99 protein-coding genes, 2 tRNA genes, 3 pseudogenes and 1 riboswitch (1 of these 105 cut by a window edge) are annotated in these 113,622 nt (G+C 70.2%); of the genes and pseudogenes, 52 read left to right on the top strand and 52 right to left on the bottom strand.

The window, feature by feature from the left end; genetic code table 11:
• Nucleotides 1-125: 125 nt before the first annotated feature.
• Entirely contained in the window at nt 126-1,016 is an 891-nt protein-coding gene (locus ACWDR4_RS03520; protein WP_450403300.1) for a hypothetical protein, read from the top strand.
• Nucleotides 1,017-1,097: 81 nt separating this feature from the next.
• On the top strand, nt 1,098-1,880 hold the full coding sequence (locus tag ACWDR4_RS03515; RefSeq protein WP_450403297.1) for an EI24 domain-containing protein: 783 nt from the start codon (nt 1,098-1,100) through the stop codon (nt 1,878-1,880).
• On the opposite strand, the gene ACWDR4_RS03510 is transcribed toward ACWDR4_RS03515, so the two are convergent.
• Nucleotides 1,850-3,154: a pyroglutamyl peptidase gene (locus ACWDR4_RS03510; protein WP_450403295.1), complete on the bottom strand. Its 1,305-nt coding sequence runs from the start codon at nt 3,152-3,154 to the stop codon at nt 1,850-1,852. The two genes, ACWDR4_RS03515 and ACWDR4_RS03510, sit on opposite strands and share 31 nt — an antisense overlap.
• Before the next feature lie 154 nt (nt 3,155-3,308).
• Between ACWDR4_RS03510 and ACWDR4_RS03505 the strand changes: the two genes are divergently transcribed.
• The gene (locus ACWDR4_RS03505; RefSeq protein ID WP_450403293.1) at nt 3,309-5,762 is read left to right on the top strand and encodes a beta-glucosidase; all 2,454 of its coding nucleotides are present in this window, start codon (nt 3,309-3,311) and stop codon (nt 5,760-5,762) included.
• A gap of 81 nt (nt 5,763-5,843) precedes the next feature.
• Here ACWDR4_RS03505 and ACWDR4_RS03500 read toward each other — a convergent pair whose 3' ends face one another.
• Nucleotides 5,844-6,821 carry an aldose epimerase family protein gene (locus tag ACWDR4_RS03500; protein WP_450403374.1) on the bottom strand — a complete coding sequence of 326 codons (978 nt, stop codon included), beginning with the start codon at nt 6,819-6,821 and terminating at the stop codon, nt 5,844-5,846.
• A gap of 24 nt (nt 6,822-6,845) precedes the next feature.
• A complete protein-coding gene (locus tag ACWDR4_RS03495; RefSeq protein WP_450403290.1) occupies nt 6,846-7,742 on the bottom strand; it encodes an SGNH/GDSL hydrolase family protein in 897 nt (298 codons plus the stop codon).
• A gap of 284 nt (nt 7,743-8,026) precedes the next feature.
• Here ACWDR4_RS03495 and ACWDR4_RS03490 point away from each other — a divergent pair, with 284 nt between their 5' ends.
• Nucleotides 8,027-8,521 carry a DUF3145 domain-containing protein gene (locus ACWDR4_RS03490; protein WP_450403288.1) on the top strand — a complete coding sequence of 165 codons (495 nt, stop codon included), beginning with the start codon at nt 8,027-8,029 and terminating at the stop codon, nt 8,519-8,521.
• Between the two features lie 134 nt (nt 8,522-8,655).
• On the opposite strand, the gene ACWDR4_RS03485 is transcribed toward ACWDR4_RS03490, so the two are convergent.
• The 5 genes from ACWDR4_RS03485 to ACWDR4_RS03465 form a co-directional block, all read right to left on the bottom strand.
• On the bottom strand, nt 8,656-9,939 hold the full coding sequence (locus ACWDR4_RS03485) for a beta-ketoacyl-[acyl-carrier-protein] synthase family protein (protein WP_450403285.1): 1,284 nt from the start codon (nt 9,937-9,939) through the stop codon (nt 8,656-8,658).
• Nucleotides 9,940-10,067: 128 nt separating this feature from the next.
• A complete protein-coding gene (locus tag ACWDR4_RS03480) occupies nt 10,068-10,316 on the bottom strand; it encodes an acyl carrier protein (protein ID WP_105971431.1) in 249 nt (82 codons plus the stop codon).
• A gap of 90 nt (nt 10,317-10,406) precedes the next feature.
• Complete coding sequence (locus ACWDR4_RS03475; RefSeq protein ID WP_450403284.1) at nt 10,407-11,402, bottom strand: beta-ketoacyl-ACP synthase 3; 996 nt, start codon at nt 11,400-11,402, stop codon at nt 10,407-10,409.
• A gap of 15 nt (nt 11,403-11,417) precedes the next feature.
• The gene (locus tag ACWDR4_RS03470) at nt 11,418-12,374 is read right to left on the bottom strand and encodes an ACP S-malonyltransferase (protein WP_450403372.1); all 957 of its coding nucleotides are present in this window, start codon (nt 12,372-12,374) and stop codon (nt 11,418-11,420) included.
• Between the two features lie 89 nt (nt 12,375-12,463).
• Nucleotides 12,464-13,669, bottom strand: coding sequence for a PucR family transcriptional regulator (locus tag ACWDR4_RS03465; protein WP_450403281.1), 1,206 nt, complete (start codon nt 13,667-13,669; stop codon nt 12,464-12,466).
• Nucleotides 13,670-13,729: 60 nt separating this feature from the next.
• Here ACWDR4_RS03465 and ACWDR4_RS03460 point away from each other — a divergent pair, with 60 nt between their 5' ends.
• Nucleotides 13,730-14,383, top strand: coding sequence for a pirin family protein (locus tag ACWDR4_RS03460; RefSeq protein ID WP_450403369.1), 654 nt, complete (start codon nt 13,730-13,732; stop codon nt 14,381-14,383).
• 20 nt (nt 14,384-14,403) lie between these two features.
• Here the strand turns inward: ACWDR4_RS03460 and ACWDR4_RS03455 are convergent, their stop codons facing one another.
• The gene (locus ACWDR4_RS03455) at nt 14,404-15,246 is read right to left on the bottom strand and encodes a serine hydrolase domain-containing protein (RefSeq protein WP_450403279.1); all 843 of its coding nucleotides are present in this window, start codon (nt 15,244-15,246) and stop codon (nt 14,404-14,406) included.
• Between the two features lie 19 nt (nt 15,247-15,265).
• Nucleotides 15,266-15,745: a GNAT family N-acetyltransferase gene (locus ACWDR4_RS03450; protein ID WP_450403276.1), complete on the bottom strand. Its 480-nt coding sequence runs from the start codon at nt 15,743-15,745 to the stop codon at nt 15,266-15,268.
• A 95-nt stretch (nt 15,746-15,840) separates the two neighbouring features.
• On the opposite strand from ACWDR4_RS03450, the gene ACWDR4_RS03445 reads away from it, so the two are divergent.
• Nucleotides 15,841-16,350, top strand: coding sequence for a MerR family transcriptional regulator (locus ACWDR4_RS03445; protein WP_450403275.1), 510 nt, complete (start codon nt 15,841-15,843; stop codon nt 16,348-16,350).
• Complete coding sequence (locus tag ACWDR4_RS03440) at nt 16,347-17,372, top strand: aldo/keto reductase (protein WP_450403272.1); 1,026 nt, start codon at nt 16,347-16,349, stop codon at nt 17,370-17,372. The genes ACWDR4_RS03445 and ACWDR4_RS03440 overlap by 4 nt, the downstream gene beginning before the upstream one ends.
• Before the next feature lie 144 nt (nt 17,373-17,516).
• Here the strand turns inward: ACWDR4_RS03440 and ACWDR4_RS03435 are convergent, their stop codons facing one another.
• The 3 genes from ACWDR4_RS03435 to ACWDR4_RS03425 all read right to left on the bottom strand — a co-directional run bounded on the left by ACWDR4_RS03435 (nt 17,517) and on the right by ACWDR4_RS03425 (nt 20,473).
• Nucleotides 17,517-18,389 carry a DUF4429 domain-containing protein gene (locus ACWDR4_RS03435; RefSeq protein WP_450403367.1) on the bottom strand — a complete coding sequence of 291 codons (873 nt, stop codon included), beginning with the start codon at nt 18,387-18,389 and terminating at the stop codon, nt 17,517-17,519.
• 58 nt (nt 18,390-18,447) lie between these two features.
• Nucleotides 18,448-19,692 (bottom strand): alpha/beta hydrolase, encoded by a 1,245-nt coding sequence (locus tag ACWDR4_RS03430; RefSeq protein ID WP_450403270.1) that lies wholly within the window; start codon nt 19,690-19,692, stop codon nt 18,448-18,450.
• Between the two features lie 112 nt (nt 19,693-19,804).
• A complete protein-coding gene (locus tag ACWDR4_RS03425) occupies nt 19,805-20,473 on the bottom strand; it encodes a TetR family transcriptional regulator (RefSeq protein ID WP_450403268.1) in 669 nt (222 codons plus the stop codon).
• 100 nt (nt 20,474-20,573) lie between these two features.
• Here ACWDR4_RS03425 and ACWDR4_RS03420 point away from each other — a divergent pair, with 100 nt between their 5' ends.
• Nucleotides 20,574-22,193: an MFS transporter gene (locus ACWDR4_RS03420; RefSeq protein ID WP_450403266.1), complete on the top strand. Its 1,620-nt coding sequence runs from the start codon at nt 20,574-20,576 to the stop codon at nt 22,191-22,193.
• A gap of 116 nt (nt 22,194-22,309) precedes the next feature.
• Here ACWDR4_RS03420 and ACWDR4_RS03415 read toward each other — a convergent pair whose 3' ends face one another.
• Nucleotides 22,310-23,128 (bottom strand): potassium channel family protein, encoded by an 819-nt coding sequence (locus tag ACWDR4_RS03415; protein WP_450403263.1) that lies wholly within the window; start codon nt 23,126-23,128, stop codon nt 22,310-22,312.
• Between the two features lie 125 nt (nt 23,129-23,253).
• A complete protein-coding gene (gene aceE / locus ACWDR4_RS03410; protein WP_450403260.1) occupies nt 23,254-25,986 on the bottom strand; it encodes a pyruvate dehydrogenase (acetyl-transferring), homodimeric type in 2,733 nt (910 codons plus the stop codon).
• 477 nt (nt 25,987-26,463) lie between these two features.
• Between aceE and ACWDR4_RS03405 the strand changes: the two genes are divergently transcribed.
• From ACWDR4_RS03405 to ACWDR4_RS03380, 6 genes are all read left to right on the top strand, one after another.
• The gene (locus tag ACWDR4_RS03405; RefSeq protein ID WP_235479451.1) at nt 26,464-26,901 is read left to right on the top strand and encodes a DUF3052 domain-containing protein; all 438 of its coding nucleotides are present in this window, start codon (nt 26,464-26,466) and stop codon (nt 26,899-26,901) included.
• Nucleotides 26,902-27,086: 185 nt separating this feature from the next.
• Nucleotides 27,087-27,545 carry a peroxiredoxin gene (locus tag ACWDR4_RS03400; protein ID WP_450403257.1) on the top strand — a complete coding sequence of 153 codons (459 nt, stop codon included), beginning with the start codon at nt 27,087-27,089 and terminating at the stop codon, nt 27,543-27,545.
• 124 nt (nt 27,546-27,669) lie between these two features.
• Nucleotides 27,670-28,245, top strand: a complete 576-nt coding sequence (locus ACWDR4_RS03395; RefSeq protein ID WP_450403255.1) for a TerD family protein — start codon at nt 27,670-27,672, stop codon at nt 28,243-28,245.
• A 160-nt stretch (nt 28,246-28,405) separates the two neighbouring features.
• A complete protein-coding gene (locus ACWDR4_RS03390) occupies nt 28,406-28,981 on the top strand; it encodes a TerD family protein (protein WP_450403253.1) in 576 nt (191 codons plus the stop codon).
• Nucleotides 28,982-29,031: 50 nt separating this feature from the next.
• A complete protein-coding gene (locus ACWDR4_RS03385; protein WP_450403251.1) occupies nt 29,032-30,180 on the top strand; it encodes a DUF475 domain-containing protein in 1,149 nt (382 codons plus the stop codon).
• Between the two features lie 119 nt (nt 30,181-30,299).
• Nucleotides 30,300-31,037 (top strand): TerD family protein, encoded by a 738-nt coding sequence (locus ACWDR4_RS03380; protein ID WP_450403249.1) that lies wholly within the window; start codon nt 30,300-30,302, stop codon nt 31,035-31,037.
• 61 nt (nt 31,038-31,098) lie between these two features.
• On the opposite strand, the gene ACWDR4_RS03375 is transcribed toward ACWDR4_RS03380, so the two are convergent.
• Nucleotides 31,099-31,869 carry a TerD family protein gene (locus ACWDR4_RS03375; protein ID WP_450403246.1) on the bottom strand — a complete coding sequence of 257 codons (771 nt, stop codon included), beginning with the start codon at nt 31,867-31,869 and terminating at the stop codon, nt 31,099-31,101.
• A gap of 184 nt (nt 31,870-32,053) precedes the next feature.
• Between ACWDR4_RS03375 and ACWDR4_RS03370 the strand changes: the two genes are divergently transcribed.
• The 3 genes from ACWDR4_RS03370 to ACWDR4_RS03360 all read left to right on the top strand — a co-directional run bounded on the left by ACWDR4_RS03370 (nt 32,054) and on the right by ACWDR4_RS03360 (nt 36,579).
• Complete coding sequence (locus ACWDR4_RS03370) at nt 32,054-33,226, top strand: HpcH/HpaI aldolase/citrate lyase family protein (protein WP_450403244.1); 1,173 nt, start codon at nt 32,054-32,056, stop codon at nt 33,224-33,226.
• A 66-nt stretch (nt 33,227-33,292) separates the two neighbouring features.
• Complete coding sequence (locus ACWDR4_RS03365; RefSeq protein ID WP_450403242.1) at nt 33,293-35,776, top strand: phosphoribosyltransferase; 2,484 nt, start codon at nt 33,293-33,295, stop codon at nt 35,774-35,776.
• On the top strand, nt 35,773-36,579 hold the full coding sequence (locus tag ACWDR4_RS03360; protein WP_450403238.1) for an HAD family hydrolase: 807 nt from the start codon (nt 35,773-35,775) through the stop codon (nt 36,577-36,579). Before ACWDR4_RS03365 ends, ACWDR4_RS03360 begins: the two co-directional genes overlap by 4 nt.
• 7 nt (nt 36,580-36,586) lie before the next feature.
• Here ACWDR4_RS03360 and ACWDR4_RS03355 read toward each other — a convergent pair whose 3' ends face one another.
• Together ACWDR4_RS03355 and ACWDR4_RS03350 are read right to left on the bottom strand one after the other, a co-directional pair.
• On the bottom strand, nt 36,587-37,276 hold the full coding sequence (locus ACWDR4_RS03355; protein ID WP_450403235.1) for a DedA family protein: 690 nt from the start codon (nt 37,274-37,276) through the stop codon (nt 36,587-36,589).
• A 61-nt stretch (nt 37,277-37,337) separates the two neighbouring features.
• A complete protein-coding gene (locus ACWDR4_RS03350; protein ID WP_450403232.1) occupies nt 37,338-37,562 on the bottom strand; it encodes an FmdB family zinc ribbon protein in 225 nt (74 codons plus the stop codon).
• 332 nt (nt 37,563-37,894) lie between these two features.
• Here ACWDR4_RS03350 and ACWDR4_RS03345 point away from each other — a divergent pair, with 332 nt between their 5' ends.
• The 3 genes from ACWDR4_RS03345 (at nt 37,895) to ACWDR4_RS03335 (ending at nt 42,464) form a co-directional block, all read left to right on the top strand.
• A complete protein-coding gene (locus ACWDR4_RS03345; RefSeq protein WP_450403364.1) occupies nt 37,895-39,775 on the top strand; it encodes a transglycosylase domain-containing protein in 1,881 nt (626 codons plus the stop codon).
• A gap of 40 nt (nt 39,776-39,815) precedes the next feature.
• A complete protein-coding gene (locus ACWDR4_RS03340) occupies nt 39,816-41,123 on the top strand; it encodes a hypothetical protein (RefSeq protein WP_450403229.1) in 1,308 nt (435 codons plus the stop codon).
• Between the two features lie 144 nt (nt 41,124-41,267).
• Nucleotides 41,268-42,464: an amidase domain-containing protein gene (locus ACWDR4_RS03335; protein WP_450403228.1), complete on the top strand. Its 1,197-nt coding sequence runs from the start codon at nt 41,268-41,270 to the stop codon at nt 42,462-42,464.
• Between the two features lie 84 nt (nt 42,465-42,548).
• On the opposite strand, the gene ACWDR4_RS03330 is transcribed toward ACWDR4_RS03335, so the two are convergent.
• Both ACWDR4_RS03330 and ACWDR4_RS03325 read right to left on the bottom strand, forming a co-directional pair.
• On the bottom strand, nt 42,549-44,000 hold the full coding sequence (locus ACWDR4_RS03330; RefSeq protein WP_450403225.1) for a hypothetical protein: 1,452 nt from the start codon (nt 43,998-44,000) through the stop codon (nt 42,549-42,551).
• Between the two features lie 133 nt (nt 44,001-44,133).
• Nucleotides 44,134-44,925, bottom strand: coding sequence for a DUF4097 family beta strand repeat-containing protein (locus ACWDR4_RS03325; RefSeq protein WP_450403222.1), 792 nt, complete (start codon nt 44,923-44,925; stop codon nt 44,134-44,136).
• A 222-nt stretch (nt 44,926-45,147) separates the two neighbouring features.
• Here ACWDR4_RS03325 and ACWDR4_RS03320 point away from each other — a divergent pair.
• Together ACWDR4_RS03320 and ACWDR4_RS03315 are read left to right on the top strand one after the other, a co-directional pair.
• A tRNA-Val gene (locus ACWDR4_RS03320) sits at nt 45,148-45,222 on the top strand.
• 150 nt (nt 45,223-45,372) lie between these two features.
• Nucleotides 45,373-46,923: a serine/threonine-protein kinase gene (locus tag ACWDR4_RS03315; protein WP_450403363.1), complete on the top strand. Its 1,551-nt coding sequence runs from the start codon at nt 45,373-45,375 to the stop codon at nt 46,921-46,923.
• 6 nt (nt 46,924-46,929) lie between these two features.
• Here ACWDR4_RS03315 and ACWDR4_RS03310 read toward each other — a convergent pair whose 3' ends face one another.
• On the bottom strand, nt 46,930-47,301 hold the full coding sequence (locus tag ACWDR4_RS03310; protein ID WP_450403219.1) for a hypothetical protein: 372 nt from the start codon (nt 47,299-47,301) through the stop codon (nt 46,930-46,932).
• 186 nt (nt 47,302-47,487) lie between these two features.
• On the opposite strand from ACWDR4_RS03310, the gene ACWDR4_RS03305 reads away from it, so the two are divergent.
• The gene (locus ACWDR4_RS03305; protein WP_450403216.1) at nt 47,488-48,315 is read left to right on the top strand and encodes a chitosanase; all 828 of its coding nucleotides are present in this window, start codon (nt 47,488-47,490) and stop codon (nt 48,313-48,315) included.
• A 110-nt stretch (nt 48,316-48,425) separates the two neighbouring features.
• Here ACWDR4_RS03305 and ACWDR4_RS03300 read toward each other — a convergent pair whose 3' ends face one another.
• Nucleotides 48,426-49,355 carry a ketopantoate reductase family protein gene (locus ACWDR4_RS03300; RefSeq protein ID WP_450403213.1) on the bottom strand — a complete coding sequence of 310 codons (930 nt, stop codon included), beginning with the start codon at nt 49,353-49,355 and terminating at the stop codon, nt 48,426-48,428.
• Nucleotides 49,356-49,435: 80 nt separating this feature from the next.
• Here ACWDR4_RS03300 and ACWDR4_RS03295 point away from each other — a divergent pair, with 80 nt between their 5' ends.
• Nucleotides 49,436-49,678, top strand: a complete 243-nt coding sequence (locus tag ACWDR4_RS03295; protein ID WP_450403210.1) for a DUF2277 domain-containing protein — start codon at nt 49,436-49,438, stop codon at nt 49,676-49,678.
• 131 nt (nt 49,679-49,809) lie between these two features.
• Here ACWDR4_RS03295 and ACWDR4_RS03290 read toward each other — a convergent pair whose 3' ends face one another.
• From ACWDR4_RS03290 to ACWDR4_RS03265, 6 genes are all read right to left on the bottom strand, one after another.
• Nucleotides 49,810-51,798 carry a ricin-type beta-trefoil lectin domain protein gene (locus ACWDR4_RS03290; RefSeq protein ID WP_450403207.1) on the bottom strand — a complete coding sequence of 663 codons (1,989 nt, stop codon included), beginning with the start codon at nt 51,796-51,798 and terminating at the stop codon, nt 49,810-49,812.
• Between the two features lie 274 nt (nt 51,799-52,072).
• A complete protein-coding gene (locus tag ACWDR4_RS03285) occupies nt 52,073-52,708 on the bottom strand; it encodes a DedA family protein (RefSeq protein ID WP_450403204.1) in 636 nt (211 codons plus the stop codon).
• Nucleotides 52,709-52,929: 221 nt separating this feature from the next.
• Complete coding sequence (locus ACWDR4_RS03280) at nt 52,930-53,370, bottom strand: DoxX family protein (protein ID WP_450403201.1); 441 nt, start codon at nt 53,368-53,370, stop codon at nt 52,930-52,932.
• Nucleotides 53,371-53,462: 92 nt separating this feature from the next.
• Nucleotides 53,463-55,421 (bottom strand): FAD/NAD(P)-binding protein, encoded by a 1,959-nt coding sequence (locus tag ACWDR4_RS03275; protein ID WP_450403361.1) that lies wholly within the window; start codon nt 55,419-55,421, stop codon nt 53,463-53,465.
• A gap of 225 nt (nt 55,422-55,646) precedes the next feature.
• Nucleotides 55,647-57,314 carry an alkaline phosphatase D family protein gene (locus ACWDR4_RS03270; RefSeq protein WP_450403198.1) on the bottom strand — a complete coding sequence of 556 codons (1,668 nt, stop codon included), beginning with the start codon at nt 57,312-57,314 and terminating at the stop codon, nt 55,647-55,649.
• Between the two features lie 126 nt (nt 57,315-57,440).
• Nucleotides 57,441-58,085: an HNH endonuclease family protein gene (locus tag ACWDR4_RS03265; protein ID WP_450403196.1), complete on the bottom strand. Its 645-nt coding sequence runs from the start codon at nt 58,083-58,085 to the stop codon at nt 57,441-57,443.
• A 316-nt stretch (nt 58,086-58,401) separates the two neighbouring features.
• Between ACWDR4_RS03265 and ACWDR4_RS03260 the strand changes: the two genes are divergently transcribed.
• The 3 genes from ACWDR4_RS03260 (at nt 58,402) to ACWDR4_RS03250 (ending at nt 60,625) form a co-directional block, all read left to right on the top strand.
• Nucleotides 58,402-58,884: an nSTAND1 domain-containing NTPase gene (locus ACWDR4_RS03260; protein ID WP_450403193.1), complete on the top strand. Its 483-nt coding sequence runs from the start codon at nt 58,402-58,404 to the stop codon at nt 58,882-58,884.
• Nucleotides 58,885-59,198: 314 nt separating this feature from the next.
• Nucleotides 59,199-59,780: a TMEM165/GDT1 family protein gene (locus tag ACWDR4_RS03255; RefSeq protein WP_450403191.1), complete on the top strand. Its 582-nt coding sequence runs from the start codon at nt 59,199-59,201 to the stop codon at nt 59,778-59,780.
• 185 nt (nt 59,781-59,965) lie between these two features.
• Nucleotides 59,966-60,625, top strand: coding sequence for an HAD family hydrolase (locus tag ACWDR4_RS03250; protein ID WP_450403188.1), 660 nt, complete (start codon nt 59,966-59,968; stop codon nt 60,623-60,625).
• A 209-nt stretch (nt 60,626-60,834) separates the two neighbouring features.
• Here ACWDR4_RS03250 and ACWDR4_RS03245 read toward each other — a convergent pair whose 3' ends face one another.
• Nucleotides 60,835-61,809: a peptidoglycan-binding domain-containing protein gene (locus ACWDR4_RS03245; RefSeq protein ID WP_450403185.1), complete on the bottom strand. Its 975-nt coding sequence runs from the start codon at nt 61,807-61,809 to the stop codon at nt 60,835-60,837.
• A 185-nt stretch (nt 61,810-61,994) separates the two neighbouring features.
• On the opposite strand from ACWDR4_RS03245, the gene ACWDR4_RS03240 reads away from it, so the two are divergent.
• The 3 genes from ACWDR4_RS03240 to ACWDR4_RS03230 all read left to right on the top strand — a co-directional run bounded on the left by ACWDR4_RS03240 (nt 61,995) and on the right by ACWDR4_RS03230 (nt 65,425).
• Complete coding sequence (locus ACWDR4_RS03240) at nt 61,995-64,052, top strand: DHA2 family efflux MFS transporter permease subunit (protein WP_450403183.1); 2,058 nt, start codon at nt 61,995-61,997, stop codon at nt 64,050-64,052.
• A gap of 120 nt (nt 64,053-64,172) precedes the next feature.
• Complete coding sequence (locus ACWDR4_RS03235; RefSeq protein WP_450403181.1) at nt 64,173-64,775, top strand: hypothetical protein; 603 nt, start codon at nt 64,173-64,175, stop codon at nt 64,773-64,775.
• Between the two features lie 5 nt (nt 64,776-64,780).
• Nucleotides 64,781-65,425 (top strand): hypothetical protein, encoded by a 645-nt coding sequence (locus tag ACWDR4_RS03230; protein WP_450403179.1) that lies wholly within the window; start codon nt 64,781-64,783, stop codon nt 65,423-65,425.
• 12 nt (nt 65,426-65,437) lie between these two features.
• Here ACWDR4_RS03230 and ACWDR4_RS03225 read toward each other — a convergent pair whose 3' ends face one another.
• Nucleotides 65,438-65,842 (bottom strand): DnaJ family domain-containing protein, encoded by a 405-nt coding sequence (locus ACWDR4_RS03225; protein WP_450403178.1) that lies wholly within the window; start codon nt 65,840-65,842, stop codon nt 65,438-65,440.
• Between the two features lie 110 nt (nt 65,843-65,952).
• On the opposite strand from ACWDR4_RS03225, the gene ACWDR4_RS03220 reads away from it, so the two are divergent.
• Nucleotides 65,953-66,345, top strand: coding sequence for an FHA domain-containing protein (locus ACWDR4_RS03220; protein ID WP_006378544.1), 393 nt, complete (start codon nt 65,953-65,955; stop codon nt 66,343-66,345).
• 21 nt (nt 66,346-66,366) lie between these two features.
• Here the strand turns inward: ACWDR4_RS03220 and ACWDR4_RS03215 are convergent, their stop codons facing one another.
• Together ACWDR4_RS03215 and ACWDR4_RS03210 are read right to left on the bottom strand one after the other, a co-directional pair.
• Nucleotides 66,367-67,038: an O-methyltransferase gene (locus ACWDR4_RS03215; RefSeq protein ID WP_450403175.1), complete on the bottom strand. Its 672-nt coding sequence runs from the start codon at nt 67,036-67,038 to the stop codon at nt 66,367-66,369.
• A gap of 57 nt (nt 67,039-67,095) precedes the next feature.
• Nucleotides 67,096-67,977 carry a metallophosphoesterase family protein gene (locus tag ACWDR4_RS03210; protein ID WP_450403172.1) on the bottom strand — a complete coding sequence of 294 codons (882 nt, stop codon included), beginning with the start codon at nt 67,975-67,977 and terminating at the stop codon, nt 67,096-67,098.
• Between the two features lie 355 nt (nt 67,978-68,332).
• On the opposite strand from ACWDR4_RS03210, the gene ACWDR4_RS03205 reads away from it, so the two are divergent.
• A complete protein-coding gene (locus tag ACWDR4_RS03205; RefSeq protein ID WP_450403171.1) occupies nt 68,333-70,384 on the top strand; it encodes a bifunctional glycosyltransferase 87/phosphatase PAP2 family protein in 2,052 nt (683 codons plus the stop codon).
• A gap of 29 nt (nt 70,385-70,413) precedes the next feature.
• Here ACWDR4_RS03205 and ACWDR4_RS03200 read toward each other — a convergent pair whose 3' ends face one another.
• The 4 genes and pseudogenes from ACWDR4_RS03200 to ACWDR4_RS03185 all read right to left on the bottom strand — a co-directional run bounded on the left by ACWDR4_RS03200 (nt 70,414) and on the right by ACWDR4_RS03185 (nt 76,578).
• Complete coding sequence (locus tag ACWDR4_RS03200; RefSeq protein ID WP_450403168.1) at nt 70,414-72,579, bottom strand: hypothetical protein; 2,166 nt, start codon at nt 72,577-72,579, stop codon at nt 70,414-70,416.
• Between the two features lie 563 nt (nt 72,580-73,142).
• A pseudogene (locus tag ACWDR4_RS03195) lies at nt 73,143-74,114 on the bottom strand (AraC family transcriptional regulator); the annotation flags it as partial.
• A 178-nt stretch (nt 74,115-74,292) separates the two neighbouring features.
• Complete coding sequence (locus ACWDR4_RS03190) at nt 74,293-75,147, bottom strand: phytoene/squalene synthase family protein (protein WP_450403165.1); 855 nt, start codon at nt 75,145-75,147, stop codon at nt 74,293-74,295.
• A gap of 192 nt (nt 75,148-75,339) precedes the next feature.
• Nucleotides 75,340-76,578 carry a cytochrome P450 gene (locus ACWDR4_RS03185; protein ID WP_450403162.1) on the bottom strand — a complete coding sequence of 413 codons (1,239 nt, stop codon included), beginning with the start codon at nt 76,576-76,578 and terminating at the stop codon, nt 75,340-75,342.
• A 266-nt stretch (nt 76,579-76,844) separates the two neighbouring features.
• On the opposite strand from ACWDR4_RS03185, the gene ACWDR4_RS03180 reads away from it, so the two are divergent.
• The 4 genes from ACWDR4_RS03180 (at nt 76,845) to ACWDR4_RS03165 (ending at nt 81,159) form a co-directional block, all read left to right on the top strand.
• A complete protein-coding gene (locus ACWDR4_RS03180) occupies nt 76,845-78,014 on the top strand; it encodes a steroid 3-ketoacyl-CoA thiolase (RefSeq protein WP_450403160.1) in 1,170 nt (389 codons plus the stop codon).
• A 146-nt stretch (nt 78,015-78,160) separates the two neighbouring features.
• Nucleotides 78,161-79,015: a helix-turn-helix domain-containing protein gene (locus ACWDR4_RS03175; RefSeq protein WP_450403158.1), complete on the top strand. Its 855-nt coding sequence runs from the start codon at nt 78,161-78,163 to the stop codon at nt 79,013-79,015.
• Nucleotides 78,997-79,188, top strand: coding sequence for a DUF397 domain-containing protein (locus ACWDR4_RS03170; protein WP_450403157.1), 192 nt, complete (start codon nt 78,997-78,999; stop codon nt 79,186-79,188). The genes ACWDR4_RS03175 and ACWDR4_RS03170 overlap by 19 nt, the downstream gene beginning before the upstream one ends.
• A 90-nt stretch (nt 79,189-79,278) precedes the next feature.
• Entirely contained in the window at nt 79,279-81,159 is a 1,881-nt protein-coding gene (locus tag ACWDR4_RS03165) for a protein kinase domain-containing protein (protein ID WP_450403156.1), read from the top strand.
• 62 nt (nt 81,160-81,221) lie between these two features.
• Here ACWDR4_RS03165 and ACWDR4_RS03160 read toward each other — a convergent pair whose 3' ends face one another.
• The 4 genes from ACWDR4_RS03160 to ACWDR4_RS03145 all read right to left on the bottom strand — a co-directional run bounded on the left by ACWDR4_RS03160 (nt 81,222) and on the right by ACWDR4_RS03145 (nt 85,181).
• Nucleotides 81,222-82,202: an ABC transporter substrate-binding protein gene (locus ACWDR4_RS03160; protein ID WP_450403154.1), complete on the bottom strand. Its 981-nt coding sequence runs from the start codon at nt 82,200-82,202 to the stop codon at nt 81,222-81,224.
• A gap of 65 nt (nt 82,203-82,267) precedes the next feature.
• Nucleotides 82,268-83,320, bottom strand: a complete 1,053-nt coding sequence (locus ACWDR4_RS03155; RefSeq protein ID WP_450403151.1) for an ABC transporter permease — start codon at nt 83,318-83,320, stop codon at nt 82,268-82,270.
• Nucleotides 83,317-84,183: an ATP-binding cassette domain-containing protein gene (locus tag ACWDR4_RS03150; protein WP_450403149.1), complete on the bottom strand. Its 867-nt coding sequence runs from the start codon at nt 84,181-84,183 to the stop codon at nt 83,317-83,319. The genes ACWDR4_RS03155 and ACWDR4_RS03150 overlap by 4 nt, the downstream gene beginning before the upstream one ends.
• Nucleotides 84,180-85,181, bottom strand: coding sequence for a LacI family DNA-binding transcriptional regulator (locus ACWDR4_RS03145; RefSeq protein WP_450403146.1), 1,002 nt, complete (start codon nt 85,179-85,181; stop codon nt 84,180-84,182). The genes ACWDR4_RS03150 and ACWDR4_RS03145 overlap by 4 nt, the downstream gene beginning before the upstream one ends.
• Before the next feature lie 214 nt (nt 85,182-85,395).
• Between ACWDR4_RS03145 and ACWDR4_RS03140 the strand changes: the two genes are divergently transcribed.
• The 6 genes from ACWDR4_RS03140 (at nt 85,396) to ACWDR4_RS03115 (ending at nt 93,598) form a co-directional block, all read left to right on the top strand.
• On the top strand, nt 85,396-86,742 hold the full coding sequence (locus ACWDR4_RS03140; RefSeq protein ID WP_450403144.1) for a glycoside hydrolase family 125 protein: 1,347 nt from the start codon (nt 85,396-85,398) through the stop codon (nt 86,740-86,742).
• A gap of 47 nt (nt 86,743-86,789) precedes the next feature.
• Nucleotides 86,790-87,548, top strand: a complete 759-nt coding sequence (locus ACWDR4_RS03135; protein WP_450403142.1) for a response regulator transcription factor — start codon at nt 86,790-86,792, stop codon at nt 87,546-87,548.
• Nucleotides 87,535-89,691: a sensor histidine kinase gene (locus tag ACWDR4_RS03130; protein WP_450403139.1), complete on the top strand. Its 2,157-nt coding sequence runs from the start codon at nt 87,535-87,537 to the stop codon at nt 89,689-89,691. Before ACWDR4_RS03135 ends, ACWDR4_RS03130 begins: the two co-directional genes overlap by 14 nt.
• A gap of 102 nt (nt 89,692-89,793) precedes the next feature.
• On the top strand, nt 89,794-90,183 hold the full coding sequence (locus tag ACWDR4_RS03125) for a sortase-dependent protein (RefSeq protein WP_450403136.1): 390 nt from the start codon (nt 89,794-89,796) through the stop codon (nt 90,181-90,183).
• A gap of 202 nt (nt 90,184-90,385) precedes the next feature.
• The gene (locus tag ACWDR4_RS03120) at nt 90,386-90,985 is read left to right on the top strand and encodes a class F sortase (RefSeq protein WP_450403133.1); all 600 of its coding nucleotides are present in this window, start codon (nt 90,386-90,388) and stop codon (nt 90,983-90,985) included.
• Nucleotides 90,986-91,249: 264 nt separating this feature from the next.
• Nucleotides 91,250-93,598 carry a protein kinase domain-containing protein gene (locus ACWDR4_RS03115; protein WP_450403130.1) on the top strand — a complete coding sequence of 783 codons (2,349 nt, stop codon included), beginning with the start codon at nt 91,250-91,252 and terminating at the stop codon, nt 93,596-93,598.
• Nucleotides 93,599-94,006: 408 nt separating this feature from the next.
• Here the strand turns inward: ACWDR4_RS03115 and ACWDR4_RS03110 are convergent, their stop codons facing one another.
• The 7 genes and pseudogenes from ACWDR4_RS03110 to ACWDR4_RS03080 form a co-directional block, all read right to left on the bottom strand.
• Nucleotides 94,007-94,228, bottom strand: a complete 222-nt coding sequence (locus ACWDR4_RS03110; RefSeq protein ID WP_235479498.1) for a hypothetical protein — start codon at nt 94,226-94,228, stop codon at nt 94,007-94,009.
• Between the two features lie 561 nt (nt 94,229-94,789).
• Entirely contained in the window at nt 94,790-95,461 is a 672-nt protein-coding gene (locus ACWDR4_RS03105) for a YoaK family protein (protein WP_450403127.1), read from the bottom strand.
• A 171-nt stretch (nt 95,462-95,632) separates the two neighbouring features.
• Nucleotides 95,633-96,052 (bottom strand): aggregation-promoting factor C-terminal-like domain-containing protein, encoded by a 420-nt coding sequence (locus ACWDR4_RS03100; protein WP_450403358.1) that lies wholly within the window; start codon nt 96,050-96,052, stop codon nt 95,633-95,635.
• Nucleotides 96,053-96,284: 232 nt separating this feature from the next.
• Nucleotides 96,285-96,751 (bottom strand): annotated as a pseudogene (locus ACWDR4_RS03095) (ECF transporter S component); the annotation flags it as partial.
• Between the two features lie 840 nt (nt 96,752-97,591).
• Entirely contained in the window at nt 97,592-98,551 is a 960-nt protein-coding gene (locus ACWDR4_RS03090; RefSeq protein ID WP_450403125.1) for a hypothetical protein, read from the bottom strand.
• 139 nt (nt 98,552-98,690) lie between these two features.
• Nucleotides 98,691-99,274, bottom strand: a pseudogene (locus tag ACWDR4_RS03085) (prenyltransferase/squalene oxidase repeat-containing protein); the annotation flags it as partial.
• Nucleotides 99,275-99,409: 135 nt separating this feature from the next.
• Nucleotides 99,410-99,525, bottom strand: a riboswitch (cobalamin riboswitch).
• 18 nt (nt 99,526-99,543) lie between these two features.
• Complete coding sequence (locus tag ACWDR4_RS03080) at nt 99,544-100,584, bottom strand: MBL fold metallo-hydrolase (protein ID WP_450403123.1); 1,041 nt, start codon at nt 100,582-100,584, stop codon at nt 99,544-99,546.
• A 224-nt stretch (nt 100,585-100,808) separates the two neighbouring features.
• On the opposite strand from ACWDR4_RS03080, the gene ACWDR4_RS03075 reads away from it, so the two are divergent.
• The gene (locus ACWDR4_RS03075; protein ID WP_450403121.1) at nt 100,809-102,266 is read left to right on the top strand and encodes an aldehyde dehydrogenase; all 1,458 of its coding nucleotides are present in this window, start codon (nt 100,809-100,811) and stop codon (nt 102,264-102,266) included.
• 5 nt (nt 102,267-102,271) lie between these two features.
• Nucleotides 102,272-102,505, top strand: coding sequence for a ferredoxin (locus tag ACWDR4_RS03070; RefSeq protein WP_329277623.1), 234 nt, complete (start codon nt 102,272-102,274; stop codon nt 102,503-102,505).
• 240 nt (nt 102,506-102,745) lie between these two features.
• Here ACWDR4_RS03070 and ACWDR4_RS03065 read toward each other — a convergent pair whose 3' ends face one another.
• A complete protein-coding gene (locus ACWDR4_RS03065) occupies nt 102,746-103,477 on the bottom strand; it encodes a maleate cis-trans isomerase family protein (RefSeq protein ID WP_450403119.1) in 732 nt (243 codons plus the stop codon).
• Nucleotides 103,474-104,280, bottom strand: coding sequence for a maleate cis-trans isomerase family protein (locus ACWDR4_RS03060; RefSeq protein ID WP_450403116.1), 807 nt, complete (start codon nt 104,278-104,280; stop codon nt 103,474-103,476). Before ACWDR4_RS03060 ends, ACWDR4_RS03065 begins: the two co-directional genes overlap by 4 nt.
• A gap of 182 nt (nt 104,281-104,462) precedes the next feature.
• Here ACWDR4_RS03060 and ACWDR4_RS03055 point away from each other — a divergent pair, with 182 nt between their 5' ends.
• Complete coding sequence (locus ACWDR4_RS03055) at nt 104,463-105,413, top strand: D-2-hydroxyacid dehydrogenase (protein ID WP_450403113.1); 951 nt, start codon at nt 104,463-104,465, stop codon at nt 105,411-105,413.
• Between the two features lie 29 nt (nt 105,414-105,442).
• Nucleotides 105,443-106,855, top strand: coding sequence for an amidase (locus ACWDR4_RS03050; RefSeq protein WP_450403110.1), 1,413 nt, complete (start codon nt 105,443-105,445; stop codon nt 106,853-106,855).
• Here the strand turns inward: ACWDR4_RS03050 and ACWDR4_RS03045 are convergent.
• On the bottom strand, nt 106,836-107,348 hold the full coding sequence (locus ACWDR4_RS03045) for a DUF3830 family protein (RefSeq protein ID WP_450403108.1): 513 nt from the start codon (nt 107,346-107,348) through the stop codon (nt 106,836-106,838). The genes ACWDR4_RS03050 and ACWDR4_RS03045 overlap by 20 nt on opposite strands.
• 104 nt (nt 107,349-107,452) lie before the next feature.
• Here ACWDR4_RS03045 and ehuB point away from each other — a divergent pair, with 104 nt between their 5' ends.
• The 6 genes from ehuB to ACWDR4_RS03015 all read left to right on the top strand — a co-directional run bounded on the left by ehuB (nt 107,453) and on the right by ACWDR4_RS03015 (nt 111,566).
• Nucleotides 107,453-108,364, top strand: coding sequence for an ectoine/hydroxyectoine ABC transporter substrate-binding protein EhuB (gene ehuB / locus ACWDR4_RS03040; protein ID WP_450403105.1), 912 nt, complete (start codon nt 107,453-107,455; stop codon nt 108,362-108,364).
• Entirely contained in the window at nt 108,361-109,029 is a 669-nt protein-coding gene (ehuC, locus tag ACWDR4_RS03035) for an ectoine/hydroxyectoine ABC transporter permease subunit EhuC (protein ID WP_450403102.1), read from the top strand. The genes ehuB and ehuC overlap by 4 nt, the downstream gene beginning before the upstream one ends.
• Nucleotides 109,026-109,676 (top strand): ectoine/hydroxyectoine ABC transporter permease subunit EhuD, encoded by a 651-nt coding sequence (ehuD, locus tag ACWDR4_RS03030; protein WP_450403100.1) that lies wholly within the window; start codon nt 109,026-109,028, stop codon nt 109,674-109,676. Before ehuC ends, ehuD begins: the two co-directional genes overlap by 4 nt.
• On the top strand, nt 109,666-110,454 hold the full coding sequence (gene ehuA / locus ACWDR4_RS03025; protein ID WP_450403097.1) for an ectoine/hydroxyectoine ABC transporter ATP-binding protein EhuA: 789 nt from the start codon (nt 109,666-109,668) through the stop codon (nt 110,452-110,454). The genes ehuD and ehuA overlap by 11 nt, the downstream gene beginning before the upstream one ends.
• Nucleotides 110,455-110,635: 181 nt before the next feature.
• Nucleotides 110,636-111,394 carry an IclR family transcriptional regulator gene (locus tag ACWDR4_RS03020; protein WP_450403095.1) on the top strand — a complete coding sequence of 253 codons (759 nt, stop codon included), beginning with the start codon at nt 110,636-110,638 and terminating at the stop codon, nt 111,392-111,394.
• Between the two features lie 98 nt (nt 111,395-111,492).
• Nucleotides 111,493-111,566 (top strand) — tRNA-Lys (locus tag ACWDR4_RS03015).
• 138 nt (nt 111,567-111,704) lie between these two features.
• Here the strand turns inward: ACWDR4_RS03015 and ACWDR4_RS03010 are convergent.
• On the bottom strand, nt 111,705-113,354 hold the full coding sequence (locus ACWDR4_RS03010; protein ID WP_450403093.1) for an AMP-binding protein: 1,650 nt from the start codon (nt 113,352-113,354) through the stop codon (nt 111,705-111,707).
• A 40-nt stretch (nt 113,355-113,394) separates the two neighbouring features.
• Nucleotides 113,395-113,622: the 3' end of a hypothetical protein gene (locus ACWDR4_RS03005; protein ID WP_450403091.1), read on the bottom strand. Its footprint extends 315 nt past the window's final position; the window shows 228 of its 543 coding nt (coding positions 316-543); its start codon lies beyond the right edge, outside the window — the gene reads right to left on this strand; the stop codon is at nt 113,395-113,397.

The following is a 113,622-nucleotide window of genomic DNA, read 5'->3' as shown; positions in this document are numbered from 1 at the left end:
GATGTACCCCCTCGACTCAACGCCAACAAGAGCGTCTCCGCGCCACGGATGCCCCGGATGGCGCATGCCGGAGGGGCCGGAAGGGGCATCCTGACTGCGAGAGACGAGACGAGGAGAGCCGGCCGATGGCAACGATTCCTTCGCTTACTTCGCTTCCTTCGCTCCCCAGCCGGGAGGACGTCCTGCGCATGGCCCGCAGTACGACCGACATCACCGGCCAACTCCTGGACACGGCGGGGAACATCACCAGGATCGCCGTCAACACCCTTGACCCGAGAGACGGTTCGGGCGCGGAGGCCCTGCGCGTCCTGCGCAGGACCACCGCCGACCTGGCCGAGGCGAGCGCGTCACCGCAGGCCCAGGAGGCCTTCTACCGCATCGTCGACACCCTCACCCGGCTCGGCACCACCGGCGCCCCGCTCGCGGTACACCCCGTGAGCGAGCCCGCACAGGCCCTGCTGACCGCCCTCGGCGACAGCCTGCTGCCGGTCCTGGACGCGGTGGAACCGGCCGTGGAGGAGGTCGCGGAGGCGCTCGGCGAGTTCGTGGACGCGCTGTCCCCGCTGCTGCCCGCGGCGGCGGGCCTGACCGCCGGAGTCCTCCTCGCCCTCACCCCGCTGATCCGCGCGGCGGCGGAGGTCCTGCGCGACGGCACCCCCGAACTCCGCCGTATCGCCGACGCGTTGACGTCCACCGTGGCACCTCTGATGCCCCTCCAGGTCGCCCTGGCCGAACGCGCGGCGGCAGCCGGAGCGGGCGTCGTCCGCGCGACCCTGTCCCCCCTGGCCGACCTCACGGAAGCGGCGGCGGCCTCGACGAAGGCGGCCCGCCCGGTACTGATCGCGGGGGAGGAGCTGCTGGTCGCGAGCCTGGAACAACTCCAGCCCCTCCTCATGGCCACGGCCTCCCGCACAGGACGGGTGGCGAGGGCGGCGGCGGTACGGGTGTCGGCGGCGGTGTCACCGAGGGCGGACGGCCCACTCGTGGTGGCCGCTGTCAGCCCGTCCGGTGTTTGAGGACGAGGCCGTTCAGGCCGATGAACCACCCACTCACCCGCCCCTTACAACCCGACCAATCGCCCCGGATAGAGTTCCCCCATGAGCGATCTTGCAACAGGCTTCCGGTACCTCCTGAAGGGCCAGCGCTGGGTCGCCCGACACGGCAAGCAGTACGGATTCGGGCTGCTGCCCGGCCTCCTCACGCTTGTCCTCTACCTCGCCGCCCTCACCGCCCTCGTCCTCTACGGCACCGACCTCACCGCCTGGGCCACCCCCTTCGCCGACGACTGGTCGAGCCCCTGGCTCGGACTCTTCCGCGGCTTCCTCACCGTCCTCCTCTTCGCCCTGGCCCTGCTCCTCTCGGTCCTCACCTTCACCGCGATGACCCTGCTCATCGGCCAGCCCTTCTACGAGAACCTCTCCGAGAAGGTCGACCGTGACGTGTCCCCCGACGCCACGGCCCCCGAGTCGGGCCTGCCGCTGTACCAGGAGCTGTGGATCTCGGCCCGAGACAGCCTCCGGGTCCTCGTACGGGCCCTGTGCTGGGCCGTGCTCCTCTTCGCCCTCGGCTTCGTCCCGTTCGTCGGGCAGACCGTCGTACCCGTGCTCGGCTTCATGGTCACCGGTTTCTTCCTCACCGAGGAACTGACCGGAGTCGCGCTCATGCGGCGCCGCGTCGAACTCCGGGACCGGCTCGCCCTGTTGCGCTCCCGCAGGCTCCTGGTGTGGGGCTTCGGTACGCCGCTCGCGCTGGCCTTCGTGGTGCCGTTCGTGGCCGTCTTCCTGATGCCGGGCGCGGTCGCGGGCGCCACGCTGATGGCCCGCGACCTGCTCGGCGAGGAGACCGTCGGTCAGGAGCCGGCGGAGGAAGCGGCGGCCTGACCGGACGCGTCCACGGCCACGGTCAGGATCGACCGCACCTGCGCGATGATGTCCAGCCGGTTCTGTACGAACTCGGCATCGGTGACCGCCCCGGTCGCCGGGTCGGTGTTGCCCGTCCCGAACTGCAGTACCGGCGTGTGCACATGCCCGCCGGGAAGCGTGCCGCCCAGACCGAGCCGGTCGCGCAACAGGGTCGCCCGGTAGGCGATCTCGTTGGAGAGGTAGTTCCCGCCGCCCCCGGCCCGTGCCGTGGACCCGGCGGTGGGTCCGTCCGCCCGTACGACGGAATCGGTGCCGCCCGCCGGTATCTCGGTCACGCTCGTGTTGTCGTACACGGGAAAGCGCCCGGTGCTCGCGGCCACGATCGCCTTGTACGGCAGGGTCGTCGACGTCCACTGGGGCTGCGAGGCCGGGTCGTCGACCGGGACGGTCTCCGTACGGCCGATGTTCTCGTTGTCCGGGAAGCCGCCCCGCCAGGCCCCGTTGGTCCGCTCCACGTCGAACCGCCCGACCCGCCCCTGACTCACGGTCGTGAACAGATCGACCTTCGGCAGGACCGGCCGCAGCGTCCGCTCCACCGTCCCTCCCCCAGAGCCGAATGCCTGGGAGGTGCCCCCAGCGAAGTCCTGCCAGCGCACCGGAAACACGGCGGTCTCGACCCGCGCCGGCCCCTCCGCCGTCTCGATCACCGTGCCGTCGAGGGCGAGCGCGGTGGCCCCGGACGGGTTGGAGATCCGCACGTCACGGTCGAGCGTGAACGGATCGAACCCGGTGACCAGAACCCGCTTCAGCGCCCCGCCGCACGGATACGTGATCGACGTCTGCCCGCGCGAGTTCCGCTCCAACTCACCCAGCAGCGCCGCCCGTTTGCCGTCACTCACCCCGAACGACGGCTCCCAGAGCCGCAGTTCACGGATCATCGCGAGCCGCGCCCAGTACAGCGGCCGGTCGTCGTCCCGGCTCAGATCACCCCCGGCAGGACCGCGCCCCTGCGCCCGGTCGACCGCCCGCTGCCACAGCGCCGACGACTGGCGTACGACGAGCCCGCGGGCCTGCGCGTACGAGCGCGCGTCGCCGAGCGCCCGCGCGAACCTCGGCGCCACCGAGTCGAACCCGGAACGCCGGAGGATCTCCTGCGGCGCCGCCTTGTCGAGCCGCTGCTCCTCGACGGTGGGCGCGGCCGGGGCGTCGGCGGCCGAGGCGGTGGCGGGCGCCGAGAGCCCCGCCAGCAGTGCGAGTCCGAGTACGCCGATCCGAACACGTAGGGAATTCAAGGAAGTTCAGGCCTTTCCGTCGCCGTGGGGAGGACACAGCAGTGGGGTGCTGCCGGACGGCCGCAGTATCGCGTGACGGAAGTGGTCTACGCCATAGTGTGAGGTGGAGTGCGGGGCGGGGAGACGTTCATGGACTCGACGAGGAGGCGCCCACGTGACGGAGACATCGCAGGCATCGGCGGACAGGGCCCGGGAGGCGGTCGTCGAGGTGGCTCTCGGCAGGCTGGACACGGACGCCAAGGCCCGGCTGCTGTCAGGCCAGGACAGTTGGTCGCTGCCCGCACTCCCCGAGATCGGGCTGAGGTCCCTCGTCATGTCCGACGGCCCGATCGGTGTCCGCGGCACCCGCTGGACCGCCGACGACCCCTCCGTCGCCCTGCCCTCCCCGACCGCCCTCGCCGCCACCTGGGACCCCGAACTCGCCCGCAGGGCAGGCGTGTTGCTGGCCCAGGAGGCCCGCCGCAAGGGCGTCCACGTCCTCCTCGCGCCCACCGTCAACCTGCACCGCTCCCCGCTGGGCGGCCGGCACTTCGAGGCGTACAGCGAGGACCCGTACCTCACCGGGCGGATCGGCGCCGGTTATGTCAACGGCGTCCAGTCCGGCGGCGTCGGCACCACCGTCAAGCACTTCGTCGCCAACGACGCCGAGACCGACCGCTTCACCGTCGACAACCTGGTCTCCGAACGCGCCCTGCGCGAGCTGTACCTGGCCCCCTTCGAGGCCATCGTCGAGAACGCCCACCCCTGGGGCATCATGACCGCCTACAACACGGTCAACGGCACGACGATGAGCGAGCACCGCTATCTCGTCAACGAGGTCCTGCGCGGCGAGTGGGGCTTCGACGGCTACAACGTCTCCGACTGGACGGCCGCCCGCTCCACCACCGGCGCCATCAACGGCGGCCTCGACGTCGCCATGCCCGGCCCGAGGACGGTGTACGGCGCCCCTCTTGCCAAGGCCGTACGGGACGGAGCCGTCGCCGAGGCCACCCTCGACGGAGCCGTGCGCAACGTCCTGCGCCTCGCCGCCCGCGTCGGCATCCTGGAGGGCGCCGAACCCGCCGTCACCGAACTCCCGGCGACCGTCGACGGCGTCGCGCTGGCCCGCGAGATCGCCCACCGCTCCTTCGTCCTCGTCCGCAACCAGGGCGCCCTGCCGCTGCCCGCCGGACACACCGTCGCCCTCAGCGGAGCCGCCGCCCGCGACGCCCGCGTCCTCGGCGGCGGCTCCGCCACCGTCTTCCCGGCCCGCATCGTCTCCCCGCTCGACGGCCTCACCGCAGCGCTCCCCGAAGGCGCCCTCACGTACGTGGTCGGCGCCGACCCGAACACCGAACTCGCCGTCGCCGACAAGGGGTTCGCCCTGCGCGCCGTCTGCCGCGACGCGGCCGGCACGGTCATCGGCACCGGCTCCGCCCCCAACGGCCAGATCAACTGGATGGGTTCGGACCTCCCCGAGGGCGTCACCCACGACCGGCTGCACACCGTCGAACTCACCGGCACCCTCACCCCGCGCCACACCGGCCCGCACACCTTCGGCATCAAGGGCCTCGGCGCCTTCACCCTCACCGTCGACGGCACGACCCACTACGACGGCATCCAGACCACCGACAGCGACGACCCGTTCATCGCGTTCTTCGGCGACCCCGTACCCTGCGCCGAGGTCCAACTCACCGAGGACACAAGGGTGGAGGTGTCCCTCACCTACGTCGTCGCCTTCCCCAAGGGCACCCCGATGCCGACCATCGCCTTCAGCCTCTGCCACCAGGAACCGCGCCGCGACCCCGACGAACTGATCGCCGAGGCCGCCGAAGCAGCCCGCGCCGCCGACACCGCCGTCGTCGTGGTCGCCACCACCGAGCGCGTCGAGTCCGAGGGCTTCGACCGCACCGACCTCCAACTCCCCGGCCACCAGGACGACTTGGTACGCGCTGTCGCCGCCGCCAACCCCAACACCGTCGTGGTCGTCAACTCCGGCTCCCCGGTGGAACTGCCCTGGCGCGACGAGGTCGCCGCCGTGCTGCTGAGCTGGTTCCCCGGCCAGGAGGGCGGCGCGGCCCTGGCGGACGTCCTCACGGGCGCCCGCGAACCCGGCGGCCGGCTCCCCACCACCTGGGGTGCGCTGGCCGACGCCCCGGTCACCCAGGTCACCCCGACCGACGGCGAACTCCCGTACACCGAGGGCGTGTTCATCGGCTACCGGGCCTGGGAGAAGGAGGGCAAGGTCCCCTCGTACCCCTTCGGCCACGGCCTCGGCTACACCGACTGGACGTACGAGAGCGCCGAGGCCGAGGGGAACGGGGCGACCGGGGTGACGGTCACCGTCCGGGTCACCAACTCGGGTACGCGCCCGGGCCGCGAGGTCGTCCAGGCGTACCTCGCACCGACCGCCCAGGACCCCGACCGCCCGGCCCGCTGGCTCGCCGCCTTCGCCGGGATCGAGGCCGCCCCCGGCACGACGGCCGAAGTAACCCTCGAACTCCCGCGCCGCGCCTTCGAGATCTGGGACGAGTCGGCGAACGCGTGGGCCTTTGTGAAAGGTTCGTACGAAATCCAGGTCGGTCGCTCGATCACCGGCCAACGGCTCGCCGCGCCGATTACGGTCTAGCCAAGGGCAGTCCGCCCCACCAGCCGGCCCCGGCCCGGGACCTGACCCCCGGACCGGGGCCAGCCGGCTGCCGTACGTGCCCTACTCCCGTACGCCGAACCCGTACACGGTCTCCGAGCGGTAGGCGCCACCCGGCCGCAGCTCCGTGCTCGGGAACTCGGGCCGGTTCGGCGAGTCGGGAAAGTGCTGGGTCTCCAGCGCGATGCCGTGCCCCGGCCCGAACGGCTCACCGAGGTGGTCGGCGGTGTAGAGCTGAAGACCGGGCTCGGTCGTCGCCACGGTCACGACACGCCCCGAAGCCGGGTCGTACAACTCGGCGACCTCGACCGCATCCGCCGTCCGCCCCTTGTCGAGGACGAAGTTGTGGTCGTACCCGGCGCCCACCTTCCGCTCCATACGGAAGTCGAAGCGGGAGTCCGCCACCGGCTCGACACCCGTCGGGATCAGGTCCGCGTCCACCGGTGTGTACCGCGAGGCGTCGATCCGCAGGGCATGCCCGCCCGCGCTGCCGGAGCCCGCCCCGGACAGGTTCCAGTACGTGTGGTTCGTCAGATTCACCACAGTCGGCGCGTCCGTGACCGCCTCGTACGCGATCCGCAGCGCCCCGTCCGCGTCCAGCGTGTACGTCCCCGAGACCTCCAGACGCCCCGGGAAGCCCTCCTCGCCGTCCGGGCTCACCCGGGACAGCCGTACCCCGTGCTCGACCGGCTCCGCGTCCCACACCCGCTTGTCGAAGCCGTGGGTGCCGCCGTGCAGGGAGTTGGGCGCGTTGTTCCGCGCCAGCTCGTACGTCCGCCCGTCCAGCGGGAAGGTGCCACCCGCGATGCGGTTCGCGTACCGCCCGACCAACGCGCCGAAGTACGGCTCCGGGTGCGCCAGATAACCGCCCACGTCCGGGAACCCCAGCACCACATCTGTCAGCTGCCCGTCCCGGTCCGGGACCTCGGCCGACTGCACGATCCCGCCGTACGTCAGCACACGCACCCGCACCCCGGCCCGCTCCAGGGTCCAGCGGTGCACCGGCGTGCCGTCGGAAAGTGTGCCGAAAAGTTCGTTCATGTGGACCATGCGGAAAACCCTAGGTCACGCCTTCTCGGCGGTGACCTCGCGGTACGCGATCTCGGCGAGCCGCGCCTGGCCGTTCCGGCTCGGATGGAACCAGTCCCAGGGGCTCAGCTGCCGTATCCCGAAGTCGTAGGCGAAGACCGCGCCCCCGTCGAACCGGCACAGCCGGTCCGTGGCGCACACCTCCTTCAGCACCGAGTTGTACGCCTCCACCCGCCCCCGCACCTCGTCCCGCCGAGCGGTCGCCGCCGAGTCGACCGCGTCCGGGTCGGCCAGCATCGACTGGCAGAGCCCCAGCTTCCACACCGCCTTGCTCATCCCGTTGGTCCGCCCCTGCGACCAGAGCCGCTTCAGATCCGGCACGCTCGCCACGTACACCTGGCTCTTGGGCGCCGCCGTACGCAGCGTCCGCAGCGCCTGAGTGAACGACGCCCGGAAGTCCGCCACCGACGTCATCTCCGCCACCGACGACCGGCACGCGTCGTTGGCCCCCGCCATCACCGTCACCAGCGCGGGCTTGCGGGCGGCGGCCTTCGTCATCTGGGCGGGCAGATCGTCCATCAGGGACCCGGTGACGGCATAGTTCCAGCTCCGCTGTGCCGCCCCGGAAGCCCCCAACAGCCGTACGGCCAGACTGTTCACCTCTTTGTCGCTGCCGGTCGCCCAGGACACCTCGGGGCAGTCGGACAGCACCGAGCAGGCGTCGAAGCCACGCGTGATGGAGTCGCCCACGGCCGCCACGGAGGCCGGGCTGCTGTCCCAACCGGACGCCGGAGTCACGGACGGCTTCGCCTTGGCCCGCGTGCCGTCCGGCGCCGGGGACGTGTCACCGCCGCCGCCACACCCGGCGACGCCCAGCAGGGCCGCCGACGCGACGGCGACGACGGCCCGCGAACGGTGACTTCGTTTCCGCATCCCAGGGTCCCCTCGGTCGGCGTGCAGAGCGCTGCGCAATGGTTCTCGCCCATAACAACGCACGGGAGTTCCCGACACCGAGAACAACTAATGCCCCAAACAGTGCAACGCCGCACACCAGTACAAGCGTCCCCCTGGGTGAATGGCGGGCGTTTCATGGCATCGGGACCGACGGTACGTCGCACTCCTCGCGCCGCCGCACGGTAGCCTCGCCATCAACGTGGCTGCCTTGACACCGCCGCTCGCCCAGTTCGCAAGATGTCCCGCTCTGTCCGGAGGTCCCAGTGACGACACGTGGAGTTCTGTACGTGCACTCCGCGCCGCGCGCGCTGTGCCCGCACGTCGAGTGGGCCGTCGCCGGAGTGCTCGGCACACGCGTCAGCCTCGACTGGATCCGCCAGCCCGCCGCCCCCGGCACCTGGCGCTCCGAGTTCTCCTGGAAGGGCCAGGTCGGCACCGCCTCCAAGCTCGCCTCCGCCCTGCGCGGCTGGCAGTTGCTGCGCTTCGAGGTCACCGCGGAACCCTGCGCCACCGCCGAGGGCGAGCGCTACAGCTGCACCCCCGACCTGGGCATCTACCACGCCGTCACCGGCATCCACGGCGACATCCTCATCCCCGAGGACCGCCTCCGCGCCGCCCTGACCCGCTCCCAGCGAGGCGAGACCAACCTGGAGGCCGAGTTGGCCAAACTCCTGGGCAAACCCTGGGACGACGAGCTGGAGCCTTTCAGATACGCAGGCGAAGGCGCCCCGGTGAGATGGCTCCACCAGGTCGTGTAAGAGACGTTCAGAGGGGCTGACCCAGGGGCGCGGGGAACGGCGCGACAAGCCCCCACGGACGGACAGCCGACACACAACCGAAAGTGGCCCGAACTCCAACAAGGAGTCCGGGCCACACACGTTCAAGGCAAAGATCAAACCGACCTGAACGCCAGCACCACGTTGTGCCCACCAAACCCGAACGAGTCGTTCAACGCGGCAATACGCCCGTCGACAGGCAACTTACGAGCCTCCCCACGCACGATGTCCGCATCGGCCTCCGGATCAAGGTCCTCGACATTGATCGTAGGCGGAGCAATCCGGTGGTACAGCGCGAGCACGGTCGCCACCGTCTCGACACCCCCCGCACCACCCAGCAGATGCCCGGTCATGGACTTCGTCGCGGACACAGCCATGTGGTCGACATCGTCACCGAACACATTCCGCAGCGCCTTCAGTTCAGCCACATCACCCGCAGGCGTAGACGTGGCGTGCGCGTTCACATGCACGATCTCCGCCGGATCAAGATCGGTCGCAGCCAGCAGATTCCGCAGCGCCGCGGAGATACCGCGCCCCTCCGGCTCCGGCTGCACGATGTCGTGGCCGTCGGCCGAGATGCCCTGGCCGACCGCCTCCGCGTAGACCCGCGCACCGCGCGCGGCGGCGTGCTCGGCGGACTCCAGCACGATCACACCGGAGCCCTCGCCCATCACGAAGCCGTCGCGGCCCGTGTCGTACGGACGCGAGGCACCCTCAGGGTCCTCGTTGTTCTTGGACATCGCCATCATGTTGCCGAACGCGGCGATGGGCAGCGGATGGATGGCCGCCTCCGTGCCACCGGCGACGACGACGTCGGCGCGGCCGGTGCGGATCATCTCGATGGCGTACCCGATGGCCTCGGCGCCCGACGCGCAGGCGGAGACCGGGGTGTGCACACCGGCGCGCGCGCCGACGAGCAGACCCACGTTGGCGGAGGGGCTGTTGGGCATCAGCATCGGCACGGTGTGCGGGGAGACGCGGCGTACGCCCTTCTCCTTCATCACGTCGTACTGGTCGAGCAGAGTCGTCACTCCACCGATGCCCGAGGCGATGACCGTGCCGAGCCGGTCGGGGTCGACGGCCGGACTCTCGCCCTCACCGGCGCCCTCGCCCGCCCGGTCGGTGAAGCCGGCGTCGGCCCACGCCTCCTTGGCGGCGATCAGCGCGAACTGCGCCGACCGGTCCAGTCGGCGGGCCTGGGGCCGGGGGATGATCTCGGACGGTTCCACGGCGATCTGCGCGGCGATACGGACGGCCGACTCGGCCGCCCACTCCTGCTCCAGGGCACGGACACCGGACTTGCCGGCGACCAGACCCTCCCAGGTAGAGGCCGCGTCGCCACCCAGCGGTGTGGTTGCGCCGATACCGGTGACGACCACGGTGCGATTGGTCGGGCTCACGGGAATTCCTTCTCCAACGAATACGGGAGGACAACCCCCGCGTAGGCGGGGAGAACGGCGCCACCGCCGGGTGGCGGGGCTGAGAGGCTGACAAGCCGGTCAGGAGACCGGCGGACCAGCCTCCGCGATCAGTCCTGGTTCTTGAGGATGTACGCGGTCGCGTCGCCGACCGTCTTGAGGTTCTTGACGTCCTCGTCGGGGATCTTGACGTCGAAGCGCTCTTCGGCGGCGACGACGACCTCGACCATGGACAGCGAGTCGACGTCCAGGTCGTCGGTGAAGGACTTGTCCAGCTGGACGTCCTCAACCGGGATGCCGGCGATCTCGTTCACGATGTCGGCGAGACCGGCGACGATCTCTTCCTGAGTGGCGGCCATGGCAGGCGCTCCTTCTTGTGTATCTATCCAGAGAGGGTTGGCAGTTGTCCCCGTTCCCGGTTCCGATGATCCGGATCCGGTGCGGGGTGCCTAGGGGAGGGTAACGACCGTCGCGGCGTACACGAGACCCGCCCCGAAGCCGATGACGAGCGCGGTGTCGCCGCTCTTCGCCTCGCCGGTCGCCAGAAGCCGCTCCATCGCGAGCGGGATCGAGGCGGCCGACGTGTTGCCGGTGGTGCGCACGTCGCGTGCGACCGTGACGTGCTCCGGCAGTTTCAGTGTCTTCACCATCGAGTCGATGATCCGCTCGTTGGCCTGGTGGGGAATGAAGACGTCCAGGTCGTCCGGGGTGATCCCGGCCGCGTCCAGCGCCTGCTGTGCGACCTTCGCCATCTCGAACACGGCCCAGCGGAACACCGCTTGGCCCTCCTGCGTGATCGCAGGAAACTTGCCGGAACTGTCGTACTCGTTCCACGGTACGGTCTGCTTGATGGTGTCCGACTTGTCGCCCTCGGATCCCCACACGGTCGGACCGATGTGCGGTTCCTGGGAGGGGCCCACCACGACCGCGCCCGCGCCGTCACCGAACAGGAAGGCGGTCGCCCGGTCCTCCAGGTCGGTCAGGTCGGACAGCCGCTCGACGCCGATGACAAGGACGTACTCCGCCGAACCCTCGACGATCATGCCCTTGGCCAGGGTGAGTCCGTAGCCGAAGCCCGCGCAGCCCGCCGAGATGTCGAACGCGGCGGCCTTGGCCGTGCCCAGCTTGTCGGCGATCTCGGTGGCCACGGCCGGGGTCTGCTTGAAGTGCGAGACCGTCGAGACGATCACACCGCTGATCTGCTCGGCGGTGATGCCCGCGTCGGCGATCGCCTTGCCGGACGCCTCGATCGACATCGCGGCGACGGTCTCCTCGTCGGATGCCCAGTGCCGGGTCTCGATGCCGGAGCGGGAACGGATCCATTCGTCGGACGAGTCGATCGTCTCCAGGATCACCTCGTTGGGCACGACCCGGACCGGCCGGTACCCGCCCACGCCCAGGATGCGCGCGTAGGGGGCGCCTCTGCTGGGCTTGATCTTCGACATTGCTCGGGGCTCCTTTCAGGCGCCCGCCGCGTCGGCGGCAGAGGTCGAGGTCAGCGATTCGGCGATCAGCTCACGAGCGGCGTCGAGATCGGCGGGGGTCTTCAGGGCCAGGGTCTTCACGCCGGGCAGCGCCCGCTTGGCGAGACCGGTGAGGGTGCCGCCCGGGCACACCTCGATGAACGCGGTCGCGCCCAGCGTCTTGAACGTCTCCATGCACAGGTCCCAGCGCACCGGGTTGGCGACCTGTCCGACCAGCCGCGCGAGCACTTCCGACCCGTCCGCGACCGTCTGTCCGTCCTTGTTCGAGACGTACGTGATCTGCGGGTCGCCGGGCGTCAGCGAGCCGGCGGCAGCGGCGAGGGCATCAACCGCGGGAGCCATGTGGTGCGTGTGAAAAGCACCGGCCACCTGCAGCTTGACGACCTTGCGCACGCCTTCGGGCTTGTCCTGGAGGAGAGCCTCGATCTGCTCCTCCGTCCCGGCGGCGACGATCTGCCCGGCGCCGTTGACATTGGCCGGGGTCAGCCCCAGCTTCTCCAGATGAGCCACGCTCACCTCGGGGTCACCACCGAGGAGCGCCGCCATCCCGGTCTTCGTCACGGCGGCGGCCTCGGCCATGGCCAGACCGCGCTTGCGTACGAGGGTCAGGGCGGCCGTGTCGTCGAGCACGCCCGCGAAGGCGGCGGCGGTGATCTCACCGACGCTGTGCCCGGCGACGGCACCCGGCGTGACGTCACCGCCCATGGCACCCAGTGCCGAGGCGGACAGTATCCCGGCCGCGACCAGCAGCGGCTGAGCCACCGCGGTGTCACGGATCGCGTCGGCGTCGGCCTCGGTCCCGTAGTGGACGAGGTCGAGCCCGATGGCGTCGGACCACGCGGCGACGCGCTCGGCGGCACCGGGCAGTTCGAGCCAAGGAGTCAGGAAGCCGGGCGTCTGGGCGCCTTGGCCGGGAGCGACGAGTACGAGCACTCTCACACTCTCTCTTGGGTACGGGCACGGCCGCCCGTGGGGACAGGGACGAAGAACGGCAGGGGGTTTTGTAGGGTTCCGATAAATGCCTAGGGTTGAAGATCCCCATCGGCCAGGCGCCCGAGAATCAGCGCGATCCGCAATGTGAATGCGGATCGTACATCTGAAGGCGACCAGCCGGTGACGTCAGTCACACGTCGAAGCCGGTAGCGCACGGTGTTGGGATGAACGAAGAGCATTCGTGCCGCACCCTCCAGACTGCTCGCCTGTTCGAGATAGACGGCGAGCGTTTCGAGCAGTGCGGACCCGGCCTCCTCCAGCGGTCTGTAGATCTCCTCCACCAACTGGTCACGCGCACCGGGGTCACCGGCGATGGCACGCTCCGGAAGCAGATCGTCGGCCAGCACCGGCCGCGGGGCGTCCTGCCAGGCGGAACAGGCCTTGAGCCCCGCGGCGGCGGCCTGCGCGGACCGGGTGGCGGCCAGCAGATCGGGCACGACGGGCCCGGCGACCACGGCCCCGGCGGCATAGGGCCCGATCAGCGACTTGGCAACGGCAAGGGGATTGTCGCTACCCCCCGCGATGACGACGAGCCGATCCCCGAGCACCCCCGTGAGCACCTGCAACTTGGCGTGCCGGGCGGCCCGCCGAATGGCCTCCACGGTCAGCTCACTGTCACCGTCGGGTGCGGTACCCAGCACCACACACACATGCTCGGGCGAATTCCAGCCAAGAGCGGCGGCCCGTGAAACAGCCCCTTCGTCGGCCTCCCCACTGAGCACGGCGTTGACGACGAGCGACTCCAGCCGGGCGTCCCAGGCACCCCGTGCCTCGGCGGCCTGGGCGTACACCTGTGCGGTGGCGAAGGCGATTTCACGGGCGTACACGAGCAGAGCCTCCCGCAGCACGCCCTCATCACCCGGAGCGGCGACTTCATCGATCGCACTCTCCATGACCTCGATGGTCGTACGAACCATCTCGACGGTCTGGCGCAGGGTGATGGCCCTGGTCAGCTCGCGAGGAGCGGTACCGAAAACATCGGTGGAGATGGCCTGCGGAGCATCCGGATGCCGAAACCACTCGGTAAAGGCGGCAATACCGGCCTGGGCGACCAGCCCGATCCAGGAACGGTTCTCCGGGGGCATGGCCCGGTACCACGAGAGCGTCTCGTCCATGCGCGTGATCGCCTGCGCGGCGAGACTCCCGGACGACTTCTCCAGCCGCTTCAGGGTCCCCGGGTGCGGGTGCTCGGGACGTGCGGTGGGCTCGGGGCGGTGGGATTCGGGTTCGGGCACGGGACAAGACTGCCTTATCAGGACGGGAGCGTGCGGCGTCGGGTCTACGGTGGGTGGGTGATGGACGTACGGCGCGCGGACGAGCGCTATCCAGGGGGCGACCCGGCAGCCGGTATCGAATCCTGGCACGCCTTCTCCTTCGGCCCCCACTACGACCCGGACAACCTGCGCTTCGGCGCGGTGATCGCCTGCAACGAGGAGCGGCTCGCTCCCGGCGCCGGCTTCGACGAACACCCGCACAGCCACATGGAGATCGTGACGTGGGTGACGGAGGGGTCGCTGACCCATCGCGACTCGACGGGTCACGAGACGGTGGTGGTGGCGGGGGACGTCCAACGCCTGAGCGCGGCGGCGGGGGTACGCCACGTGGAGCGCAACGAGGGGGCAACCCCCCTGACCTTCGTCCAAACCTGGCTGGCGCCGCTGCACCCCGGCGGCACCCCGTCCTACGAGATAGTCCACGGCATCGCGGACTCCACGCCGTACGCGGTCCCGGAGGCGGGCGCGATGCTGCACGTACGCCGCTTGTCGGCGGGCGAGCGTACGGCGGTGCCGGACGCGGCGTATGTGTACGTCCACGTCGTCCGGGGAGAGGTCCGCCTGGGCGCCGAGAAACTAGGCGAGGGGGACGCGGCGCGCCTCACGGCGGCGGAGGGGGTGGAGGCGGTCGGGGTGACGGCGACGGAGCTGTTGCTGTGGGAAATGGCAGGCTGACGACGTTTTTCTTCGCCCCCTCAGCCCCGTACTACCTCCGCCAGCACCGCATCCGTGAACCCCGGCCACACCTCCACCGCCCACGCCCCGAACGCCCGATCGCTCAGCGCCACACACCCCACCCCCACCACCGGGTCGATCCACAGAAACGTACCCGACTGCCCGAAATGACCGAACGTCCGCGCCGACGACGAACTCCCCGTCCAGTGCGGCGACTTCACCCCCCGGATCTCGAACCCCAGCCCCCAGTCGTTCGGGTTCTGATGCCCGTACCCGGGAAGAACCCCCTTCGTCCCCGGGTACTGGACGGACATCGTGTCCGCCACCGTGCGCGGATCCAGCAACCGAGGCGCCTGCACCTCCGCCACGAACCGCACCAGATCCCCGACAGTCGAGACACCGTCCTTGGCCGGCGACCCCTCCACCCCCGTGGACCCCATCCCCAACGGCTCCAGCACCGCCTGCCGCGCATACTCCGCGAACGGCATCTCCGTAGCCTTCGCCACATGATCCCCCAGCACCTCGAACCCGGCGTTGGAGTACAACCGCCGCTCCCCGGGCGGAGCCGTCACCCGGTGCTCGTCGAAGGCGAGGCCCGAGGTGTGCGCGAGGAGATGGCGGACCGTGGATCCGGGCGGCCCGGCCGGCTCGTCGAGTTCGATGGCGCCCTCCTCGTACGCGACGAGGACCGCGTACGCGGCCAGCGGCTTGGTGACCGAGGCGAGCGCGAACCGGTGGTCGAGGGGACCGTGGCCGCCGAGAACGGCACCGTCCGCCCGTACGACGGCCGCGGCGGCGGTGGGCACGGGCCAGCTCTCGATCAACGCGAGGCTCTGCAGGGAACTCAACGAATCCGACGACATACCGTCGAGCTTAGGAGGATCAGAACCGCAGCCGCATGAAGGGGTCCGGCTGACGGACGAACCCGAGCGACACATACAGCGGCTCCGCATCGGGGGACGCGGTGAGATCGATCTGCCCGACACCCTGCTCCCGGAACCACTCCACCAACGCCTCCATGCACGCCCGCGCATACCCCCGGCGCCGCGCGTCCGGATCGGTGGCGACGCTGAAGACGAACCCGACCCGCCCGTGCGGATTGCCCGTACGCCCGATCCGGTACTCGACGGTCCCCACGACCAGCGCGGCCAGCGCACCGGGCCGATCGGGCCGCTCCGGATGGTCGACGACGAACGCGGCGAAGCCCCCGTCCGGATCGGCGAGTCTCCCGGTCACCGTGGACAGCGACGCGGACTGCCAGTCGGCGTCGGTGTTCGCCCCGGGCATCGAGTCGATCATCACCTGGCGCAGCCGCAGCAGTTCTTCGGCATCATCGGGTGTGGCACGGCGTACGAGAGTCATGATCCGTACGGTAATCAGCCGGGACCGGCCAAGTCTCCGCAATATCGCGGGATCCGCTTGCCTGGAGTGCACTCCAAGGTTTTAGCGTGGGGGTCATGACGGTGCTGGAGACCACAGAGCCCACCACGAACGCCGACAGCTGTGCGGGCCCGAGGCAGCCGGACCGGCGCCCGGACGGACAGGACCGCTACACGATCAGTGAGGTCGTCGTCTTCACCGGGCTGACCGCGCACACCCTGCGCTGGTACGAACGCATCGGACTGATGCCGCACGTCGACCGCTCCCACACCGGCCAGCGCCGCTACAGCAACCGTGACCTCGACTGGCTCGACCTGGTCGGCAAGCTCCGGCTCACCGGTATGCCGGTCGCGGACATGGTGCGGTACGCCGAACTGGTGCGCGAGGGCGACCACACGTACGGCGAGCGGTTCGAGCTGCTCGAATCGACCCGCCGGGCCGTCCTGGACCGCATCGCCGAACTCCAGGACACGCTCGCGGTACTCGACCGGAAGATCAGTTTCTACGCGGAGGCGGACCTGGACGCGGGCCTGGTCCGCGATGTCCGCGACGCCGCCGCTGCCCGCCAGATGGAGAGTGCTCGATGACGAACGACAACAACAGCAAGCTCACTACCGCCCCGCTCGGCACCGGCGGCCCCGAGGTCGGCGTACAGGGCCTCGGCTGCATGGGCATGAGCATCGCGTACGGCCCCACGGACGCCGACGAGGCCCGCGCCACGCTCGAACGCGCCCTCGAACTCGGTGTGACCCTCTACGACACGGCGGACGCCTACGGGGAAGGCGAGAACGAACGCTTCCTGTCCCCGTTCTTCAACGCCCATCGCGACGAGGTCGTCGTCGCGACGAAGTTCGCCCTGGCGATGCCTGCCGGAGTGACGGGCCCCCGGATCATCCGCAACGACCCGGACTACATCCGCCAGGCGGTCGAGGCCAGCCTCAAGAACCTCGGCATCGACGTCATCGACCTCTACTACATGCACCGGCGCGATGTGAACGTCCCCATCGAGGAGACCGTCGGTGTGATGGCCGACCTGGTCCGCCAGGGCAAGGTCAAGCAGCTGGGCCTGAGCGAGGTCACGGGCGCCGAGCTGCACGCCGCCCAGGCCGTGCACCCGATCGCCGCCGTCCAGTCGGAGTGGTCCCTGTTCAGCCGGGACATCGAGGCGGGCGTGGTCCCGGCGGCCCGCGAACTGGGCGTCACCCTGGTCCCGTACTCCCCGCTCGGCCGGGGCTTCCTGACCGGCTCCTTCACCGACGCCGACCAGGAACTCACCGAGGGCGACTACCGCCGCACCCAGCCCCGCTTCACGGGCACCAACGCCGCGGCGAACGCGGCCCTCCTGGCCCCCATCCGAGCCGTGGCCGAGTCCCACGGCGCCTCGGTAGGCCAGATCGCCCTGGCCTGGGTCCAACAACAGGCCACGGTGCACAACCTCCCGGTGATCCCGATCCCGGGCACCCGCAGGAGGACCCGGGTCGAGGAGAACGCGGCGGCGACACAGATCGTCCTGAGCGAGCAGGACATGGCCCTACTGGACCCCATCGCAGCAGGCGTGGCAGGCACCCGCTACCCGGACATGCGCTTCGCGTCAGCAGGCAGGGAGTAGACACCAGTTCGTTCCAAGGGGCGAGGACCTGCCCCACCCAGGGGCGCGGGGCGGTATCTGATCTGCGGCTCCGCCGCGTGGGCGCGACAAGCCACAACGAACCGGCACCCGCCAACGCGCAGAACCCCCACCCCCACAGGCGGCCTACAACTCCGCCAACAACTCAGCCTTCTTCGAAGAAAACTCCTCATCCGTAACCAACCCGGCCGAGTGCAACTCCCCAAGGTGCCGAATCCGTTCAGCAACATCCCCAGGATCACGCCGACCGGAACTCACCTGAACCGCCCCCGCCCCACCCGCGGAGCGAACCCCCGCCAACACCGCCGCCGCAAACGGCAACGACTCATGCACAGGCCCGTACCCCAGCCCGAACACCACCGACGCGGGATCCTGATCGACGGCCTCCGCGACAGCTGACCCGTTCCGCCGGATCAGCCGCAGATATCCCTCGAACACCTCGGGCGACCGCCACTCCACCCCACTCAGGTCGGCGACCGGAAACGTCTGGTCGCCGGCCTTCCACTTCGCCGACGACGCACCCGTCCAGAACCACCGGAAGGACACCGCCCGCCCGTCGAAGGACGCCTTCGCGTCGTACGCCTTGAACGCCCGCGGCACCTCGGGAGCGGCCACCAGGAACCTTTCAGCAGGTTCCTTGTCCGTACCGCCGACCTCGCCCACCCGGGCCCGCAGTTCGTCCGCGTAGTACTCGGCGAGCGTCTCCCGCTCGGCCGGCAGCACCAGCCGGTACGGATCGCAGCCCTCCTTCAGCTGGCCGTCGGCCGCCTCCATCAACGGGTCGGCGCCCGGCCGGGGTTCGGCGCGCAGCACCACCGTTCCGCGCTTGCCCGGGGTCAGCGTCACACCCGCGATCGCTTCCAGGGGGATACGGCGTTCGCCGAGCGCCTGGAACAGCTTCGGCGTGCGGATGCCCCGTTCGAAGCGGATGAGCACGGAGTCGGACTCAAACTCCCAGGCGGCATGAAATCCGGCCAGTACGTCACCCATGCGGCTCATCGTATGCGGCAAGAGCTTCATAGTCCCCTCCCCGGGCACACCGTGATTTCTGCGTCCTCTACGCGCGTCCGGCCATCGCCCCGTCGGACAAACCCTTCAGACACACGTCATCCTTGCGGTCCTGCTGATCGTTCTGATCCCGCTGAGCGCACCGCACGGCGCCGAACGCGCCGACGCCGATCTCGGCGAAGTTGTGCAGACTCTCCGTACCCGGCTCGAAATAGCCGCCGTGTCCCTTCGCACCCCGCGCGGACAGCACCCGTGAGCCGAACCCCGACGACACCGGATCGGCGCCGTGCCCGAGGCCGCCGACCTCCAGGTACGGCACGTCCTGGATCCAGTCGTCGGCGTCCCGCATCGCCCACACCCGGGCCGAGGTGCGCAGCTGAGCCGCGTTCTCGACCCGCATGCCGGGGCTGCCTGCCACCGCGATGTCCGTCACCCGGCGCGGCAGCGCGTGCGCGGCGACCCCGCAGACCACCGAGCCGTAGCTGTGGCAGTACAGGGCGACCCGCGCCCGGCCGGGCAGTCCGCGCACCAGCGCGTTCAGCCGCAGCGCCCCGGACTTGGCGCGCATCGCCGTCGCCGCGTCCATGCCGAGCCCGTTGGGCGCGGTGTAGTCGGCCCAGGCGATCACGGCCGTACGCGTCGTCGGGCTGGCCTCCCCTTCCGCGCGGTACAGCGCCGAGGCCATGCCGACGGGCGCCGAGTACTTGCGGTTGGTGCGCTGGAAGGTGAGGAGGTCGGTGTCGACGCCGGGGACCACGACCGAGACGCGCTGTGCCGAGTCGAGGTCGCCGAAGACCTCGGCGACCCGGCCGTTGCCCTCGGGGTCGAAGGCCAGGATCTGGCGGCCCTTCTCCAGCAGGTCCTCGTAGCGGTGCATCCTCCGCCCCGCCTCGTGCTGCCCGACGGGCGAGAGCCGGTTGTCGTGCATCCGCACCCGTTCCGTCTCGCGGGCCGTGTGCAGCGCGATGCGGTTGGCGCGGTAACGCAGCTCGACCGGCGCGCCGTTCATGTTGCCGACCGCCAGTGGATAGCGACGGACGAGCCGGTCGCGCTGGTGGACGGTGAGCGAGGCGAAGAACCGGGCCAGCCGGCCGGGCGTCCCGTCCGGGTCGGGCAGCGCGTGGCCGCCGATCCGTCCGTGCTCCCACGCGGAGAGCGACGCCTGGAGCGGCGAGGGCGTCCGATGACTGCGGACCGCGGTCCAGCCGGTCGTCGCGAGCATCACGAAGACCACGGCCAGCGCGAGCAACGCGCGCCAGACGTTCAGTTGCGGGGAGGTGTCGAAGGAAGTCACTGAAAGGACACACTAGGAGAACGAGAGGGTCTCGCGTTAACCGAGTGACGGGGATCACGTTTCGATAACCGACGATGGGTATGGCGCTACGTGCGCATGCCCGTACGGGGCGTCACGACCGTTCCGTACGCCAGTTCCCCGCCAGCGCAGGACCCATCGCGTCGAGGTAGGTGCTGGTCAGCTCGCGCATCGCCGTGACGCTCATGTCGGAGCCCGCGCCCCACCGCCGTTCCGTCAGCCGCATCAGCCCGCCGAACAGGGCCACCACGACGCGCGGCCGGAGATCGCCGTCCACGTCGACGCCCTCGCGCTCGGCGACCACCCGCGCCACCGCCTCCTCCATCTCGATGGAGCGCCGCATGTGTGCGGCGAGCAGCACCGGCGTCGACTCGATCACGTAGTACATGCGCATCTGCAACTCCGCCGGTACGACGGACTCCACGGCCTCGTTGATGACGTGCCAGCCCTCCAGCACGGCCTGCCGCAGCGCCTCCAACGGGACCTCGTGGGCCGGGCGTTCGCGCACCGCCTCGATGAAGTGCTCCTCCGCGATGCGGTGGACGGCGAAGGCGGCGTCCTCCTTGCCGGCGAAGTAGCGGAAGAAGGTGCGCTGCGAGACCTCGACGGCCTCGGCGATCTCGTCAACGGTCGTGTGCTCGTACCCCTTGGTGGTGAACAGGACGAGGGCGGCGCGCACCAGCGCGTCCCGGGTGCGCTGCTTCTTGCGTTCGCGCAGGCCGGGGCCGGACCCCGGACCCACCTGGGTTTCGGCAGCGCTCATGACGATCAGGCCTCTTCGTTCTACTCGGGGAGTGACGTGTCAGTTACCGACTTGTGAACTCGTTTGTCAATTGTCAGTGGCTGTCACTAGCCTCGAACGCATGACTAGTCAGACCACCATCGAGACGACCGGTCCGGGGGACAAGGCACCTGTCTCTCCCTCGGATCCCACGCCTGCCAAGGGGCTGCGCGGCCATCCGTGGCTGACCCTGATATCCGTGGCCGTCGGGGTCATGATGGTGGCCCTGGACGGCACCATCGTGGCCATCGCCAACCCGGCCATCCAGAAGGACCTGGGCGCGAGTTTCGCGGACGTCCAGTGGATCACCAACGGCTACTTCCTCGCCCTCGCGGTCACGCTGATCACCGCGGGCAAGCTCGGTGACCGGTTCGGGCACCGGCAGACCTTCCTCATCGGCATCGTCGGCTTCGCCGCCGCGTCGGCGGCCATCGGCCTGTCCAGCAGTATCGCCCTGGTGGTCGTCTTCCGGGTGTTCCAGGGGCTGTTCGGCGCGCTGCTGATGCCGGCCGCGCTCGGTCTGCTGCGGGCCACGTTCCCTGCCGAGAAGCTGAACATGGCCATCGGCATCTGGGGCATGGTCATCGGTGCCTCCACCGCGGGCGGCCCGATCCTCGGCGGACTGCTCGTCGAGCACGTCAGCTGGCAGTCGGTGTTCTTCATCAACGTGCCGGTGGGCATTCTGGCCCTCGTCATCGGTCTGGTGATCCTGGTCGACCACCGCGCGGAGAACGCCCCGCGCTCCTTCGACGTCCTCGGTATCGGCCTGCTCTCCGGTGCGATGTTCTGCCTGGTGTGGGCGCTCATCAAGGCTCCGGCGTGGGGCTGGGGCGACGGCAAGACGTGGCTGTTCCTGGTCGTGTCGGTGGCGGGCTTCGGCTTCTTCGCGTTCTGGGAGACGAAGGTCAAGGAGCCGCTGATCCCGCTCAACCTGTTCCGTTCGGTCCCGCTGTCGGCGGGCGTGGTGCTGATGGTCCTCATGGCCATCGCCTTCATGGGCGGCCTGTTCTTCGTCACCTTCTACCTGCAGAACGTGCACGGTATGAGCCCGATCGACGCGGGTCTGCATCTGCTCCCGCTCACCGGGATGATGATCGTCGGCTCGCCGCTGGCGGGCGCGATGATCAGCAAGACGGGTCCGCGCGTCCCGCTCGCGGGCGGTATGGCGTGCGTCGCGATCGCCATGTTCGGCATGTCCACGCTGGAGACGGACACCGGCAGCGGCATCATGTCGCTCTGGTTCGCCATGCTCGGCCTCGGTCTCGCCCCGGTCATGGTCGGCGCGACGGAGGTCATCGTCGGCAACGCCCCGATGGAGCTGTCCGGCGTGGCCGGCGGCCTCCAGCAGGCGGCGATGCAGATCGGCGGCAGCCTCGGTACGGCGGTCCTGGGCGCGGTCATGGCCTCCAAGGTCGACAGCGACCTCGCGGGCAACTGGACGGCCGCGGGCCTCCCGGCGCTCACCCCGGAACAGCAGGCGCAGGCCTCGGAGGCGGTCCAGGTCGGCGTGCCGCCGGTGGCACCGGGCACTCCGGAGACGGTCGTCGCCCAGATCACGAAGGTCGCCCACGACACGTTCATCTCCGGCATGAGCCTCGCCTGTCTGGTCGCGGCCGGCGTGGGAGTGGTGGCGGTGCTGGTCGCTCTCCTGACGAAGCGCGGCGAGAACGCGGAGGCGGGCGCAGGCGCGACGCACATCTGAGGCGCAGATGGCTATGCGAGGCGCATATATCTATGCGATGTGCGGAGAAGTTCCCCTATCCGAGTGACTCCGCTAAAGATTCCTCCCCTTCGGTACTCGGGGCAGGTCACAGTTAGTCAAGTCCTCCGCACGACATGGTCGTTACGACATGTACGACACGGAGGATCGCCGGGCCGCGGCGCGCTGCCGGAGGGGGACAGCGCGCCGACGGGCCCGTCGACCAGGGCGGCCACCTCGGCCCGCAGCGCCCGTACTTCGTCCGTCAGCGCCGCGATCGCCGCCGTCTGGCGCCGCTCCTCCACGTCGTCCATCTCGAACCGGGAGATGAACCACGCGGCGATGTTCGCGGTGACCAGACCGAGCAGCGCGATCCCGGACAGCATCAGCCCGACCGCGAGCACCCGGCCCACTCCGGTGGTCGGCGCGTGGTCCCCGTACCCCACGGTCGTCATCGTCGTGAACGACCACCACAGTGCGTCGCCCAGCGTTCGGATGTTCCCGTCCGGCGACTCGCGCTCCACCGACAGCACGGCCAGCGAACCGAACATCAGCAGCCCCACCACGGCCCCGCCGACATACGTCGTCAGCCGCACCTGGGACGCCATCTGGGCCCGCCGGCCCACCAGCAGCAGCGTGGATACGACCCGCAGCAGCCTCAGCGGCTGGAGCAGCGGCAGCAGCACGGCGAACAGGTCCAGCCAGTGCCGCCGTACGAACTCCCGCCGCTGCTCGGCGAGACCGACCCGCACGAGATAGTCGACAGCGAACGCACCCCACACCCCCCACTCCACGACCGTGCAGGCGACCGACACGGTCCGCCCGGCGGGACTGTGCACGATCGGCACCGCATAGGCAACAGCGAACAAGACCGCAAGCCCCATCAGGGGCCGCTGAGTCCGCCCCTCCCAACGCCCCTGCGCCGTCTGCTCCTTCATGCCCCGCATATTAAGGGCCCGAAAGCAGCACAGAAGCGCCCCTGGAGGACGCCCCGAAGGGGCGCACCTCCAGGGGTGCGGGGAACTGCGCGACCAGCCACAACGAACCGGCAGCCGAAGTACCGCTACGCGTCGCCGCCAGCCGCACCCGGATCGGCGGCGGTCACATCCAGCAACTGATACCGATCGATCGCCTGCTTCAGCACAGACCGATCGACCTTCCCCTCCCGAGCCAACTCCGTCAGCACCCCCACCACGATCGACTGCGCGTCAATGTGGAAGAACCGCCGAGCAGCCCCACGGGTGTCGGCGAAGCCGAACCCATCCGCACCCAGCGACTGGTAAGTCCCCGGCACCCACCGCGAGATCTGGTCCGGAACCGACCGCATCCAGTCGGAAACGGCCACGAACGGACCCTCGGCGCCACTCAACTTCCGCGTCACATAGGGGACACGCTGCTCCTCCTCGGGATGCAGCAGATTGTGCAGCTCCACCGCGACCGCATCGCGCCGCAGCTCGTTCCAGGAGGTCGCCGACCAGACGTCCGCCCGTACGTTCCAGTCCTCGGCGAGGATCCGCTGCGCCTCCAGCGCCCACGGGACGGCCACACCGGACGCGATGACCTGCGCCGGGATGGTGCCCGAAGTCCCCTGGCCCACCCGGTGGATGCCCTTGAGGATGCCTTCGACATCGACGTTCTCGGGCTCGGCCGGGTGCTGGATCGGCTCGTTGTAGACGGTGAGGTAGTAGAAGATGTCCTCACTCTCGGGGCCGTACATCCGGCGCAGCCCGTCCTGCACGATGTACGCGATCTCGTACGAGTACGCCGGGTCGTACGCCACACAGCCCGGGTTCGTCGACGCGAGCAGCTGCGAGTGGCCGTCGGCGTGCTGGAGACCCTCACCGGTCAGAGTCGTACGGCCGGCGGTCGCGCCCAGCACGAAACCGCGCGCCAACTGGTCGGCCATCTGCCAGAACTGGTCACCGGTGCGCTGGAAACCGAACATCGAGTAGAAGACGTACACCGGGATCAGCGGCTCGCCGTGCGTGGCGTACGCCGAACCCGCCGCGATCAGCGAGGCGGTGCAGCCGGCCTCCGAGATGCCGTCGTGCAGCATCTGGCCGGTCGGCGACTCCTTGTACGCGAGGAGCAGTTCGCGGTCCACCGACTCGTACTGCTGGCCGAGCGGGTTGTAGATCTTCGCGCTCGGGAAGAACGAGTCCATGCCGAACGTGCGGTACTCGTCCGGCGCGATCAGCACGAAACGCTTGCCGATCTCCTTGTCCCGCATGAGGTCCTTGAGCAGCCGGACGAACGCCATGGTCGTGGCGATCGACTGCTGGCCCGAACCCTTCTTCACACTCGCGTACGTTTTCTCCTCCGGCAGCGTCAGCGGCTTGGCGCGGACGACGCGGGTCGGGACGTAACCGCCGAGCGAGTTGCGGCGGTCGTGCATGTACTGGATCTCCTCCGAGTTCCGGCCCGGGTGGTAGTACGGCGGCGCGCCGCCCTCCAGCTCCTTGTCGGAGATCGGCAGGTGCAGCCGGTCGCGGAAGCCCTTGAGGTCGGCGACCGTCAGCTTCTTCATCTGGTGCGTGGCGTTGCGGCCCTCGAAGTTGGGTCCGAGCGTCCAGCCCTTGACGGTCTTGGCGAGGATGACGGTCGGCTGGCCCTTGTGCGCCTTGGCCGCCGCGAACGCCGCGAAGATCTTCTTGTGGTCGTGGCCACCGCGCCCCAGGTGCAGCACCTGGTCGTCGGTCATGCCCTCGACCATCGCGCGCAGCCGCGTGTCGTCACCGAAGAAGTGGTCGCGGATGTACGCGCCCGTCTCGGTGGCGTACGTCTGGAACTGGCCGTCGGGGGTGGTGTTCATCTTGTTGACGAGCACGCCGTCCCGGTCCTGCGCGAGCAGCGGGTCCCAGCTGCGGTCCCAGACCAGCTTCACGACGTTCCAGCCGGCGCCCCGGAACTGCGACTCCAGCTCCTGGATGATCTTGCCGTTGCCGCGCACCGGGCCGTCGAGGCGCTGCAGGTTGCAGTTGACGACGAAGGTCAGGTTGTCGAGGCCCTCGCGGGCGGCGATCGACAGCTGGCCGAGCGACTCCGGCTCGTCCATCTCACCGTCACCGAGGAACGCCCACACATGCGACTTGGAGGTGTCCGCGATCCCACGCGCCTCCATGTAGCGGTTCATCCGTGCCTGGAAGATCGCGCCGAGCGGGCCGAGGCCCATCGAGACGGTCGGGAACTCCCAGAAGTCCGGCATCAGCCGCGGGTGCGGGTACGAGGACAGGCCGTACGGCGCCTTCGACTTCTCCTGGCGGAACGCGTCGAGCTGCTGCTCGCTGAGCCGGTCGAGCAGGAACGCGCGGGCGTAGATACCGGGGGAGGCGTGGCCCTGGAAGAAGATCTGGTCGCCGCCGTCGCCCTCGTCCTTGCCCCGGAAGAAGTGGTTGAAGCCCACGTCGTAGAGGGAGGCGGAGGAGGCGAAGGTCGCGATGTGGCCGCCGACGCCGATACCGGGCCGCTGGGCGCGCGAGACCATCACGGCCGCGTTCCAGCGGGTCGCGTTGAGGATGCGGCGCTCGATCTCCTCGTTGCCGGGGAAGAAGGGCTCGTCCTTCGTCGCGATCGTGTTGACGTAGTCCGTGCTCCGCATCTCGGGCACGGCCACGCGCTTCTCGCGGGCCCGCTCGATCAGCCGCAGCATCAGATAGCGGGCCCGCTCCCGGCCGCGCTCGTCAACCGCGGCGTCGAGGGAGTCGAGCCACTCCTGGGTTTCTTCGGGATCGAAGTCAGGAACCTGACTCGGAAGGCCGCCAATGATGATCGGGTTGCGATCTGATCCGGAAGCCACGCTGTTCCTTCGCTCTCGGGAGACTTGTTCCGGGGCACGCTGTGGGCCTGCCCTGGGGCTGCGAATGCACTGGTCCCCATCGTGTACCCCGAGGCCGGGTACGTCACCTCTACTCAGAGGTAGCCCCGGAGGAGGTGTCTGGGCGGTGTGGGCCGGGGTGGTCGCAGCCAAATCGCAACGATACGCCCAGTCCGTGACGTGTTCCGTAAAGCGATTCGGATCTCGCACGTATGTATGAGAGGTTCGGGAGCCACCAGTGAGCAGCAAAACCGCAAAGCGGGCAGAATGGTGTGTCGTGCGTCACTTGTTCCCGGGAACCGCTGTCTGAAGTTGCGGCGACACCGCCAGGATCGTCACCGTTTCGGCGGTCTGAACGGCCGGGTACTTGCGCGATCCGCCCCGCCCGTGTGGACTACGGCCAATGCTTCGCGCACGCGCGTGGCTGGACATTTCTCGAACATGATCAGGAGGCAACCCGTGAGCGCGACCGCGGACCACGCGGAGGAGCGGACTAACCCTGCCGCAAGGCTGGGGTTCCAGCCCGAGCAGGTGGTCCAGGAGATCGGCTACGACGACGACGTCGACCAGGAGCTCCGCGAGGCCATTGAGGAAGTCATCGGCAGCGATCTCGTGGACGAGGAGTACGACGACGTCGCAGATGCCGTGGTGCTGTGGTTCCGCGACGAGGACGGCGACCTGACCGATGCGCTGGTGGACGCCACCACGTACATCGAGGAAGGTGGCGCGATCCTGCTCCTCACGCCCAAGACGGGCCGTGACGGCTACGTGGAGCCGAGCGACATCTCTGAAGCCGCGACGACGGCGGGTCTGTCGGCGACGAAGAGCGTCAGTGTGGGCAAGGACTGGAGTGGGAGTCGTCTGGCGACACCCAAGGCAGCGAAGTCGAAGAAGTGAGTAAGCAGTGACCGTGGGCTGGTGCGGGCGTCTGCTGGGGGCTCCGCCCCCAGACCCCCGATCGGCCTGAACGGCCTCGTCCTCAATCGCCGGACGGGCTGGGTAGCTCCGGCCCGTCCAATGGCTTCAGTGGGTGGTCACTAGGGTGTTCTCACCCGAACAGCCCATTGAAGGGATGCAGGATCATGGCGATCGAGGTCGGCGACAAGGCCCCGGACTTCGAGCTCAAGGACAACCACGGCGCCACCGTGCGGCTCTCCGACTTCCGTGGCGCGAAGAACGTGGTGCTGCTCTTCTATCCCTTCGCCTTCACCGGCGTGTGCACCGGCGAGCTGTGCGACCTGCGGGACAACCTGCCGAGGTTCTCCGACCGCGACACCCAGGTGCTCGCCGTCTCCAACGACTCCATCCACACCCTGCGCGTCTTCGCCGAGCAGGAGGGCTTCGAATACCCCCTGCTGTCCGACTTCTGGCCGCACGGCAACATTTCGCGTGCGTACGGCGTCTTCGACGAGGACAAGGGTTGTGCGGTGCGCGGGACCTTCGTCATCGACAAGGAAGGCGTCGTGCGGTGGACCGTCGTCAACGGGCTGCCGGACGCGCGTGACCTGAACGAGTACGTGAAGGCCCTCGACACCCTGTGATTCTTCGGTTCCAAGCCCTGCATGGGACGGGAACCCGTCACTAGGATCGACACGTTGATCCGATACCGGCGCACCACGGGGCACACCGCCCCTGGACAGCAGACAAGACATCATTGGAGGACTCGTGGGAGTCAGCCTCAGCAAGGGCGGCAACGTATCGCTGAGCAAGGAGGCCCCGGGCCTCACCGCGGTCATCGTCGGTCTGGGGTGGGACATCCGCACCACCACCGGCACCGACTTCGACCTCGACGCCAGCGCGATCCTGACGGGCGCGGACGGCAAGGTCAGCAGCGACGCCAACTTCGTGTTCTTCAACAACCTCAAGAGCCCGGACGGCTCGGTCGAGCACACCGGTGACAACACCACCGGTGAGGGCGAGGGCGACGACGAGCAGATCAAGGTCAACCTCGCGGCGGTCCCGGCCGACATCGACAAGATCGTGTTCCCGGTCTCCATCTACGACGCCGAGAACCGCCAGCAGTCCTTCGGCCAGGTCCGCAACGCGTTCATCCGCGTCGTGAACCAGGCCGGCGGGGCCGAGCTGGCGCGCTACGACCTCTCCGAGGACGCCTCGACGGAGACCGCCATGGTCTTCGGCGAGCTGTACCGGCACGGCGCGGAGTGGAAGTTCCGCGCCATCGGCCAGGGGTACGCGTCCGGCCTGCGCGGCATCGCGCAGGACTTCGGCGTGAACGTCTGAGCCGGACTTTCTCCGGCTCCGTGGTCCGGCGTCGCACTCTCGGTGCGGCGCCGGACGTGCTCGGAGACCTGTTCAACGGACCCGGCCCGTTCCGCGGGCCTGTTCGGCGGGCAGGTCTGTTCTGCGATCGCAAGGCTTCACCTCGGGGAGGACCAGCATCATGGGCGTCACGCTTGCCAAGGGGGGCAATGTCTCCCTCTCCAAAGCCGCACCGAACCTCACCCAGGTGTTGGTCGGGCTCGGCTGGGACGCGCGTTCCACCACCGGCGCGCCGTTCGACCTCGACGCCAGCGCGCTGCTGTGCGGGGGTGGACGGGTCCTGGGCGACGAGTGGTTCGTCTTCTACAACCAGCTCACCAGCCCCGACGGCTCGGTCGAGCACACCGGCGACAACCTCACCGGTGAGGGCGAGGGCGACGACGAGTCGCTGATCGTCGATCTCCCCAAGGTGCCGGCCGCCTGCGACAAGATCATCTTCCCGGTCTCGATCCATGAGGCGGACAACCGGGGCCAGACCTTCGGCCAGGTCAGCAACGCCTTCATCCGAGTCGTCAACCAGGCCGACGGCCAGGAACTGGCGCGCTACGACCTGAGCGAGGACGCGTCGACGGAGACCGCCATGATCTTCGGGGAGCTGTACCGCTACCAGGGCGAGTGGAAGTTCCGGGCCGTAGGACAGGGGTACGCGTCGGGTCTGAAGGGCATCGCTCTAGACTTCGGAGTCAACGTTTCGTAAAGCCGAGTACGGCAGCGGGGGAGACCCGTAAACACACGATTGGGTAGCCAGTGATTCTGAAAACCTTCGGCTGGTCGTTCGCGGTCACCGCGCTCGGCCTGGTCGCGGCGGTCTTCTACGGGGGGTGGACCGGCTTCGGTGTCGTGGCGATCCTCTCCATCCTCGAAATCTCGCTGTCCTTCGACAACGCGGTGGTCAACGCCGGCATCCTGAAGAAGATGAGTGCCTTCTGGCAGAAGATCTTCCTCACCATCGGTGTCCTCATCGCCGTCTTCGGTATGCGACTCGTTTTCCCGGTCGTGATCGTCGCCATCAGCGCCAAGATCGGTCCCATCGACGCGGTCGACCTCGCGCTCAACAACAAGGACCACTACCAGGAACTGGTCACCGACGCCCACCCGGCCATTGCCGCCTTCGGTGGCATGTTCCTGCTGATGATCTTCCTCGACTTCATCTTCGAGGACCGCGACATCAAGTGGCTCGGCTGGCTGGAACGCCCGCTCGCCAAGCTCGGCAAGGTCGACATGCTGTCGGTCTGCATCGCCCTGATCGTGCTCCTGATCTCCGCCATGACCTTCGCGACCAACGCCCACCAGCACGGTGGTGCCCATGTCGACAAGGCGCAGACGGTCCTCATCTCCGGCGTCGCCGGTCTGATCACGTACATGATCGTCGGTGGGCTCTCCGGCTACTTCGAGGACAAACTCGAGGAAGAGGAGGAGCGCGAGCACGAGGCCGAGGAGGAGGCCGAGCGCACCGGCAAGAAGAAGCCCGCGATCGTCCTCGCCGGCCAGGCCGCGTTCTTCATGTTCCTGTACCTCGAAGTCCTCGACGCGTCCTTCTCCTTCGACGGTGTCATCGGCGCGTTCGCCGTCACCAACGACATCGTGCTGATGGCCCTGGGCCTCGGTATCGGCGCGATGTACGTCCGGTCGCTCACGGTCTACCTGGTCCGCCAGGGCACCCTCGACGACTACGTCTACCTGGAGCACGGCGCGCACTACGCGATCGGCGCCCTCGCCGCCATCCTCCTCGTCACCATCCAGTACGAGATCCACGAGGTCATCACCGGCCTGGTGGGCGTCGTCCTGATCGCCTGGTCCTTCTGGTCCTCCGTGCGCCGCAACACCAAGCTGGCAGCGGCCGAGGGAAAAGCGGCGGGCTCGGACGAGAAGACTGAGGTCTCGTCCGGGGTGTGACAACCTCCGGTGTGAGGGAACGCTCTGAGCGGGGCGGCTACGAGGAATCGTCCTCGTCGGCCGCCCCGCGGCATTGACGGCACGGACGAATGTGCGGGGGCTGGACGGGTGGGGGCGGGATGAGTTTCTGGGACGACCTGTGGCGCGGCCGGTCGGCGGAGTTCGACGCGGGCAGTGCGGCGAGCAACTCCATCGAGCTGACCAAGCGACACCAGCGGGTCTCGCTCACCAGGCAGGGCGCCGCGACCGGGCATCTGCGCATCAACCTGTCCTGGCGGATGCGTACGTCGGACATCGGCGGCCCCAAGCGGCAGAGCCTGTGGCGGCACCCCTTCCAGGCCCTGAAGCCGGAGGAGGTGCAGGGGCACACCCAGAGCATGGTGAACGTCGACCTCGACCTGGGGATCCTGTACGAGCTGGCTGACGGCACCAAGGGGGTCGTACAGCCCCTGGGCGGATTCCTCGGTGACACGAACGCGCCGCCGTACGTGAAGCTGAGCGGGGACGACCGGTTCGGGTCGGCGTCCGGGGAGACGGCGTACGTCAATCTTGATCACCGGGACGAGATCAGGCGGTTGCTGGTCTTCGTCTACATCTACGACCAGACGCCGGCGTTCGATCGGACCCACGCGGTCGTGACGCTGTACCCGAGCAATGGGCCGCGGATCGAGATAGGTCTCGACGAGCGGCACTCGCAGGCTCGGTCGTGTGCGGTGGTGATGATCGAGAACGTGAAGAACGAGTTGATCGTTCGGCGGGAGGTCAAGTTCGTCTACGGGTTTCAGGCTGAGCTTGATCGGTTGTACGGGTGGGGGTTGCAGTGGGGGCGGGGATACAAGACCAAGGCTGAGCGGTGACCTTCGGGTGCGGGTCCGCTGTGGCTGGTCGCGCAGTTCCCCGCGCCCCTAAAAGCCTGCCCTACCGTCCGATGAATTGTGGGCCCTGTGGTGGTAGGTGGAAGTCCGGGGACGGGGAGGCTCCTACCGGTTGGGGGTAGCCGTAGGCCGGTTGGTTGGTGTTCGCGCTGGTGGGCTGGGGGTAGCCGTAGGCAGGCTGGGGCGGGAGTGTGGGGGGTTGCTGGACCGTCGTGGCCGCCGAGGGGTCCGTTGTCGGCGTGGCCTCGGGGAACGGTTCCCCGGTCGACGGCGGGTCCTCCACCGAGATGCCGAAGTCCGTCGCCAGGCCCTCCAGGCCGTTCGAGTAGCCCTCGCCCAGGGCGCGGAACTTCCAGCCCTCGCCGCGGCGGTACAGTTCGCCGCAGATCAGGGCCGTCTCCTCGCCCGTTTCCGGCTTGACGTCGAAGTACGCCAGCGGTTCGCCGTCCGCGACCGTGCCGTCGTACAGCAGGATGCGCAGGGAGCGTACGCGGTCGAAGGCGACGCCGTCCGCCGAGGCGACCAGCAGAATCTGTCCGACTCCGGACTCGACACCGGTCAGGTCCGTCTGGATGGTGTCGGTGAGGCCCTCGGCGACCCGTTTCTTGCCGAGCCGCCAGACCTTGCCCGAGGGGTGGCGGGGCTGGTTGTAGAAGACGAAGTCCTCGTCGGAGCGCACACGACCGTCGGGGCCGAGGAGCAGCGCCGAGGCGTCGACATCCGGAACCCCCTGCCCGGGCGTCCAGCGCAGCACGGCGCGCACCGTCGTGGCTTCGAGCGGGACGTTCGACCCCTTCAGCATCGCGTGCGTCATGCGGTCATCCTGCCCTCTCGGTCCTGGTCACGACAACGCGGGGGCATCGATTCTGCGTGTTCGCGTTACCTGAACTTCATTCTCAGTGGGAACCCCTGACATGGATCCCTACGTACTATTACCGGCCACCCATCAACACCCGATCCACACTCGACCGGCAGTCCAGCCGCCACGGGGGAGTTTCATGCGTCATTTCGGGCACATCGCCCCTGAGGTACGACAGCGTCTGTTCCACCAGGAGCCGTGCGAGTTCACCGCCGACTCCCCGGCCCGGCTGCTCGCCACGGCCCTCGGGGCCACCCTGTACAGCCCGGCCACCCGCCCGCGCCTCGCCGAGGCCGTCGTCAAACAGGTCTCCCGCGGTGTCGTCTCGATGGTGCTGTGCCTGGAGGACTCGATCGACGACTCGGAGGTCGCGGACGCCGAGGAGAACCTGGTGCGCGAGCTGGGCCTGCTCGCCCAGCGCCCCGACGCCGCCACCGGGCTGCCGCTGCTGTTCGTCAGGGTCCGTACGCCCGAACAGATCCCCGACCTCGTCCAGCGCCTCGGGCCCGCCGCCCGGCTGCTGTCCGGGTTCGTGATGCCGAAGTTCACCGAGGAACGCGGCATGCCGTTCCTGGAGGCCCTCGCCGACGCCGAGGCCGCCAGCGGCCACCGCCTGTTCGGCATGCCCGTGCTCGAATCCCCCGAGCTGCTGTACCGGGAGACGCGCGTAGAGACCCTGGAGGGCATCTCCCGCGCCGTCGACAAGTACCGCGACCGCGTCCTCGCCCTGCGCCTCGGCGTCACCGACTTCTGCTCCTCGTACGGGCTCAGAAGAGCGCCCGACATGACGGCGTACGACGTCCAGGTCGTCGCCTCCGTCATCGCCGACGTCGTGAACATGCTGGGGCGGGCCGACGGGACCGGGTTCACGGTCACCGGGCCGGTCTGGGAGTACTTCCGGGTCCAGGAGCGCATGTTCAAGCCGCAGCTGCGTCGCAGCCCCTTCCTGGACGGCCAGGCCGAGGAACTGCGCGAGAAGCTCATCGAGCACGCCATGGACGGGCTGCTCCGCGAGATCACCCTCGACCAGGCCAACGGACTGCTCGGCAAGACCTGCATCCACCCCTCGCACGTACTGCCCGTGCACGCCCTGTCCGTGGTCAGCCACGAGGAGTTCAGCGACGCCCAGGACATCCTGCGGCCCGAGCGCTGCGGCGGAGGCGTGCTGCGGTCGGCGTACACGAACAAGATGAACGAGGTGAAGCCGCACCGCGCCTGGGCCGAGCGGACGCTGCTGCGCGCCGAGGTCTTCGGCGTCGCCAACGAGGAGATCGGCTTCGTGGAGCTGCTCGCCGCCGGTATCCCCGACTGATCCGTTGATCTGTCGATCCGCTCGCCATCCCCTCCATCTCCTCCATCCACCAGCCACTAGGGACTCATGAACAACGCTGTGCACAACGGGGTCTGGTCCGGCACCTGGGTCGCCGAGCGGCTCGGTGTCGAGCTGGTCGGCGACGACGAGCTGCGCGAGATGCTCGGCCTCGCCCTGCGGCGCAACCCCAAGCGGGCGCACCTGCTGGTGTCGAACGTGCTCGGCAAGCACGTCCCGCAGTCGCCCGCCGTCGTCTACGGCCACGGCTTCGCCCTCGGCAAGCGGGTCCGTGAGCTGCTCGGCGCCGACGAGTCCCGGCGCGCCGTCGTCCTCGGGTACGCCGAGACGGCCACCGGGCTCGGCCACTGCGTCGCCGACGGCGTGGGCCTCGCGCCCTACCTCCACTCCACCCGGCGCCCCGTCGACGGCGTCGCCTCGGCGGGCGGCTTCGAGGAGTCCCACTCGCACGCCACCTCCCACCTGCTCCTCCCGGAGAACCCCGCACTGCTGGCAGGCCCCGGCCCACTGGTCCTCGTCGACGACGAGTTCTCCACCGGCAACACCGTCCTCAACACCATCCGCGCCCTGCACGAGCGCTACCCGCGCGAGCGGTACGTCATAGTCGCCCTCGTCGACATGCGCGCGCCGGCGGACGTGGCCCGCCTGGCCGAGTTCGCCGACGAGATCGGCGCCCAGGTCGACCTCGTGGCAGCGGTGAAGGGCACCGTGGACCTGCCCGAAGGGGTGCTGGAGAAGGGGCAAGCACTGGTCGCAGGGCACGAGAATCCCCACCCAGGGGCGCGGGGAACTGCGCGACCAGCCACAACGGACCCGCACCCGCCACACAACCGCCCCACCCGAGTCGATCTGCGCTGGCCCGTACGCCTGCCCGACGGCGGACGGCACGGGTTCACGCCGGGGCACCGAATACGCCTGGAGAGCGCGCTGCCGGCGATGGCCGCAAGGCTCGCCGAAACCCTCCCCACAGACGCCCACCGCATCCTCGTCCTCGGTTTCGAAGAGCTGATGTACGCCCCCCTCCGCCTCGCCCGAGAGCTGGAGCAGGTGATAGAGGGCGTCGAGGTCCGCTACTCGACGACAACCCGCTCACCCGTCCTCGCCGTGGACGACCCGGGCTACGCCATCCGCAGCCGCCTCGTCTTCCCGGCCCACGACGACCCGGCCGACGGGCCCGGCGAGCGCTACGCCTACAACGTGGCGGGCGCCGGCTTCGACGCCGTCGTCGCGGTGGTCGACTCCGCCGCCGACACGCCCGAACTCCACGCCCCCGACGGCCTGTTGGCCACGCTCGCCGCGCACACGCCGAACGTCGTGCTCGCCGTCGTCCCCTCGTACGTACCCGCACGCCCGCACGTTTCCGAAAGGCCCGCCATGCTGCCCGAGCCCCTCCGCGGACCCGCGTTCTCCTCGTACCCACCGGACGAGGTCGGCTGGCTGCTGCGGGATCTCTCGGACGTCAGCCTGGAGGCGCCCACCGAGGAGCGCGAGGAGGCGATCCAGGCGGGCGGCGCCCACTACGCCGAGTCGCTGCCGGTCGAGTACCAGCCCAGCGACCACTACCAGGAGCTGTTCCGCGCCGCCCTCGACACCTCCGCCGCCCGCATCGCCCAAGCGGTGGGCGCCGTAACGGAGTTGGTGCTCGCCGAGCGCTCGCCGCGTCCGGTGCTCGTGTCGCTGGCGCGGGCGGGGACTCCGGTCGGCGCGCTGATGCGCCGCTGGGCCAAGCACCGGCACGGGCTCGAACTGCCCCACTACGCCGTCTCGATCGTCCGGGGCCGGGGCATCGACGCCAACGCGCTGCGCTGGCTCGCCGCCCACCACGACCCCGCCGACGTCGTGTTCGTCGACGGCTGGACCGGCAAGGGCGCCATCACCCGCGAACTCGCCGACGCCATCGAGGAGTTCGAGGCCTCCGACGGCATCACCGGCTTCGACCCGGAGATCGCGGTACTGGCCGACCCGGGCTCGTGCGTCCGGACGTACGGCACCCGCGAGGACTTCCTCATCCCGTCCGCCTGCCTCAACTCGACGGTGTCCGGCCTGATTTCACGGACCGTGCTCCGCGCGGACCTGGTCGGGCCGAACGACTTCCACGGCGCCAAGTTCTACCGCGAACTCGCCGGCGCCGATGTCTCGGTGGACTTCCTCGACGCCGTCTCCGCCCGCTTCCCCGAGGTCGCGGACGCCGTCGACTCCTCGGCCAAGGAACTGCTCGCCGCCGACCGCACGCCAACCTGGGAGGGCTGGGCGGCAGTTGAGCGGATCAGCGAGGAGTACGAGATCCACGACGTGAACCTCGTCAAGCCCGGCGTCGGCGAGACCACCCGGGTACTGCTGCGCCGCGTCCCCTGGAAGATCCTGGCCCGCGCCGGAGCGGGCGCCGACCTCGACCACGTACGCCTGCTCGCCGAACAGCGGGGCGTACCGGTCGAGGAGGTGGCCGAACTCCCGTACACCTGCGTGGGGTTGATCCACCCCAAGTACACGCGCGGCGCGACCGGTGCCAACGGCAGGGCGGTGTCGGTATGAGCCCCGTCCTCGTCGCCAGCGATCTCGACCGTACGCTCATCTACTCCGCCGCGGCCCTCGCGCTGACCATGCCGGACGCCCGCGCGCCCCGGCTGCTCTGCGTCGAGGTGCACGAGACCCGGCCGCTGTCCTACATGACCGAGACGGCCGCCGGACTGCTCACCGAACTCGGCGACGCGGCCGTCTTCGTGCCGACGACCACCCGGACCCGTAAGCAGTACCAGCGGATCAACCTGCCGGGCCCGGCACCGAAGTACGCGATCTGCGCGAACGGTGGGCACATCCTCGTCGACGGCGTCGCCGACGAGGACTGGCACGCGGGGGTGCAGGCACGGCTCGCGGAAGAGTGCGCGTCCCTGGACGAGGTCCGGGACCATCTCGCCGCCACCGCCGACCCGCTGTGGGTACGCAAGCACCGGGTCGCCGAGGACTTCTTCGCCTATCTCGTCGTCGAGCGCGAGCTGCTGCCCGAGGAGTGGGTGAAGGAGCTGGCGGTCTGGGCGGAGAACCGTGGCTGGACGGTCTCGCTCCAGGGCCGCAAGATCTACGCCGTGCCGAAGCCGCTCACCAAGAGTGCGGCGATGCGCGAGGTCGCGCGGCGTTCTGGGGCGACGCTCACTCTTGCTGCCGGTGACTCTCTGCTCGACGCGGATCTGCTTCTTGCTGCCGATCGGGGCTGGCGGCCGGGGCATGGGGAGCTGGCGGATACGGAGTGGGCGGCTGAGACGGTTACCGCGCTTCCCGAGCGGGGGGTTGCTGCGGGGGAGCGGATTCTTCGGGAGTTCCTGCGCGAGGTGCGGTAGTGCGCTGTTAGGGGTTGTCGGGTGGCTGCTGCGCCGTCGTGGCTTGTCGCACAGTTCCCCGCGCCCCTTTGGGGCGCTCCTGCTGTGTGCGGCGTTTGATTCGTAGCGTGACGAAGGTGGCCAGCGCTGCCGCCGCCACCGCCAGTACCACCTTCGAGTACGCGGAGACCACTGCCGTCACCTCGGTCCAGTTGTCGCCCAGCGAGTAGCCCGCGCAGACGAAGGCCGTGTTCCACAGGGCGCTGCCCAGGGTGGTGAGGGTGAGGAAGACGGGCAGGGGCATGCGTTCTACGCCGGCCGGTACGGAGATCAGGCTGCGGAAGACGGGGATCATCCGGCCGAAGAACACCGCCTTCGTGCCGTGTCGCAGGAACCACGCCTCGGTCTTCTCAATGTCCGTCACCTTGACCAGCGGCAGCCGGGCGGCGAGGGCGACGGTGCGGTCGCGGCCGAGGAGCGCGCCGACGCCGTACAGAGCGAGCGCGCCGACGACCGAGCCGGCCGTGGTCCAGAGCAGCGCGGCGAGGAGGCTCATCTGGCCCGTGCTCGCTGCGAATCCGGCGAGCGGCAGGATGACCTCGCTGGGCAGCGGCGGGAAGAGGTTCTCCAGCGCGATGGCGAGGCCCGCGCCGGGAGCGCCCAGCGTGTCCATGAGGTCGGCGACCCATGCGGGCGCGCCCGGCGTGGCTGTCGTCATACGGCCACGCTAGGGAACCCGACCTGAAGGGACCCTGAAGCTCCCTAGGGGTGGCAGGCTCTCAGCTGCAGCAGCCTCCGCCGCAGCAACCGCCTCCGCCGCCACCGCCCGCTCGGGGTGCCGGCGACGGGGCGGAGGCCGAGCCGCCGACGGCCACCGTCGACAGGAGCTTCACGGTGTCGTCATGACCGGAGGGGCAGTCCGCGGGGGCGGCCGACTCGGCCATCGGGCGGCTGAGTTCGAACGTGTCGCCGCAGGTGCGGCAGCGGTACTCGTAGCGAGGCATGCGGACAGGTTAGTCCCCACATGCTCGTGGCGCGGAGCCCGGTGGTTTCGATCGTGATCCTTTTTGTTCATTCTGTATGTGGAGAACCTGCGAAGATCACTGATAATTTGTGTGCGCCGCGATGAGTCGTGAGGTCGGGGAATTCGGGGTTTTCATGGAGTGCGGAGAGGTGTGCGGTGACTCAGGAATCGGGTGAATCGGACGCCACTCTGCAATTGCGGATATCCGCCCCGGGAAACAGGCGTAAAGCCCGATTAGCTCGTAAAGCCCGCAGGTTTTCCCTCCTTGTGCCGAAGTATCCGCGCCCCGGCCGTACCGGCTGGCGGCGCTGGATGCCGTCCTGGCGGCAGTGGCTGGGCGGCGCGGTCGCGTCCGTGGGGCTGAGCGCGCTGCTCCTGGGCATCGCCTACGCGGCCACCGACATTCCCGACAACCTCAACTCGTACGCCACCCAGCAGGACAATGTGTACTTCTGGGCCGATGGGACTCCTATGGCCCGTACGGGGTGGGTTCAGCGGCAGGAGATGCCGCTGAACGAAATACCCGAGGATGTCCGCTGGGCGGTGCTCGCCGCCGAGAACGCGAGTTTTTACAGTGATTCCGGCATTTCCGTCAAGGGCATCAGCCGCGCCCTTTTCCGTACCGTCGGCCAGGGTGACACCCAGGGCGGATCCACGATCACCCAGCAGTACGTCAAGAACGTCTACCTCAGCCAGGACCAGACGGTCAGCCGGAAGTTCACCGAGGCGATGATCGCCCTCAAGCTCGACAACCGGATGAGCAAGGACGACATCCTGGAGGGCTACCTCAACACCAGCTGGTTCGGCCGCGGCTGCTACGGCATCCAGCGCGCCGCCCAGGCCTACTACGGCAAGGACGTCAGCGAACTCGACGCGGGCGAGGGCGCGTTCCTCGCCTCCCTCCTCAAGGGCGCCGGCCTCTACGACCCGACCCTGAGCAGCGCCAACCGGGCCCGCGCCGTCGAGCGCTGGTCCTGGACCCTCGACCGGATGGTCGACATCGGCAGGTTGACGAAGGCCGAGCGGGCCACGTACACGAAGTTCCCCGAGCCGCTGAAGAGCAACCCGCTGTACGACACCGGTGAGCAGACCGACTACCTGGTGGAAGTGGCCTCGCAGTACGCGAAGAAGGCCGGGGGGATCTCCGACAAGGACTTCGACCTCGGCGGCTATCAGGTCTACACGACGTTCGATCGTGGGCGGGAGCGCAAGCTCGCCGACGCCGTGACCAAGGCCCGCGCGCAGGCCGTCAAGGACGATCCGGAGGCGGCGAAGACCGCGCACTACGGCGCCGCCTCGGTCACCACCGACGGACGGATCCTCGCGGTCTACGGCGGCCCCGACCACCGAACGCAGGGCTACAACGAGTCCAACTCCACCACCGTGCCCGCCGGTTCGGCCTTCCTGCCGTTCGTGTACGCCGCCGGCCTGGAGCACGGTGTCACCAAGAGCCGGGACGAACAGACGACACGTGTCACTGGAGAGTCCCTGTATGACGGGAACGACGACGTGCCGGTGACCACGCCCGAGGGCCCCTACTGGGACCGCAGCGGCAGGAAGGTGGCCGCCAGCAACGACGGCGACCTGTCCTACGGGCAGATCTCCCTGCACCGGGCGCTGGAGCTGTCCGTGAACACGCCGTTCATGCAGCTGGGCATGGACACCGGCCTGGACAACGTCCGTACGACCGCCGAGGCCGCCGGGCTGCTGCCCTCCAGCATCGGGGCGCAGGTGCCCGCGCTGTCGACGGGCACCTCCACGCCCAGCGCGATCCGGATGGCCGGCGGCTACACCACCTTCATCGCCGGCGGCAAGCGCACCGAGCCGTACTCGGTCCGCAAGGTCACCCGCAACGGCCTCGGCGTCCCCCTGGACACCCCCACCCCGACCCGCGCGATCGGCGCCGACGTGGCCGCGGAGGTCACCTCGGCGCTCACCGACGCCTTCCGCACCGCCCACCCCACCGCCGCCGCGGCCGCCGACGCGGACGTGGCCGGGAAGGCGGGCACCACACCGGACGACACCGCCTCCTGGTACGTCGGCACGCACGAGTTCGTGTCCACGGCCGTCGTCGTCTACCGCATCGACCTGACCAAGAGCCTCGAACCACTGCCGTTGAAGGGCCTCGCCGGCACCGCCGACGACAGCGTTCCGTACGACATCTGGTCAGGCGCCATGGGCCCGCTCGGCTGACCACCGGCGGGGCCCCCACCCCCCTCGAAATGAGCAGCACATGAGACAACCGTCGGGCCGCCGTCGCAAGGCCCCGGCAGCGCCTCCCCCCGCCCCCGTCACCGCCACCAGTCGCCCGCGGATCGCGGCGTTCCTGACCGTCGCGTCCGTGACACTCGCGTCACTGACCGCCGCATACCTGACGCTGGGCCGCACCGACCGCACCGCACCGACCGCCACCGTGGGGCACGGGGGAACCGTGACAGCCTCCGCGAAGGCGACCGAAGAACCGAAGTGGGACGGCAGGACCAAGGTCCTGGGGGACGGTTCCACCTCGTACACCGGGCCGCAGCAGGGCCGGTTGAAGCCGGTGCCGCTCAAGCCCGGTGAGAAACCACCCCAGTTCGTCGTCTTCTCCTGGGACGGCGCACTCGCGGGCGACGACGAACTCTTCGCGCACTACCGGGAGATGTCCGCTAAGTACAACGCCCACATGACGTACTTCCTCACGGGCATCTACCTGCTGCCCAAGAGCAAGGCGGACCTCTACAAGCCCCCGCAGCACGCCAAGGGGTCGGCGGCGATCAGCTACGCCACCGACGACCACATCCGCACCACCCTGGAGCAGCTCGGCGAGGCATGGAAGGAGGGCAACGAGATCGGCACCCACTTCAACGGCCACTTCTGCGGCGAGAAGGGCGGCGGCGACTGGAGCGTCGCCGAGTGGAAGAGCGAGATCGACCAGTTCTTCTCCTTCGTGGAGAAGTGGAAGACCAACACCGGCTACACCGACCTCGACCCGCTGCCCTTCGACTTCAAGGAGGAGGTCACCGGCGGGCGCGCCCCCTGTCTGGAGGGCCAGAAGAACCTGCTGAAGGCCGCCAAGAGCTACGGCTGGCGCTACGACGCCAGTTCCGCCGGTGACTTCCAGATCTGGCCGGCGAAGAAGGACGGCATCTGGGACTTCCCGCTGCAGATGCTTCCGTACGAGGGCGGCGACTACCAGGGCCTCTCCATGGACTTCAACTTCCTCTACAACCAGTCCGACGGCGAGACCGACGGTGCCCCGGCCAACTATTCGCAGTGGCAGCAGGAGACCGTCGACGCCTACATGGCCGGCTTCGACCGCGTGTACTACGGCAGCCGGGCCCCGCTGTTCATCGGCAACCACTTCGAGGAGTGGAACGGCGGCATCTACATGAAGGCCGTCGACGAGGTCATGGCGGCCATGTGCACGAAGGCGGACGTCAAGTGCGTCTCCTTCAAGGAACTCGCCGACTGGCTCGACGTACAGACCCCGGCGACGCTGGAACGGCTGCGCGGCCTGGACCCGGCGCAGTCGCCGGACTGGTCGACGGTCGTGAAGTGACCGCCGTGACGTGACCGTCCTGACCTGACGGTTCGTCAACTCCCTTACCTGCAAAGGGTATCCCCGTTCACAGGACCTTCACAGGGCATGCAAAAATTCCACGACCCGGCATCCCCCATTGCCGGGGCAAGAGGGGAAACATTCGTGAAGTCAAGGAACATGGGCCGTACGCGCAGCCGTGCCGCCATAGTCGTCGCGGCGGCTGCCTCGGTCGCCGCGGGAGCGGCGCTGCTGCCGGTCGCGAGCGCGAGCGCGGCGACCACGCGTTCCGCCGTCCCGACGGTGGACCAGCAGACCAGGGCCACCTTCCAGCGCCTGGCCGACGCGGTCCTCACCGACCGGACGGACGCGCTGGTCGACGGCGGGCAGGGCGACCGCGACCGGAAGGAGCCGCTGACCAACGGCTTCTCCGGTGCCGTCCGGCTGTCCGCCGCGCTGGCGCGCAGCGAGGGCGCCGCCCTGTCCTCGCTGGAGACCCGCAAGGACCGCCTCGCCGCGCTCGGCGAGAAGTACAGCAAGGCCGACACCGCTGTGACCCTGGGCAACACCCGTCTCCAGGGCGCCACGGCCAAGGTCGAGGTCACCGAGACCACGACCCTGACCTACGAGAAGGTCCGCGGCGACGAACCGGCGACCACCGGCTTCCAGGCCCACCACGAGCTGACGTTCACCGCCGGCGCGCGCGGCGACTGGCAGCTCACGGGCATCCGGAACACCGATGTGGCCGCAGGCGTCGCGGTGAACCAGCCGTCCGCCGCCGCCAGGGTGGCCACCGTGGCTGCCGCCGACGACACCATGCCCAACGCCCCCCGCGCGGCCACCACCCGCCCGGCCCCGGCCAACGTCAAGAAGCTCACCGGCGGCGCCTTCGACTACAAGGCGATGGCGACGTACGCGGAGAAGTACTGGAGCACCTACAACCCCGACTACCCCAACTTCAACGGGCACGGCGCGGGCGGCGACTGCACCAACTTCGTCAGCCAGTCCCTGAAGGCCGGCGGCTGGAAGCACGCCCCCGGCTACGTCTACGACTACACCAAGTGGTTCGGCAACGCCGAGATCCAGTCGGACTCGTTCGTCGGCGTCAACGAGTGGTCCTGGTTCGCCCAGAACTCCAAGCGCACCACCAGCCTCGCGAACGTCTACCAGCTGGACGTCGGTGACGTCCTCCAGATGGACTTCGAGCGGGACGGCTCCAAGGACCACACGATGATCGTCACGTACCGCGACGCCCAGGGCGTGCCGTACCTGACCTACCACTCCGCCAACACCTACCGCAGGTCGCTGACGAGCATCATCGCGTCGGAACCGAACGCCTGGTACTACGCCTACCGCACCTGACCGACCCGGTTCCGCCGCTCCGGCCCCTCAACCCCGGTTGATCCCGGGCCGGGGCGGCGGGCCCCCTCTGCCAGGCACGTGCGCTCAGTGGGCGGTGGTCCCGCGTTCCTCCCGGATCCGGGACACCACACCCGCCACCGCCTGCCGCACGGCCTCCGTCTCCGTCAGGAAGTGCCAGTAGTCGGGGTGCCGGCCCTCCAGCGAGGCGATCGCCCGCTCCAGCCGGGCCACCGACTGGTCCAGCGGGCGGGCGTCCCGGGGGTCCGGTGTGTTGCGCCCCGACATGGCCAGCCGCTGCGCGTCCCGGATCGCGAAGCGCGTGCGGTCGATCTCGCCCTGCGGATCCTTCTGTACGGCGTTCAGCCGCCGCAGCCGCTCCCCGGCCGCCGACACCGCCTCGTCGGTGGTGTTCAGCAGCGCCCGCACCGTCGACAGCAGCGCCGTCGCGTCCGGCCAGCGCTGCGCGTCCCGCGCGGTCTGCGCCTCCTTGAGCCTCGCCTCGGCCTGCCGTACGTGATCCGTGGCCTCGTCCGGCACATGCTGGAGGTCCTGCCAGCACGCCGCCGAGAACCGCCGCCGCAACTCGCTCAGCACCGGCTCCACCTGCCCGGACCGGGTGGTCAGCGCCTCCGCGCGGGTACGCAGGGACACCAGCCGGTGGTCGATCTCGGCCGCCCGCTCCGGCAGCCGCTCCGCCTCCGCCCGCACCGCCTCCGCCTCACGCGCGACCCGGTCGGCCCGCTCCAGCGTGTCCGGTACGCCGTGCTGCCCCGCGCCCTGGTTGAGCCGCGTCAGCTCGGGCCCGAGGGCGGCGAGCCGGGCGGCCAGGTCGTCCGCCCGCAGCCCCGACCCCCGTGCCGCGTCCAACGCGTTCGAGGCGGCCAGCAGGGACTGGCGGGCGCGCTCCACGGAGGGCGCGAGCCGGGCCAGCTGGGTCTCGGCCTTGCCGAGCAGCGGCCCGAGCCCGTCCGCGAAACGGTCCAGGTCCTGCTTGACCCGCCCCAGCTCCTCCTTGGCCCGGGTCAGCTCGGCACGGGCCTGATTGGCGGCCGAGGCCTCCAGATCGTCACGGTCGAGATCATGCGCGTCCACGGCGTTGATGTACTGACCGCTGGCCTCGTCGATCCGGTGCCCGAGCCCCTCGAAGTCGGCGACCGCGCGCCGGGCGGCGGGAGTGTCGTCGACGGCCTTGATGGTCTCTATCGAGATCCGCAGATCCCGCTGGGCGGTGTCCAGTTCGTAGAAGGCAGCGGCGGCGGCGTCCTTCGCGGCCTGCGCCTCGGCCCGCTGACTCTCGGCCCGCCCACCGAACCACCGCCGCGTACCACCCCCGGCGAACGAGGCGGGCAGGGCGAGGAGCAGCGGCAACGGCAGCAGTACGAGCGTCAGCGCATCCCGCGCGGCGGCGCGCACGCCGGTGCGGCGGGCCTCGTACGGGCGGTGCGGTGCAGTGTTTTCCTGGGGACGGGGCGACTGGTGCGCGCGTGACGCAAGCGGCGCAATCGGCGTGTACGGCTCAGAATTGGTCGCCGTCACATCCCTCTCCCGTGCTGTGATCTGCCCTGCCCGGTTCATTCTCCCACCGGTTGAGGACGAACACACGGCCCGGTCGGTTCGCGCTACGCGTACCCGGTCGTACACCGGGGCGAGCACCGGGCCACCGCGAGGCTCACTCGCCGGCGGCCCGCACCCGTATGCTCCCGTCCTGCGTCTTCGCGGACACCACATGCGCACTGCTCTTGTCGCGCGGCACGGACACCTTCACGGAGCCGTCGTCGGAGTCCGCCGTCACGCGGTACGTCTCGCGGGGCAGCTCGATCGTGAGCGAGCCGTCGTCGCTGCTCGACTCGACCAGGTCCGGTACGGAGGCCAGTTCGAGCCGCACCGAGCCGTCCTCGGAGTGCGCCCGCACCTGCTGGGAGCGCACGTCCAGGGCTCGGATCGAACCGTCGTCGGTGTGCAGCTTCAGCGGGCCGGTGGAGTCCTTGACGGTGACCGAGCCGTCCTCGGAGCGGATGTCGAGAGCCCGGTCGAAGCCGCGCGCGGTGACGCTCCCGTCCCCGGTCCGCACGACGACGGAGACACCGCGCGGGACCTCGATCCGGTGCTTGGCGGCGCAGTCGGCGACCACGCCGGAGCACTTCACCCGCAGCCTGAGCCGGTCGTCCTCCATGGACCAGGTCACCTTGGGGTCGTTGCCGAGGGTGACGGAACCCTGGAACCAGCGGGTGACCTCGATCCGGCCCGAGCTGTTCGAGTCGGCGGCGACGATGTCGAGCGCGGAGTCGTTCGAGTCGACGGTGAGCGTGCGCCCCTGCAAGGCGAAGGAACGCTGCTCCGGATCCTTGTCGTCCCCGGCGGAGGCACAGGCCGACGCGGTGACGACGAGCGCGGCCACGACACCGGTGACCGCGACGAAACGGGTGCGGGTACGGGTGCGCTGAACTGCTGATCGGGTCATGGTCCTTCTCCCCCTGAGGGCGAACGCGGGACCGATGATCGGCGATCGGTGAAGCGGCCCTGCGACACTCTTCGACCGTACGGAGCGGGCGCCCACCAGGGCATCCGGGACGCTCCCCGATCTATACGGGGGAAAACCCCCGAGACCTGGCCCGGGGATCTCCGGGACGGATACGAGTTTGCGAGGCAGTGCCCCGGGCAATGTAGGCTGACGACTCGTCCTGGGCGCGTAGCTCAGTGGTAGAGCGCCGCCCTTACAAGGCGGATGTCGGCGGTTCGAAACCGTCCGCGCCCACCAGGATCAAGTAAGAGGCCCCCAGGCGGTTCTGCCTGGGGGCCTCTTCGTGTGGCGAGTGTGGTGAACGTGACCTTCGGATCGGCCCCGTGCGCACGCCGGTTATCGTGAGCGGCAGTGACGGTGGGATCAGAAGGGTTTGCCGTGTCGCAGGTGTCGGACGAGGGACGGCTCATCGCCGGGCGGTACCGGCTGACCGAGCAGATCGGCCGTGGCGGTATGGGCACGGTCTGGCTGGCCGCCGACGAGATGCTCAACCGCCGGGTCGCGCTCAAGCGGCTGCACGAGGACTCGCGGTTCGCCGACGACGAGCTGGCCCTGATGTACGAGCGCACCCGCCGCGAGGCACAGAGCGCCGCCCGGATCGCGCACCCGAACGTGGTCGTCGTCCATGACGTCGTCGAGGACGACGGGTTGCCCTGCATTGTGATGGAGTACGTCCCTTCCACCACCCTGGGTGCCCTGCTCAAGAGCGGGGGAACCGTTTCGCCCGAGGAAGCCGCCCGGGTCGGCCGGGGCATGGTCGGCGCGCTGCGGGCCGCTCACGAGGCCGGCGTACTGCACCGTGACGTCAAGCCGGGCAACGTCCTGCTCACCGAGGGCGGCCGGGTCGTCCTCACCGACTTCGGCATCGCCACCGCGACCGGGACCAGCACCCTCACCCGGACCGGCGAGATCGTCGGCTCCATCGACTACATGGCACCGGAGCGCATCCAGGGCGACGTCCCCGGCCCCGCCTCCGATCTCTGGGCGCTCGGCGCGACCCTCTACCAGGCGGTGGAAGGGCGTCCGCCGTTCCGCAGGCTGACGCCGGTCGAGACGGCGTACTCCATCGTCACCGCACCCGTGGAGCCGATGAAGCTGGCCGGACCGCTGGAGCCGCTGATCACGGCCCTGCTGGCCAAGGACCCGGCCGAGCGGCCCTCGGCGGAGGAGACGGAACTGGCGCTGCGGGCGGTGACCGAGGACACGCAGCCGCGCGCGTGGACGGCGTCCGTCCCGGTGTCGATACCGGGCGCAGATCCCGACCGTACCGGCGGTACCCGGAGGCGGACCGGCGCCGCGAAGGCAGCCCCCGTACCGCCCCGCAGCAGGCGCGGGCGCCGCACCGTCCTCTGGAGCGCGGTCGCGGTGATCCTGGTCGCCGGGGCCACGGCGGGCGGCCTCTACTACGCGAACTCGCCCGGCGAGGACAGCACGCGGAGCGCGGGTTCGGCGACGAGTCCCACTCCGACGTACGCGCCCTCGCCCGTCCCCGACGGCTACCACCTGGTCACGGAGAAGGCGCTCGGCGTCGCCTTCCCGGTGCCGGACGGCTGGACGCTGAGCAAGCGGACGTCCGGCGACGTCATCTACGTAGACCCGACCCGGCTGACCGGCCTCACCATCGGCATCGTGGACCCCGCGGGCGACACCTTGGCGCACTTCAAGGACATCGAGGCGAACACGAAGCTCAACTATCCCGGGGGCAGGTACCGCAAGCTCTACATGCAGCGCACGACGTACCGGGGCCAGAAGGGCGCCATCTGGGAGTTCACCTTCGAGGGCCGGGAGCGCGTCTTCCACGCCATCAACCTCGGCTTCGGGCAGGAGGGCGGCCGGGAGTACGACATCTACGTCTCGGCGCCCGAGAAGCAGTGGGACACCTACCGGCCGGTCTTCGACCGGGTGCGGGAAGGTTTCCGCATCACGTCCACGTCCTGAGGGTCGTCACTTACGGCTGTCTTCGCCGTCTTTTCCCTCATCGCCGTCTTTTCTCTCTTCGTGCGCGTGCTTGAGCCGCGTGCGTGCGTCCACCCGGTCCGGTCCCGTGACCTGGGCCCAGAAGCGGTGGCCGCTCACGAACACCGCCAGCTCGTGCTCCCGGCGCCGCAGTTTCTCCACCTCGGCCTGTTCGTCGGCCGTCCAGCCCGGTGAGGCGGGGCGCTCCACCTTGCGCCAGCCGCCGGTGTCACTGAAACCGTCCAGCGGCTCGACCGACCAGGGGAGCCGCTTCAGCAGGGCCGACAGCTCGGCCCGGACCTGATGCAGCTCCTCCTGACCGGCCAGGAGGTCACTCGGGAAGTCATAGGTCGTCGCCACGCGGCAATGGTACGCCTGTTCGATTTTGGGATGCGAGTTCCTTCGGGGACTTCCTCCCGGTCTTCACGCGAACGAGTGAGATCGGTTCGCCCCCGTCTCGCTTGACGGGTATGCGTCATCTTTAAAATCTGGTAGGAAACTTTCCTAACAGAACGCGTGAACTACCGAACCCCACTCGGAGGCACCGTGCACACCCCCCATGTACACACCTCACGCCGCGCCCTGCTCACTCTGATAGGCGCCTCGCTCGTGGCCGGCCCCCTCGTGGCGGCCCAGTCCGCCACCGCCACCGCCATCTCCGCGGCTGTCGGTCTCGACGACCCGGCGAAGAAGGAGATCGCCATGCGGCTGGTGTCCAGCGCGGAGAACTCCTCGCTGGACTGGCAGGCGCAGTACCAGTACATCGAGGACATCGGCGACGGCCGCGGCTACACCGCCGGGATCATCGGCTTCTGCTCCGGCACCGGCGACATGCTCGACCTCGTGGAGCTCTACGCCCGGCGCCGGCCCGGCAACGTCCTGGCCGGATACCTGCCCGCGCTGCGCGACGTCAACGGCGGCGACTCGCACCAGGGCCTGGACCCGGGCTTCCCCGACGCCTGGCGGAGCGCGGCCCGGGACGGGGCGTTCCGGCAGGCGCAGAACGACGAACGCGACCGCGTCTACTTCAACCCGGCCGTCGGGCAGGGCAAGGCGGACGGCATCGGCGTCCTGGGCCAGTTCGCGTACTACGACGCCATCGTCATGCACGGCAACGGAGGCGACAGCACCAGCTTCGGCAGCATCCGCGGCCGGGCCCTGGCCAACGCCAACCCGCCGGCGTGGGGCGGGGACGAGGTGACGTATCTGAACGCGTTCCTCGACGCCCGGGTCTGGGCGATGAAACAGGAGGAGGCCCACTCGGACACGAGCCGCGTCGACACCGCTCAGCGGGTCTTCCTCAGGGCGCGGAACCTGAACCTGGATCCGCCGCTGGACTGGAAGGTCTACGGGGACAGCTACCACATCGGCTGACACCCGGGTCGGTCCACGGGCCACGCGAACCCCGACGGCACAGGACAACCGTCCTGTGCCGTCGGGGAGGGTGAGAACGAGAACGAGGATGAGGGTGAGGGCGAGGAGGGTCAGCGGGCCCCGGCCGCCAGCTCCCGCACCACCCGTGTCGCCACCGGTACGTCCACGCCGTGCCGTTCGGCCGCGCGCAGCAACGCCCCGCCGATCGCGTCCAGTTCCAGCGGGCGGCCCGCCTCGGCGTCGCGCTGCATCGACGACCTGGTGGCCGGGGCGAAGTCGTCGTAGCGGGCCAGGGCCTGGGCGGGGTCCGAGGGGCCGCCGGAGGCCAGGCTCACCGCCGCCGTCTCCTCGACCAGGGCGGTCAGTTCGTCGCGGTGGCGGGTGCGGATGTCGCCCAGCGGGAGCCCGTACCGGGTGGTCAGCAGGGCGAAGGGGGCGAGGAACGACATCTTCGCCCACAGCGCCGCCGTCTCGTCGGGCAGGACGCGGGTGGCCGGTCCGGCGGCCGTGAAGCCGCTGGCCAGCGCGTCGAGACGCTCGCGCGGCACCGGGTCGCCGGCCAGGTCGACCTCGACGAAGGGGCTCGCGTGTTCGATCACGCCGGGTGCCGTACGGGTCGACTCGACGCGGATCACGGCCGGGGCGACGCGGTCGGCGCCGTAGCGGGCGCGCAGGGCGGCCGGGTGTTCGACGCCGTTGAGGAACGGTACGACCAGGGCGTCGCCCAGCGCCTTCGCCGGAACGCGTTCCAGGGCCGCGTCGAGGTGGGTGTGCTTGACGGTGACGAGGATCGCGTCGACGGGGCCGGACGCCTCCGTCAGCCCGCTCGCCGCGTCCACCGCCGCCGTGAACTCCCCGAACCGGCCGCTGCGGACGCGGATTCCGTCCTCGCGCAGCGTCCGCGCGGTCTCGTCCCCGGCCAGGCAGAGCACGCGGTGCCCGGCCCGGGAGAGCAGGGCGGCGAGGAGGCCGCCGACGCCCCCGGGACCCAGTACGGCGACGGTGAGGGGGGTGGCCGGGGTGCGCTCGGTGGAGGTCATGTACTGCACAATCCGGCCGGTGACCGGCCCTATTCCCGTCCAGACCCGCGCTGTCCCCTCGTACGCGCGAGACTGGAGTCATGTGCCGCAGTATCAAGACCCTACGCCCGCCCGTCCTCCCCGAAGAGGCCACCGAGGACGAGATCCGGGCCGCCGCCCTCCAGTACGTCCGCAAGGTCTCCGGCTTCCGGGCGCCGGCCGCCCACAACCGCGAGGTCTTCGAACACGCCGTCGACGCCATCGCGACGGCCACGGCCGAGCTGCTCGCCGGGATCGAGGTCCGTGGCGGGGGTGGTACGACAGAAACTCGGCGCGCGTCCTAGGACACACGCCGAGCTGCCGCTTTTACGCGTCCTGGGACACGCGTCGCGCCACCGCTCTTAAGGGGCGCGGGGAACTGCGCGACCAGCCCCCACCGGCCGGCAGCCAAAGGACCACCCAACCGGCGGAGCCGTCAGCTCAAGCTCCACTTCTGGTTGTCCCCAGTGCCACAGGCCCACAGCACCATCTGCGTGCCGTTCACCGTGCCCGCGCCATACGCGTCAAGGCAGATCCCCGCGTTGACGTTCGTGATCGTGCCGTCGCTGTTGACGTTCCACTTCTGGTTGTTGCCGCCGTGGCAGTCCCAGATGACGACCTTCGTGCCGTTGGTCGTGCCGTTGTCGTAGGCGTCCAGGCACTTGTTGCCGTACACCACGAGTTCCTTGCGGGAGGTGTACGTCCAGGCCTGGTTCCGGCCGCCGTTGCAGTCCCACAGCTCGGCCTGGGTGCCGTTGGTGATCGTGTTGTTGTAGATGTCCAGGCAGCGGCTCGACTGGGTGCCGACGACCAGGTTGCCGTTCGTACCGGGCACCGGCTGGACGGTCAGCGTGCCCAGGGTCGGGCCGTTCGTGACGGCGAGCGTGTTGGCGGCGCCCTTGGAGAGGGAGACCTGGACGGAGATCGTGCCCGGGGTCGAGCCGGTCGGCGGGAAGGACACCTTGGTCGAGGTCTGGCCGTTGACCTGGAGGGTCGCCGTACGGGCGGTGCTCGTGTTGTTCGTGTACGTGAAGTCGGCGACCGCGAGACCGGTGTTCGCCGCGTTCACGGCGGTGTAGGTGGCGGCGGAGTTGGGCTCGTACGCGCTGGTCGCCGCCTCCGTGCCGCCGGTGATCGAGAGCATGACCGAACCGCCGGCCGGGACACTGGCCGTGTATCCGGTGGCGTACGAGCCGATGTTCGTACGGCTCCACAGGTCACGGACGGTCGCGGACGCGCTCGTCAGGCCCAGGTCGGCCCAGCGGACGGTGATGTTCTGGGTGGAGGAGGTGCGGTTGAGGAGCACGGCGGCACGCTTGCCGGTGCCGGACAGCGTCTTCCCGTACACCTGTGCGCCCGTGGTGTCCTCGGCGACCTTGACGCCCTGGAGGCCTCGCACGTCCTGGTCGACGGCGATGACCTCGGGGTTCTTGAGGATCGCGGCGGACTCGGCGGTCATCGTCGAGAGGTTGTTGCCGGCCAGCAGCGGGGCGCCGGAGATGGCCCACAGCGCCATGTGGGTGCGGTTCTGGGCGGCGGTGAGGCCGGTCATGCCGACCATCAGCATGTCCGGGTCGTTGTAGTAGCCGGTGTGCTGGGCGGTGGGGTGCAGACCCTGGTCGTAGTTGGACAGCATGTTCGACATCGAGGGGCTGTTGCCCCAGAAGATGATGTCGGTGCTGGTCCGGTACAGGGGCGCGAGGCCCGGGGCCCAGTTCCAGGTGTTCTGGTAGCCCCAGTTGCAGATGGAGAGGGTGAGCGGGCGTCCGGTGGTGGCGGACGCGGTGGCCACCGCGTCGCTGATCGCCTTGTACGTGGTCGCCGCGTCGAGCCCTTCGGCGTCACCGCCGCACCAGTCGACCTTGACGTAGTCGAAGCCCCACTGGGAGAACTGGAGCATGTCCTGGGCGTAGTGGCCCTCGCTGCCGCTGCCCGGGGCGGCGGGGCGGCCGGTCGGGTAGTAGTAGCCGCAGCCGTCCTTGCCTGCGTCGGTGTAGATGCCGGCCTTGAGGCCCTTGCTGTGGATGTAGTCGGCGATGGCGCTCATACCGCCGGGCCACTCGGCCGTGTCGACGGTGATGTTGCCGGCACTGTCCCGAGTCCCCTGCCACCAGCCCTCGTCGATGTTGATGTGGTTGTACCCGGCCGCCGGAAGGCCCGCGGCGACGAACGCGTCGACCTGGCCCTTGATCACGTTGTAGTCGATGACCGCCGCGAAGCTGTTCCAGGAGGCCCAGCCCATGGGGGCGGTGGGGACGGGGATCTGGCGGGTGGAGGCGGCGACGGGGGTGGTGTTGTCGAGGGTCGTGGTGGCTTCGTCGGCCTGTGGTTGGGCGAAGACGAGGGCTGCTGCTGCCGCTGTTGCCAGGGCTAGGGCTCGGATTGCTGTGCGTCTGAAGAGGGATGAGCGCGGCGGGGGGTACATGCGGCTCCCGGAGGGCTTGGTCGGTATTTCGAACGGCGATCGGCGAACCGAACGCTGGGGGGGCGCGCTGAAATTAGAGCCGGGGGACGGTGAAGTCAACGGTTGTGACAGAAGGGGTTTTCTCAACCGGGGGAATTCGGGCGGGGATTGGGGTGCCTACGGGGGTTGGGGCGCCTGGAGGGGTGGGGGGTTCTGTGCGTTGGCGGGTGCTTGCTCGTTGTGGCTTGTCGCGCAGTTCCCCGCGCCCCTATCGGGCGCGTCTCCTCAATGTCCGTTAAACAGGGGCCCCTTGGCCGCCCGTCACCCGTGGGCGGCGCATCAGGAATGCTGCTCCCGCGCCCGCGCCGAAGAGGGCTGCTACCGAGACGGCCGTTGCCAGCCAGGTTGCGCCGAGCCATTGGCCGCCGAAGTAGCCGAGGGCGACGCTGTACGCGGCCCAGGCCAGGCCCGCCACGATGGACCAGGGGAGGAACTCGCCGACTCGGCGGTGGGCGGCGCCGGCGCCCAGGGAGACGACCGAGCGGCCTGCCGGGGCGAAGCGGGCGACGACGACCAGGATGCCGCCGCTGTGGGCGAGGGCCTGGCCGAGACGTTCCTGCGCGCTGGTCAGGCGCCGGGAGCGGGCGATCGCACGGTCCAGTCGGGCCCCGCCGTGCCAGGCCAGCCGGTACGCCACCAGGTCGCCGAGGACCGATGCCGTGGCCGCGCACAGGGTGAGCGCGAGGATGTCGGGGACCTCCTGCGCAACCTGTCCGGTGGCCGCGCCCGAACCGGCGGCGGCAGCCGTGGCGGCCGTGATGACCAGGACTCCGCTCGGCAGTACCGGTACGAGGACGTCGAACAGGACGGACACGCCCACCAGGGCGTAGATCCACGGGGTCCCGGTCAGTGACCCCACACTCTCAAGCACCGCAGACTCCCCGTGACTCCCCCGTTCGCCCGATCCCGTGCCGCTACCTCGCGGGGGAGCGGCGGGCGGCGTGTGACAGCCATACAGCGTACGCCTGGGGTCCGACAGCAGATCCACCGGGGGCTCATGTGTTCGCCACACCATGTTCACTCCGACGCGCGCCGGTGCCCGTCCCCTGAACGCGGGGGCGGGCACCGGTGTGTCGGGTCGGGTCAGATGGGTCAGGCCGCTATCGGCGTCTGGTCCCGGGACGTCCTTGTCGCGTCCGACGAGCGCCTGGTGAAGAGCCGGTCCACGCCGAAGGCGCCGGAGCCGGTGAAGACCAGCAGGAAGAACGCCCAGCAGAAGGCGGCGGCCAGTTCGCCCTGGTTCTGGATCGGCATGAGGGCGTTGGGCTGGTGCACGTTGAAGTACGCGTACGCCATCGCGCCCGAGGCGATGAACGCCGCGCCGCGGGTGCCGAGGCCCAGCACGATCAGGCTGCCGCCGACCAGTTCGATCACGGCCGCGTACCAGCCGGGCCAGGTGCCGACCGCGACGGTCTGCTCACCGCCGAGGACGCCGAAGAGCGAACGGGCGCCGTGGCAGGCGTAGAGCAGGCCGACCACGATCCGGAAGAGGCCGATGGCGTAGGGCTGGGCTTTGTTGAGACGAACGGACATGTGGGGGATGTCTCCTTCGGTCTGAATCGCTCCGTCCGGGGACGGAGCGTTCCTGGGGGATGAACCGAGCGGGTAGTCCACCGTAGGGGGGTCTAATCAATGCTTGCAAGTTCAACATTCAGCCGCTGCTCTGCCTCCGGACAGGCCTCCGTGCGCCCTTCCGGTTCGTCGATCGCCGCACGTGGGACCGCGAGTGGGGGCATGCGCAGCACCGCCCGGGCCACCGCGTCCGCGTCCGAAAATGTGACCGAATCTACGCCGGGGCGGGCCCCTGCCGCGGTCACCCAGTGCACGCCCTCCGTGGGCACCCCGAACGCCAACCTCCGCTCCTGTGGCCGACCTTGACGGTCCATCAGGAGATACGGGCGCGGTGACACGTCCAGTCCGCCGGTCTCGTAGCCGTCCGTGACGTGGGTCCTCGCCCGGCCCGTCCGCAGGAGCCCGGCGAGGAGGGGGTCGGCCGTGCGGCGCAGGTCGGGCTCCGGCAGCCGTGCCTCTATGAGCGCGGTCACGCGTACGGCCGAGCCCGGCACGTCCCGGGAGTGCGCCACCCAGGCCCCGTCCTCGGCCCGTACGTCCAGCCGGGGCCCGAGCACCTCCACCACGCCCGCCGTCACCAGCGCCGCCAGCTCCTCGACGCGCCGCCGGGGCGGCCCGATGGACAGGAAGGCGTTGAGCGGGGTGTACCAGCGGTCCAGGTGGTCCCGGCGCGAGCCGCCCGGCAGTCCACCGTGGTCGACGATCAGCCGCAACTCGTTGCGCAGGTCGCGCAGTACGTCCTGGGCGGCCTTCACGGGCCCGTCGACATTGCCCAGCGCGGCCTGGGCGGCGTCCTCGCGCAGATGGGTCAGCAGCCAGCTCCGCCAGGCGGCGGCATCGGGGAAGACCTGTCCGGCGTACGGCCGCGAAATCCGCTCCCAGGACCAGCGTTCGACCTCCGGTACGCCGAACTCGTCGAGTACGGCCGTCTCTTGGGGGGTGCCGTGCGGGGCGGCGAGGAAGCGGTCCCGGAAGTCGTCGAGCGAGCCGAGTGATCCGAGCGAGTGGGCGGTCGACTGCCGTGTACGCAGCAGGGTTTCGTAGTGGACCGTCTCGACCTCCTTCGCCACCAGCGGCCATATCTCGGTGCGGAAGTCGGGTGCCTCGCCGGAGTCGGCGCGTTTGCGGAAGCCGGCTATCGCCTCGGAGGTGAGGACGAGCGGGGTGTGCCTGCCGTACGGGCCCTTCGCGTTGTCGCCGCGTGCCTGGTACGGGATGCCGCGCCGCGAACCGGCGTAGAGGCGTGGTTCGCGGCCGGAGGGCACGTAGCGCAGTCCGCCCTCGGGGTCGTGGACGAAACGGCCGCCTCGGCCTGTCGTCAGGAGGGTGAGGTGGTCGAAGAAGTTGAGGCCCAGGCCGCGCAGCAGGACCGGTTCGCCGGGGGCGAGCGGGGAGAGGTCGACGTCGGCCGGGTTGGCGGGCGGGATGTGGCAGAGGCCGTGCCGGGCGGCGTACGCGGTGAGGTGCTGTTGTTCCTCGTCCGGGACGAGGGGGAGGTGGCCCTGGGCGAGGACGACGGCCGAAAGGGCGGACAGGGTGCGGCCGTTGGTGAGGGTGAGGGTCTGACTGCCGTCGGGGGCGTCGTCGAGGCGGATCGCGCGGGTCGCGTGGGTCTCGACGTGTACGGCGGGCGGCGCCTCGCGCACGGTCTTCGCGAACACCCACTCCAGGTAACGCCCGTAGTGGGCGCGGGTCGGGTAGTCGTCCGGCCCCAACTCGCCTTCCTCGCCGCCCTCTTCGCGCGCCCACTCGTACAGGCTCGGGCCGGGCCGGACCGGGCCCGAGCAGTCCACGCTGTCGTCGGTGAAGAGGGTCACCTGGCAGGCCACGGTGTTCATCAGCAGCCGGGGCGACTGCGAGGTGCGCCAGACCCGGCCCGCGCCCGGCGGTGCCGGGTCGACGACGTGGACGGTCAACCGGGTCCCGGGTGCCAGGAGTTCCGGTGCGGAGGCGCAGACACGTTCCAGCACGCTGGTGCCGCGCGGTCCGGCACCGACCAGGGCGACGGACACGGAGGGGGGCCGGGGCGTGGCCTCCGGGGCGGTCCTGGACGGCGGCTCGACGGGCGCTGGAGACAAGGTGGTTACTCCCGGGCGTGTGGGGCGCGATGGCAGCAGACCGTCCACCGGAAGCGGACGGTCCGCCTCATCATGCCGCCGGGAGGCGGGAGAGCCGAGCACCGGGGACGGGGATCGCCGCCGGTGTGGGAAGCCTCACTGGAAGGCTCGCTGGAAGCCTCACCCGCTCAGCTGCGACTCCGTGACCGTCTCCAGCTGCGCGGCGCTGCCCTTCTGCTCCCGGACCCGGTCCAGCCGCAGCCGGGCCGAACGGCCGTGCAGGGTCAGGGTCATCAGCATGTTGCCGAACCAGGGGCCGCCCGTCCGGCGCCAGGTGACCGGTGGGTGCGGGACCCGGCCGTGCCGGGCGAAGCGGCGGCCCAGGGCGCGGCCCAGAGCGCTCCAGCCCAGGTGGAAGCCGACCTTTATGTGGCGGGGGATGGCGTTGTGGACGGGGGAGCAGGTCAGCTGGAGGACGCGCGCGTCTGGGCGGTCGGCCTCGGGCCAGGTGGGCTCGGCCGCGTAGGCGTGGTGGACGTCTCCCGACAGGACCAGGACCGTCGCCGGGGCCCCGGGTCCCGAGCCGGCCTCCGCGATCAGAGCGGCCAGGTCGGTGAACGAGGTGGTGAACGCCGCCCAGTGTTCGAGGTCGGCCGCACGGCGCAGTTTCTCCCCGAACCGGGCCCAGCGCGCGCCCCGTTCACCCCGGCACAGGGCCGCGTCCCAGGCCTCGGCGTCGTGCACGAGGTGCGGCAGCAGCCAGGGCAGCGAGGTGCCGATGAGGAGGTGGTCGTACGAGCCGGGGGCGTCCAGCGCCTGTTCCCGCACCCATTCCGCCTCGCCCGGGTCCAGCATCGCGCGGCTGTCCTCGTCGAGGACGCGGGCCGCCCTGCTGTCCACCATCAGCAGGCGGACGCGGCCGAAGTCGCGCCGGTAGCTCCAGCGGACCGAGGCGGCGTCGGCGTCGGCCTTGGCGGCGAAGGCGCGCAGGACGTCCGTACCGTCGGGGCTCTCGCGTACGGCCGCGTACAGCGGGTCGTCGGCGAGTTCGGCCGGGGAGAGGTTGCCCAGGTGCTGGTGCACCCAGTACGACATCAGGCCGCTCAGCAGCCGCTCGCGCCACCACGGGGTCTCCCGCATGTCGGCCAGCCAGGCCGCGCTGGTGTTCCAGTCGTCGATGACGTCGTGGTCGTCGAAGATCATGCAGGTGGGGACGGTGGACAGCAGCCAGCGGACCTCGGGGTCGAGCCAGGACTCGTAGTAGAGGTGGGTGTACTCCTCGTAGTCCGCGACCTCGGCGCCCGGCGGTTCGGACAGGTCGCGGCGGGCGGCCAGCCAGCGGCGGGTGGCGTCGGACACCTCGTCGGCGTACACCTGGTCACCCAACAGGAGGAGCACGTCCGGGCGTTCGGCCGTGGGGTCGGCGGCGATGCGCGCGGCCAGGGTGTCCAGGGCGTCGGCGCCGACCGGGTCCTTGTCGTCGGCGGGCGGCGCGGCCCAGCGGCAGGAGCCGAAGGCGACCCGGAACCCGTCGCCCTCCGACTCGCTCTCTCCGTCCTCGGCGGTGCGGATGACGGAGGGCGGGAACCGGGAGAAGGCCGCGTCGGGCAGCGGCCACACGCGGACGCCGTCCAGGAACACCTCGTACGGTGTCGTCGTGCCCGGTGCGAGGCCGGTCACCTCGATCAGCGCGTAGTGGTGGCCTGCGACCTGGAAGGTGCGTGTCTCACCGCCCGAGCCGTCCGCGCAGCGCGCCTCGGCCGTGCATGGACGACTCGCCTCGACCCAGACGGTCGCGGACGACTCGTCGGCGTACCTCAGCAGCGGTCCCAGGCGCAGTGTCGCCAACGTGATCACCCTCCTCCGTCGCACCGTACGGTACGGACGACGGGGGAGGGTGGGGAGGTTCCGTGCATGGTGCAGTTGATCAGTCGCTGATCAGTGGGGGATGATCAGCGAGTGGCCGGTGGCTGATCAGCAGCCGCTGAGGACCGAGCTGAGCTTGGTCTTCTCGGCCGAGTCGATCGACAGGTCGTAGTAGTACTTGACCTGGACCCAGGCGCGCACGTACGTGCAGGCGTAGGAAGTGACCGACGGCATCCACTCGGCCGGGTCCTGGTCGCTCTTCGACTGGTTCACGTTGTCCGTGACGGCGATGAGCTGGGGCCGGGTGAGGTCGTTGGCGAACGCCTGGCGGGTGGCGCTGCTCCAGGAGTCGGCGCCGGAGTCCCAGGCCTCGGCCAGCGGGACCAGGTGGTCGATGTCGAGGTCGGAGGCGGCGGTCCAGGTGGCGCCGTCGTACACGGAGTACCAGGAGCCGCTGGTGGCGGCACAGGCGGAGCTGGTGACGACGTTCGTACCGTCCCGCTTCAGGACCGTCTCACGGGTGTTGCAGGTGCCGGAGATGGTGATCCAGTGGTTGAACAGGTCGCGGTCGTAGCCGGTGCGGTCCTCGGTCGCCACGGTGAGCGAGGCGAGGTAGGTGCGGGCGGTGGCGGCGCTGACCGGGGTGGGGAGAGCGGCGGAGGCGGTCGGACCGTTGAAAAGTCCGACCGATGCTATGAGTCCGGTGAGAGCGGCGAGTAGACTGAGTCGTCGACGCGCGTAGAACTTCGGCATGCGAACTCCCTCGGGGGGTGGGGGTGTTGAACGCGAGCGAGTGAATGTTCGCGTCGCAGTGTTGCCGGGGAATGAGCGTTGGGTAAGAAGTTAGTGACGTGCGCATGTCAAGGCAAGGTGTCGGGCCTTGATTCTCTAGGGTGCGCAACGGCCGGGGTGAATGGTGTAGTTGACGCCTTTGATTCCTTTGGTGCCGTAACAGGGCTGAATGGTGCGGAAAGTGGCGTCGTTTCGGACACCTGCACCGGCCGTCAGGGCTACCGTGACATCCAGGACCCGCGGTCACGGGGGCGCGCGGGATCCGCTGGGGGCTGACATGGATCCGCTGGCGGTGGCGGTCGGAACGGCACTCGTCGGGGCGATGGCCACCGACTCCTGGCGGCAGGCGAAACGGGCGCTCGTCGCCCTGTGGCGCCGGGTGCGGCCCGAGGCGGAGGCCGACACGGTGGGCGCGGAGTTCGGGCAGGCGCGTATGCGGTTGCTGGCGGCGCTGGAGGGTGCGGCGGCTCCGGGGGCGGCTCCCGGCATCGATTCCGGCGTCACCTCAGGCGTCACCTCCGGGGTGGTGTCCGCGCTGGAGACGGACTGGCAGTTCCCCCGCCGGGCCACCGCAGGCGCACGCCTCGGCGACTGTCCGTACCCGGGGCTCTCCGCCTTCGGCCCCGAGCAGTCCCCGTGGTTCTTCGGCCGGGACACCGCAACCGCCGATCTCCTCCTCCGGCTGGACGAACGGCTGCGCACCGGCGGCCCGGTGGCCGTGGTCGCGCCCTCGGGCGCCGGGAAGTCCTCGCTGCTGTAAGCGGGCCTGCTGCCGGAGCTGGCCCGGGGCGCGCTGCCCGTGCGGGGGTCGGCCGACTGGCCGCTCCCCGGTATCCCCTACGCCGATCCTTGTACCTGACGCGTCGCGTACGATGGACGGCGCAGAAGGGGAGTAGCTCTTCGCCGGACCGTCGACATACTGCTCAGCTCGTCTGAGCCGGCGCCCGGAGGCAGGCCATGTGTGGCCCGCCAGCGAGACCTTCGGCCAGTAGTGCACTGACTGTGTGCTGCCGTGCCGAGGTGTCGTTCAGCGGTAACACTCTCGGTGGGGCGGCCCCGACCGATTGAGGAACCTTGATCAGCTTCACCGTGACGGCGCTGGTGTTCGGCGTCGTCTTCCTCGCCGAACTGCCGGACAAGACCGCCCTCGCCGGGCTCGTCCTCGGCACCCGCTATCGCGCCTCGTACGTCTTCGCCGGCGTCGCCGCCGCGTTCACGCTGCATGTCGTGCTCGCCGTCGCCGCGGGCAGCGTGCTCACGCTCCTGCCGCAGCAGCTGCTCCACGCGCTGACCGGCGTGCTCTTCCTGGGTGGTGCCGCGGTGCTGCTGATGAAGAAAGGGGAGGACGAGGCAGAGGTGCGGCGGCCCGAGGACCAGTCCTTCTGGAAGGTGTCCGGGGCCGGCTTCATGCTCATCCTCGTCGCCGAGTTCGGCGATCTCACGCAGATCATGACCGCCAACCTCGCCGCCCGTTACGACGACCCGCTCTCCGTCGGCCTCGGCGCGGTGCTCGCGCTGTGGGCGGTCGCCGGGCTCGGGATCGTGGGCGGTCGGGCGCTGATGAAGCGGGTGCCGCTGGAGCTGATCACCAAGGTGGCGGCCGTGCTGATGCTGGCGCTCGGGGTGTGGAGTCTTTGGGAGGCGGTGGCTGGGTAGGGGCCGCTTTGTGGATGGCCGGTTGGTGAACTGTTGCCGAAGGCGGTAGCGGGCGGCGCCGTTTCTTTTGTACCGTGTAGGAACAAAGTGGCTCCCGCCCGTTCTCCCTGACCGGCGGGCGGGGCCGCCTTGGTCCCGTACCCGTATTCGTGTCCGTACCCGCGCCCGTGTCTTGGAGCCTGCCGATGACGGTCCCCACCGTGCTCACCGCCCGTGCCCTTCTCCTCGACATGGACGGCACCCTCGTCAACTCGGACGTCGTCGTCGAACGCATCTGGCGGCGCTGGGCCGACCAGCACGGGCTGGACGGCGACGAGGTCATGAAGGTGGTGCACGGACGGCAGGGGTACGCCTCCATGGCCGTACTGCTGCCCGACCGGCCCGTCGAGCAGAACTACGCCGACAACGCGCGCATGCTCGCGGAGGAGACCGCCGATCTGGACGGGGTCGTCGCGATACCGGGTGCCGTCGAGTTCCTGGCGTCCCTGCGTGGGCTTCCGCATGCGCTGGTGACCTCCGCCGACGTCGCTCTGTCGACCGCGCGGATGGCTGCGGCGGGGTTGGCGCTGCCGGATGTCCGGGTCACCGCCGAGTCCGTCGGTGCGAGCAAGCCGGATCCTGAGGGGTTTCTGAAGGGGGCGGCTGAGTTGGGTGTCGATCCTGCGGACTGTTTGGTGTTCGAGGATTCGGGGGCTGGGATCTTGGCGGGGCGCTCCGCGGGGATGCGGGTGGTGGGGGTTGGGCCTCGGGCCCACTATCACCGGCCGGATGTGGTGGTGGCGGATCTGACGGGGGTGCGGGTTGAGGGTGTGGCTGGCGGGGAGTTGCGGGTGTACGTCGGCTGAATGCTCCGCAGGGTCGGCGGTTTTTTGGCCGCGGGTCCGGTGGGGGCTTGTCGCGCAGTTCCTCGCGCCCCTAAAGGCGGGCTCGTCTGTGGCTCTGGTGGTGTTGAGTCCGCGGGGCGGTGGGGGCTGGTCGCGCAGTTCCCCGCGCCCCTAAAGACGGGCGCGTCTACGGCGCCGGCGTTTTGGCGCCCCGTGCCGCCCGTGCCGCCTCACGGCTCCGTTGTCTCCGACTCCAGGCGTTCTCGGGTTGTTCTGTCGTATACGCCCTGTTCCTCCGGGTCGATGCTGCGGGTCGTCTGGAAGGCGGTCACCGCGTTCTCGACGTTGTCGTCGTAGACGCCGTCGAGGTCGTTCACGTAGAGCGCCAACTGGCGGAGTCGCAGTTGGAGTTCGAGGACCTCGTCGCCCGTGTCGCCGGGGCGTAGGACGGGGGCGGTTTCCTTGTCGTCGTCGCCGGGGGCCGGGGTGATCGTGCCGGTGGCCTGGGCGGTCGTCGGGGCCTGGCTCGGGGTGGCCGACCTGGTCGGGGTCGGGGCGGCGGACGTCGGGGTGGGTGTGGGGGTCGGGGTCTCGCTAAGAGTTGGGGTCGGGGAGGGGGGCGCCGACTTCGATGCCGTAGGGCTGCTGGACGGGGTCGGGGACGCCGCGCTGGTCGTCGCGGCCGGCACGCTCTCCCGTACCTCCTGGGCGGCCGTGTTGTTCCGGGACGGCTTGTCGTACGTGAACATCCCGCCCGCCAGTCCACCCGCCGCCAGGATCACGACGACCGCTCCGGCGGCGCCGAGGAGCAGGACCCGGGGCCGGTTGCCCGACTCTTCCTCCTGCTCGTCGTCCTCGTCCTCGGCCGAGCCGGACGGGTGCGCGTCCGGAGGGCTCGGTACCGACGGTATCGCCGCCGTGGCCGCCTCCTCCGCCCAGCCGGGATCCTGGACCACCGCCGGCAGTGGCATCGTCACGTCGGTCGCCGGGTCGGGGGGCGAGGGTGGTGATGCGGGAGGTTCCGGGGTCAGTTCCACGTACGGGCGTATGCGCAGGGGGTCGAAATCCTCTGCCGCCGCTGCCTCCGCCGTGCGGTTCTCTATGTGGGCGTCGGCCGCGCGTTCGGCGCAGGCGCAGGAGGGCGTGTTGTCGGCTCCCCGGGGCGCGCCGCACTCCGGACACACATGCCCCTTCGGATCGTTCACTGCGCGTCTGTTCCTTCCCCGTACGAACCCCCGTACGAACGTCAGAGATTATCCAGAGCCTCTTCACACCTTCTCCCGTACGCCCCCGGAATCCGGGGTTCCATCGAATCTCGTGGGGATTCGACAGGCCATAACCGGTCACACCGACCACGATGGGGGTGTTACGAGAGTCACAGGAGGACTTCATGGCCGGGGAAGCGCGCGGTAGGACGGGAGATGTGGCGGGTGAAAGGCCGACGACTTCCGGGCCCGAACACGTGCCCGGGAACGTCCTCGTCTCCATCGGCGCCCTGCTGCTCGGCATGCTGCTCGCCGCCCTCGACCAGACCATCGTGTCGACCGCGCTGCCGACCATCGTCAGCGACCTCGGCGGCATGGACCACCTGTCCTGGGTGGTCACCGCCTATCTGCTCGCGTCCACCGCCGCGACCCCCCTCTGGGGCAAGCTCGGCGACCAGTACGGCCGGAAGCGGTTGTTCCAGGCCGCGATCGTGATCTTTCTGATCGGCTCGGCGCTGTGCGGTATGGCGCAGAACATGCCCCAGCTCATCGGTTTCCGGGCGCTTCAGGGGCTCGGCGGTGGCGGGCTGATGGTGCTGTCGATGGCGATCGTGGGGGATCTGGTCCCGCCGCGTGAACGCGGGCGCTACCAGGGGCTGTTCGGTGCCGTGTTCGGGGCGACGAGTGTGCTGGGCCCGCTGCTCGGCGGGCTCTTCACCGAACACCTCAGCTGGCGCTGGGTGTTCTACGTCAACCTGCCCGTCGGCGCCGTCGCCCTCGCCGTCATCGCGACCGTCCTGCGCATCCCGCGCCGGTCCGAACGGCACGTCATCGACTACCTCGGTACTCTTCTCATCGCTTCCGTCGCCACCTGTCTGATCCTCGTCACGTCCCTCGGCGCCTCCTGGGGGTGGGGCTCGGCGCGGATCGTCGGCCTCGCGGTGCTCGGCGTCGTCCTCACCTTCGGCTTCGTTCTCGCCGAGCGCCGGGCCGCCGAACCCGTCCTCCCGCTCAAGCTGTTCCGGCTGCGCACCTTCACCCTCACCGCCGTCATCAGCTTCATCGTCGGCTTCGCCATGTTCGGCGCGATGACCTATCTGCCGACCTTCCTCCAGGTCGTCCAGGGCGTCTCCCCGACCATGTCCGGCGTGCACATGCTCCCGATGGTGCTCGGGCTGCTCGTCGCCTCCACCGTCTCCGGGCAGATCGTCAGCCGTACGGGCCGCTGGAAGGTGTTCCCCATCGCGGGCACCGGCGTCACGGCCCTCGGCCTCCTTCTGCTCCACCGGCTCGACGAGCACAGCTCCACCGGCGAGATGAGCGCCTACTTCCTCGTCTTCGGCCTGGGCCTCGGCCTCGTCATGCAGGTCCTGGTGCTGATCGTGCAGAACGCCGTCTCGTACGAGGATCTCGGCGTCGCCACCTCCGGCGCCACCTTCTTCCGCTCCATCGGCGCCTCCTTCGGTGTGGCCGTCTTCGGTACGGTCTTCTCCAGCCGCCTCGGCGACAAGCTCACGGACGCCTTCCGGGGCGACCGACTGCCCACCGGGGTCTCGGTGGACGCCCTGGAGGCCGACCCGCGCGGCATCGCCGCCCTCCCCTCGGCGCTCCGCCCGGCGGCCCTTGAGGCCTACGCGTCCGCCATCACCGACGTCTTCCTGTACGCCGCCCCGGTCGCCGTTCTCGGCTTCGTCCTCGCCTGGTTCCTGCGCGAGGACAAGCTGCGCGGCTCGGTGACCGCCCCCGACGTCACGGAGACCCTCGCCAGCAACCCCGTCCAGCGGTCGTCGTACGACGAGGTGTGCCGTGCGCTGTCCGTGCTCGGCACCCGGGAGGGGCGCCGCGAGATCTACCGGACCATCACCGCCAGGGCCGGCTACGACCTGTACCCGGCGGCGAGCTGGCTGCTGCTGCGCATCCGGCGGTACGGCTGGGCGGAGCCCTCGGTGCTGGCCGAGCGCAGTTCCGTACCGCTGACCGTGATCATCGAGGCCGCCCGGCAGGTCGAGGAACGGCGGCTCGGCGTACGCGAGGGCCTCGACATGGTCCTCACCGACGAGGGCCGCGAGGTCGCCGAACGGCTGGCACACGCCCGCGAGGAGTCCCTGGCCGAGCTGCTGGGCGACTGGTGGGGTCCGGACCGGCCCACCGACCTGGTCCAGCTGGTGAAGCTCCTGAACGAGGAACTGTGCGGTTCGGACGCGGAACAGCCGCACAACGGCTCGGCGGACAGGCTCGGTTGACGCTCGGTCGAGGCTGTTCAGTTTGGGGAGGGCCTTCTGGGCAACCCGGAATCTGACGAGAAGTCGTCTGACGAGAAGCCGTCCGACGAGCAATCGGTCGAGGAGATCCGGAAGGCATTCATGTCCACAGGAGTGATCATCGTTCTGATCGTGATCGTCGTCGTCGCGGCACTCGCCGTGGCCGCGGTCACCCTGAACCGGCGGGCCGCCGGTACCCACGGCCCACGCGATCTGAAACGGCGCTTCGGGCCCGAGTACGAGCGGGCCGTCTCCCGTCACGACGGGGACACCAAGGCAGCCGACCACGAACTCGCCGAGCGCGTCCAACGCCACGGCGACCTGCGGGAACGTCCGCTGGAGCCCGCCGAGCGCGAACGGTTCGCGGCCCGCTGGACGGCCGCCCAGGAACAGTTCGTCGAGTCGCCGCAGCAGGCGGTCGCCGACGCGGACCTGCTCCTCGGCGAGCTGGCCGGCGCCCGTGGCTTCCCCGACGGCGGCCAGTACGAGGAGCAGCTCGACGCGCTCTCCGTGCACCACGCCCAGCATGTGCACGGCTACCGGCGCGTGCACGGCGCCGCCCTCGAGAAGCAACCCGACACGGAGGAGATGCGCACGGCCATGATCGAGGCCCGCGCCTTCTTCGACGACCTGGTCGGCCAGGGTGAGCACCACCGGCCGAAGTCGAAGTCACGACTCAACAAGCTTCAGTTAAAGGGGAGTTGACCCACATGACGGACATCGAGAACCGGGACATGAAGCGCCCGGACACCCAGAAGCCGGACCCCGACACCCAGAAGTCGGACCCGGACACCCGGAAGCCGGACCTCCGCGGAGAGAAGCCGGACACCGACAGGGCGGGTACGGCGGGTACCGACAGGACCGGCACCGACAGGACTGACATCAGGACGGCGGGTACCGGGAGGACCGACACCGGGAGGACCCCCACCGAGAGGACCGCCACCGGGACTCCCGACCCGCGCGCGGAGAAGCCGGCCGGCGCTCCCGCCGTACCGCCGCCGCCGTCCGCCGCACCGGCCCCCGCCCGTGCCCACGAGGCCCGGCCGTCGTCGGACCGGTCCTCCCAGGCGTCCCACGCGATGGCGCTGCTCCCGCAGGACGAGCGGGACAAGCTCACGCTGCGGCTCCAGCACGCCGTCACCGGGTTCGTGGACGGCCCCCAGGACTCCGTCGAGGAGGCCGACCGCGTACTGGCGGAGGTCACCGAGCGTTTCACGGAGGCCGTCGAGCGCACCCGCCGGACCGTACGCGGGTCCTGGCAGTCCACCGGCGGCGCCGACACCGGCGACACCGAGAAGCTCCGGCTCGCCCTGCGGAACTACCGTGAACTGGCGGAACGGATGCTGAGCAGCTGAGACCCGTACCCGCTACTCCGCCCGCGCCTCCCGCCACTGCCGTACGACCTCGTCGACGTCGTACGGCTTGAGGCCCAGCGGGGGGCCGGGCGGCGGCTTGAACATCATGTCGCGGATCTTGGCGTTGATCTCCGTCACGATCCGGCGGACCGCCCCCTCGGAGGGGGCCTTGTGCGCCGCCGCCAGCGCGTCCTCCGCCTCCTTGCGCAGGGCCAGCGTCGGCGGCAGGACCGACAGCCCCTCGCGGGCCATCTTCTGCTTGACCCACCACAGTTCGTCGTACGACGTGTCAGGACCGTCGGCCAACGGCTTGCCCGCACCGGGAAGCTGGGCGAACTCCCCGCGCGCCTCCGCCTCGCGGATCTGTCTGTCGACCCAGGACTCGAAACTCACACCAGGTGGTTTGCGTTCGGTCATGTGTCCATTCTGCCGGACCTCGCCCGAGCCGACGATGGGGCGATTTATCATGCGGCGGCGGTACGGCAACATGGCTGCCGTACAGGGATTGCTCATCTGAAGGAGCGCACGTGCTCGAACTCACCATGGCCACCGTCTCCGGGACGGAAGCCGGCGCCACCGCCGGCATGCTCATGGCCGAGGCGCCCAGCGAACCGGGGGCCATCATGCGGGTGGGCCGGGACAAGGCGGTGTGCCGTCTCGTCACCCCCGACGACTGGCTGTTCGTCTCCCGGGTCCACCTGGAGTTCCTGTGCGGCCCCGACAACACCTGGCACCTCTCGTGGCTCCAGGGCTCCCAGCCCGACCCGTCCTCCGAAGTCCGGCTGGTGGTCGGCGAGTACGCCCAGACCGTGCCGTACGGAGGAAGCGTGCCGCTGCCCCGGGGCGGTGCCGGAGAGATCATCGTCCAGGACCGCACCGGGCCGCGCAGCGTCAACGTGGGCTTCTACCACGAGGGTTGAGGCCGGGCGGGGACTCCCCGGTTACGCCACGACCCTCGCCAGCGCGAAGCCGTCGTACCCCTTGCTGCCCACCGTCTGGATCGCCGTGCCGCTCAACCTCGGGTGCTCGGCGATGAGTTGGAGGGCGCCGCGGGTGCCGCGCACGCTCGGGTCGGTGGAGTCCGGGTCGGTCACCGCGCCGCCGCGCACCACGTTGTCGACGATGATCAGGCTGCCCGTGGTGGTGAGCCGGACGGCCCACTCCACGTAGTGCGGGTTGTTGACCTTGTCGGCGTCGATGAAGACCAGGTCGAACGGCTCGGGGTTCTCGTCGGCCAGCTTGGGCAGCGACTCCAGGGCGGGACCCGTCCGCACCTCGGCGATGGAGTCGAGGCCGGCCCGGGCGAGGTTGCGGCGGGCGACCTCGGCGTGCTTCCCGTCGTACTCCAGGGTGACCAGCCGGCCGTCGGCCGGGAGCGCGCGGCCCAGCCAGATGGTGCTGTAGCCGCCGAGCGTGCCGATCTCCAGGATGTTGCGGGCGCCCTGGATCTGGGCGAGCAGCTGGAGCAGCTTGCCCTGGTTCGGCGCGACGCTGATGGGCGGCAGCCCCGCCGCGTCGCTGTCGCGCAGTGCCGCCTCCAGGACCTCGTCGGCCGGGGCCAGGAGGCCGGTGAAGTAGTCGTCGACGTCATCCCAGCGCTGGGACTCGCTCATGAGGGTCGTACCTTCCGTTCGGGACCGGGGTTCGAAGTACGAGAAGTGTGTGCCGAGTTATTTGTAGCCCTCGCGGGCGACCACGTCGGTGATCTGTGCCTCGTCGAGTTCGCTGATCGTCTCGCCCGCGCGCGGGTCGCGGGCGTGCAGCGTGTGGAACAGCGGGCCGTGCGGCGAGCCCAGGTCGACGAGGGTGGCCGAGGCCCCGCGCACCGCCCGTCCCGTGTCCGGCGGGCCGGTCAGGTCGATCCGGTTGTACACCCCCGGCGTCACCCACACGGGCACGGACTCCAGGAACCCCATGAGCTGGACGTGGAAGTGCCCGCACAGGATCAGCCGTACGTCGCTGCCGCGCACGGCGTCGGCCAGGTCCGCCGGGTTGCCCAGCCCCAGTGCCTTCTGGAGCGCGTTGTCGAGGGCGACCGGCGGATGGTGCAGCACGACCGTCGTGCCGTGCGGTGCCGGGGTGCGCAACAGCTCGCGCAGCCAGGCCAGTTGGGCGGCGCCGAGATATCCGTACACCTTGCCAGGGACGAGTGAGTCGAGCGTGATGATCCGGTGGCCGTCGACCGTGCTCGCCGCCGCCGACTCGCCCTCGGGGGAAACGAATCGGGCGTCGGCGCGATCCCGGCCCGCCGAGTCCAGGTGCCCGCTGCCCAGTGCCTTCGCGAAGGCGGTGCGCTCGTCGTGGTTGCCGGTGGTGCAGAACACCGGGATGCCCCGCTCCCGGGCGAACGCGCCCACGAGGTCCCGTACGACCGCGTACTCCTCGGGAGCCCCGCTGTCCGCGAGGTCCCCGCTGACGACGACGGCCCCGAGATCCGTGAGATGCCGTACGTCGGTCAGCATCCGGCGCAGCGACTCGGTGGTGTCGACGCCGTGGCGGTTGGGCGCGCCGGCGTGGTTGATGTGCGTGTCGGAGATATGCAGGAGACGCATCCCGCCGACGCTACTCCCGCTCGCGCGCGGGTAACCGGGAATTTCCGGCGAGGTGGGGCGGGGAGCGGTCGGACAGGCGCTGGTCGTCTTCGGGCGGGCGCTGTCCGATCCGGCCTGAAACCGGGCGGTTTCCCGCCTCTGTGTGATCTGCGTCGCGATCGGGGGAGGGAACTGAACCCCGGGCCCGCTATCGTCATCCGGACAAAAAGCAGGGGTCTCTCAGGTGAAGAGGGGGTTGCTCGCGTCTCACATCGGAGGCAGTGCGATTCTCTAGGGATTCGTACAGGATGAGACGCGTGGGACACACGGTGCCCATGGGGCGTACGGGACGAATGGGGCGGGAGGCCTACGGCGCGTGGCAAACGCAGAGCACGGTGGTAGAGCGGGAGGTGCCTTCGGAGTGGGCGCCGCCGGGACGGCGCAGGCACGGCTGAAAGCGGCCCGCGTGGCGCTCTGGCTCTTCGTCGCCGTTCTCGCGGTACGACAGGTGGCCGCCGTCCTCAGTACCCCCAAGACGGACCGGCTCACGGATCTGGAGACCTGGGTCGGCCCCAACGGCGTCCTGCATGTGAACGGTTCGCTCTACGACTCGACGCAGTTCACCGGCACGCCCTTCGGCGGACTCGTCCTCAAGCCGCTCACCCGGGCCGCCGAGCAGGCCCTCGGCTGGGGCTGGACCTTCGGCTCGCTGCTGCTGGTCGTCGCACTCGGCGTGGTCGCCGCCCGCGCCCTGCCGCAGCCCGTGAGCCGCCGTACCGCACTGCTCGCCGCGCCCGTCGCGATCAGCCTGCTGATGCTGTCGCTGCCCGTGCGCAACGCCCTCCACCTCGGCCAGACCAGCATCATCCCCGTCCTGCTGGTCCTGCTCGGCTGCTTCGTCGCCCGCGAGGAACGCGCCGCCGGCGCCCTGATCGGCCTCGCGGCGGCCCTCCAGCCGACCGTGCTGCTGTTCGCGCCGCTGCTGTGGTTCACCGGCCGGCGCAAGGCCGCCGTCTCCGCCGGGATCACCTTCGCCGCCTGCACCGCGCTCGCGTGGGTCACGATGGCGGACGACTCCTACACCTACTGGGTGCACCACATGGGCGGGGTCGGCCTCGGCGGCGCCGCCGACGACCTCGCCAACCAGTCCCTGCACGGCGCCCTGCTGCGGCTGGGCGTCGAGGGGCCCCTCGAAATCACCCTGTTCCTGCTGCTGGGCGCGGGCGTCGCCGCCCTCGGTCTGCGCCGGGCGGTGCGGTACGCGCAGGACGGGCAGCTGCTGCTGGCCGTCGCGATCACCGGCTGCGCCGCCATCGCGGTCTCACCCACCACCTGGCAGCACCAGCTGCTGTGGGTGCTGCTCGCGGTCGTCGGCCGGGTCGGCAAGCGGGCCTCCGACCGCTACATGTGGCCGGTCGCCGTCGTCATCGTGATGACGCTGCCCGCCAAGATGGTCATCCCGAACATGGGCGCGCTCTACCCGGTCCGAGACAACATCGTGCTGCTCGCCGCGATCGCCGCCGCGACCGTCGTACCGTTCCTGTCCCGGACCTCGGAGCACTACCGCTCACCGATCCCGACGGACTACGCGGCGCCGGTCCCCGCCCGCTTCAAGAACGTCCCCCTGCTCCCCTTCATGCGCCGGGTGCTGACCCGCCCGAACCTGCTCCTCGAACTGCTGCTGATCCGGGTCACGTACGCCGCCTACCAGAAGGTCCGGCTCGCCGCGACCGGCGGGACGACCACCGGCGGGCGGTCCACCGCCGAGGCGCACGGTCACCAGATCCACGACATCGAGAAGTTCCTGCGGATCGACATCGAGCACTGGGTCAACCACGCGGTCGTGAAGGTCGGCTGGCTGCGGGACTTCTTCGACTTCTACTACACGTCGTTCCACTTCGTGGTGCCGCTGAGCGTGCTCGGCATCCTGTACTGGCGGCGGCCTGTCGACTACCGGTGGGCCCGTGCGTCTCTCGGTTTCGCCACGCTGCTCGCCCTGGTCGGGTTCTGGCTGTATCCGCTGGCGCCGCCGCGCCTGATGCCCGGGCTCGGGATCATCGACACCGTGCACGGCGTCCAGGACTTCTCCAAGCCGGACTACGGCACGCTCACCGCGCTGACCAACCAGTACGCCGCGATGCCCTCGCTGCACTTCGGGTGGTCGCTGTGGTGCGGGCTCGTCATCGCGATCGTCGCGCCGAAGTGGTGGATGAAGGCGCTGGGCCTGCTGCATCCGTTCTTCACCGTCTCCGCGATCGTCGCCACCGGCAATCACTGGGTGCTGGACGCGGTGGGCGGGGCCGCGGTGGTCCTCGCCGGGTTCGGGCTGTCGTACGTGTTCATGGGACCGCGCGCCCGTACGGTCGTGGCGGCGGCGGAGAAGGACGACGAGCCGCAGCTGACCCCGGCGGCGACCAGCCGGAACTGACCGGGGTACCGGGTCCGCCACCGCGAGCGTCACTTGGAGCGGGGCAGGGCCAGCCGTTCCTGGAGCCTGGCATGGCGGAACTGGTACGCCGGGCCCGTCGCCCGCAGCAGGTTGCGGCGGCGGGCGTCCTCCAGGAAGGACATCAGGCGTACGGGGGTGCCCTCGGCGGCGGAGAGCTGTACGGCGGTCATGGCCGTGGCGACTCCCAGATTGGTCACGGGACCCGACACGAGGCCGATCCACAGACCCGCGCCGACGCCGAGCGGGGCGCCGGTCCAGAAACCGTGCTGCCAGGTGGAGATGGGCACGAAGAGCAGGGCGACCGCGAGGCCGACCAGCAGACCGAGCAGGAGCCGCAGCCTGATGTGGTGCAGCCACACCTCCCGGGGGCCGACCGACCGGCTGTCCACCACGGGCGGCGCGGTGTGGTCGTGGTCCTCCTTGACACTCTCGAACCAGCGCTTCGCGCCACGGCCGAGGAAGTTCCCGGCGACGAGTTCGTAGCCGCTGCCGTAGATCAGGGTCGTGGCGAAGCCGACCGGAATCGTGGAGAGGAAGCAGAGCCAGGCGGGCAGGCCGGGGTCTATCAGTGACCCGAGCCCGAAGCACAGCCATATCGCGACCGCCGTCACGAGCCACTGGACGACGCCCCTCCGGACGGCCGTACGGCCGAATATGTCCCGCCATCCGGCGCTCGGCAACGGCTGCGGATCGCCGCTGCGGAGGCTGAGCAGCCCGCTCACGCACCCGGACGCGATCACGGAGACGGGCCCCATCACGCCCGCCCACACGGGACCCGACAGCCGCAGGGACAGGAAGAAGGTGGCCACGCCGTACAGCAGACCGACGACGGCTCCGACGGCGACCGCCCGGGGGCGTCGGTCCGCCCAGCTGGGGATGTGCCACCAGAGCAGATCGCGCGTGCCCTGCTCGGTGAGGCGGACGGCCAGGTGACGCAGGGCCCGGTCGGCCGCCTCGGGGGAGTGCCGGGGGCGCGGCCGTCCCGGCCGGGCGGTGTAGGCAGCGGTGACGGCGTGGTCGAGGAGATGGTCCTCGACGGCGCGGGGGGTGGGGAAGCGGGCGGGGTCGAGGAGTTCGTCGACCGGGTCGGAGTCGCTGTAGACGTCACGGAGGAGGCTGATGGCGAGGGGACTGGAGAGGGCGCGGGCGACGGCGCTGTCGGGTGCGTCGAGGAGCGCGTCCGTGAGTGCCTTCCAGGCGGGCGGGGACGGCTCGGGGAGCGGGCCGAGGAGATGGGCGGCGGCGTCGGCGGGGCGCACGGGGAGGATCTCCAGCGCCACGGCACCGCTCAGCCGGGCCCGCCTGGAGGCGAGCACGGCCTCCTTCGAGCGGGACACGAGCACGAGGCGGAGGTCGGCGGACTCCAGCGCGCTCACCATGGCCGTGCGCAGCTTGGCGCCGACCTCGTCCAGGGCGTCCAGGAACAGCGCGATGCGGCCGGACTCCAGCAGTTCGAGCGCGCGGGCGCGGCCGTTCCGGCCCCGGAACAGGGTGTACTCGCGGGACAGCCGGTCCGCCGCCCAGTCGGCCGGGCTCTCGGCGGCCGGGTCCCAGCCGTACAGCGACAGCATCACCGGTACGGGGACGAGGCGACGGAGGTCGGGCGAGGCGGTGTTCGCGCGGTACCGGAGCGCGTCGAGGAGCAGGAGCACGGCGGCGGCGGTCTTGCCGGCCGCGGGCGGTCCGACGAGGAGGAGCCGCCCGGAGGCCAACCCGCCGTAGACGGCGTGCAGTTCGCTCGCTCCGCCGCCGCGCCGCAGGTCGTCGCGGGTGGCGGGGGCGAGCCCCGGCAGCGGGGGGAAGCGGGCGCGGGCGCCCTCGGCGGTGGCACCGGTGACCCGGCCGGCCACCTTGCGGTCGCTCAACTGCCAGCGGACCGGCAGCGGGGCGGGTTCGAGGAGCCGGCGGAGTCCGGCCTCCCGTTCCCACTGGCGGCGTACGACGGCGGCCAGTTCGTCGGCCGCCGCGTCGAGGGGAGAGGGCGGGGTGACGTCGTAGCGGACGTTCATGGTGTTGCCGGTGCCGACCTGGAGGGCGGTGGGGCCGTGGAAGGTGTTGCCCTTCAACTCCGTTGGCCCGACTGGCTTTTCGGGCTTCTCCGGCTTGTTCGGCTTCTCCGGCTTGTTCGGGTCATCGGGTACTTCAGACGGTCTGTCCGGGTCGGGGTCGGTCATCCGGTGGATCCGGTGGATCCGAAGTGGACGTCCTGGTGGTTGTGGTCGCCGACCTGGACCGCCGTGGGGCCGTGGAAGGTGTTGCCGGACACCACGCCCCGGCCGGTCTGCTCCGGCGTCGACTCCTCGGCCAGCGCCCGGAGTTCGGCGACGAGGCGTTCGCGTTCGGGCTGCTCCAGACTTTCCAGCAGCGACTCGAACCGCCCCTGCCAGAGGCCGACCTGAAGGTCCCGGACCCGGCCGGACTCCTCCTCGCCGGCGGCGTCCAGTACGGCGGCGGTCTGGTCGAGCCGCTCCAGCGCGTCGTTCTCCCGTGCGGGATCCCCACGGCCGATCAGCCGGGCGCACCGCTCCCGGAACGCGGTCCACAGGTCCGAACTCGCGCTCTGCACAACCGTCGTGCCCGCCGCTGCTGCTGCCGCGGTCATCGCCTCTGCCAGCATCTCCGGTCGCTCCCTTGATCCATACCGATGACGGGACCTTAGTTCCCGCTCGGCACACGAACCACACGGCCCTCCCGCCTCCGGGCCGTTCACGGTGCCCTGTGGTGCGGTCGGTGTCGCCGCCTGGAGTCGGTACTCGGTGGGCGACAGCCCGTAGGCGGTGCGGAAGGCTCGGCTGAAGTGGGCGGGGCGGTGCAGGCCCCAGCGGGCGGCGATCGTGTGTACGGGCGTGGCACGCAGGGCGGGGTCCGCCAGGTCGCGGCGGGCGCCTTCCAGCCGCTGGTTGCGTATCCAGGCCGCGACGGTCTCGTCCCGCGTCTGATCCTGGAAGAGGCGGTGCAGGTAGCTGAGGGAGATGTGATGGGCGGCGGCGACCACGGGCGGGGTGAGTTCCGGGTCGTGGAGGTTCTGCCGGACGAACGCCCGTATGCGTACGGTCAGGGCTCTGTCGCGGGTCTCCGGGGGCAGGGCCGCCTCGGTGTCGAGTACGTGGGCGAACCAGGCCAGCAGTAGGTCGAGCAGGGCGGTGCCCAGGCGTGGCGCGTCGGACGGCTGGAGGGAGTCGGCCTGCCGGCTCAGGCCGGTGAGGAAGCCCGTCAGTACGGCGCCCACTCCGTCCTGTCCCGACAGCCGCCTGCCCAGGAGTTCCCGGACCCGGTCCGGTGACGCGGGCAGCAGCACCTTGGGGAACTCCACGCCCACCCCTGTGACCACGCGCCGGTCCTGGTCCTCCGGGGGCCGGACGTCGTACGGCTGCGAGGTGTCGATCACGTACAGGTCCTGCGGGCCGTGAGTGTCGGTCCGCCCGGCGTGGTCGACGCCCAGCCCGCCGCCGAGCACCAGCGACAGGTGGTACAGCTCCGGGTCGGACCGCCGCACCATCCGTGCGTCCCGCCGGAACCGCATCGGCCGGAACGACGCCGGCCACACCGTCACCGGGCCCAGCTCCAGCAGGCGCTGTTCCGCCCAGAAGTCGGTGGTGTAGTCGCTGCTCATGTCGCTGGGGGCGTGGGTCCGGCCGACCAGCTCCCGCCAGTAGTCGAACCGGTCTTCCGCCGGTACGTCCTCGCTGCGGAACACCGTCCCGATCATCGTGCGCCACCCCGGTCCCGGTCTGCCTCGTTGGCTTGAACTCGTTTGTCCGAAAGCGTAATTGAGACGGGTGCGTTGTTGGATGCGGGGCGGTGGGGGCTGGGGTGCGTTGTTGGGTGCGGGCCCGGTGGGGGCTGGTCGCGCAGTTCCCCGCGCCCCTAGAGGCGCTGCGCGCCCCCTACATGTGAGCCCTGGTCAATATGCGCAGGCATGCGATCGGGTCGTCTCGTACTGGGCGGCGGGTTACCGCTGCCCCCATTGCCTTCGCCCGGCGTAGGCGCTGGGCGTGCAGGAGGATCACGAAGCGGGTCAACGGGCGTTGTTCTTCCGGGAGTTCGGCGACGATCCTCGTTGCCTCGCGGAGTGTCGCGTGGGCCGTTGATGCTGTGGCCGAGAGCAGGGAGCGGACGCCTGGGAGGTCCCTGCCCTGCTCCAGGTCCTCTCGTGCCACGCCGTGTTTCTCCAGGTCGTCCGTCGGGAGGTAGAGGCGGCCGTCGCGGAGGTCCTCGGCCAGGTCTGTGAGGAAGTCGGTGCGCTGGCAGGCGTCTGCCAGGAGGCGGCAGCTGTCCGCGTACGCCTCGCTGCCGCCGCCCGGCATCGACAGGCCCGAGGTGATCATGAGGAACGGCCAGGTGAGCGTCTCGATGTACGCCTGGTAGTCGTCCTCGGTCGTGAACCCGGCGAAGTCCAGGTCGATCTGGGCGCCGACGAGGTACGAGTCCACCCAGGAGCGCGGGAGTTCACGTTGCTCGGCGGTGTGGAGGAACGCGCGGAGGAGGGGGTGGCGGGCCGTGCCCGTGTCCAGTGCCGTGCGTACCTGCTCGGCCCAGCCCTCGTAGCGGCGCGTGCGCTCCGGCACCGTGCCCTTGTCGCACAGGTCGTCCGTGAACGACGCGAACGCGTATCCGGCGAGGATGTGGGGCTGGAGGCGGTCCGGGATCAGCAGTCGTACTGCCAGGTGGCCGGCGGGTTCCCGGCTCAGCATGAACTGCTTGGCCTTCAGGTAGGCGGCGCGGTCAGTGCCGCTCGTCACTCCCGCCGCGTCCAGACAACGCTGCCAGGATCGCACCGGCACGCCTCACCGTCGTAGTTGCAATTGCACGTGAAGTGTACGGGCGGTGCTGGCCGGAGGCAGGGGCGGGGCGTAGGGGTCAGCCCCTGCCTCACGTGGGGACGGGCCGGCGGCGCCGGGAGGCCGCCGGCCCGAGTCTGTGGGCGTCGGGGGTCAGCCGGCGCTCACCTGGAGTTCCTTGATGCCGTTGATCCACGCCGAGCGCAGTCGGCGCGGGTCTCCCACCAGGGTGAGGCCCGGCATCGCGTCGGCGAGCGCGTTGAAGATCAGGTCGATCTCCAGGGCGGCCAGGGACTTGCCGAGGCAGAAGTGCGGGCCTCCGCCGCCGAAACCGAGGTGCGGATTGGGGTCGCGGGTGATGTCGAAGACGTCCGGGGAGTCGAAGACCTCGGGGTCGCGGTTGGCGGAGGAGTAGAACAGGCCCACCCGGTCGCCCTCCTTGATCTTCTGGCCGCCCAACTCCGTGTCCTGGGTGGCTGTTCGCTGGAAGGAGACGATCGGGCTCGCCCAGCGGACGATCTCCTCGGCGGTGGTGGACGGGCGTTCGCGTTTGTACAGCTCCCACTGGTCGGGGTGGGTGAGGAAGGCGTGCATGCCGTGGGTGATCGCGTTGCGGGTTGTTTCGTTGCCCGCCACTGCCAGCATCAGGACGAAGAAGCCGAACTCGTCCGAGGCCAGGTTGCCCTCGTCCTCCGCCGCCACCAGCGTGGTGACGATGTCCTTCGCCGGGCACTGCTTGCGGTCGGCGGACATGTTCATGGCGTACGCGATGAGTTCCATGGCCGACTCCTGGCCGACCTCCTCGGTGATCGCGTACTCCGGATCGTCGTACGAGATCATCTTGTTGGACCACTCGAAGATCCGGAGGCGGTCCTCCTGCGGGATGCCGATCAGCTCGGCGATGGCCTGGAGGGGCAGTTCGCAGGCCACCTCCGTGACGAAGTCGAAGGGGCCCGTGCGGGCGGCGGCGTTCGCCGCTATCGCGAGCGCGCGGCTCCGGAGGTTGTCCTCCAGGGCGCGGATCGCGCGCGGGGTGAAGCCGCGCTGCACGATCTGGCGGACGCGGGTGTGCTCGGGCGGGTCCATGTTGAGCAGGATCAGCCGCTGGGCGTCGATCGCGTCCCGCTCGATGTGCTCGTTGAAGCGGATGATCGCCGTGTTGGTGGTGGACGAGAACAACTCCGGGTGCGTGGACACGTACTTGACGTCCGCGTGCCGGGTCACCGCCCAGTAGCCGTCGTCGGCGAAGCCCGCGACACCGGGATGCTGGGACACCCAGTGGACCGGTTCGGTGGCGCGCAGCTCGGCGAACTCCGGGAGGGGTACGCGGTGTTGGAGCACATCGGGGTCGGTGAAGTCGAACCCAGCGGGCAGCGCGGGGCAGTGCGCCATCGGAAACTCCCGTCACCTGAACAGTATCTGACGGTCCATCAGGAATAGTGGTGTCGTGAAGGTAGTAACGCGTTCCAGAAGAGGCAAGGGGCGCGACGACCCCAATTCCGGGCACCGCTTGTGGTATCGGGCGCTGCAAGGGGGTTGCGATGTCGGACGGCCCGTCAGCAGACTGCAAGCAGAACTAGAACGCGTACTAGTTCTGCGTGGCGGGTGGCCGGGACGCCCGCGCCGCGCGGGTGACCTGAGGAGAGGAACTCCCCATCATGGCCGCGGAACCCGTGATCGTCGAAGCCGTACGCACCCCCATCGGCAGGCGCGGCGGCGCGCTCGCCAACCTGCACCCCGCCTATCTGCTGGGCGAGACCTACCGCGAGATCCTGGGCCGCACCGGCATCCCCGCCGACTGCGTCGAACAGATCGTCGGCGGCGCGGTCACCCAGGCCGGCGAACAGTCCGCCAACCCCACCCGCACGGCCTGGCTGACCATGGGCCTGCCGTACGAGACGGCCGCGACGACGGTCAACGCCCAGTGCGGCTCCTCCCAGCAGGCCTCGCACATGGTCGCCAACATGATCGCGGCGGGCGTCATCGACGTCGGCATCAGCTGCGGGGTGGAGTCGATGTCGCGGGTGCCGCTGGGAGCGGCGTCCAAGCACGGGCCCGGGAAGCCGTTCCCGGAGGAGTGGAACGTGGATCTGCCCAACCAGTTCGAGGCGGCCGAGCGGATCGCCCGGCGGCGTGGGCTGACCCGGGAGAACGTGGACGCGCTGGGACTCGTGTCCCAGGAGCGGGCGGCCGTCGCGTGGGCGGAGGAGCGGTTCAAGCGGGAGACGTTCGCCGTCCAGGTGCCCACCACGGAGGAGGAGCAGGGCGCCGGGCAGGGCATGTGGCGGCTCGTCGACCGTGACGAGGGGCTGCGGGACACCACGGCCGAGGGGCTGGCCCGGCTCAAGCCGATCATGCCCACGGCCGTGCACACGGCGGGCAACTCCTCCCAGATCAGCGACGGTTCGGCCGCGCTGCTGTGGGCGTCGAAGCGGATGGCCCGGGCGCTGAAGCTGCGGCCGAGGGCACGGGTGGTGGCCCAGGCGCTGGTGGGCGCCGACCCGCACTTCCATCTGGACGGTCCCATCGACGCCACGCGTGCGGTGCTCGGCAAGGCGGGCATGACCCTGAAGGACATCGACCTGATCGAGATCAACGAGGCGTTCGCCTCGGTCGTACTGAGCTGGTCGCAGGTCTTCGGACAGGACCTGGACAAGGTGAACGTGAACGGCGGGGCCATCGCCCTCGGGCATCCGGTCGGGGCGACCGGCGCCCGGCTGATCGCCACGGCGCTGCATGAACTGGAGCGCGTGGACAAGGAGTTCGCGCTGATCACCATGTGCGCGGGCGGGGCGCTCGCCACGGGGACGATCATCCAGCGGCTCTGAGAGAAGGCCACCCTGAGAATCTGAGAGAAGGCCACCCTAAGAAGCGGGATCACCCACAGAGGGGGTGTCCTGAGGTTTTCCTGTGCCCTGCGCATCCATTGAATTACCGTGCGTGATACTCCATGGGTGCCGCAGGGAAGGGTGCGATGTCACAGCGACCACAGCGACGTACGGTGACGAGTCGCAGTCAGGAGCCGCGGGCGCGGTTCGCCGAGGAGCTGAAGGCGCTGCGGGAGAAGAGCGGGGACAGCCTGCGGCAGCTGGGCGACAGGGTGGGCTGGGACTTCTCGCTCTTCGGGAAGATGGAGCACGGCCACACGCTGGGCAGCGCGGACGTGGTGCTGGCGCTGGACCAGTACTTCGGCGCGGACGGGTTCCTGGTGGCGCTGTGGGAACTGGCGCTCGGGGACAAGTCCGAGTTCAAGGAGCAGTACCGCGAGTACATGCAGCTGGAGTCCGAGGCGGTGAGCCTGTGGCACTACGGCGTCACCAGGATTCCGGGCGTGCTCCAGACCCGTGGGTACGCGACCGAAGTTCTTGAGGCGGGCGACATCCGGGGCGAGGAACTCGTCCAGCAGGTCGAGGCGCGGCTCGGCCGGGCCGAACTGCTCACCGGGGAGGGCGGGGGCCCGCACTTCCGGACCATCCTGTACGAGGCCGTCCTGCGCGTGGCGCTGCGTGAACGGGGCGCGTGGCGCGAGCAGTTGGAGCATCTGCTGAAGGTCTCCGAGCTTCCTTACGCCACGATCCAGGTGCTCCCGTTCAGCGCGGGACCGTGCAGTCTGGACAGCACCGACGTGATGTTCCTGAAGCTGCCGGACGGCCGCACGGTCGCCTACGTGGAGACCGCCCACTGGGGCGAACTCGTCCAGGAACACGCCCCGGTCGAACGGTTGCAGCACGCATACGATGCGCTGCGCGACCTGGCTCTGTCCCCCGCCGGGTCGCGCACGTACATCGGGCAGCTGCTGGAGGAAGTACCGTGCGTTCCATCGACCTGAAGGCTGCGACGTGGCGCCGGAGCAGCTACAGCAACTCCGAAGGCGGCCAGTGTCTCGAGGTCGCCGACGACCTCCCCGTCGTACCGGTCCGTGACTCCAAGAAGCCGGACATTCCCGCCCTCATATTCCCCGTCCCGGCCTGGTCCTCCTTCGTGGCCGCCGTTCGGAACTGATCGAAACCCTGTGCGTACGCACGGGCTGGGTTAGCCTCGTTCTGCCAGCAGCGCGAACTGGCTTACGCAGCACATTACTTCGGGGGTTCCGTGACGGACGAAGCTGCCGCACTGCGGCAGACCGGCGCCGCGCCGCTGCGCCCCGCCGACCCCGAACGCGTCGGCCCCTACGTCCCGTTGGCGCTGCTCGGCAGCGGTGGCATGGGACGGGTCTATCTCGCCCGCCCCTCGGACGACGGCCCCGGCCTCTTCGCGGTCAAGGTGATCCGCCCCGAGTACGCCGAGGACCCCACCTTCCGGCGCCGCTTCGAACACGAGGCCCTGGTGCACGGCCGGGTCCGCACACCGCGTGCGCCGAGGCTGTGCGGTACGGGGTTCCAGGACGAGCTGCTGTGGATGGCCACGGAGTATCTCGCCGCCCTCGATCTGGCGGACGCCGTACGGGAGGGCGGTGCCCTGGAGCCGGGCGCCGTCTGGCGGTTGGTCGCGGAGCTGGGGCAGGCGCTCGCCGACCTCTCGGCCACGGGGATCGTCCACCGGGACCTGAAGCCGTCCAACGTGCTGCTGTCCGTCAGTGGCGCCCATGTCATCGACTTCGGCATCTCCAAGGCCGCCGACGCGAGTTCGATCACCGGTACCGGCAACCGGGTCGGCACGCCCGCCTACATGTCCCCGGAGTATCTGCGGACCGGCCACTGCGACGCGGCCTCCGACGTGTTCTCCCTCGCCGGGACACTGATCTACGCGGCGGCAGGCCGGGCCCCCTTCGGCGACGGCACCGGCGTCGACGTGATGCACCGGGTCGCCTTCGAGGAGCCCGCCGCCGAGGTGATCGCCGAGATCACGGCAGCCGACCCGGCCCTCGGCGCCCTGCTGGCAGCCTGCCTCGCCAAGGACCCCGAACGACGACCGACGCCTGCGGTGCTGATCGCGGCGGCTGCGGCTGCGATTGCCCGAAGCGCGGCTGCGGGTGTGGCTGCCGGTATCTCGGCGGCAGCCGTGTCCCCCTGGCCCGAGCCGCTGCTCGGCAGGGTGCTGGAGCGGCAGCGGGCGTACGACGTGCTGTATCGCGTTCCCGTCGCACGGGCGGCGGAGCTGCGGTCCCCGGGGCACCGTCCTAACCCGAACGTGAACCTGAACCCGGCGCTGCCGGTTCCGGCAGGGGGCGCGGTGCCCGTCCTGCCCGCGAGCCCGGCGGAACCGGTCGGAGTGTCGTCCGCCGAGACGTCCCCGGGGCAGCGGCGGCCGACGGGAGTGGTCGCCTGGGTCCGCAGAAGACCCGTACCGGCCGCGGTGGCCGCCCTCGCCCTGTGTGCTGTGGCCGCGCTGGTCGTCGTACTCGCCCGTCCGTCGGACCGTACGGCCGTCGCGGCCCCGGAGACCGTCGTGACCGCCTCCGCCGGTACGGCGGTCGAAGCCGGTGCCTCCTCGCCGACGCGGGAGCGCCCGGACGGGAAGTCGGCCCCGACCACGTCCGGCAGCGGCACCGAGACCGCCGACGGTCCCGCCGTACCGTCACAGGTCTCCGGCTCCGGAGGGGGCGGTGACGACGGCGAGGACGACCCCACGACCCCCGACACCGCCACGGACCCCACCCCGGACACGGGCACGGGCACCGGTACCGACACCGGCACCGACGGTGGAACGGACGGCGGCACCAGCACCACTGCCACCCCCACGCCGTCCCCGGTCGCCTCCACGACCGAGCCCGCGAACACCGCACCCTGGGTCACCGACTGCACGTACTACGCGGGCAAGGTCCGCACGGCGATCGGCAACACCGGGAAGCGCGTCAAACAGGTCCAGTGCATCCTCATGCTGCGCGGGTACGACATCGGCGGCACCGGCGTGGACGGCGTGTTCGGGGAGGGGCTGGAGACCGCGATGAAGAACTTCCAGATCGACAAGGGACTGGTCGTGAACGGCATCGTCAAGCGGGCGACCTGGGACGTCCTGCGGGCGACGAAGTGACTCCGCCCCGGTAACGGGACGGAGTCACCCGGGAGTTGTCCCGAGGCCGATGTGACGAGACGTCAGCAGGTCGACCGGTACACGTACTTGCTCACGTTCGCGTCGCCCAGGTTGTCCGCCGTGATCGACACGAACGACGTCCCGATCGTCTTCGTCACCTTCTTCCCCTGGACCGCGTTCACGGCCTCCCGTACGGCCTGGGCGCCGATCTCCTCGGCCTTCTGGGCGATCAGCGCCTGGACCGTGCCCTTCTTCAACTGCTCGACCTGTGCGGGGCCCGCGTCGAAGCCGACGACCTTGACCTTGCCGACCTTTCCGGCGTCCTTGATGGCGTTGTTGGCGCCGTCGCTCGCCGGGGTGCTGATGGAGAAGATGCCCGCCAGGTCGGAGTCCTTGGAGAGGGACGCGGCCGTCAGGCGGGCGGCCTCGACGACGCCACCGCTCGGAGTGGAGGGCTGGACGCCTACGAAAGTGATGTCCGGGTACTTCTTGATCTCGGTCTCGAAGCCCTTGATCCGCTGGTCGGCCGTGGTGACCCCCGGGGTGCCGCCGATGATGACGACCTTGCCCTTCTCACCGACGAGCTTGGCCAGGGTACGGGCCGCCTCGGCGCCGCCCTCCTCGTTGTTGGAGGAGACGGCGGAGGAGATGAAGCTCGTGTCGTCGAGGCCCGTGTCCGCCGTCACGATCTTGATGCCGGCCTCGTTGGCCTGCTTCAGCGGCGTACCCAGCGCCTTGGAGTCGGTCGGCGCGATGACGATGGCGTTCGGCTTCTTCGCCACCGTGCTGGTGAGGATCGGGGTCTGCGTCGCTGGGTCGAAGGTCGTCGCGCCCTGGACGTCCACCGTCGCGCCGAGCTTCTTGCCCTCGGCCTTCGCGCCGCAACCCAGGGTGTTGTAGAAGGAGTCGGACGCGGTACCGAGGATGACGGTCACCTTGGGGTTGGCGGTCGAGGAGGAATCGCCGGACCCGCAGGCGGTGACGCCGAGGAGGAGGACGCTCGCGAGGGCGGCGCCTCTGAGGGGGAGGTGGGCGGTCTTCATGGTGCAACTCCATTGGTGCGACGGGGCGTTGAGCACGGGGCATTGGGCGGGACCAGCAATGGGGGCTAACGGAGCGTGCGGCGGCGCCGGTTGACGTGGTCGACGTACACGACCCCCGCCAGGACCGCGCCGACCGCCACCTGCTGCCAGAACGGCTGGAGGCCGATGATGACCAGGCCGTTGCTCAGCACGGCCGGGATGAGGGAGCCGAAGGCGGTGCCCAGGACGCTGCCCACCCCGCCGAAGAGGCTGGTCCCGCCGAGCACGGTGGCGACGATCGCCTGGAGGTTGTCGCCGGTGTGGCCGCCGACGGTGGTGGTGGAGAAGCGGGCCAGGTTGACGTACGCGGCGATTCCGGCGAGGAGTCCGCAGAGCGCGTACACCTTGATGAGGTGGCGGTCGACGGCCACTCCGGCGCGACGGGCGGCCTCGACGTTGGAGCCGATCGTGCGGGTGTAGGTGCCGAAGCGGGTCAGGCCGAGGACGATCGCGCCGGCGACGGTGAGACCGATGGCCAGCCAGACCGTGTACGGGATGCCCAGGAAGCGGCCGAAGCCGAGGCCGTTGACCAGGGAGTCGGGGACTCCGCGCAGATCCAGGCCGTTGGTCAGTACCAGGGCGCCGCCGCCCGCCGCCGAGAGGGTCGCCAACGTGGCGATCAGCGGCGGGAGTTTGGCCTTCGTGACCAGGAGGCCGTTGAGAACTCCCCAGGCCAGGCCCGTTGCCATCGTTGTCACCAGGCCCGCGAGCAGGGTCAGCGGGCCCTCGCCGCCCAGTGCCGACATCACCTTGACGCCCACGACCCCGGAGAAGATCAGCACCGAGCCGACCGACAGATCGATGCCCCCGGTGGTCATCACGAACGTCATCCCGATGGCCAGGACGCAGTACGAGGCGGCCTCGATGGCGACGCTGCGCAGGTTGTACGCGGTGAGGAAGTTGTCGGGGTAGGCCGCGCCGAACACCGCCAGCAGGATCAGCAGGACGACCAGGGCCAGGCTCCGGGTGCCCTTCATGTTGCGCCAGGCGGCGGCGAGGGCCACCGAACGCAGGGGAGGGGAGGTGTCCTCGTCCGGTCCGGCGGCGGGGGACTTCGCCTTCGTGGTGGGGGTCGTCATGACTGGTCCTCGCTGTCTGCCGGATCGAGGGCGGGATCGGACGCGTCTTCGAAGGTCAGCGCGCCCGTCATGGCGCCGAGCACGTTCTCGCTGGTCGCCGTCGCACCGGACAGCCGGGCCACCCGCTGCCCGAGCCGCAGCACCTCGATACGGTCCGCGTACTCGAAGACGAACGGCAGGTTGTGGCTGATCAGGACCACCGCGACGCCCGAGGCCCGGACCCGCTGGATCAGCTGTCCGACCCGTTCCGTCTGTACGACGCCCAGTGCGGCCGTCGGCTCGTCCATCAGCAGCACCCGGTCCGCCCAGTTGACCGCCCGGCCGACCGCGATGCCCTGGCGCTGGCCGCCGGACATCGTGACGACCTGCGCGGCGGTGTCCTGGATGCCGACGCCGAGCGAGCCGAACGCCTCGTCGGCCTTGGCCCGCATGGCCTTCCGGTCCAGGAAGCCGAGCTTCCCGAGCAGCCCGGGGCGCATGATCTCGCGGCCGAGGAAGAGGTTCTCGGCGGGGTCCAGGTCGGGGGCGAGGGCAAGGTCCTGGTAGACGGTCTCGATGCCCAGGCGGCGGGCGGCGATCGGGTCCGGGATGGTGACGGGCCTGCCGTCGACCCGTATCTCGCCCGCGTCGGGCTGGATCACCCCGGAGATGACCTTGACGGTGGTGCTCTTGCCGGCGCCGTTGTCGCCGACCAGCGCGACCACCTCGCCCGGGTAGACGGTGAGCGCGGCCCCGCGCAGCGCCTGGACCTGGCCGTAGCTCTTGACGATGCCGGACAGTTCGAGGACCGGGGTGGCGAGGGCGGTGGCCCCGTGCGGGGCCGGGCCGACCGGAGCGGGACCGGCGGGAGTGGGCGTGCTCATGGCTTCTGCTCTCCGCTTCCACGGGGGATCAGTACGGTGCCGAGCTGGACCCGGCGGGGTGGTCCGCTCTGGCCCGCGATCCGGGCCAGCAGCAGTCGGGTGGCCTCGCGGCCCATCTCGTCGGCGTCCCCGGACACGACCGTCACCGGGGTGGGCAGCAGATCGGCGAACGGGAAGTCGTCGAAGCCGACCAGCGCCGTGTCCTGCCCCGGGCCCATGGCGCGCAGGGCGCCGTGGGTCAGGAAGTTGGTGGTGGTGAACAGGGCGGTGGGGCGCCGGTCCGGGGGTAGTGCAAGGAGTTCGGCGGCGGCCTGCTCGGCCTCCTCCCGGGTGCCGTGCTCCAGGCGCGCGACCAGGGCCTCGTCGACCTCGCCGAAGGCGGCGCGCATCGCGTCCAGATAGCCGTCGAACCGGCGCCCGGTGGTGTAGTGGCTGGCGGCCACGACGACACCGATCCGCCGGTGACCGGCGGCGATCAGATGCTCGGTGGCCTTACGGGCGCCCCCGTGGTTGTCCAGCAGCACGGTGTCCGCGTCGAGGCCCAGCGCGGGCCGGTCCACGAAGACGACCGGGGTGCCCTGGGCGACCTCGCGGCCGAGATAGCCGTAGTCCATGGCGCCGGGCACGATCAGCAGCCCGGCGACGCGCTGTCCGAGCAGGTCGTCGATGCCCCGGCGCTCGGCCTCGGGATCCTCGTCGGAGCTGGCCAGCACGACGTTGTGGCCGTGGGCACGGGCCACGCCCATGACGCCGTTCGCGATCGAGCCGTAGAACGGGTTGGTCAGATCGCCGACCAGCAGCGCGAGCGTGGTGCTGCGCTGGCCGGGACGCAGACTCCGGGCGAGGTCGTTGCGCCGGTAACCGGTCTCGTCTATGGCAGCGCGCACCCGCTCCGCGATCGCGGGGGAGACCGTCTCGTCACCGTTGACGAACCGGGAGACGGTCTTGATCGACACCCCGGCGAGGGCGGCGACCTCCCGCATGGTGGGCGTTCGCATGTCCGGCATCACTCCGAAAAGGCTCGCTATGCGACAAAGGTCGCTACGCGTCGTTGCGTGCCGCACAGCAAACTCCCGTGAAACAACGTTGTCAATGGATCGGAACAGGGATTTTGCACGCCTTGCGCGGTGCGGGGGTCGGTACGTACGCTCCGACAACGTTGTTCCGAAACAACGTTGTCTCAGTGCGTGACGGAGTACGTGGAGGGTGACCATGGGGCATGCGAACGACCCGGAGGACGGGCTGCCGGAAGGCCTCCGCGCCCTGAGCGCCGACGTCCACCGCGAGCTGCGCACCCTCGACCCGAGCGCCGCCGACCGCTTCACGGCCCTGCTCGCCGGCACCTGGGGCCGGGCCATGCGCCCGCTCCCCGACGGCGAGGTCTTCGTCCTCACCGGCGACATCCCCGCGATGTGGCTGCGCGACAGCACCGCCCAGGTCCGCCCCTACCTCCTCGCCGCCGACGATCCGTCCGTCGCCGCCGCGCTCACCGGCGTGCTGCGCCGCCAGCTGCGGTACGTCCTCGCCGACCCGTACGCCAACGCCTTCAACGCCGAACCCGACGGCTCCGGCGCCGGGTACGTCGACGACCCGGTCCCCGACCCGCTGGTCTGGGAGCAGAAGTACGAGATCGACTCGCTGTGCGCCCCGCTCCAACTGGCGTACGGCATCTGGCGGGCCACCGGCAGCCTCGGCCACCTCACCGCCGACGACCGCTTCGTCCGCGCCGCCCGCCGGCTCATCGCCCTGTGGCGGGTCGAGCAGGACCACGAGAACAGCTCGCCGTACGAGTTCCGGCGCGAGGGCGACTGGGAGTACGACACCCTGGCCCGCGACGGCCGGGGTGCACCGACCGCGCCCACCGGGATGACCTGGTCCGGCTTCCGCCCCAGCGACGACCGCTGCCAGTACGGCTATCTGGTCCCGTCCAACGCCATGGCGGCCGTGGCGCTGAGCGGCCTCGCCGAACTCGCGACGGCGATCGGCGACCTCGACCTCGCCGCCGACGCCACGGCCCTCTCCGGCGAGATCGCCACCGGCGTACGTACGCACGGGGTGACCTCAGGGGCAGACCTGGCGGTGTACGCGTACGAAGTCGACGGTCTCGGCGGGCAGTTGCTGATGGACGACGCCAACATCCCGAGCCTGCTCTCGCTGCCCTACCTCGGCTGGTGCGACCCGGGCGACCAGCTCTACCTGCGCACCCGCGAGTTCGTCCTCAGCGACGCCAACCCCTTCTATTACGCGGGCGGTTCGGCTTCAGGGATCGGCAGCCCGCACACCCCGCCCGGCCACGTCTGGCCGCTCTCCCTCACCATGCAGGCGCTGACCAGCGACGACGAGGCCGAACGGGTCCGCCTCGCCGAGCTGCTGCTGCGCACCGACGCGGGCACCGGCTCCATGCACGAGAGCTTCCACGTCGACGACCCCGCGACCTTCACCCGCCCCTGGTTCGGCTGGGGCGACGCCCTCTTCGCCGAGCTGCTCCTCGACCTCACCGGACGGTCGACCGCGCGCCTGCACCCCCGGCTTACCGCGACCGAACGGCCCTCACGGTAAGGCCACTTACCGCCCTGCCCGCGCACACGCTCGCTACGATCGCGGGCGTGTGCGCAAACATTGTGGTCGCCGAAGACGACGCGAAGCAGGCCGAACTGGTGCGCCGCTATCTGGAGCACGAGGGTCACACCGTCACGGTCGTCGAGGACGGCCGGACCGCTCTCGACACGGTCCGGCACCAGGAACCCGACCTGGTCGTCCTCGACGTGATGATGCCCAGAGCCGACGGCCTCGACGTCGTACGCATCCTGCGCGCCGAACGCCGCGAGGTGCCGGTGCTGATGCTGACGGCCCGCAGCACCGAGGACGATCTGCTGCTCGGCCTCGACCTCGGCGCCGACGACTACATGACCAAGCCGTTCAGCCCACGTGAACTGACGGCCCGCGTACGGACGTTGCTGCGCCGCAACCGGCGCGGCACCGATCAGGCCCCCGAACCCGCCCCCGCCCCCGAGCCCGAAGTGGCCCCGGACGAGAAGGTGTTGGCGGTCGGCGTGCTCAGGGTCGATCCGGCGCGGCACGAGGTGTCGGTCGGCGGTACGGCGGTCGAGTGCACGCCGGGTGAGTTCCGTATCCTCGCGGCGATGGCGGCCGAGCCCGGCCGGGTCTTCACCAGGGCGCGGCTCCTGGACGAACTGCACGGCTTCGACAAGTACATCAGCGGCCGGACCGTCGACGTGCACATCATGAACCTGCGCAAGAAGATCGAGCTCGCCCCGCGCCGACCGTCCCGCATCATCACGGTCTTCGGCGTCGGCTACAAGCTGACGGACCCCGCGAAGAGCGTGCGCCATGCGTCGTCCTGAGGAAGAGCGGGACGCGGCGGGTACGAAGGGCCGGCTGCCGCTCCGGAAGAGCCTGGCCGGGCGGCTGTTGACCGTGACGGCGCTGGTCGCCTCGTGCTCGGTCGCCGCCACCGCCTGGCTCGCCGTGCAGACGACCTCCGTCGCGATCCGCCAGGAGCAGGGGCAGAACCTCAAGTCCGACGCGAAGATCTACGACACCCTCCTCGGCTACGCGGCCACCCACCCCGGCTGGGAGGGCGTCGACGCGACCGTGCGCGAACTGGCCCGGCAGTCCGGGCGCCGGATCGTGCTCACCACCGAGGACCGGCGCCCGTTCGCCGACTCCGCGAACTCGGGCTCCAGGGACGGCGGTTCGTCGTCGGCCGCGCTCGCCTCGCAGCCCTCGGCGGTCGTCGACCCGCTGTCCGTCGACACCGTGCTGGTGCCCGACGCCGCCGAGACCGGCGCGGACCGTGTCGATCCACGCGCCGTGGGGCCCTTCCGTCTGCCCGCGAAGGAACGTTCCGCGCTGCGGAAGGCCTCCGCCGGGAGGGTGGAGTGTCTCAGCCAGCTGGGGATCGCCGCGGACATCGTCGAGAGCCCGGGCGGACGGCCCCGCGTCCAGTTCGTGAGCAACGAGACGGACAACGCGGCCGAGGACGAGATCGCCCGCTCCATGGAAGCGAAGTGTCTGGACTCCTTCTCGGTGTCTCCCACCCCGACCGAGCGGAAGGCCCTGCGCGCCCTCAACCAGCTCGCCGACTCCTGCCTCGAACGCCAGGGTCGTACGGGCGTGACCCTGAACCTGGACCTGTCCTGGGACCGGAGCTGGGGGTACGGACAGGACGGCGTGAGCCGCGTCGCCGAGGACGGCACCGACAGGCAGACGGCGGAGAAGGCGGCGGAGGCCGAGCGGCTGGCGGCCAAGATCGCGGGGGACGCCAGGGCCGCCAAGGCCTCCGCAGCGGCCGAGGCGGCGGAGGCCGCTGAGGCCGCCAAGCGGAAGGCGACTGGCGGCGGCGAGATCTACGACCTCCCCGCCGAGGTCCGGGGAAGCGGCTACGACCGGGCCATCGCCGCCTGTGTCGTCAGCGCCCGCCGCGAGCAGCTCACCGCCTATGTCGCCGCGCCCACGCTGCTGTTCATCGACGGCCCCGGCGCCGCAGGCGTGCCCGGCCTCGACCTCTCCCCGGCCAACACCGCCCGGATCGCCGGGGTCACCGCCCTGGTCCTCGCCCTCACCGTCGGCGCCTCGGTACTCGCGGGAGGCAGGCTCGTACGCCCGTTGCACGCGCTCACCGGCGCCGCCCAGCGGATGCGGGACGGCCTCGACTCGACGCCGGTGCCCGTGCCCGTCGGCTCCGACAACGAGATCGGACGGCTGGCGACGGCCTTCAACGACATGGCCGCGCACCGGGCCCGTCTGGAGGAGCAGCGCAAGGTGATGGTCAGCGATGTCGCCCATGAGCTGCGTACGCCGCTGAGCAACATCCGGGGCTGGCTGGAGGCGGCCCATGACGGACTGGCCGACCCCGACCCGGCGTTCGTCTCCTCGCTCCTGGAGGAGGCGGTGCAGCTCCAGCACCTCATCAACGACCTCCAGGACCTGGGCGCGGCCGACGCGGGCGCCCTGCGGCTGCACCGCAAGCCGGTACGCGTCGACGAGCTGCTCGGCCAGGTCGCCTCCGCACACCAGGGGTTGGCCGAGACGGCGGGCGTCACGCTCACTGCCACCGCGCCGCCTCCCGGCACCCCTCGCCTCCCGCTTCTCGACGCTGACCCCGTACGGCTGCGCCAGGCCGTCAGCAACCTGCTCTCCAACGCGGTACGCCACACACCGGCGGGCGGCACGGTGACCCTGCGCCCGTACGTCACCGGTGCCGGCGGTTCCGGGGACGAGGTCGCCGTGGAGGTGTCCGACACCGGCAGCGGCATCCCGGCGGCGGATCTCCCGTACGTCTTCGACCGGTTCTGGCGGGCGGAGAAGTCCCGCAACCGCAGCACCGGCGGCAGCGGTCTCGGCCTGGCGATCGTCCTCAAGCTCGCCGAGGCGCACGGCGGCACGGTGGACGTGGTGAGCGAGGAGGGGAAGGGGGCCACCTTCACCCTGCGGCTGCCCACGAGCCCCGCGTCCGACCCTGATGGGATGACCACGGCGATCTGACAGGTTCCTCACAACTGGCCGTCAGGGTGGGGCCATGCCCGGAACCTGGTGCGGATCGAGCACCCAGGTACGACCAAGGCCGGGCTGGAACTGGAGTCTTCAATGTCCCGCCGTCTCACCCTGCGTCCGCTGAACCCGCTTCGTATCGCCGTGCTGACCGGCGTCGCGGCCGGCGCGCTGCTCGTCCCGGCCTCCGCGGCCTTCGCCACCGACCCGACCCCGACGCCGAGCGCGTCCGACCTGACCCCGGCCGACAAGGAGGCCCTGGCGAAGAAGAAGGCCGAGGACGCGAGGGCGCTCAAGGAGGCCGAGGCCCGGAAGGCCCAGGAGGCCAAGAAGGCCGGCAAGGACTACCCGCGGGGCGGTGTCGCCGCGGGCGAGGCCCCGGCCGGGGACAACACCGGCACGCTGATCGGGTCGGCCACGGGTGCGCTGCTTCTCGCTGGCGCCGGCACCTATGTGGTGCGGCGCCGCACGAGTGCGCGCCGCTAGGCGCGCCGCTGGAAGTGCCGCTGTGTGTCGTCGGTCGTCTGCGGCGCCGCCGTGGCTGGTCGCGCAGTTCCCCGCGCCCCTTAGGGGCGCTGCCGAACGCTGATTCGGCAGCACTTCCTCTCGTATGAAACGGTGGCGCCGTCCTTCACCGGGCGGCGCCACGCGTGTTACCGCACCCAGCACCCTCGCTCTGGAGCCCGCGTTGCCCGCTGCACGCCGCCTTGCCGTCGCCCTGTTCGCGCTCGTCACCCTGCTCTCCGGCTGTTCGTCCGCGCCCGACCCGGGACTGCGGGTCGCGCCCACCGCCTCGGCGCCCGAACAGGCCGAGGAGTCCGTGACCTCCGCTGCCCCCGAGGAGCGTGCCGCCCCGGCCGAGGTCGCCGTTCCCTCCCTCGGGATCACCAGTTCGCTGATGGAGCTGGGTCTCAACACGGACGGGACGGTCGAGGTCCCGCCGGCCGAGAAGGGGATGACCGCCGGCTGGTACACGGGCGGTGCCGTGCCCGGTGCGGTCGGCTCGGCCGTCATCATCGGCCACAACGACACCCGCTTCGGCAAGGCCGTCTTCCACGACCTCAAGAAGATCACCAAGGGCGCGGACATCACCGTCACCGACGCGAGCGGCGACGCGGCCCACTTCACCGTCACGGACACGGAGAGCGTCGGCAAGAACGCCTTCCCCACGGAGAAGGTCTACGGCCCGACCCAGGACCGAGCCCTGCGGCTCATCACGTGCGACGGCGACTTCGACGCCCAGGGCCATCCGGTGAACAACCTCATCGTGTACGCGACGCTGAGCTGACGGCCGTATGCGGAACATCACATGCCGGATTCGTCCTGCCGTCACGAGTAACGTCCAAACGGTCCCTGCCTTAACTCTCAAGTAATGGCCATGAGTTGTTCCGATGTGTACTCCAACTGCCCCTTCAGCACCTACTCTCCCCACAAGTCCATCCGAACGGGTAACAGGGCAACAGGCGAGCTGAGGACAATGGAGCCACTTCGTCCCACGGATCCGGAGCAGTTGGGGCCGTACCGTACTGTCGCGCGACTCGGCGCCGGGGGAATGGGAGAGGTCTTCCTCGCCAAGGACGACCGGCAACAGACCGTCGCCGTCAAGGTCATCCGCCCGGAACTTGCCTCCGGCAAGGCCTTCCGCAACCGGTTCCGCCGTGAGGTCGACGCGGCGCGCGCGGTGAGCGGTACCTACACGGCGTCCGTCGTGGACGCCGACCCGGACGGGCCCGTCCCCTGGCTGGCCACCACGCACATCCTCGGCCCGACGCTCGCCGACGCGGTCGAGGCGTACGGGCCGCTGCCGCAGAGATCCGTCCTGGCCCTCGGGGCCGGGCTCGCCGAGGCGCTGATCGCCGTACACTCCGCGGGCCTGGTGCACCGCGACCTCAAGCCGTCCAACGTGCTGCTCTCCGCCGAGGGCCCGCGCGTGATCGACTTCGGTATCGTCCGGGCCACCGACGGCTACGAACTCACCCTGTCCGGCGTGCTGTTGGGCTCCCCGCGCTACATGTGCCCCGAGCACGCCACGGGCGACCCGATGGGCCCGGCGGGGGACGTGTTCTGTCTCGGCTCGGTCCTGGCCTACGCGGCCACCGGGAAGTCGCCCTTCGACGGCTCGTCGGCGGCCACCCTGCTCTACCAGGTGGTGCACGGCACGCCCGACCTGACGAGGGTCCAGGAGCCGCTGGGCACGATCATCGGGCTCTGCCTGGAGAAGTCCCCGGCGGCCCGGCCCAGCCCGGACCGGGTGTCGGCGGCGTGCGCGCCCGGCGGTGCCGACGCGCTGGACTGGGACGACTGGCTGCCGGAACCCGTTCTCGACTCGATCGGACGGCAGGCCGCCGCCCTGATGGACCTGGACCTCGGGGGCGACGGCAGAGCGGGCGTCCGTGAGCGGGAGGCCGAACGCGTCGGCGCCGCGGCAGCCCCCGGCCCCGGCCCTGGATCCGGATCCGGGCTGGGGGGCGTCCGCGTCGACCCGCGCCTGGCGGCCGTTCAGCGGCTGATCGCGGAGCGCCGCCCGAGCAGCCCCCACCACGTGGTCTTCCCCGACCACTCCGAGGGTCCCGACCACTCCGACCAGCGCGGACAACCCGAATCCCCGGCACAGCCGAAGTCCGGCCCGACGCGCGAGCAGTCACCCGCGCCGGTGCCCGCCCAGTCGCCCGAGCGGGGCACCCATCGCGCCCGGCGCCCCCTGCGGCCCGGCCCCTCCCGCCGCAGGTTCCTCACGGCCGGCGCGCTCGCCCTGGGCACCGGCGTCGCCGCACTGCTCCAGGGCTCGAACGACCGGTCGGGGGGCGGTGTGGCGGCGCCGTCCGGTACGGCGCCGGAACCCCTGTGGACGTACAGCAGCGACCCGCTCGTCCAGGCACCGGCGGTCTTCTACAACGACACGGCCCTGCTGAAGACCCAGTCGGGTGCGTTGTTCAGCCTCGGCCTCGCCGACGGCACCAGTCCCCGCTGGACCTACCGGGGCATCAGCCAGTCGCCGACCCCGCCCCTGCTCGTCTCGGACGTCGTCGTCGCCCTCGGCACCGGCGCGACCGTGATCGGCGTCGACCCGGTCACGGGCGTCGAGCGGTACGCGCTGGACTTCGGGACGGACTTCCGGTTCGACACCCTGCTCGGCGGGACCGGCGACACCGTCACCATCGTCGGGCTGCGCTTCGACCGCGAGGACAGCCCGGACGGGGCGCAGGGGTCGGCCACCTCCACGAACGTCGTCCTCGGTACGAATCTGGGAGCGCGCCTCGCCAGTGTCATCCCGCTCGCCGCACAGGACATCGGCCTCGACCTGAAGCCGGTCATCGACGCCCGCCACTTCGTCTACATCGACGGCCTGCACCGTCTCACGGCCCGGGGCAGCGACGGTCGCGGCAACGTGCTGTGGAGCCAGCCGATGGCGTCCGAGTCGGAGACCCGGTCCGTCCCGGTGGTGCTCGACAACACCGTCTTCGCCGCCGACAACGAGCTGATCGCCGTGGACCTGGAGTCCGGTGCGCTGCGCTGGCGGATGCGGGAGGAGAACGGCGGCTTCGCCTCCGTCGCCGTCGCGGACGACACGGTGTACTGCACGACCAGGAACCCGCACGGCGTCGAGGCCTTCGACGCCGTGACCGGGGCCCGGCGCTGGTTCCGCGCGACGCCCCGGCTGGACCTGGAGAACCCCCTCGTCGCCGGCGGCGGCGCGGTCTTCGTCACGGCCGCGGCCAACAAGGACGGCTTCTACGCGATCGACTCCCGACAGGGCGAGCTGCTCTGGAACTTCACCGACGGCCGGGACACCGGCATCAACGACTGGCAGCTCTCCTGCGATCCGGGCGCGGGCAGTGACCACCCGCTGATCGCCCAGCACTTCGACAAGGTGTACGCGCTGCCGATGCCTCACAACTGAAAGGCATCGTCAGCGGCTAGGGCCTGTCCGGCTGATCAGGTCGCGGGAAAGCACCGGCGCCGCATCATCGCCGGTGAGCGGGGTCTGGTGCGTGCAGCTGCAAGGCAGAGGAGGGAGTCGACGCGGAGCGATGGGGGTCCCCCCGCTCGAGTGAAGCCGAGAGTGGGGGAGAGCGACGACAGCGCCGCAGATGGGCGTGCCAGACCCCGCGTCCGCGACATGATCCGCCGGACAGGCCCTATTCCCCGGCGCCCGGGTCCTCCGCCCAGGCGGCGGAGGGCTCAGGGGTGCCCTCCGCGAAGGCCGGGGCCTGGAAGGGATTGATCACCGGGGTCGGGGTATCGGTCTTCTCGTGGACCGGCAACTGTTCCGGTGCGGAGAACAGTGAGGTCGTTCCGACGGCTGAATTCACAGAACGGTCAGCTTGGCGTAGGGGCTGGTGATCCGCTGCTGCATTCCGCCGAAGTCGACGAGCACCGCGATGCCGTCCTCGACGGTGGTCACTCGGCCGAGGCCGAACACATCGTGAGTGACCCGGTCTCCTACCGCGAACCGCTTGGCAGGTGGTGCCACAGGGGCTTTGAAGGGGCTGGTGGGCAGATGGGCCTTTGTCGCCGCTGTTTTAGTCATTGTGACGCCAGTATGCTCCGCTCCGGACCGGCGTGGGCCGCGCGCGCACTACCTGCTCTCGCCGTCTGCGCCTCCGCCGGACCCGCGAACGAGCCCGCGGACGGTGTGCGATCCCGCCCGCCGAGGCGGATTGCGCAGGTCAGATAGGGTGCGGCGGACGGGGGCCGGCCTCCGTACAGGCCCGTCGGGCGGTACGACCCCACGCGGAGCAATCATCAAGAGTTATCGTTCGTTGACTTGCTCCTCGGGTTGAGGCCCGGGGATTGTGCCCTTCTCGCCCGTTGTTGTGCCGCTACGCGGCACGGGGTTCGGGCGCGGGGCTTTGGCGGTGAGGTCTGGGCGGTGAGATCCGGCGGCGAGGCCTTGGCGACAGGGTCCTGGGCGGCGGGGCCCGCGTAGTGAGGCCCGGGTGGCGGGGGGCTTTGGCGACGGGGTCTGAGCGGCGAGGCTTGGCGACAGGGCCCGCGCAGCGGGGCTTCAGCGACGGGGTTTGGCCGCGAGCCCGCGCGACGGGCCCTGAGCGGCGAGATTCGGGCGCCGACGCCCGAGCGGTCTGGCCTGTCACTCCCGCCCCGATGTGCTCACCGCCAGTACCCCCACCACCACGGCGCCGACCAGCAGCGGAATCCCCAGGCCGTGATGGATGACCAGCCACGCGCCGAGCAGCGCGCCCAGGGCCATCGCCGCCACCGATGCCGAGCGGCGCGGCGAGTGTCTGCCCGTGCCGCCGGCCGCGCGGGAGTCGGCGGCGAGGCCGGTGAGGGTCATCGTCAGGACGGTGGTCGTCAGGTCGGGGACGCCCAGCCTGCGTACGGTCGCGTTGCGCAGGCCCATCGCGAAGGCCGTGACCGCGATCAGGGCGTAGACGGTGGCGGTCGCGTCCGGCGCCGCGAAGGCGACCGCCGAGGACACGCCCAGGAACACCGCCTCGACGGCGAGGGTGACCCTCGCCCACCTCCGGCGCGAGCCGCCGCCCAGACGCCCCGCGACCCGCCCGCCGGCCACCGCGCCCACCACGAACGAACTCAGCGACACCAGCGTGTGCGGTACGGAGAAGCCGGGCGCCCCGGCGGCGGCGAAGCCCAGCACGACGACGTTGCCGGTCATGTTCGCGGTAAAGACATGACCGAGCCCGAGATAGCTCACGGCGTCGATCAGCCCGCTGACCACCGTCAGCACCAGCAGCACGACCACGAGCCGCAGCCCGCGCGATTCGGTTGCCTCCGCACTCATCGGGCCAGTTCACCACGGAGGGCTCAGGTGGGTCTTTAGGGGCGCGGGGAACTGCGCGACCAGCCACGACGTACCCGCAGGCAACAGATGCCCGGATACGACGACAGGGCGACGGCCCCCGACTCAGGAGAGTCGGGGGCCGTCGCCCCAGGCAGGTCAGGCCGGGCCGGCTCAGTACCAGCCGTTGGCCTGCCAGAAGTTCCAGGCCCCGACCGGGCTGCCGTAGCGGTCGTTCATGTAGTTCAGGCCCCACTTGATCTGGGTCGCGGCGTTGGTCTTCCAGTCGGACCCGGCCGAGGCCATCTTCGAGGCGGGAAGGGCCTGGACCAGGCCGTACGCGCCGGAGGAGGAGTTGGTCGCGTCGACGTCCCAGCCGCTCTCGTGCTCGACGATCTTGCTGAACGCGTTGTACTGGGCGTCGTTCGGGATCAGCTTCTGCGCGATCGCCTTGGCATCGGAGGCGGAAGCGGTGGTCGCCGCCTCGGCGGGGGCCGCGGTCAGGACCATACCGGCGGTGGCGGCGGCCACGGCGGCGGTGGTGAGGGCCTTCTTCGGGGAGGCGATGGTGCGGGCGATGCGGGAGACGAACACGGAGAACCTTTTCTTCGGGGTCAGGGCCGTCGCGGGCAAGTCGGTGCCGGGTGGTGCGTACTGCCTGTGTGGCGGTGACATGCGGCGGCGCCGCGACCCGTGGGGGTTCGTCGGCGCCGTGCGACTGCTCCAGAGAAACAGGCTCGACGGCCGTCCGCAATCACCCCTTTTGCTAGTTGTGGTCGTATGTGGGTTGTGGGCGGCATTTGTGACCTGGCTCTCAATGGCCAGGTCAGAGGCGGTTTCTGTGTGGGCATGACACATGCATCGGTCTACTACTCCGCTTCGTAAGTGACCTACGTCCTGTGGGCCGCTTCACGCGCCGGGCGCGTCGAAAGTGACCTGGCTCTCGAAGGCGGCCCGCCGTGTGGCCCTCCGCAGCGCCTTGAGGACGGTCGTGCCGAGGGTGATCGTCAGTACGACGGTCAGCACCGCACGCCCCAGGTCCCAGCCGAGCGAGGTCGCCAGGCAGTACGTGACGAAGCGGGCCAGGTTCGTCGGCACCGGCGCGTCCGGCGCGAAGGCGATGTTCGAGGCCGGCTAGCCCATGAAGGGCCAGCCCGCCAGGTTCATGACCGTGCCGTAGGCGAAGGCGGCGAGGAAGCCGTAGGCGGAGATCATGACCAGTTCCGCGCGGCCTCGCAGCCGCTCCGCGCCCGGCAGCAGGCCCGCGCCCATCGTGAACCAGCCCGCCGGGAGGCCCGAAGGGCCTCGCCTCATCGAGCTGCTGGTACGCGCTCTGCAGCCGCACGGCGCCTCCCGCCTCGTCATGCCACGATGCGCCGGCTGGGGAAGAACAACCCACTGCGCCGGGTCGACGGGAACAAACGGCTCTGTGCCCACTGCGGTGACCCCCAGCGGGCACGGAACCGCCGTCCCTGCGCCGTCTGCGGAAAGACGCTGCAGGTCGTCGCCTGGGACCGAGAGGGCCGTCCCCGCTGTCAACAGCACCGGCCTGACGAGGACGGTGGCGCCGAGGCGATCATCGACATGCTGCAGAAGTTCGACACCGGACTGGATGATCAAGCGCTGGCCCGGGTGGTCGAGCTGTCGGTGCCGCAGCCCTTCCAGTGCCGCAAGGTCGCGGACGAACTCTCCCGCCACCCTGAATTGCTGTCAGGGCAAGGAGCCTATGGATCGACGCGGGTGATCGCGCTCATCGAGGCCCTGGTCGAGTACGGAGCCCGCAACATCGCCCTGCCGGCCTGCCCCTTCTGCCGTCGCCCGGTCGCGTTGAGATTCCGGCGCGACGACGCGCGGTGCTGCCGCCGCTGCTACGACCAGACACGGCTGCAGTCCTGCCCGCGCTGTCACCAGCCATCCAGCATTGCCACCCGCACTCCCCAGGGGACGCCGCTCTGCTCACGCTGCATGCGCCGTGATCCGGTGAATCACGAGACCTGCACCGGCTGCGGACGCCTTGCCCTACTCACTAACCGCCAGGACGGTGCCGCCGTCTGCAAGCGATGCTGGCGGCCTCCTCTCGCGACGTGCTCCAGCTGCGGCGACTACAAGCCCTGCCACCACGCGGACAGCGACTCACCGCGCTGTCCGAACTGCACCGCCCGCCTCAATCAGGAACCCTGCATCCGCTGCGGCACGATCCGTCCCGTCTGGGTCCGCGCCGACGACGGGTCCGCTCTCTGCGAGCCTTGCGCCCGACGCAAGGAACCGTGCCTGACCTGCTGCGAGGTCCGCCGTGTCCACGGCCGGACTCCCGGCGGGCCGCTCTGCAAGAGCTGCTATGCCAACGATCCCGTCTCGTTCTCCGCCTGCGTCGACTGCGGCGTCGTCGAACGCCTCCATCACTACGGGCTCTGTGCTCAATGCGCCGCCACCCGCCAGCTTCGCGGTCTTCTCGCGGATCCCGCCAGCACCATGCGGCTGCACCTGGAGCCCGTCGTCACCGTCTTGACCAGCAGCGAGCCCTCCTCCCTGCTGCTCTGGCTGGGCCGGCCCGGACCTCGGCGTCTGCTGTCTGCCCTCGCCTCCGGCTCCGGCCCGGTCACGCACGACACGCTCGACGACGTGCCTCCCTCGAAGGCAGTGTGCTTCCTCCGCGCTGCCTTGGTCGCCAACGGCGTGCTTCCTGAGCGAGACGAGTTCCTCACCCGTTTCGAGCAATGGCTCGAGGAGGCCCTTCAACAGGTCGAAGTCATCGAGGAGCGACGCGACTTGCGACACTTCTCGGTCTGGTTCCACATGCGCCGCCTGCGGCGGCGAGCCGCCCGGCGTCCGCTCAACCACAGCCAAATCGTCACCGTCCAGACCGACATCAAGGCTGCGATCCGGCTGCTCGGCTGGCTCCGCGAGCAGGGCACATGTCTGTCCGCCTGCACTCAGCAGGACATAGACGGATGGCTCGCTTCGAACGAGACCGTCGCTTTCGGGGCCCGCGACTTCCTCGTCTGGAGTGTGGCCCGCGGACACGCACACGGCGTCGCCATACCCACTCGCCGCAGCACCCGCGGCCAGCAGGCACTGCCGGAACCGGATCAACGATGGAGCCTGAGCCGGCGATTCCTGCACGACACGGAACTCTCCACCGTCGACCGCGTCGCCGGCTGCCTGGTCCTCCTTTATGGCCAGCCCCGCACGCGCATCGCGAACCTCACCACGGCCAAGGTCACGGACACTGGCCAGACGCTGGACCTCGCAGAGCGAACTTCACCAGCAGGTCGTACGGCGGCTTGCCACCCTTCACGACCCCGTCGGGCTTCTCACCGGCAGCGGCGAGGGCCCCGACGACCACGGACGTGGAGTTGGCGTCGCTGGCCCCGCCGGCCGCGTACCCCCAGCCGCCGTCGGCGTTCTGCACGGACTTCAGCCAGGTGACGGCCTTGCCGACGACGGCGTCCTGCCCGCCGAGGGCGGCGAGTGCCTGGACAGCGGCGCCGGTGCTGTTGGTGTCGACGAGGGTCTTGGCACCGCAGGCCGAGCCGGTGTCGCCGCGGAAGGCCGCGAAGCCACCGTCGGCACACTGCTGCCCGGCCAGCCAGTCCACGGCCGACGCGGCGGGCTTCACGCCCACGGTGTCCTGGGCGAGCAGGGCGAGGGGCTGGCGCCAGACGCCGTCGTAGGTGGGATCGGCGGTGCCGTACAGCCCGGAGGGGAGGGCGGAGGAGGGGGACGGAGAGGCGGCGGACGCCGGCCAGCCCCGGCGATGACGGAGACGACGACGGCGATGACGGCCGGAACCGCGGCGCTGCGGCGGACATTCATGATCGGCGGATGCCTCTCCCCGCGGGGAGACGGGCAGCACGGGACACCCCGGGCGGCTCGGCTCCGTATGCCTCGACGGTGCCGTACACCGGCGGACCGCCGGTGACGCGAGCCGGTCACGGTCCGTGCGGGGCAATCCGGCTCACAGCCCCGGCCGGTGACCGGGCTGCTCACGGTTGCGGGTCAGCGCCGGAATTGCACCGGCTTCCCCCCGTACGGGTGTGATGACGACCTGGCCACTGTACCGGCCTGTGAAAACGGCACCGAGGTCACACCGCCACGTACGTGACCGGCTCGGTCCCCGTCACCGCCTCCGCCTGGCCGAGCTTGACCAGTCGGCGGACGTGGGCCTCGGCCTCCGAGACCGCGATGTTCCTCGATCCCGGGGGGATTTCGGACCAGGGGCGGTTCCACTCCATGCGTTCCGCCAGCTGCCAGGGGGTGAGGGGAGTGGTGAGGAGGGCGCGGAGGCCGGCGAGGCGTTCGTCGTGGTGGTCGAGGAGTTCCCGTACGCGGGTCGTCGCGTCGGGGAAGGCGTGGCGGTGGGCCGGGAGCACCTCCGCCGGGGCGAGGCGGCCGACGCGTTCCAGGGAGTCGAGGTAGTCGCCGAGGGGGTCGGCGATGGTCGTGTCGTCCGGGTCCTCGTACAGGCCGATGTGCGGGGTGATCCCGGGGAGGAGGTGGTCGCCGGAGAACAGGCGGCCGTTTCCCGGGAGTTGGGCTGGGTGGGCTTCCTCCAGGTGGAGGCAGACATGGCCGGGGGTGTGGCCCGGCGTCCAGATCGCGCGCAGTCGGCGGCCGGGGAGGTCGAGGAGTTCGCCGGGGACGATCTCGCGGTCGGGGAGCGCCGGTGAGAAGCCGGGCAGGGTGCCGAGAGGGGTCTTGCGCAGGGTGTCCACGTGCGCTTCGGGGGCTCCGGCCGCCGCCAGCTTCGCCGTCATGTACGAGTACCAGCGCTCGGCGCGGTTGTCCCGGGTCCGGCGTACGAGGGAGATGTCGGCCTCGTGCATCGCGATCCACGCCCCGGACACCTCACGGACCCGGCCCGACAGGCCGTGGTGGTCCGGGTGGTGGTGGGTGATCACCATGCCGTGGATCTCGCCGGTCGAGGTGCCGCACGCCGACAGGCCCTCGGCGAGGGTGTCCCAGGACAGCGGGTCGTCCCAGCCCGTGTCGACGAGCACCGGTCCGCTGTCGGTGTCGACGAGGTACACCAGCGTGTATCCGAGGGGGTTGTCCGGGATCGGGACCCGGATGGACCGTACGCCCCCGCCGTGATCGGTCACCTGCGTCGTCGACACGTGTGTCATGGGCTCCCCCGATTCCCCCGGCCGCATGGCGGTCAGCTGTGGTCGGCTGCGGTCGACTGCCCGGCAACTATAACTAGAACCAGTTTCAATGGGAGCCCAAGTCACTTACCGCGTAGTGGTGTGTGGTGGTGTGAGGGCTGTGGACTCCTCGGGAGGGAACTGGTAACTGTCTCCGTATCTATCTGACGAACCGTCAGAGACGGTCCCCGGGGAGGCAGTCGGCCATGACCGAACTCGTGGAACACGGACAGCTGTTCATCGGCGGGGAGTTCACCGACCCCCTCGGCAAGGACGTCATCGAGGTCATCTCCCCGCACACCGAAGAGGTCATCGGCCGGGTGCCGCACGCCTCGACGGCCGACGTCGACCGGGCCGTCGCCGCCGCGCGCACCGCCTTCGACGAGGGACCCTGGCCGCGCCTGACCCTCGACGAGCGGCTCGCCGTCGTCACCCGCATCAAGGACGGGATCGCCGCACGGTACGAGGAGATCGGCCGCGTCATCTCCTCCGAGAACGGTTCCCCGTACTCCTGGAGCATCCTCGCCCAGGCCCTCGGCGCGATGATGGTGTGGGACGCGGCGATCACCGTCGCGCGCGACTTCCCGTACGAGGAGTCACGCGACGGCGTGCTGGGGAAGATCCTCGTCCGGCGTGAACCGGTGGGGGTCGTCGCGGCCGTAGTCCCGTGGAACGTCCCGCAGTTCGTCGCGGCGGCCAAGCTCGCGCCCGCGCTGCTCACCGGCTGCACGGTGGTCCTCAAGCCGTCGCCCGAGTCGCCCCTGGACGCGTACATCCTCGCGGAGATAACGAAGGAGGCCGGACTGCCGCCAGGCGTGCTGTCGATCCTCCCGGCCGACCGCGAGGTGAGCGAGTACCTCGTCGGGCACCCCGGCATCGACAAGGTCGCCTTCACCGGCTCGGTCGCGGCAGGCAAGCGCGTGATGGAGGTGGCGGCCCGCCAACTCACGCGCGTCACGCTTGAGTTGGGCGGGAAGTCGGCGGCGATCGTGCTCCCCGACGCCGACCTCGACACCACCGTCCCGGGCATCGTCTCCGCCGCCTGGATGAACAACGGCCAGGCGTGCGTCGCCCAGACCCGCATCCTCCTCCCGCGCTCCCGCTACGACGAGTTCGCGGACGCCTTCACCCAGGCCGCGAGCGCGCTGGTGGTCGGCGACCCGCTCGACCCGGCGACCCAGGTCGGCCCGCTCGTCGCGCGGCGCCAGCAGCAGCGCAACCTCGACTACATCCGTATCGGTCAGGAGGAGGGCGCGAAGATCCTCACCGGCGGTGGCCGCCCGGCCGGCCTCGACCGTGGCTGGTACGTCGAACCGACCCTCTTCGGCGACGTCGACAACTCGATGCGCATCGCCCGCGAGGAGATCTTCGGCCCGGTCATCTGCCTCCTCCCGTACGGCGACGAGACCGAGGCGGTGAAGATCGCGAACGACTCCGACTACGGGCTGAGCGGCAGCGTGTGGACGGCCGACGTCGCCCACGGCATCGAGATCGCCCGGCAGGTCCGTACCGGCACGTACTCGGTGAACACCTTCAGCCTCGACATGCTCGGTCCGTTCGGCGGCTACAAGAACTCGGGGTTGGGACGGGAGTTCGGCCCGGAAGGATTCGGTGAGTACCTGGAGCACAAGATGATCCATCTCCCGGCCGGCTGGGAGGGATAGCGGCCATGGGCGACCGCTGGCACGTGGAGGTCGACCGCTCGCTGTGCATCGGCTCGGCCCAGTGCGTCCACCGGGCCCCGGACGGCTTCCGCCTCGACACCGGGATGCAGTCCCACCCGGTGGAACCGGACACGGACGCGAACGAGAAGGTACTGGCAGCGGCGGAGAACTGCCCGGTGGAGGCGATCATGATCACGCTGCTGGGGGGTGGGGAGCCGGTGTTTCCTCCGGAGGAGTAAGGGTGCGCCGGGCGAGGCGGGTTTGTCTCGCCCCCGCCGCCCCTACCCGTCCCATCCTTCTGGGGGCTGCGCTCCCAGACCCCCGCTACGGCCCTGAACGGGCCTTGTCCTCAAACGCCGGACGGGCTGAATACCCAGCCCGTCCGGCGTTTGAGGACGAGGCCGTTCAGGCCGATAGCGGGGGTCTGGGGGCGCAGCCCCCAGGGATGGGAATGGGTAGGGGCGGCGGGGCCAGTGGGGTTATGCCTGTGCCAGCGGTTCCCTTGTGAACAGGGTGCCTAGCGTGGGGGCGTTCACCTTGCGGGTTGTCAGCCTCAGGGCCTCCCAGACTGTTACCTGGTTTGCTGTGAGGACCGGCTTCGACAACTGGTGCTCCAGCTTCTCTATGTGCGATGCCGTGTGCAGGGCCGTGTCCGGCAGCAGGAGGGCCTCCGCCTCCGGGGCGTCCGACTGCTGTGCCAGGGATCGCAGGTCCTCCTCGTCCCACTCCCCCACCTCCGCCGCCGTGATGATCCCGGCGCCCCTGACACCCGTCACCTCCACCCCCGCCGCCCCCAGGAACTCCGCGAACAGGTCCGCGACGTCCTCCGGGTACGTCGCCCCGATCGCCACCCTCCGTACCCCCAGCTCCCGCACCGCGTGCACGAAGGCGAGCGAGGTGGACGACGCCGGTATGCCCGCCGTCCGGGCGAGGGTGCGTATCTGGTCCTGGGCGCCCTCCCAGCCGTACACGAAGCTGCCGCTCGTGCACGCCCACACCACCGCCTCCGCGCCGCACAGCCGCAGCTCCTCCACGCCCGCCGCGAGGCGGTCCGCCGAGCCCATCTCCAGGAGGGCGTCCACGCGGTGCGCGTCCTCGCCGATGTCCGTGTGGATCACGTCCAGCCGGATGTCGCTGCCGAGCAGGTGTTCGATGCGCTGGTAGTCGTCCTCGGCGGAGTGGCCCGGGTAGAGGAATCCGAGTGCCGTCATGTCCAACCTTCCTGTTCCTGCTGTTCGTGCTGTTCCTGGTGCTCCTGGGGCCATGCGCGTGCCTTCTCGTCCAGCAGCGCCTGGTACGGCCCCACCGCCCGGGTACCCAGTCGACGCAGCGCTGCCCACATCGTGACCTGGTTGGCCGAGATCACCGGGATACGCAGTTCCGCCTCCAGCTGTGCGATGACGTCGTACGTGGGGAGGTTCGTGCAGCTGATGAACAGTGCGTCCGGCCGGGCCTGCCCCTCCCCTACCGCCCGCCTCGCCATGTCCGCCACCGCTCGGTACGGGACCTTCCAGATGTGGCGGGTCAGGCCCATGAACGCGCATCCCGTGACCGTGACGCCCGCCTCGGCCACGTACTCCTCCAGAGCCCGCGTCACCGACACCGTGTAGGGGGTGACCAGAGCCACACGGCGTACGGAGAGTTCCGTCAGTGCCTCCAGCAGCGCGCCCGACGTCGTCACCGACGCGACCTCGCCCGCCCTGGTCATCGCCTCGCACATCGCCCGCTCACCGGCGACACCGCCGACGAAACTGCCCGAGGTGCAGGCGTAGGCGACGATCTCGGGGGCGATGACGTTGAGGGTGCGTACCGCGTCGCCGAGTGTCTCGTGTTCGCTGACCAGACGGGCCAGGTCGAGGCTGACCTCGACGGGGACGTACGGGGTGCGGGTGAGGTGGAGGGAGACCTCGGCCGGGACCCAGCGCCACAGCTCGCGGTCCAGGGCGAAATCGAAGGGGGCCACCACGCCTACGCCACGCTGCGGGCGGGGTCCACCGAGAAAAGACACATCCATAACAGGCACCGGCCTCACAGCGAGGAACGACGGGGCAACGGACCGTACGCGCGTCCGTGTTGACGAAGGTAGGTTCGGTTTGCGAGCGTGGTCAATCCGCGCATGTCAGACGTCCGGCCACCCAGCCTCCCCCCAGCGTTCTCCCAACGTCTTCGCAGCGTCCCCGATCGGAACGGCTACCGATGCCCGCGCCCACCACCCTCCTCGTCCTCGACGCCGACCCGCCGCCCCGCCTCGGCAGACTCACCGGACGGGCCCGGATCGTGCACGCCGACGAGACGACTCTCGCCGGGCAACTCCCGCACGCCGACGTCCTGCTGGTCTGGGACTTCACCTCGCACGCCGTACGGGCCGCCTGGCCGGGCGAGGGGGCGCGTCCGCGCTGGGTGCACACCGCGAGCGCCGGCGTCGACCACCTGATGTGTGCCGAACTCGCCGCGTCCGACACCGTGGTGACCAACGCGCGGGGCATCTTCGACCAGCCCATCGCCGAGTACGTCGCCGCCCTCGTCCTCGCCATGGCCAAAGATCTGCCGAGGACTCTCCAGCTTCAGCAGCGGCATGAGTGGCGGCATCGGGAGTCCCAGCGGGTCGCCGGGACCAAGGCCTGTGTTGTCGGGTCCGGGCCCATCGGGCGGGCAATTGCCCAGTACTTGAAGGTGCTTGGGGTGACCACCGCCATCGTCGGGCGTACTCCTCGTACCGGGATCCATGGGCCCGACGACCTCAACCGGCTGATGGCACGGGCCGATTGGGTGATCTCCGCCGCTCCCCTCACCGCCGACACCCACCACATGTTCGACACCCGCCGCTTCGGCGTCATGCAGCCCTCGGCACGTTTCATCAACGTCGGCCGGGGACAGCTCGTCGACGAGCCCGCGCTCGCCGAGGCGTTGTCGAAGCGGTGGATCGCGGGCGCCGCGCTCGATGTCTTCGAGCAGGAACCGCTTCCGTCCGACAGTCCCTTGTGGGACGCGCCCGGGCTCATCGTCTCCCCGCACATGAGCGGCGACACCGTGGGCTGGCGCGATGAACTCAGCACGCAGTTCGTCGAGTTGTATGAGCGGTGGGAGGCCGGGAAGACGCTGACCAATGTGGTCGACAAACGGCGTGGGTACGTACCGGGGCACTGACACGCACACGCACTACCGGAGGGCGAACGATGACCGAGCCGACCGAGCTTGCCGACCTCACCGCCAACCGACTCCTGGACGGTTATCGCAAAGGCGAGTTCAGCCCCGTCGACGCCACCCGTGCCGCCCTGGAACGGGCCGATCAACTCCAGCCCGCCGTCAACGCGTTCGTGCGGATCGATGCCGACAGCGCGCTCGCGCAGGCCCGCGAGTCCGCCGACCGGTGGCGGCGCGGTGAGCCCCTCGGACTCGTGGACGGCGTACCCACGTCTGTGAAGGACATCATCCTGCTGCGCGGTACGCCCACCCTGCGCGGCTCCAAGTCCGTGGACGCCAACGGGAGTTGGTGTGAGGACGCGCCCGCCACCGCCCGGCTGCGCGAGCACGGCGCCGTCTTTCTCGGCAAGACGACCACCCCGGAGTACGGCTGGAAGGGCGTCACCGATTCGCCGCTGTCCGGCGTCACCCGCAATCCGTACGACACCTCGCGCACCGCCGGTGGGTCGAGCGGCGGGAGTGCCGCCGCCGTCGCGCTGGGCGCCGGGCCGCTGTCGCTCGGGACGGACGGCGGGGGCAGTGTCCGTATCCCGGCCGCGTTCTGCGGGATCTTCGCGCTGAAGCCGACGTACGGCCGTGTCCCCCTGTATCCCGCCAGCGCCTTCGGGACGCTCGCGCATGTCGGGCCGATGACCCGGACCGTGGCGGACGCGGCGCTGCTGATGGACGTGATCGGCGGGCCCGACTCCCGTGACTGGTCCGCCCTCGGGCCGCTCTCCGGTTCGTTCCTCGACTCCCTCTCCGGCGGGGTGCGGGGGCTGCGGGTCGCCTACTCACCCTCTTTCGGCGGTCAGGTCGCGGTGCGTCCGGCAGTGGCCGGCGCGGTCCGGCGGGCGGTGGAGCGGCTCGCGGAACTCGGCGCGTACGTCACCGAGGCCGACCCCGATTTCACCGACCCCTTGGACGCCTTCCACACCCTGTGGTTCAGCGGGGCGGCCCGGGTCACCCAGCGACTCGGGGCGGAACAGGTCGAGTTGCTCGATCCCGGGCTGCGGGAGATCCGGGCGCTGGGCGGGCGTGTCAGCGCCCTCGACTATCTCGCCGCGGTCGACGTCCGGATGGAACTCGGGCGGCGGATGGGGCTGTTCCACGAGTCCTACGACCTGTTGGTCACGCCTACCCTGCCGATCACCGCGTTCGAGGCGGGAGTCGAGGTGCCTGTCGGGTCGGGGCTGCGGCGCTGGACGGGGTGGACTCCGTTCACGTACCCGTTCAACATGACGCAGCAGCCCGCCGCGAGCCTCCCGGTGGGGGTCGACGGGGACGGGCTGCCGGTCGGGCTGCAGATCGTCGCGGCCCGGCACCGGGACGATCTGGTGCTGCGGGCCGCGCACGCCCTCGAAGGGGCACTCGGCCCTTCCGCCATCAGGCCCGGCGGAAGCTGAGCGTCTCCCCCGCCGCGCCCGAGCGCCACAGGTCGTTGCAGGCTGCCGCCATCTCCGGGAGTCCCTCGACCACCTCGCCCCACACCGTGCCCGGCACCCAGCCCACGTCGCCGTTCAGCAGCAGGTTGTTGCGCTCGTAGAACAGGGCCAGGTCGATCAGGGTCGTGCCGGGGCCGACCTCGCGGTCGTAGCCGTACGACTTCGTGCCCAGCTCCGCCCCCGCGAACGCGAAATAGCAGAGATCTCCGGGGATCGGGGTAACTGTCGGATTTTCCAGGGGCGGTTCCGATTCGGCTTCCGTGAAGGGCGGGAAGAGCGCGTAAATCTCGTTGCGCGCGTACTTGGCGTGATAGACGTCACCTGACAGCGGCAGGGCATTCCACACGGTCTCGCACGTGATGGGGGCACGGTCGGTCAGGAGTTTCGCCGTGCAGTGGATTCCCCGGGCGGCCAGTGACACTTCGATGTATCGATCGTCAGCCATGCCTTCCATGCCTTCCCCACATGCCCTGTCGCATGCCTTCTCACATGCCCTCTCCCATGCCGTCTCGTATTCCCCCGTGCATAACTCGTGTGCTCTCGGGTAGCCGCGCGGCCATGGCTCCATCAATCGCACCACCACACATAGGACGCCGGTCGCTGCTCGCGGGGGTAGCGGCGCTCGGCACCCTGGGGACGGTCGGCTCTTTCGGCACCCTGGGGTGCAGTCGGGTGTCCGCGGCCTCCGGCGTCGAGGGCGGTGACCTCCTCGACCGGCTGCGGGCGCAGGGCGTCGTACGGCTCGGTATCGCCGGTGAGATCCCCCAGGGATTCATCGACAAGAACGGTGAACTGACCGGTGAGGCGCCCGAGTTGGCGCGGGTCATCTTCAAGCGGCTGGGGGTGGACCGGGTCCAGCCCGTGCCCACCGAGTTCGGGTCGCTCATTCCCGGGCTGAATTCACAGCAGTTCGATGTCGTGGCCGCCGGGATGTATGTCAATCCGGAACGCTGCCAGCAGGTTCTCTTCGCCGACCCCGACTACCAGATGCTCGATTCTTTCGTTGTCCGCAAGGGAAATCCCAAGGATCTTCACAATTACCGGGACGTGGTGGAGAAGAAGGCCAAGCTCGCCACCGGTACCGGATATGCGCAGATCCAGCATGCCGTCGAAGCCGGTTACAAGGAGAGCGATCTTCTCATCGTGCCCGACCAGGTGGCCGGGCTGAACGCCGTGGAGGCCGGACGCGTCGACGCGTTCTCCGGTACGGCGGTCACCGTCCGGCTGGTCGCGAAGAACTCCCGCAAGGCGGAGGCCGCAGACGCCTTCGCGCCGATCATCGACGGGAAGCCCAGGGTCGACGGGGGCGCGTTCGCGTTCCGGCTGACCGAGACGAAGCTCCGGGACGCCTTCAACGTCGAGCTGCACAGGCTGAAGAAGAGCGGCGAGGTGTACCGCATCCTGCGTCCGTTCGGCTTCACCCAGGACGAGATGACCGATCTGACCGCGAAGGAGCTGTGTCGCGGATGACCTCCGGACTCTGGGAAATAGTCCTCAGGGGGGTCTGGGTCACGATCCAACTCCTCGTGTTCAGCGCCCTGTTGGGCGCCGTCGTCGCCTTCGTCCTGGGGATCTCGCGGACCCATCGGCTGTGGTTCGTGCGCTTCCTGTCGGGCGCCTGCACCGAGGTGTTCCGTGGCACCTCGGCGCTCGTGATGATCTTCTGGGTGTACTTCGTGCTGCCGCCCGCCTTCGGCTGGCAGCTGGTGCCGATGTGGGCGGGCACGCTCGCACTCGGGCTGACCTACGGCGCGTACGGCTCGGAGATCGTGCGCGGCGCGCTGAGCGCCGTCGACCCCGCGCAGCAGGAGGGCGGGATCGCGCTCGGGTTCACCTCCGGGCAGCGACTGCGGCTGATCCTGCTGCCGCAGGCGGTGCCGGAGATGATCCCCTCCTTCTCCAACCTGCTGATCGAGCTGCTCAAGGGCACCGCGCTGGTGTCGGTGATGGGCATGGGCGATCTGGCCTTCAGCGGCAATCTGGTGCGGCTCGCGCTGCAGCAGAGCGCCGAGATCTACACGTACATCCTGCTGATCTACTTCGTGATCGCCTTCCTCCTCACCCGGGTCATGCGCGGGCTGGAGAAACAGCTGAAGCAGCAACTGGCCGGGCAGCCGACGGGAGGTGCCGCATGACCTGGGACTGGGGCGCCGTACGCGATTTCATGCCGCTTTTCTGGGACGGGCTGCTCGTCACCCTCCAGGCGCTGGCCCTCGGATCGCTGATCTCGTTCACGCTGGGGCTGGTCTGGGCGCTGCTGATGCGGACGCCGACGCGCTGGGTGCGCTGGCCGGTGGGGGTGGTCACGGAGTTCGTGCGGGACACCCCGCTGCTCGTGCAGCTGTTCTTCCTCTTCTATGTGCTCCCCGAGTGGGGCATCGCCGCCTCCGCGCTGACCACCGGTGTCATCGCGATCGGGCTGCACTACTCGACGTACACGATGCAGGTCTACCGCGCCGGCATCGAGGCCGTGCCGCCGGGTCAGTGGGAGGCGGCGACCGCGCTCAGCCTGCCCCTGCGGCGGACCTGGACGTCGGTGGTCCTGCCGCAGGCGGTGCGCCGGGTCGTACCGGCGCTCGGCAACTACGTGGTCGCGATGCTCAAGGACACACCGCTGCTGATGACGATCACCGTGCTGGAGATGCTCGGTGAGGCGCGGCTCTTCTCCCAGGAGCACTTCCAGTTCACCGAGCCGCTGACCGTGATCGGCATCGCCTTCATCCTGATCTCCTTTCCCGCCTCCCTCCTCGTACGAACTCTGGAGCGCCGCCTTGCCAGTTGACACCGTTGACACCGTTGACACCGAGAAGAACCCCGAGACTCCCACTGAGCTGGTCCGCCTCGATCAAGTCACCAAGCGGTTCGGTGAGCAGACCGTCCTCGACCAGTTGAGCCTCTCCGTCGAGACGGGGCGGCATGTCACGCTCATCGGTCCGTCCGGGTCCGGCAAGACGACGATCCTGCGGCTGCTGATGACCCTGGCCAAGCCCGACGAGGGCACGATCACCGTCGGCGGGGAGCAGTTGTTCCCGGCGCCCGAGAAGCAGGTCCGCGAGGTGCGGAAGAAGATCGGGATGGTGTTCCAGCACTTCAACCTCTTCCCGAACATGAGCGTGCTGCGCAACATCACCGAGGCACCCGTCACCGTCCTCGGCCTGTCCAAGGAGGAGGCGGAGGCGCGCGGGCGCGATCTGCTGGAGCTGGTGGGCCTCGCGGACAAGTGCGACGAGCGGCCGTCCCGGCTGTCGGGCGGGCAGCAGCAGCGGGTGGCGATCGCGCGGGCGCTGGCCATGCGCCCGCAGGTGCTGCTGCTCGACGAGGTGACCTCGGCGCTCGACCCCGAGCTGGTCGCGGGCGTCCTCGACGTGCTGCGGGACATCGCCCGCACCACCGACATCACGATGCTCTGTGTGACCCACGAGATGGGTTTCGCCCGGGACATCTCCGACCAAGTGCTGATGTTCGATTCCGGCCATGTGATCGAGTCGGGTCCGCCGGAGAAGATCTTCAGCGATCCGACGGAGGACAGGACGCGCGAATTCCTCAGCGCGGTGCTCTGACCGCGCCGAAGAGGCGCCCCGAATGCCAACGGCATATGCCAAGTGAACACGCGCCTGCTGAGAGGCCACGACCCGAGCGAACAATCTCGTCAACGCCCCCTCCACGTAAGCCCCTTGACGGCTATCGTGGAGGGGATTGGCTGTCCGGATCACGGCCCAGAAGCAAGCCAGGGGGAACACCGTGGCTCTCAAGCACGAGCCGACCGCGCCGTACCACTCGGCCCAGGACGCCCTGCGCGTCCTGGAAACGGTGGCACGGCACTCCGCCGGTGTCACCGACGCCGAAATCGCCCGTCAGACCCGCCTCGGCACGGACCGGCTCGCCCCACTCCTGCGCATGCTGCGCCGCGAGGGGTACGTCGAACAGGCCGCCGACGGTTCGTACGTCACCGGCACCGCCCTCAGCCGCCTCGGCGCCACGTACGGCCACGACCAGGCGCTGCGCGCCCAGCTCCAGCAGACCCTCGACCGGCTGCGCGACTCGGTGGGCGCGGCCGTCTACATGAGCCGGTACGTCGACGGCGAGATCCATGTCACCCAGTGCGCGGACAGCCTGACGACGCCCGCGGTCAACGAGTGGGTCGACTTCCGCTCGGCCGCGCACGCCAGCGCGATCGGCAAGAGCCTGCTGGGCCAGCTCGACCACAACGGCCGCCGCGACCATCTCGCCCGCCACAAACTGGCCCGGCTCACCTCGCGCACGATCACCAACGAGCGGCTCCTGCTCTCCCGCCTCGCGAGCCAGGCGCCCACGGTGCCGGTCCTGGACCTCCAGGAGTACGCGGTCGGCACGGTCTGCGCGGCGGTCCCGATCACGGCCGGCTCCACGGTCGGCTGCCTCGCCCTCTCCCTCCCGGTCCGGCACGCCCACCGCCTCCGCCAGGCGGCGGACCGGCTGAACCGGAGCGCGGCGCCGGTCCTGCTCTCGCTGGCCATCTAGCCCCTGATCGAGGCAGGGCCTGCCTGGTCCGCAGCACTCTCCCGGACCGGGTATTATTTTCCCTGTCGCCAGCCGCGAAAGCGGTCGGCGAGGGTCATGCGCCGCTAGCTCAGTTGGTTAGAGCAGCTGACTCTTAATCAGCGGGTCCGGGGTTCGAGTCCCTGGCGGCGCACACTGACGGTGGCGGGTATGTTCGCAAAAAGCGCGAACCTACCCGCCACCGTTGTTTTTGCGCGGCTTCGCCGCGCGCTGTGGGGGCTTCGCCACCCACACCCCCCTTGCTCCAGCGGGCCCTCGTTGGCCCGGCGCCCTACCGGCTGAGCAGTTCCTCGCGCCCCCGCTCCCGGTACCGCGCCACCAGCCCCGCCACGTCGTCGCCGGTCAGCCTGCGGTACGTCGGCTCCCCCGGCGGGCGCCACCACACCGGGTCGGCGCAGCGGAACCCCTCCCGCCTCAGCCCCGCCCGGTGGATCTTGTTGGTCGCGGTGACCGGCATCCGCTCCACGACCCGGACGAACCGGGGCGCCATCTTCGTCCCCAGGTCGGGCTGCGCGGCCAGGAAGCCGGTGAAGGCGTCGGGGTCGAAGGTGCCGGCCAGCGTCGCCATGACCTGGTCGCCGGCCACCGGGTCCGGCACCGCGTACACGGCGACGGCCACCGCACCCTCGTACCGGGCGAGGATGTTCTCGATCGTCGCGGCGGCCAGGTTCTCGCTGTCGACGCGGAGCCGGTCGTCGGCGCGGCCCGCGAAGTAGAGGAAGCCGTCCGGGTCCCGGTAGAAGAGGTCGCCCGTCCAGTACCAGCCGTCCCTGCGGCGGGCCGCCTCGGCCTCCGGGTTGCGCCAGTAGCCCTCGAAGGGGTTGGGGCCCCGGTTCACCAACTCCCCTATCGCCGCCGTCCCGTTGAGCAGTCGGCCCGAGGCGTCCAGGACGGCCGGCGGGCACTCGGTGCGTGTCTCCGGGTCGACCACCGCGAGGTCGTCGGACGGTGCCGCCCGGCCGACGGCGCCGACCGGGGTCCCGGGCGTCCAGCGCACGGCCGCGCCGCCCTCCGAGGAGCCGTACCCCTCCACCAGCCGCACCCCGAACCGCCGCTCGAAGGCCGCCGCGTCCACCGCCCCGGCCTCCGTGCCGAAGCCGAGCCGGAGAGGGTTGTCCCGGTCGTCGGGCCGGGCGGGCGTCGCCAGCAGGTACTGGACGGCCCGGCCCACGTACGTGAAGTAGGTCGCCCTGTAACGGCGTACGTCCGTCAGGAAGTTGGAGGCCGAGAAGCGGGGGCGCAGCGCGACCCCGGCGCCCGCCGCCAGGGCCGGGGCCCAGTCCGCGATGACCGCGTTGCCGTGGAACATCGGCATGCAGATGTAGTGGACGTCGTCCGGGCCCACCCCGAAAGTCCGGGCCAGTGTCCGGCCGGCGGCGGCCAGTCTGCCCTGCGTGCAGATCGCGGCCTTGGGTGCGCCGGTCGAGCCCGAGGTGAAGTAGAGGAGGAGGCGGTCGGCGGGGGTGGCGCGGGAGGGGTCCGGTTCGGCGTCCGAGTAGGGGGTCAGGAGGTCCTCGTACTCCTGGCTGTCGGTCAACAGGAGGCGTACGCCGGGGAGTTCGAGGTCCGTGAGGAGCGGGAGGTGGGTGCTCGCGGTGATCAGGAGCGGGCACTCGGCGTGCAGGATGTCACGGGCCAGTTCGGGGCCCCGGCGGGTCGGGTTGATGCCTGCGACGGCGGCACCGGCGAGGGCCGCCGCGCTCAACCAGAGTGGGTATTCAGGGGTGTTGTCGAGGAGGACGCCGACGTGCGGTTCGGCGTCCGGCGGGAGGAGATCCGTCAGCAGGGCCGCTCTGGCCGCCGCGCCCGCTGCCACCTCGTGGTGTGTGAGCGTCCGGTCCTCGCACCACAGGCCCGGCCGGTGGTCGCCCCACCGTGCCGCCACGAGTTCCGCGACCGTGCGCCTCTCCGTGAACTCCATGGGGGCGCACGGTAGTTGACGTACCGTCAGATGTGGAGGGTCACGGCATCTCCGCATACTGGTCGGCCGGGAACGTCTCTCCCGTCTGTTCGTCGACCACGTACCCGTCGTTGTCCGTACCGAAGAAGACGTCGCCGAGCGGCTCGAAGATCTGGCTGTACGTCACCATGAACCCGACGCAGAACACCACGACCACGCCCAGGAACCCGAGGACGCCGGCCAGGGCCAGTCCGTGCCGGACCGGGCTCGGGCGGTGTGCCGTGGCGTT

The organism is Streptomyces sp. NPDC000878, from assembly GCF_053599695.1.
Note: the sequence above shows the minus strand (reverse complement) of the source record. Positions and strands in the feature narration are given on the sequence as shown.

Excerpts from the sequence above, each read along its gene's own strand:
- ACWDR4_RS03375 (WP_450403246.1), bottom strand. The coding sequence starts at position 31,869 with ATGACGCACGCGATGCTGAAGGGGTCGAACGTCCCGCTCGAAGCCACG.
- ACWDR4_RS03495 (WP_450403290.1), bottom strand. The coding sequence starts at position 7,742 with ATGCGGAAACGAAGTCACCGTTCGCGGGCCGTCGTCGCCGTCGCGTCG.
- ehuD (WP_450403100.1), top strand. The coding sequence starts at position 109,026 with ATGACCTGGGACTGGGGCGCCGTACGCGATTTCATGCCGCTTTTCTGG.
- ACWDR4_RS03140 (WP_450403144.1), top strand. The coding sequence starts at position 85,396 with ATGGGGCATGCGAACGACCCGGAGGACGGGCTGCCGGAAGGCCTCCGC.
- ACWDR4_RS03070 (WP_329277623.1), top strand. The coding sequence starts at position 102,272 with ATGGGCGACCGCTGGCACGTGGAGGTCGACCGCTCGCTGTGCATCGGC.
- ACWDR4_RS03460 (WP_450403369.1), top strand. The coding sequence starts at position 13,730 with ATGGACGTACGGCGCGCGGACGAGCGCTATCCAGGGGGCGACCCGGCA.
- ACWDR4_RS03370 (WP_450403244.1), top strand. The coding sequence starts at position 32,054 with ATGCGTCATTTCGGGCACATCGCCCCTGAGGTACGACAGCGTCTGTTC.
- ACWDR4_RS03425 (WP_450403268.1), bottom strand. The coding sequence starts at position 20,473 with ATGAGCGCTGCCGAAACCCAGGTGGGTCCGGGGTCCGGCCCCGGCCTG.
- ACWDR4_RS03520 (WP_450403300.1), top strand. The coding sequence starts at position 126 with ATGGCAACGATTCCTTCGCTTACTTCGCTTCCTTCGCTCCCCAGCCGG.
- ACWDR4_RS03500 (WP_450403374.1), bottom strand. The coding sequence starts at position 6,821 with ATGAACGAACTTTTCGGCACACTTTCCGACGGCACGCCGGTGCACCGC.
- ACWDR4_RS03200 (WP_450403168.1), bottom strand. The coding sequence starts at position 72,579 with ATGACCGACCCCGACCCGGACAGACCGTCTGAAGTACCCGATGACCCG.
- ACWDR4_RS03060 (WP_450403116.1), bottom strand. The coding sequence starts at position 104,280 with ATGGATGTGTCTTTTCTCGGTGGACCCCGCCCGCAGCGTGGCGTAGGC.
- ACWDR4_RS03365 (WP_450403242.1), top strand. The coding sequence starts at position 33,293 with ATGAACAACGCTGTGCACAACGGGGTCTGGTCCGGCACCTGGGTCGCC.
- ACWDR4_RS03145 (WP_450403146.1), bottom strand. The coding sequence starts at position 85,181 with ATGCGAACGCCCACCATGCGGGAGGTCGCCGCCCTCGCCGGGGTGTCG.
- ACWDR4_RS03065 (WP_450403119.1), bottom strand. The coding sequence starts at position 103,477 with ATGACGGCACTCGGATTCCTCTACCCGGGCCACTCCGCCGAGGACGAC.
- ACWDR4_RS03290 (WP_450403207.1), bottom strand. The coding sequence starts at position 51,798 with ATGTACCCCCCGCCGCGCTCATCCCTCTTCAGACGCACAGCAATCCGA.
- ACWDR4_RS03390 (WP_450403253.1), top strand. The coding sequence starts at position 28,406 with ATGGGCGTCACGCTTGCCAAGGGGGGCAATGTCTCCCTCTCCAAAGCC.
- ACWDR4_RS03160 (WP_450403154.1), bottom strand. The coding sequence starts at position 82,202 with ATGAAGACCGCCCACCTCCCCCTCAGAGGCGCCGCCCTCGCGAGCGTC.
- ACWDR4_RS03380 (WP_450403249.1), top strand. The coding sequence starts at position 30,300 with ATGAGTTTCTGGGACGACCTGTGGCGCGGCCGGTCGGCGGAGTTCGAC.
- ACWDR4_RS03480 (WP_105971431.1), bottom strand. The coding sequence starts at position 10,316 with ATGGCCGCCACTCAGGAAGAGATCGTCGCCGGTCTCGCCGACATCGTG.
- ACWDR4_RS03420 (WP_450403266.1), top strand. The coding sequence starts at position 20,574 with ATGACTAGTCAGACCACCATCGAGACGACCGGTCCGGGGGACAAGGCA.
- ACWDR4_RS03325 (WP_450403222.1), bottom strand. The coding sequence starts at position 44,925 with ATGACCCGATCAGCAGTTCAGCGCACCCGTACCCGCACCCGTTTCGTC.
- ehuC (WP_450403102.1), top strand. The coding sequence starts at position 108,361 with ATGACCTCCGGACTCTGGGAAATAGTCCTCAGGGGGGTCTGGGTCACG.
- ACWDR4_RS03450 (WP_450403276.1), bottom strand. The coding sequence starts at position 15,745 with ATGACTCTCGTACGCCGTGCCACACCCGATGATGCCGAAGAACTGCTG.
- ACWDR4_RS03345 (WP_450403364.1), top strand. The coding sequence starts at position 37,895 with ATGCCGTCCTGGCGGCAGTGGCTGGGCGGCGCGGTCGCGTCCGTGGGG.
- ACWDR4_RS03340 (WP_450403229.1), top strand. The coding sequence starts at position 39,816 with ATGAGACAACCGTCGGGCCGCCGTCGCAAGGCCCCGGCAGCGCCTCCC.
- ACWDR4_RS03210 (WP_450403172.1), bottom strand. The coding sequence starts at position 67,977 with ATGCGTCTCCTGCATATCTCCGACACGCACATCAACCACGCCGGCGCG.
- ACWDR4_RS03445 (WP_450403275.1), top strand. The coding sequence starts at position 15,841 with ATGACGGTGCTGGAGACCACAGAGCCCACCACGAACGCCGACAGCTGT.
- ACWDR4_RS03150 (WP_450403149.1), bottom strand. The coding sequence starts at position 84,183 with ATGAGCACGCCCACTCCCGCCGGTCCCGCTCCGGTCGGCCCGGCCCCG.
- ACWDR4_RS03300 (WP_450403213.1), bottom strand. The coding sequence starts at position 49,355 with ATGACCTCCACCGAGCGCACCCCGGCCACCCCCCTCACCGTCGCCGTA.
- ACWDR4_RS03050 (WP_450403110.1), top strand. The coding sequence starts at position 105,443 with ATGACCGAGCCGACCGAGCTTGCCGACCTCACCGCCAACCGACTCCTG.
- ACWDR4_RS03185 (WP_450403162.1), bottom strand. The coding sequence starts at position 76,578 with ATGGCGCACTGCCCCGCGCTGCCCGCTGGGTTCGACTTCACCGACCCC.
- ACWDR4_RS03130 (WP_450403139.1), top strand. The coding sequence starts at position 87,535 with ATGCGTCGTCCTGAGGAAGAGCGGGACGCGGCGGGTACGAAGGGCCGG.
- ACWDR4_RS03105 (WP_450403127.1), bottom strand. The coding sequence starts at position 95,461 with ATGAGTGCGGAGGCAACCGAATCGCGCGGGCTGCGGCTCGTGGTCGTG.
- ACWDR4_RS03265 (WP_450403196.1), bottom strand. The coding sequence starts at position 58,085 with ATGCCGAAGTTCTACGCGCGTCGACGACTCAGTCTACTCGCCGCTCTC.
- ACWDR4_RS03225 (WP_450403178.1), bottom strand. The coding sequence starts at position 65,842 with ATGACCGAACGCAAACCACCTGGTGTGAGTTTCGAGTCCTGGGTCGAC.
- ACWDR4_RS03055 (WP_450403113.1), top strand. The coding sequence starts at position 104,463 with ATGCCCGCGCCCACCACCCTCCTCGTCCTCGACGCCGACCCGCCGCCC.
- ACWDR4_RS03250 (WP_450403188.1), top strand. The coding sequence starts at position 59,966 with ATGACGGTCCCCACCGTGCTCACCGCCCGTGCCCTTCTCCTCGACATG.
- ACWDR4_RS03515 (WP_450403297.1), top strand. The coding sequence starts at position 1,098 with ATGAGCGATCTTGCAACAGGCTTCCGGTACCTCCTGAAGGGCCAGCGC.
- ACWDR4_RS03355 (WP_450403235.1), bottom strand. The coding sequence starts at position 37,276 with ATGACGACAGCCACGCCGGGCGCGCCCGCATGGGTCGCCGACCTCATG.
- ACWDR4_RS03155 (WP_450403151.1), bottom strand. The coding sequence starts at position 83,320 with ATGACGACCCCCACCACGAAGGCGAAGTCCCCCGCCGCCGGACCGGAC.
- ACWDR4_RS03115 (WP_450403130.1), top strand. The coding sequence starts at position 91,250 with ATGGGAGAGGTCTTCCTCGCCAAGGACGACCGGCAACAGACCGTCGCC.
- ACWDR4_RS03350 (WP_450403232.1), bottom strand. The coding sequence starts at position 37,562 with ATGCCTCGCTACGAGTACCGCTGCCGCACCTGCGGCGACACGTTCGAA.
- ehuB (WP_450403105.1), top strand. The coding sequence starts at position 107,453 with ATGGCTCCATCAATCGCACCACCACACATAGGACGCCGGTCGCTGCTC.
- ACWDR4_RS03455 (WP_450403279.1), bottom strand. The coding sequence starts at position 15,246 with ATGTCGTCGGATTCGTTGAGTTCCCTGCAGAGCCTCGCGTTGATCGAG.
- ACWDR4_RS03080 (WP_450403123.1), bottom strand. The coding sequence starts at position 100,584 with ATGACACACGTGTCGACGACGCAGGTGACCGATCACGGCGGGGGCGTA.
- ACWDR4_RS03260 (WP_450403193.1), top strand. The coding sequence starts at position 58,402 with ATGGATCCGCTGGCGGTGGCGGTCGGAACGGCACTCGTCGGGGCGATG.
- ACWDR4_RS03235 (WP_450403181.1), top strand. The coding sequence starts at position 64,173 with ATGTCCACAGGAGTGATCATCGTTCTGATCGTGATCGTCGTCGTCGCG.
- ACWDR4_RS03215 (WP_450403175.1), bottom strand. The coding sequence starts at position 67,038 with ATGAGCGAGTCCCAGCGCTGGGATGACGTCGACGACTACTTCACCGGC.
- ACWDR4_RS03075 (WP_450403121.1), top strand. The coding sequence starts at position 100,809 with ATGACCGAACTCGTGGAACACGGACAGCTGTTCATCGGCGGGGAGTTC.
- ACWDR4_RS03295 (WP_450403210.1), top strand. The coding sequence starts at position 49,436 with ATGTGCCGCAGTATCAAGACCCTACGCCCGCCCGTCCTCCCCGAAGAG.
- ACWDR4_RS03360 (WP_450403238.1), top strand. The coding sequence starts at position 35,773 with ATGAGCCCCGTCCTCGTCGCCAGCGATCTCGACCGTACGCTCATCTAC.
- ACWDR4_RS03125 (WP_450403136.1), top strand. The coding sequence starts at position 89,794 with ATGTCCCGCCGTCTCACCCTGCGTCCGCTGAACCCGCTTCGTATCGCC.
- ACWDR4_RS03435 (WP_450403367.1), bottom strand. The coding sequence starts at position 18,389 with ATGAGCCGCATGGGTGACGTACTGGCCGGATTTCATGCCGCCTGGGAG.
- ACWDR4_RS03475 (WP_450403284.1), bottom strand. The coding sequence starts at position 11,402 with ATGTCGAAGATCAAGCCCAGCAGAGGCGCCCCCTACGCGCGCATCCTG.
- ACWDR4_RS03010 (WP_450403093.1), bottom strand. The coding sequence starts at position 113,354 with ATGGAGTTCACGGAGAGGCGCACGGTCGCGGAACTCGTGGCGGCACGG.
- ACWDR4_RS03440 (WP_450403272.1), top strand. The coding sequence starts at position 16,347 with ATGACGAACGACAACAACAGCAAGCTCACTACCGCCCCGCTCGGCACC.
- ACWDR4_RS03180 (WP_450403160.1), top strand. The coding sequence starts at position 76,845 with ATGGCCGCGGAACCCGTGATCGTCGAAGCCGTACGCACCCCCATCGGC.
- ACWDR4_RS03280 (WP_450403201.1), bottom strand. The coding sequence starts at position 53,370 with ATGTCCGTTCGTCTCAACAAAGCCCAGCCCTACGCCATCGGCCTCTTC.
- ACWDR4_RS03400 (WP_450403257.1), top strand. The coding sequence starts at position 27,087 with ATGGCGATCGAGGTCGGCGACAAGGCCCCGGACTTCGAGCTCAAGGAC.
- ACWDR4_RS03415 (WP_450403263.1), bottom strand. The coding sequence starts at position 23,128 with ATGAAGGAGCAGACGGCGCAGGGGCGTTGGGAGGGGCGGACTCAGCGG.
- ACWDR4_RS03240 (WP_450403183.1), top strand. The coding sequence starts at position 61,995 with ATGGCCGGGGAAGCGCGCGGTAGGACGGGAGATGTGGCGGGTGAAAGG.
- ACWDR4_RS03230 (WP_450403179.1), top strand. The coding sequence starts at position 64,781 with ATGACGGACATCGAGAACCGGGACATGAAGCGCCCGGACACCCAGAAG.
- ACWDR4_RS03110 (WP_235479498.1), bottom strand. The coding sequence starts at position 94,228 with ATGACTAAAACAGCGGCGACAAAGGCCCATCTGCCCACCAGCCCCTTC.
- ACWDR4_RS03045 (WP_450403108.1), bottom strand. The coding sequence starts at position 107,348 with ATGGAAGGCATGGCTGACGATCGATACATCGAAGTGTCACTGGCCGCC.
- ACWDR4_RS03175 (WP_450403158.1), top strand. The coding sequence starts at position 78,161 with ATGTCACAGCGACCACAGCGACGTACGGTGACGAGTCGCAGTCAGGAG.